The organism is Gemmatimonadaceae bacterium (genome assembly GCA_020846935.1).
Classification (GTDB): Bacteria; Gemmatimonadota; Gemmatimonadetes; order Gemmatimonadales; family Gemmatimonadaceae; genus RBC101.
Genome location: JADLCY010000010.1, coordinates 1 through 115,343, shown reverse-complemented (window position 1 = coordinate 115,343; position 115,343 = coordinate 1). Strand labels below are relative to the sequence as shown.

The following is a 115,343-nucleotide window of genomic DNA, read 5'->3' as shown; positions in this document are numbered from 1 at the left end:
CATAGCTCACCGCTGCCCATTGCTTCTCCAACATCCCCTCATTCCCGTTCCCGTCCCACATTCCCGCCGTTCTGCCACATGCCCCTCGTCCCGCTCTACGGTCACACCGCGCTCCGCACGCGCCTCCTCGATGCGCTGCGCCGGGGAACGCTGCCGCAAAGCCTGCTGCTGCACGGCGACGCGGGCATTGGCAAGCAACGACTCGCCATCTGGCTCGCGACCGCCCTCGTGTGCGAACGCAGCGATGCGCCCTGCGGCGAATGCCGGCACTGCCGCATGGCCGGCGACCTCACGCACCCTGACCTCCTCTGGATCTTCCCGCGGCCGCGCCTCAAGGACTCCGACGCCTCACCCGACGATATCCGCAACGACCTGATCGATGGCACCGTCGAGCGCATGGAGCAGCACGGGCTGTACCCCGCGCCCTCGGGCTCGGACGGCATCTTCGTGCAGACCGTTCGCATGATGCTCCGACACGCCGGGCGCACGCCCGCGCTGGCCCGTCGCAAGGTGGTCATCGTTGGCGAGGCCGAACGCATGGTGCCACAGGAAGGCTCGGATCAGGCGGCGAACGCGTTTCTGAAACTCCTGGAAGAGCCTTACCCCAACACGTTCCTCATCCTCACCACGAGCACACCAGGGGGATTGCTCCCCACGGTCCGCTCGCGCGTCGCCGCCATTCGCGTGGCACCGCTCCCCCGCGACGACGTGAGGCAGTTCCTCGGCGATACGCGGGTCCGCGCGTTCCTCGATGCGCAGAACCTCCCGGGTGACGATGACCAGCGAGCCGACATGGCCGCCGGCGCGCCGGGTCGGCTGTTTGCCGCCTCGACGTCCTCTCTCCACATCGATGCGGCGCGTCGCTTCATCGAGGTCGCGGCGTCGGGGGACCTGGAACAAATCGCAAAGCTCGCCATGGCGCAGGGGCGGGCTGGTGCCCGTGGAGTGTTCGCGGATTTCCTCGAGGCCATCGAGACCCAACTGCGGGCTCGGATGAAGCGCGACATCGAGCGCGCCGACGACGCTGGTGCGCGCGGCGCTGCCATGGCGGTCGAGTCCCTCGAAGACGCCAAGCAGCTCGCCTACAACAACGTGAACCCGCAGCTCATTGTGGCCTCCCTGCTGGCGACGCTGAGCGACACCTTTGCCACCGCCCGCCGGGGCTGACGTTCACCCCTGCTGGGGTTTGCCACAGGGCACACGCCTCCCGCCGTTCGGTACTCTTGTCCGCAGACCGGTGGACTCGTTCGTGGAGGGAACCCCTGATGACCATGCCCGCGGCGCGCGATCAGCGCCCAAATGCCCGATTGACGGACCGCCGAGAGCTGGTCCTGGTGAGGTACCCGTGGGGGAGGTCGGCCGAAACGTCCGATGGGGAAATCATCGAGGGGTTCTTCCGAGTGCGGCGCGCTGGGTATCCTCCGTCGTGGCGGCGCCCCGCCATCCGGAACCTGAAACGGCCAATGTCCGAACTCTCACACGTCGATCCCAGCGGCAAAGCCCGCATGGTGGATGTCTCAGGGAAGCCCGTCACCGCTCGCTCCGCGCGAGCCTCGGGTTGCATCCGCATGAAGAGGGAAACCCTCGATGCCATCCGCGGGAACTCCCTGGCAAAGGGGGACGTGCTCGGCGTGGCCCGAATCGCCGGCATCATGGCAGCCAAGAAAACGGCGGATCTGGTTCCCCTCTGCCACCAGCTCCCCCTCAGCGCGGTCACGCTGGACTTCGAACTGGATCAGTCCTTGCCCGGAGTGCGCGTGGTGGCCAGCGCTTCGACCGAGGCCCAGACTGGGGTCGAGATGGAGGCAATTGTTGCCGTAAGTGTGAGCTTGGTCACACTTTACGACATGGCCAAAGGGGTGGATAAGGGTATGGAGATCGGAGAGATTTCCCTGATCGAAAAACGGGGGGGCAAGAGCGGGGACTGGGTCCGTACGGGGTAGGCTCTCCCTGGCACCATCACACGGCGCTTCCGCTCGACGTACGCCCCTGCGTGCGCGGCGGTCGCCCTGCGATCGAGGTGATAGATGAAAGATCTGAGCGGAACGTACGTACACCGAGGAGACGTCGAGCGTCGCGCGCGGAGGGTTCGCGGTGGCCTCCTCTTCGTCGGTCTTGGCATCACATTGATGGCGGCGGTGCAGTCCTGGGCACCGGGCGAAGCTGGTGCTGCACCAGTACTTACGCCGGTCAACCGGGATTCGGCGGAGCTCACGGGCCTGCAGCGCGAGCTGGAGGCCGCCCGCGGAGAGCTTCGGGTGGCTACGGCCCACCTTGAGCGGTGGAACCGGATCTTTGGCTATGCCCGCGAGTACCGGATCGCCTCCGACCTTTCGGCGTCGATCTATGACACCGCCGTCATCGAGGGCATCGACCCTGAGCTGGCGTTCCCCTTGGTCAAGCTCGAGAGCGGTTTTGACGAGCGCGCAACCTCTCCGGTCGGCGCGACCGGCCTGACCCAACTCATGCTGGCCACGGCTCGTGAGTACGACAAGTCGCTCACGAAGGAGTCGCTCTACGACCGGGAAACCAACCTTCGGATCGGCTTCAGGTACCTGCGTAGCCTCATCAAGTGGCAGCGCGGCGACGTCCAGATGGCGCTGCTGGCATACAATCGCGGGCCGGCCGCGGTAATCACGGCTCGCGAGCTCGATCTCGATGCTTCCAACGGCTACGACCGCGTGCTGCTCAAGGGGTACCGCGGGCGCGGGGTCCTGGACTAGCGGGCCGTCGGCTTCGGGGCGTGCGAGGGGATTCGGCAAGCGCCGGATCCCCTCGGTCCTTTTCTAGGGTGCCTTGTTGGCGGAGGTTGCCGGCTTTCGCGCGGGCGCCGTGCGAGCGGCGGGCTTCCGTGCCGCCGCGGAACGGGATCGCGCCGAGCTGCCACCCCGCACGATGATCGACTGTCCGGGGTACACGATCGTCTTCTTGAGCCCGTTGACGCGCTGCAATGAGGCCACGGACGTGCGGTAGCGGCGGGCGATCAGGCCGAGCGACTCACCGCGACGAACGACGTGTACGACGCGACCGCCGCTGCGCCCCGACGTTCCGTATCGCTCGATGTCCGGATCGGGAACGTCGCGCGCAGCGAGCAGCACGTCGCCCGACGGAACCAGCAATTCCTTCCCCACCGGGAGCTTTTTGGTGGTCGAGACGCCGGGGTTGTACCACGCCAGCCGCCGGGTATCGAGGCCATGCGCCGCGGCAATGCTCTTGAGCGTCTGCTGCCCCTTTTTCGCTCTCACTCGCTTGATCCCGACGCGCTCGGAATCGGGGATCGCGAGAAACGCACTGTCGAAGCCCACGGCGCGACCGCTCGGGACACGGACCCAGGCGTCAGCCCGTGGCGGGGTGGCCCCGCGTAACAGGTGGGGATTGAGGTCGCGCACCTGGGCCGGGTCAATCGAGACCGCGCGGGCCACCGCGCCCAGCGACACCAACTCGCCCACGCGAACACTGTCATACAAGAACGGCTCGACTGAATCGGATACCACGAGGCCGTACCGCGATGGCTCCTTCCCGATCAGGGCGGCCGCAATGAGCTGTGGGACATAGTTCCGGGTCTCCGAGCGCAGGTACGACTGCTCGGCGAGCGCAAAGAATCGATCGTCGCCCTCCGCGTCCTCGAGTTCGTCCTGAAAACGCGCGAGGCCGCGCGAGACACGCCCGGGGCCGCCGTTATAGGCCGCTGCGGCGAGATAGTAGGAGCCGAACTGGTTGTGCAGGATGTTGAGGAACCGCGCGGCCGCATCGGTGGACTTGACCGGGTCGCGTCGCTCGTCGACCCACCAATCCACACGGAGCCCAACGCCCCTCGCCGTTGAACTCATGAACTGCCACATGCCAACCGCCGCAGCGCGCGAGTACGCGTGCGGGTCGTAACCGCTCTCCACGAGGCCGAGGTAGTACATGTCCTCGGGAATGCCCTGCGCGCGGAACTTCTCCCGGATCATCCGCTCGTACTGCTTGCCCCGCTGCAGGCGGGTCTGGATGCGCTCCTTTGCGGGGCCCGTGAACAGCGCGACGTAGTTCGCGACCCGCTCATGGGTTGCGTACGAGGTCACGTCGATATCCCACGTAACCTCGGTTTCGCCGTTCGCCGAGTCGACGGTCACGGGGCCCGCCGTAGACGCTGGAACTGCGGCGAGGCCGAGGGCCTGTCCCATCTCGCGCAGCGCCGCGTCGATGGCTGCATCGAGAGAATCCGTCCGCGGAAGCGCCGGAAGGGCGGGCACCGGAGCCGCCGCGATGACCTCGGGAGGTGCACCCCCCACGGGGCCCATGGTGGACCGTGGCTGGGGCGCCGGAGGGCCAGCGGCTGGTGCACGACCGGTCCCGCACGCCGCGAGGGCTGCCAGGCACAGAACGAACGAGGGGCGGACGGCGCGCAATGCCTTCACAGGCAGTTCCTCCAGCAAGTCGCCTAGTCTACCCGCAATGTGGGCGCGGGTGCCGGGTTTCGGAACCCGATTCGCCCGGGTCCGTGCCTTACGAGTGTGGCCGCGACGCCTACCGGGTCGCGATGGCGTTGCCCAGCACGCGATTGGTGGCCTGCAATGTCGCGACCACGGCGCTGCGCAGCATGTCGTCGTCGGTGAGATGGCAACCGAGCAGACGACGCTGGCCCTCCGGCGTATTGGCAAGCACGCTGACCATCACGATGTTTGCGTCGAAGGCGCGCATGGTCTTGACCCCGATGAGTTCGAGCGAGACCGATCGGCCGGAGAACGCCTCGATGGCCCGCAACGTGGCATCGGCGACCACACGCAGGTCGCCGAGGGGGGATGCCACGCCGTCGGCACGACCGACCACGGACTCTCCCGGCAGCCACTCGAGCTCGACCGCTGCGGAGCAGCGCGCGGCGGGTGACCGCTCGAACTGCAGGTTGGTGAACCGCAGCCGGCTGCGCCTCGGCTCTTCGATGCCGCCTGGGGCTCTGGGAGCGGCCTCGGCAGCGCTCTCCTGCTCGTCAGTTGGGAAGTCGGCCATGCCAGCGGGGACGTCGAAGGGGCCCGGATCAGCGGAGGGTCATCCCCTTCCACACGACTGACCCCCTCCTGAGGCAACGCGGGTTTTGGCCATGTGGTCGCCACCGGGTCAGATTCTCCGCATGCCGTCATCCCATACGATCCCTCGCCCGGGGGCCACCGCCATTGGTGGCGCCCTTCTCCTGCTTTCCGCGTGTGGGACCGCGGTCGACCGGCTGCCGAACCGCATCGCCGCGCGCGTTGCCCAGGTCCCCGGCGCCGAGGTGGGCGTGTACCTGAAGGATCTCGCCAGCGGCACGACCGTCGCGTGGCACGCCGACACGGTCTTTCACGCCGCGAGCACGATGAAGATCCCGGTCATGATCGAGGTGTTCCGGGCGATCGAAGACGGTCGGATCGCGCGCTCGGCGACGCTCCGGCTCGAGAATCGGTTTGCCTCGATCGTGGACGGATCGCCCTACACGCTTGATGCCGGCGAGGACTCCGACAGCGCCACGTACGGGCGGATCGGCTCGGACGTACCCGTGCTCGAGCTGGTGGACCGCATGATCACGCACTCGAGCAACCTGGCGACGAATGCCGTGATCGCCCTGGTCGGCGCCCCGCGCGCGCAGGCCACGGCGCGTGCCCTGGGCGCCCACACGATGATGGTCCGGCGTGGCGTCGAAGACGGCAAGGCGTTCGCACAGGGGCTGAACAACACCACGACCGCGCGCGACCTGGGCGCGCTGCTCGAAGCCATTGCGCTGGATCGCGCCGCATCGCCGCCGCACACGCGGGAGATGCTCGCGATCCTGGAGCACCAGGCCTTCAACGAGGAGATACCCGCCGGCCTCCCGCCCGGCACCCGCGTCGCACACAAGACCGGCAACATCACCGGAGTCCTGCACGATGCCGCGCTCGTCTTTCCCGACGACGGACGCCCGCCCTTTGTGCTGGTGGTACTGACGCGGAACATCCCTGACCCGGCCATCGCGCGGGCGCTCATCCGGGACATCGCGCGCCTGTCGTGGGAGGCGCTGGCGCGTTAGGCTGCGCCGGCGCCGCCACGGGCGCCCGGCCCCGGGCGCCCGCACCATCCATCACTGGTCGCTCGACACCCGCGGCGGCGAGGCCCGCAGCATCCTGAGCGCCTCATCGATCGCCGTGCGCAGTTCCCGGTCGACCTTTTTCACCTCGTCCATGGGTGAGTTCTCCACCCACACGTCGGGCGGCACGCCGAGGTTCTCGAGATTGACGCCATAGTTGTTCGGCTTCGACGGATCCCAGGTGATCACCAGGGAGCCCGGTGTGCGAATTGCCCCGCCATTGATGAGGGCGTAGCTGCCGGTCGCGATCACCGCGGCCGCGGTCGGGTTGCCGACGATGCGCCCAAGCCCCAGCTGCCGGAACCCCATCGGCGTGACTTCGCTGTCCGAGCCGGAGCGGTGATTGATGAGCATGACCTTGGGGCCCGCGATCGCCTGACGCGGGCGACGACCCCACACGCGTGAACCGCTCCGGTTGTTCCAGAACTGGTAGGGACGACGCTCGAGGATGTCGATGAGCTCCTGATCGATGTTGCCACCACCGTTGAAGCGGATGTCGACGATGATCCCCTTGGCGTTGGAGAACTGGTCGATCTCGTTTCGGAAGCGCGCCAGCGAAGGCTGGTTCATCGCGCGGATGTGTACGTAGGCGATGTCGCCGTTCGTGGCCCTGGTCACCTCGTCCCGGTTCCTGGCGACCCATTCTTCATAGCGGATGTCAGTCAGAGACGTCACCGTCGCGACACGCACGGTCCGTGCACCGGCGCCGTCCGGCGTCTTTGCGTAGCGCACCGGCACGTAATCGTTTGCGGTCGTACTGAGGAGCTTCCAGTAGTTGTCGCCCGCCTTCAGCTCCTGACCGTCGATGGCCAGGACGTAGTCACCGACGGACAGGTCGATCCATTCGCGATCTGCTGGTCCGTCCTTGTAGATGTGCGTCACGCGATAGCGGCCGTTGGCTGGCTCGACTTCGAAACCCGGAAAGCGCGTGCGGTAGATCGCAGGCATCGGGCGCGTCGGCGGTCCGCTGACGCCGGTGTGCGAGGCATTCAACTCACCGATCATCTCGTTGGTGAGGTCGTAGAGGTCCTCGTTCGTGCCCACGTGCGCCAGCAGCGGCCGGTAGCGCGTGCGGATCGCATCCCAGTCGTAGCCGTGCATCTTCTCGTCATAGAAGCGGTACTTCATCACGCGCCACGACTCTTCGAACAGCTGATTCCACTCCGCCCGTCGGTCGACGCGCACCGGAAACGTGAAGTTCACCCGCTCCGTCCGCTGCGGCGCGGCCACGACCAGCTTGTGGATCTCGAACCCGGGCTCGGCAGCGCCGTCGTCTCCGCCGGCGCGTGGAGTGCTGCGGAAGAACACGGTGCGCCGGTCCATCGAAGGCACCATGCCGGTGAACGTGCCCTGCGCGATCCGGCGTCGCTCACGACCATCGATGTTCACGGCATACAGGCCCGCGTCCGGATTGTCTCCCGCGGCCGGCGCACCACCGCCGGGGCCGCCCCCCGTGCCCTGACTGAAGAAGACCGTGCGTCCATCCCGCGAGAGGAAGAACACGCCCACCGCGCTCGTCCCGCGCGTCAGCTGCACGGCGCGGCGGTCGATGCCGACCGCGTCGATCCTCAGCGCCCCAGCGCCCGGTGCGCTGTCTGGCCGCGCGCTCGCACGACGCAGGCGCTCGCGCACCAGCGGGTCGTTGGGATCCTCGGTGAGACGGGCCAGTGAAGCCGCGAACAGCTGCGTGGTACCGCCATCGCGGTTCGACGTGAACACGATCGTGCGACCATCCGCCGAGAGCTGCGCACTCGTCTCGTTGAACGGGCTCTGCGTCAGGTTGTACTCCCGCTTCGCCGCGACGTCGAGCGCAAACACCTCGGCATTCTGGTCGTCATCGCGCCTGACGTAGATCATCCACGATCCATCGGATGCGTACTGCACGTTGGCGAAGCCACCCGCGGGGTTGGACGCCACCTCACGCGCCGCGCTGGCGCCCGACACGTCCACCTCGAACAGTCGGTTGGACGCCGTGTAGGCCAGCTTCTGCGAGTTGGGCGCCCAGGTCAGGTCGGCCTTGACCGACTCGTGGGTGGTCAGCTTGCGGCGCTGCATCGTCGCCACCTCGATGACCCACACCTCTTCTTCGCCCGACTCATCGGACACGTACGCGAGCCTTCTTCCATCAGGGGAGTAGACCTGGAATCGCTCACGCCACGGACTGTTGGAGAGCTGCAGTCGCTCACCGACGCCCGCTTCGACCGGGACGATCACGATCTCGCCGTGATAGTCGACCGCCAGCGCGCCGGCGTCCGGAGACACGGCGAAGCCCTCGGCGCGGCTGTCGCTCGTGACGACCTGGGCGTCGTTCTCCTTGGGATCGAAGGCGAGCGTGATCGGCACCTTGCGTGGCGTGCCACCGGGCACGTCGAGCGTCCACAGTTCGAACTCGTTCTCGTACACCAGGTGGCGGCCATCGGGCGACATCGACGGGAACTGCACGCCGTCATTCCGGTGACGCGTGACCTGCTGCGCGGCACCGCCGGCCGCCGAGGTCCGCCAGATGTTGAGCGTGCCATCCCGCTCCGACGCGAAGTAGATCATGCCGTCGGCGCCCCACATCGGATGCACGTCGTTCACGTGGCCCTTGTACTGCTGCAGGTCCGTGTCCGTGATCTCGCGGATCTCGCCGGTGCGAACGTCCTGGACGGCAATGTCTCCGCTGTTGTTGCCGCGATATCCCTTCCGCCAATACGTCGGCAGCACGCGGTTGAAGGCCACCGCGGTCGCGTCCTGCTTCATCATGCCGCTGCGCCCGATGTCCATGCCTAACGGCATCGGGATCGTGCCGTCGAGCGGAAGGCGATAGAGCGGAGACCCCCAGGGGTTCGGCCCGCGCGTCGACGTCATGATGATCGACTGACCGTCGGGCGCGAAATAGAGCGCCTGGTCGTCCCCGGAGAACCACGTGAGCTGGCGCGGCTCGCCCCCGGCGGCGCCCACCACATAGACGTCGTTGTTGCCGTTGCGGTTGCTGGTGAAGGCGATCCATTGGCCATCCGGCGAAAAGCGCGGCGCGATGTCGCGGGCCACATGGGCCGTCAGTCGACGCGGGTTGGCGCCGTTTGCGTCGCTGATCCAGATGTCATCGGCGTACGTGAAGGCCAGCCGGCCGTCGTTCGCGACATGTGGAAAGCGTGCGAACCTGATGGGCGCTGGCGCCTGGGCCCACACCCCCGGCACACTGACCGCGGTGGAGGCAACGACGGACAGCAGGGCAACGAGACGCGACATACCGGATCCTCGTGGCAGAGATCAGGGGCGCATCATCGCCTGCTCGACGCGAAGGCGCAAGCGCCCGCTTGGGTCAGAACAGCGGACGCATGGGGCGCGTCAACCATGGGTTTGGCTGCGCGGGAGCCACGATGTTCAGCCCGCCGAACTGCCCCGAGAAGAACACGCGTTTGCCGTCCTTGTCCGGCATCACGTACTTGGCCAGGTAGTTGCCCGCCGGCAGCCGGAGCTGCGCCCCGTCCGCGCCGAATGTGTAGGTGTACCTCCATCCGCCGGTCACCTGGAGTTCGTCCGGATCCTCGTCTTCATCGAGAAACGAGATGTCACCCCCAGGGCCGATCAGCACCACCTTGCCCTTGGGGAACGGAATCACACGAACCGGGGTGAACGCCTCGAGCACGAACGTTGCCGTCATCGGCACGTTGCCCTGGCACACCGTCCCCCCACACACGGTCTGCGTGGAGGTGGAGTGCCGGATCTGGAGACCGCTCGCGATGGGCGGGATCGGCTCCGTGTTGGACCACGCCACCTGCGACACGGAGCTCCACCGATGCGACCAGTCGCGCCAGCGGCTGTACACTCCCTTGATGTCGAAATGCGGTCCGGTGACGGCGCCGCTGACCGGATCGAAGAACGACCCGATGCGTGGATACGCGCCCGCGATATCCAGCTGCATGTTCGTGTCGAAGCCCTGCGCCAGGTTCCCGCCGGCCGAACCCACGTAGAACGGAATGCGAAGGTCCTGACCGCTGCGCGGGTTCGGCCAGTTCCAGTACGCGCCCACTTCGAACCCCTCGAGCCCGAGGTTGTCTGCGCCCGTGAGCTTCACGTTCACGTTCCCGGGCGTGGTGGTCGTCACGGCAACCTGCGAGGTGGGAGACGTGAAGTCGAAGAGGGAAATGAACGGGCGTTGCCAACTGTGCGCGTTCATCCCTTCGATCCCCGCCGCGTTGTACGGCACAAAGGCGCCCTCGACCACGCCCTCGCCCGTGCCGCCAAGGTTGGCCCGCCAGCGGTTGTTCAGGTCGGCCATGGTCAGGTCAAAGCCGAGTTGCGTGCCCTGCGCGTTGGCCGTGCTCCCGAGTACCTCGGGCACCGTGCATCCACTGAATCCGTACAGACAGTCCGCCCGCGCGCCGTACCGGGACACCAGTCCGGTCATCATGTTCGACGCATAGTTGAGGCCCGTCACACTGACGGAGAGCTTCCAGTTGCCGAGCGTTGCCGGGTTCGAGAACACGGCGCCCGAGAGCACGCCGGAGTTTGTCACGTTGTCGGCCGACGTGATGCGCCCGAACAGGCCGTCGGTCTGGCCCAATTGTGCCGACGGGGTCATGACGTTGCCCGTGGTGTATGGATTGGCCGCATTGGTCTTCACGGGATAGAAGCCGGCATTCCCCGCCCGATCGCTCAGCGATACACCGAGATACCACTCCCTGCTGAACGTTTGGGGGATGACGCCGAAGTCGCTGACGCGACTCGACGGCGCAAAGAGGGTGCTCCGAGCCTTCGAGGCGTACCACGTGTAGGAGGGCGCCGACGGCACGCCGGCGACGTTGTCGGTGAATCCGCCAGGGCTCACGAAGGTCGCCGCCGAGTATTCGTTGCCGAAGTAGTTGCCGGAGAGACCAAGCTTGCCCGTCGACCCCCATGCGCGCTGACCGACGACGAGCGCCCGCTGCAACGGAGCGACCGCGGTGGGACTCGCGACCGGCGCCTGATTGTCGCTCCAACGAGGGGATGCGTCCACTGGCGTGTATCCGGCCGGAAAGATCCCGAGATCCTGGGGCGGGATGTACTGGTAGGAGATCCCCTGCGGCAACGTGATCGTCGCCGACTCCTGAAGCGTCGTCGCCAGGAGCGAGCCGTCGATGCTGGCGGCGTTGCCATTGGTGCGGGGGATGTCGCCGATCCGATAGGACAGCGGCCCACGACTGACGAGACCAATCGCGAAACGCATCCCGTTCTGCGGCGATTCGCCTGGCACCGTCACCGTGAACTCCTTCCCGACGTCGCCCGCGGTCCTGGTGATCAGGTTGATCACGCCGCCGATCGGCTGGCTCCCATAGGTGGACTGCGCTCCCACGGCGATCACCTCGACCTGATCAATGGCGATGCCGGAGTACGCAAGATCCTGCACGTACATGTTCGTGCTGCCCGAATAGACCGGCGTGCCGTTGATCACCGTGGTTCGCGCCGGCTGTACGAAGAGCCGAACGGCATCGTCATTGCGCAGCGTGATCGCCGTGCGGACCGTCGTCGACACCGGCGGGCCCCCCGCGGGGAGGCCGCGGAGCGTCGTCTCGATGTCCGTAGCGCCGTTGGCCAGCACGGTCGACGTGAGCTCACGCGCGGTGAGCACCGTGACCGGCGACGCCGTGTCGAGTTCACGATCGATATCGCCTGTGCGCGCGAGGGTTCGGCCCGATGTGGCCGCACCAAAGACCGAGTCGGTGCGCATCACGCGCCCGCGCACCTTCACCTCGATGACACCTCGAAACCCGGCAGGTAGCACTGGATCGACGGAGTGCTTGATTCGACCGGCGACGTTGGATGGATCGATCGGTTGGCCGTCCATCCGCTGCAACGAGACCGCCCCAAGAGCCACGGGCTCCCGCACGGTCACGGTCGCTTGCCCCGTCCGGCCCTCGCTCGTCGCGACGATGATCGCGTTGCCCGCCGAGATACCGGTCACCAGGCCCGTGGAGCCATTCACGGTGGCCACCGCCGGCGACGCGCTCGTCCACGCAACCACGCGACCCGTCAGCGCGGCACCGGCCGCGTCACGCAACACCGCCGTTGCCTGCGTCGTCTGTCCGATCGCGATCATCGGTGCCGCCAGCGCTACGGTCACGGTCGCCACGGGCGGTGGCGTGACGGTCACCGTCGCCTGACCCGTTCGGCCATCAATGGTCGCGGTGATCACCGACGTCCCTGCCGCGACCCCCGTGACGGTTCCGGACGCGTCGACGCTCGCGACCGATGGCGTCCCGGAGGACCACGCCGCAGTGCGGCCCGTCACGCTGGCGCCCTGTGCATCCCGCGCCGCCGCGGTAGCCACGGTCGTCTGCCCGATCGCGATCGTGGCGCTGGCCAGGGTGACGGTCACCGAGGCGACCACCGGGACCGGCGGAGTCGTGGCCTCGACTCCACCGCCGCACGCGGCCAGGAGCACGAAGGTTGCGAGGCAAAGCGAACGGGAGGCGCGCGGATGCATGACCAGCTCCGGTGGACGTTGACGGGCCACTGGCTACGCGCCAAAGCCCCGGCAATCCGGCCAATCCACAAGCCCGAATGCCCCTCGCCCGGGCCGCGTCCCGGGCAGAGCTCGGTTCCCCCCGCCGCCGGACTCGGCCCTTTGCCCCAGGGTGACGGCGCGCGTCATGGGAGTACTTGCGTGTCCCCCGAAAGGGCTAGATTCGTGACGCCAACTTCGCCTACCCGCGCCCCGCCCTTCCTGCCAGTCGCCCGGGCACCACTCGCGATCCTGCTCACGCTCACGGCCCTCGCGGGCTGTGCGGTGGATCCGATCGCGCCTGGCGGCGTCGTGCTCACACGCCTCGTCGGTCTCCCGATCGTGCCGATCAACGTGCCGGACACGGCGAAGACCGACACGACGACCGCCCCGACCGACACGATGCCGAGCGCCAGCGGCGTCCACCTGCCGCGGTCGATGCCGCTCGTGCCCGACGACCTGGATGATCGCGCCTGCACGGTCCGTGTAGGTACCGGAGAGTTGCAGGGCGCACTCAACGCCGCACGCGGCGGAGATGTGCTCTGCCTGGCGGGCACGTACCAGGGGACGTTCACCGTTCCGCCACGCGTCGACCCGGGTTGGGTCGTCATCCGCTCGGCGAGCACGATCCCCCCGGGCCGCATGCGGCCCTCCACCGCGCCTGGACTCGCCCGCATCGTCAGCGCCAACCGCACCACGCCGCTCACATTCGCCGCACGCGCGACGCGCACCATGCTCCTCGGCGTCGAGGTCACGACCGACTCGACCATGGTCGAGGGTCCGGTCGCGCTCGTCCAGATCGGCACCGCACAGGAGCGACTCGCCTCGGACCTGCCGACCGACATCGTGCTCCAGCAGGTGTACCTGCACGGATGGCCGCGTCAACACGTGCGACGAGCCGTGGCCGGCAATGGCGGCGCGCAGACGCTCCGCGATTCCTGGTGTGAGGAGATTCACGCATCCGGATTCGACAGCCAGTGCTGGATCAGCTGGAATGCGTCCGGACCCATCCTCATCGAGAACAACACGCTCGAAGCGGCGAGCGAGAACGTGATGTTTGGTGGTGCCGACCCCAGGGTGCCAGGGCTCGTACCGAGCGACGTGACCATCAGACGTAACCACATCGCGAAGCCGCTCGCGTGGAAGGGCGCCAACTGGAACGTGAAGAACCTGATCGAGACGAAGTCCTCGGCGCGTGTGCTCGTGGAGCAGAACGTGATCGAGGGATCGTGGACGGACGGCCAGACGGGTTATGCGTTCGTGCTGAAGTCCACATCGCAGAACCTCGGATGTCCGGCGTGCGGCACGTCGGACTGGACGATCCGGCGCAACCTCGTACGCCAGACCGGCGCGGGCTTTTCGATCGCCGGTCGGGCCGACCAGAATGGCGTCACGGTGACCGATTCCAGCAACCGCCGGTTTGCCATCCTCGAGAACTGGATCGGCCCGCTCAACGTCGCGCCCTTCGAAGGGGATGCGCGGCCGATGATCTTTCTCTCGGAGAACGATGACGTCGTCGTTCGGGGGAACACCTTCGAGGAAGGGGCGAGGATCCGGGAGGCCGTGCTGTTCGACATCTCCGGCGGCCGCCTCAAGGCCGTCGGGAATCTCGTGTTCGACCGGAACGTGTTCCCGCGCGGGCAATATGGTGTGGGCGCGAGTGGCGTGGGCGAGGGATTGGTCGCGTGGCAGGCCGGCGCACTCGGCGCGTCACAGTGGACGGGGAACGCTTTCGTCGGGCGGGCGACGGTCACCTATCCTCCTGGCACCACGTGGCACGCCACCCTGGCCGACGCGTTAGGTTCGGCTGGCATCGCGCGCGCGCGGATCGATGCCGGCGTGTCCGCGGTCGTGATCGCACGCTGAGGGCCGAGGCATTGTGCGCCGGGACACGTTCATTATCGGCACCTTGTCGGCGTGCAGCGAACAGTGTCGCACCGGGAGCCAGCCTCTTCAACACATCGCCTGCCCAAACAACAGGACCGCTGCAGTTCGCCGCAGCTCTCACGACCTCGGAGTCATCGCAACCCTCGCCCGCGCCCGAGGCGGCGTTCGACTCCCGTGATGCCCAGGTCGCTGTAGCCACTGTGGCACGACCTCGCGCCTGGCGCCGCCCGCAAGAAACCGTGGGAAGGCGGAAAAGGATGGCCCTGCTTGACAATCGCGAGAGACGGGCCAATAGTGAGTCGGCCGCGTCATGGCGTGAGGGTGAACATGCCTGCTATCGCTGTCGCACTGTTGCTCGCGACGCCGGCCTTCTTCGGGCCGGCGGTCCAAGGTCCCGTTCCGCGCAAGGCACACGAAGGATTTCACGCGGCGCGCGTTGCCTTGGGTCGAGCGCTGTTCGCCGAACCTCTGCTTTCTCGAGATTCGACCCTGAGCTGCGCGACATGCCATGACCCGCGCCATGCATTCGCTGAGCCGCGCGCAGTTAGTGCTGGAATAGGGGTCGATGCACGCCGGCGAAATGCGCCATCCCTTGTGAACGCTACGGTGTTTCGCACGACGTTCGACTGGGATGGCCGCGCGACGTCCCTCGCGCACCAGCTGTCGTTCGTGTTCTCCGAGGCAGGGGACATGGGGATCACTGCGCCAGAAGCTGCTGCGCGTTTGCGAGCACGCACAGACTACAGACGCCATTTTCGCGCCGCCTATGGGAGAATGCCTCAGGCGAAAGACCTCCTTGACGCGCTCACAACATTCGAAAGCACCTTGGTGACGACGGGCTCGCGCTTCGAACGCTTCTACCTCGGGGCAGAACCACTGCTCTCCGATTCCGAGCATCGCGGTTGGCGACTCTTTCGAAGCAATCGGACTGGCTGCTCGGGTTGCCACTTGCCACTTCCCGATCCAATGGGATCTGGAATCATTGCGTTTCACGATGGCAGGTTTCACAACATCGGAGTGGGTTACGCTGACTCCATCATGCTTGATGCGGGGCGCTACGAGGTCACCGGGAACAGGCGAGACTGGGGAGCATTCCGGACACCTTCGCTCTGGAACATTGGAGTGACTGCACCCTACATGCACGATGGGAGCCTCCCGACTCTTGCCGCCGTGATCAAGTTCTACTCAAACGGCGGGGTGGCCAATCCCAACCTCGATCCGGTCGTTCGCCCCATCGACCTGTCAGTTAGCGAGATGGAGGATCTTGAAGCCTTCCTCATGACCCTGACGAACGATTGGCAGAGCCTTTGGCCTACCCCAGCTCGTGATTCAGCAATCGGAACGCATATCGCGCATCCGCACGCGCTAGGTCTCCACTTCTTTCCGCGACGATTCAGATGACTCCTCTTAGCTTCAGATATGCCGTCGTCGCTTCTTCGATTGGAGGCATTACGCTCTCGGCACAGCCTGTGATACGAATGTCGGCCGAGCCTTCGTGTGGATCATGCACGATCGTACTCGAGAGGGTGGTAACGCTTCGAACGGACACGGACCTGTCGTCCGCACCCAGCACGTGGCTGGCACGCGACGTGTTCGGTCGATTCTACGTCCTTGACCCTCGCGAGCGTGTAGTTCGACTGTTCGACTCCTCCGGAATGTTTCTTCGGCAGCTGGGGAGGAAAGGCGGGGGGCCAGGAGAGTACGAAGTTGTGCGCAACATCGTCCCTGGTCCGGGTGGTGAAGTGCAGATCATCGATGCTGCGCTGGGGAGAAGCTCCCGCTTCTCGAAGGATGGGAATTTCCTTGGAAGCACGCCAATCCGGGTTCGGGGTGGTCAGGGCATGGCCGCCATTCGCCTTCCGAACGGTAACCTGTTGCTAAACGAGAGGTCGTTGCCGGGAGGCGGTGCTTCGCTTGTAGTGCAACAGATCGACAAGCACGGAGCGTCCATAAAACGATTCGATGACGCGGGCCCGCAGTGGCGCAAGTCGTGGCTCCAGCACCGGCTGCTGGCAGTGCGGCCGAATGGCGAGGTGCTCATCGCGCATCCCTACATCTTCCGCATCGATGTCTACGATGCGGCGCTGGCGAAGCGTAGATCCCTTCTCGAGACCGCGGAGTGGATACCTGCGGAGAACCCGGATGACCTTCCCTCTGATGGAGTCTTCGACCAGCCAGTAGCGCCGCGACTGTGGGGCCTGTGGGAAGGGCCGGAGAATCACTTATGGACCGTCTCGACGGTGCCGAGCGCCTCATGGAGACCCGTGCGTCAATCGCGACGGGAGGCAACGCCTGCGGAATTCGCTGCCCTGGAGCGTCGACCGCGAGTAGCCACGCTCATCCAAGTGATCGACCTCGCGAATCACCGCGTGTTGGCTAGCAAGAGGTTTGAGGGCTTTGTGGGTTCACCACTATCTGGAGGGTATCTGTTCGCGTTGCCCGCGGACAGCGCCGAGACGTCGGGCGTGGAAGTGTATCGTGCGACATTCAAACGCTAGGGAGGTGGATCATGCGGAGGATTCTGCTCGCGGCTCTTTTACTGATTGGCAACGTGGCCGCAACCGGTGTGGATGGCTGCTTCTGTTGCGAAGATTGGCAGATACCGACCGGGAGCTGGCGACATGACGACTGGGAAGGAATTCAGTGGCCAGCAACCCATCAGGGGACTGCGCATGCGGGGCTGGGCTACGACTCATGCGGTGCCGCACACATTGGGTACGGCAACTTCTAGGGGCCGCGAGCCAGAGCGGCCGCGCGCCCGCCGCGGGGTCGCGCGGCCCTTCTGGGGCACGTCAAGGGCAGTCGCCGGCCGCCAAGGCGCTGCACGCCCGCCCGATGCCAAGGTCACCCTTTCCGCGCTTTCCTTGAGTCGCGCCCACGGCTCGTGCGAATCGCGGACGTGAGGGCGTTACGTCCGCTGCTCGCTTGAGGGGTACGACGGCGTGAAGGCGGCGTGACCGCGCGACATTCGATCCATGGTCCGGCTCCTGCTTGTCTTCGCGCTCCAGCCCCAGCCGCTCTGCGCCGAGGCCCGGCGTTTCGTCGAGCGCTCCGGCATGGTGGCCGTGGTCGAGCGCGATACCATCGACGACTGGCGCACCAGACAGCGCACACCGGGCTGTCGCGTGACGGCCGCCGGGGCAACCGCGGTCGGCATTCGAAGAGCCGCCGAGGACTTCTACCAGCGACTTCGGGCCGCTGGCTGGACGCGCACCCCGGACCCGATCGATGCCCCAAACGAGGCGAGCCTGCGCTTCCGACATGCCGCCGTGGATTGCCTCTTCAACGTCTACGAGGGTGCGGTCCTGAACACGGAAGCCGAAGCGCGCGCCGCCACGGTGGTGGAACCTCGCCAGGGCGAGCGCCGATATCATGCATTCGTGATGTGCGTCCCCGCCGCGCCGGCTGCGCCCCGCGCCTGACGGTGATCGCCGGCGCTGGGGCGGGCTGCCTCAAGGTGCGATGGCGATCCCGCGCACCGGAGCAGCAGAGCCAACGTTGCCGATCACGAAGAGCGCACCGGTCGACGGGTTGATCACGTAGAGCGTGGAGCCCGTGCCACCGGCTCCCGCGCCCGTGGTGAGCGTGACGAACGCGTCGCCGCTGACACCGGCGATGTCGAAGCCGATGTCCAGGTTCGTGTTGACACCGAGCGGGCCAACCGTGGACAGCTGCCCATCGTTGGGGTTTGCGAGCGTCACCAGGACGTCACGGGCCGCATCGATCGCAAAGAGCACGGTGGTGTCGCGCCGGCCACACTGTTCGTGTAGGCGGTCCCCGCCACCGTGGGCGTGATGCCGAAGCCGGCATCGCCAGTGCGATAGGCGAGCGGGACGTCCGTCGCGGCGAGCGCACCGGTGACTGGATTCAGCCGAATGTCCTGCGTCTGATCGGTATGAATGCGGATCCGATCGGGGACCGGGTTGAAGTCGAAGCCGACGTTCGTGCCGGCGATCGCCGGAGTGAAGGCCGCCGGCCCGACCGCGGTGGCCACCGCGGTCGCGGTGTCGATGGCGTACACGCGGCTCGTGGATCCCAGCGCGTAGAGCTTGCCATCAACGGGTCGGAAGTCGATGCCGAGCACCGACTCACCGGCTTGCAGTCCCGTGATCGCAGTGCGGCGCACGAGGTCGGGGCGAAGCGCGCCGAAGCTGAGGAGCGCGTTAGTGGCGTCGACGGCGTAGATCGTCCGGCCCGCAGACGATCCCGTCGGTCCGGTCGGGCCGGTGGGGCCCTGCGGACCTGGTGGCCCGGCCGGACCCTGGGCGCCGGTGGTACCCGGCGGGCCGGGCGGCCCAACGGCGCCGTCATCGCCGGTGCAGGCGGCGGTGAAGGCGAGGACAGTGCTCCAGGCGAGTGCGCGCGCAACGCGCGCGATCCGCCACTCGCGTGGCTGCGGCATGGTGGTTCCTCGGATGTGGTGTGGCGACGGGCGGGATTCCGCTCCGTGCTTCGCCTACGCCGGCACTCGTCAGGCGGACTGCCGCCGCGTGAAGGGCCAGCGAACGCGCCGTTCGCACGTGCTGAGCCGTGGGACAGGCGGTATGACCCGGCTGGGGCTCGAACCCAGGACCTACGGATTAAAAGTCCGTTGCTCTACCAACTGAGCTACCGGGTCTGGCACTGCCAGGACCATCGCGGAACCTATTCGATCCCACCCGGTCTCGGCAGCGTCCGGCACAGCCCCCACGCTGGTCTCGCCGAGTCGACCGGACCGGGGGAGCCGTGCGGCACGCCGGGGAAAACGCAAGAACGGCCCCCGCGAATCCGCGGGGGCCGTTCCAGTCAAACTGTTCTGTGCAGCTTACTGCATCGAGCTGACGGCGTTCGTCGCGGCACCCTTCGTCTCGACGACGAAGACCACGCGGCGGTTCGCCTCGGCGCCCGGCTGGTCACGCTCGGCGCCTTCGATCACCTGGCGGGTCTCACCAAGGCCGATCGCACGGAGCGACACGCCCGTGATGCCGGCCTGCGTCAGGTACGACGAAACGCTCTCGGCGCGACGCTGCGACAGCGCGAGGTTGTACGAGGACGAGCCGGCCGGATCGGCGAAGCCTTCCACCGTCACCAGCGCGCCGCCGTAGTACTTGTTGACCACCTGCACGAAGCGATCGAGCGACGGACGATCGCTATCACGCACCGACGCATCGTCGTACGCGAAGTTCACCGGGAAGGCGAACTTCATGCCGTTTTCCATCGCCGTGATCTTCGCGCCGAACTCGGTGCGCAGCGCGGTCAGGTCGCGACGAAGCGAGGCCACGTCGGTCTTGAGCGTCGCGATCTCGCCCTTCACCCCGGTGAACTCCGTGCGCATTTCGTTCGTGATCGTGCTGTCGGCGCTCACGCGCTCCGTGCGCTCGGTGGTGATCCCGGTCGCGAGCTCCTTGCGAACGAAGCCCTTCGTGGCGCAGGCACTCAGAACGACGGCGGCCAGCGCTGCTGCCGAGACATTGCGAATGGTCATCATGGCGTACCCCTCAGGTAGGCAAGTCAGGTTGGATGTGCCGCCACCGGTCTGGGAGGAAGAGCGGGCAGGCGGTCCAGGCACGCGCGAAGTATATGCACGGCAAGGAATTCCGCGTGTGACCGCTATCACACGATAACCATCACCTAATCGAACCGAACCGTCACTGTGCGGGAACTCACACGGCAATATTGACGCATGACGCGCGTTGGAGCGTTCCAACGCGCCTAACCGGAGAAATCGAACGACAACTGCTTCGTGCAGAAGCTCGCCCGGTGGTGCGGCGTCACCCCGTGCGCGTCGATGGCCGCGAGATGATGAGCCGTGGCATATCCGGCGTTGTGGTCCCACCCGTACACGGGATACCGTGCGGCCAGGCGCGTCATGAGGCGATCCCGCGCGACCTTGGCGAGAATCGACGCACAGGCCACGGAATAGCACTTCCCGTCGCCGCCAACGACCGCCGTGTGCGTGGTGCCAAGGGTCCGGATCTGCCGGCCGTCGACCACGAGGTGGTCGGGGGCGACGCCTAACGCGGCCAGCGCCCGACGCATGGCCAGCGTGGTGGCGTGATAGATGTTGATGCGATCGATCTCGCGCGGGGACGCTGCGCCCAGGCCGATGCGCACGGCGCGTTCGCGGATCCGGCGCGCCAGGGTCTCGCGCACGGCCGGCGCGAGCTGCTTGGAGTCGTCGACCCCCCGGATCGCCCGCACATCCGCGGGCATGATGACGGCACACGCGACGACGGGGCCCGCGAGGGGGCCCCGTCCAACTTCATCCATTCCGGCGAGCTGCGGTCCGAACTGCGCTCGGAGCTGCTTCTCGATTCCGGTCCAGCGGGAGCTCACACTGCGCCCGCCTAGCCCTCGGACGTCCCGGTGGCCGGCACCGCGACGCGCGTCTTCTTCTCGCGGATGCGTGTCGCCTTGCCAACGAGATTGCGCAGGTAATAGAGCTTGGCCCGACGCACGCGGCCGCGACGCACCACGCTGATCTCCGCCAGCATCGGCGAGTGCACCGGGAAGATGCGCTCGACCCCGACACCATTCGAAATCTTCCGCACCGTGAACGTCTCGCCGATGCCGCCGCCACGGCGCGCGATGCACACGCCCTCGAACGCCTGCAGACGCTCCTTGTCACCTTCCTTCACGCGCACGTTGACGCGAACGGTGTCGCCGGGGCGAAACGGAGGGACGTTCGACTTCATCCACTCCTTCTGGGTTTCGATGAACGGATGCATATGGCGCAGGGCGTGTGGTGGTCGGCCCGGAATCAGGTCGTTTCAGGGAGACCTGCAAAGTAAACCCTTGTGGTGGTTGGTGGTAGGGCAGCTCAGAGGCCGGTAGTGGGTCGGCCTCCTACCTCGGAGGCCGCCCGCGCCGGCGTGCGCGAGACCAGCGGGCAGCGCCGGACCACAAGACCAGCCCACTGAGACGCCCGGATGTCGCGCCTGGGCCGGACCGGCTCTATCTCCCGAGCTTGACCGCCCCGGTCCAGGCTTGCCCACCCCCACGCAGCACCACGGCAAACCGGGCCGGCGTGGCCGATAACTCCTCCGCGATCACGGCCGCGCGCTCCGAGGCCCGGACCGTGGCCGTCCCCCGCAGCTCCAGAATCTCATTCCGGAATCTCCCGTCCGAGAAGAGCGCGATCACCGGCGCGCCCGCGTCGGACGCGAGGACCACGGCTGCCTCGGTCACCAGCTCCCCGTTCGGGTTCTGCAGGTGCATCCGGTATTCCAGCGCGTCGCCCTTGAGCTCGAGCGTGACCTTGGCACGCAGCCGGCTCGCTCCCTGCCCGGCCTGGCCCCCCGCCGTCACCTCGGCGTGAAAAGCGGTCGGCGCCGCGTTGCCGCTTCGTACCGAGACGGTCCTGAGCTCACCGCTCGGCGCATACGAGGCCGCGGTGCAGCCCGACAGGCCGGCACCGCTGACCACGAGGGCCAGAACGAGGGGAGTCGAACACGCCATGTGGGATGGGACAGCAGAATTCGTGCGATCGCGCCAGAACGTGCACGCCAGAGCTCGCCGAGACTAGTCCCGGCGCCCCACCCCGTCCGCCCGTTCCCTGGTGAGCCGCGCGCCTTCCTGCGCTCGCCATTGCGCGATCCGTTCGTGGTGCCCCGAGAGCAGTACCTCCGGGACCGCGTGCCCGCGATACTCGGGGGGCCGAGTGTAGCTGGGGGCGCTCAGTCCCTGCTGGGGCAGGTAGAACGAGTCGGTGCGCGCACTCTCGTGATCGGACATGGCGCCCGGGAGCAGGCGCACCACGGCATCCACGATCGCCAGCGCAGCCGGCTCGCCACCACTGAGTACGAAATCTCCGAGCGAGAGTTCCTCGGTGGCCAGGTGATCGGCCACGCGCTGGTCGACGTCCTTGTAGTGGCCGCAGAGGAGCGTGAGTTCCGCGCCGTCGGCGAAGCGCTGCGCGTCGGCCTGGGTGAAGGTGCGTCCACGCGGTGAAAGGAGCACGACGGGCGCCACGCAGCCGAGTGCCTCGACAGCCTCGAAGAAGGGCTCGGGCTTCATGACCATGCCCGCGCCACCCCCGTACGGATAGTCGTCGACCGTGCGGTGCCGGTCGTGCGTGTAGTCGCGGAGGTTGACCACCCGGAACGACACACTGCCCGCGGCCGCCGCCTGCGCCGGGATGCTGAGCGACAGCGGCGTGTGGAAGAACTCGGGAAAGATCGTGACGATGGTGATTTGCACCGGCGGGCGGGAAACGGGGCGGGCGTCAGTCGAGCATGCCGTCGGGGAGCGTCATGACCAGGCGCCGTCCGGGGACGTCCACCGCGGAGATGAACGGCGCTTCGTAGGGCAGGAGCACGGTGCCCTGCGCGCGGCGCACCTCGAGGAGCAAACGACCGGCAACATCATAGCTCCCGAGGACCGTTCCGATGTGCGTTCCATCGCCGGCAAACAGCTCGAGGCCGGCGAGCTGGTGGACGAAGATCTCGTCATCCGCGGGGGCCTCGACGTCCGCTTCCGGGACCAGGAGGTAGCGATCGCGCCACTTCTCGGCTTCGGTGCGATCGACGATCTCCTCGAACGTCACGAGCAGGAGATCCCTGAACTCCCGCGCATCTTCGACGGTGAGCGTGCGGGGCGACGGGCCCGGGTCACCTGTGGCGGTTCCGGCGAAAACACGAGCGCCGGGCGCGAAGATCGCGTCCGGCGTTTCGGTCATCGGTTCCACCAGCAGTTCACCGCGGATGCCGTGCGCTCGTCGCAGCCGGCCCACGATGATGAGCGGCGTCTCGTCAGGCGCCGGCGTGCTCACGCCGACGGTTACGCCTCTTCGGGCTTGTTCTCGGCCAGCGGCACGGCCGCGGCCTGGAGCTTCTTCGCGAGGCGGGCCTCGTGGCGGGCCTTGAGCACCCCGGCGCGTCGGAGGATGGAGCGCACCGTGTCGCTCGGCTGCGCGCCGACGTCGAGCCAGTGGTTGGCCCGATCGCCCTTGAGCGTGACGCTGTTGCCCTTGAGTTGCGGCTGGTAGGTCCCGATGATCTCGATGAAGCGCCCATCGCGCGGCATCGTGGACTCGGTGACGACGATGCGATACGCGGGCGACTTCTTGCGGCCCTCGCGGCGCAGGCGGATACGGACGGCCATGGCAGTGTGTGGTCGGGAGAACAGGTCAGGCTCCGGGCTCTTCGCGCCTCTCGGAAGGTCCGAGCCGCACCCGGTCGATCGGGGCCCCGATTGGGGAGCCGAGAAAGCTAGCGCCTACCCCCGCCCAAACGGCAGCCCCATTCGGCCCCCGGCGGCGGCCTTCTTCATCATTTTTTGCATGTCCCGGAACTGCTCCAGCAGGCGGTTCACCTCGCTGATGGGCCGGCCGCACCCCTTGGCGATCCGGGAGCGCCTCGAGCCGTTGATCAGCTGCGGGTTCTTCCGCTCCTCGCGCGTCATCGAGAGCACGATGGCCTCGACGTGGCGCATGCGCTTCGGGTCGAGGTTCGCCTGCTTGAGCATCTTCGCATTCACGCCGGGGAGCATCTTCAGGACGCCCTCGAGCGGGCCGAGCTTGGACATCTGCTTCATGGCGGTCAGGAAGTCCTCGAGGTCGAGCCCTTCCTTCTTCACCTTCTTCTCGAGCTTCTTCGCTTCGGCGACGTCCATCGCTTCCTGCGCCTTCTCGACGAGCGACAGCACGTCACCCATCTGCAGAATGCGCCCGGCCATGCGGTCGGGATGGAAGTCCTCGAGCGCGTCCGCCTTCTCGCCGACGCCGATGTACTTGATCGGCTTCTTCGTGACGCCGTAGATGGAGAGCGCCGCGCCACCCCGGGCGTCGCCGTCCATCTTGGTGAGGATGACGCCGGTGATGCCTAACGCCTTGTTGAAGCCGTCGGCGATCTTCACCGCATCCTGCCCGGTCATGCCGTCGGCCACGAGCAGGATCTCGTCGGGGTGTACAGCGTCCTTCACCCGCACGAGTTCGTGCATCATGTCCTCGTCGATCTGCAGCCGCCCGGCGGTGTCGAGGATCACGACCCGGTCGCGGTTGCGGCGCGCTTCGTCGATGCCGGCGCGCGCGATCTTCACCACGTCCTTCGTGCTCCGGTCGGCGTAGACCGGCACCTCCAGCTGCGTCCCCAGCGTCTCGAGCTGATCGATGGCCGCCGGACGATACACGTCCGCCGCGACCAGTCGCGTGGCCCGCCCTTCGGCCTTGAGTTTGCGTGCCAGCTTACCGGAGGTCGTCGTCTTGCCCGAGCCCTGGAGCCCGACCATCATGACTACCGTTGGCGGAACGGAGCTGAGCTTGAGGCCTTCGCGTTGCTCACCCAACATGGCGGTGAGTTCGTCGTGCACGATCTTCACCAGTTGCTGCGCTGGCGACACGGACTTGATCTGCGTGACGCCGACCGCCTTGCGCTCCACGCGCTCCATGAACTCGCGCGTCAGCTGGAACGAGACATCGGCTTCGAGCAGGACGCGGCGAATCTCGCGAAGGCCGTCCTTGATGTCGGCGTCGGTGAGGACGCCGCGGCCCCGCAGCCGGGAGAAGACCCCGGCGATCTTGTCTGAAAGTTCATCGAACATGGTCACTAGCCTAGTGGACTCCTCAACTCCCAGCAAGAAAACGGGTTAGCGCAATGGCGCCGTGCCAGCCCCCGGGCAGGAAGCTCCGATGGACCGCATCGTGCAGCACGGGGGGCGAGGCGCGGGATGTCGAGAGAGCCGGCGCCGCGCCCGGGAACGTCGAGATCCCGGATCGCGGCCAGCGGTACGATGATCCGTTCCCCACCACCCACTCCGTTGCCGCGCCATGACGAATCCGGTTCCCGCCCACCGATCCCGTATCCACGTGGCCCTTGTGGTCCTGATGACGGGCCTCGCCGCGGGATTGATCGGCGCGGCCGTGCAGGTCGCCGTGCAGATGGTCAATGCGTTGATCCTCGCGCGGCTGATCTTCAGCAGTCGCGACGTGGTGTGGATGGCGCCGATCGCGTGGCTCGCGTTTTCGCTCGGTCTTGCCGTGTTCGGCGCGGTTGGCGCGCTGCTCGTGCCGCGGCTCCCGTGGGCGACGATGTCGCTGGTGGGCTTTGTCACGGTAACCGGGGCCGTGCTGCTCGCGCCGTTCGAGCAGATCGCCACATGGGCGGCGACGGTGGTCTCGCTGGGAATCGGGGTGCAGCTCTCGCGCTGGCTGCGTCCCGAAGGCGCGTCGTGGCCACCACGCTTGCGTCGCGTTTCCACCGCGCTCGTCGTGGCGTTTGCGCTCGTCGGGACCGGCGCCGCGGCGCTGCGCGGCTTGCGTGAGCGACGCGCCGTTGACGCCCTGGGCGCGGCACGCGACGGGGCGCCTAACGTGCTCCTGATCGTCCTCGATGTGGTGCGGGCCGCCAACCTGAGCGCATACGGCTACGCGCGACCGACCTCGCCGGTCCTCGAGGCGTTCGCGCGCACTGGCGTGCAGTTCGACCGGGCGTATGCCGCGGCGCCGTGGACGTTGCCGTCGCACGCGTCGATGTTCACGGGCCGATATCCGACCGAGCTGCGCGCGGGCTATCGACGTGCGCTCGAGAGCGCGCCGGAGACGCTGGCCGAGGCGTTCAGACTACGCGGCTATCGCACGGGCGGCTTTACCGCGAACGAGGTGTACACGGCCTGGGACTCGCGCATCAACCGGGGATTCGAGCGCTGGTCGGACTATCGACGCACCCCAACGCAGGTACGCTACAGCGGGCTTCCCTGGCAAACGACAAAGATCCGGGAGCTGCTGGACGCGCGCACGCTGCGCGACGTGTGGGTCACGCTGCGCTACCTGCCCCTGCGCGCCCCGGCCAATCTCTCGTTCCACCTGAAGCGCGGGCACATGGTGTCGGAGGAGTTTCTCGACTGGGAGTCCGGTATCGACGGACGCCCCTTCTTCGCGTTCATCAACCTGTACGACGCCCACCGCCCGCGGTACGCGCCGCCGGAGGTGGCCGCGCGATTCGACAGCGGCGGTCGGCCCGCCGTGGACCGGTACGACGCCGCGGTGTCGTACGTCGATTCGGAGGTGGGCGTGATCCTCGACTCGCTCCGCGCCCGCGGCGATCTCGATCGCACGATCGTGGCGATCGTGGGCGATCACGGCGAGCTGCTTGGCGAACATGATTTCGTCGGCCATTCGAACATGGTGTACCGCGACCTGCTCTGGGTGCCGTTCGTGGTCTCGTACGGCGCGCGGCTGCCGTCAGGCGCGCACGTCGCCACGCCGGTCTCGTTGCGGGATCTCGGGGCAACGCTGCTCGACCTCGCGGGCGTGGAGCCATCGGGGCACACCATCCCGGGGACGTCGCTGCTGCCGTTGGCGCGCGGCGCCAGCGACGCCGCGACGAGTCCGGTGTTTTCGTATGCCCAGCAGGGATCGAACGTGGAAGCGCGGTTTCCGAACTCGACCGGGCCCCTGTATTCGCTTGTGGTGGACTCCATGCACTACATCCGGCACCCGCGCGAAGAGCTGCTTTTCAACCTCGCGACCGACGGTGCCGAGCAGCACAACCTCGCCGCGGACCCCGGGCACGCGACCGTGCTCGCAGCCGCGCGTCACGTGGTCGATTCCCTCCTTCAGTACCGGTACGGCGGACGCTGACGGCGCCCGTCACGTTCGTTAGGCCCGCGGGGGCCGGGTGTCGACCGCACTCACCGGGCGCGCGAGCGTGCGCCGCGTCGACTCTGCGAGTACCTTCCAGCAACTCACGGGCGCCGGCGACCCCCGGGCCTGACGACCCCAAACGCCGGAATCCATGCCACGTCCCCAGCGCCGTGAGGAGATCCTCGGCCAGGAGCTGCCGCCTCAGCTTCCGCTCATGGCGCTTCGCTCGACGATCGTCTACCCGCTCGGCACCATCGCCGTCCAGATGGGAGCCCCCGAGAACCTCGCGCTGCTCCGGGCAAACGAAGACCCGGGGCTCATCGTCGCCCTCGTCGTCACGGGCGGAGACGCCGAAGATCCGGTCGAGAACCAGCGGTTCGTGGGGCGCGTCGGCGTGGCGGCCCGCGTGCACGAGCGCATCAATCTCCCGGGCGACACCGTGCAGATCACGCTGCAGGGCTTGCGTCGCATCTCGATCGAGTCGATCGAACAGGAGGCGCCCTACGTGATCGCCGGGGTTCGACCGGCGCGGGATCTCCCCGCCGATCCGAACGACCTGGACGACCTCGTCGCGCGCATCGTGTCGGCCGCCGAGACGCTCGCCGATCTCGTGGAGCGCATCCCGGACGAAGTGCCACAGATCCTGAAGATGAACGTGTCCGACCCCGGGCGGTTCGCCGACCTGGCGGCCACGAACATGAACTTCCGGATCTCGGACAAGGACGAGGTCCTCCAGCGCCTCGACATCGGGCAGCGGCTGCGCTTCATCCTGTCGCGCCTCGAGCGCGAGGTAGCGCGCGCCCGCGTGATGGAGGACGTGAAGAAGCAGACCGAGGTCAAGATCGAGCAGCACCAGCGCGAGTTCTACCTGCGCCAGCAGCTGCGGGCGATCCAGGCCGAGCTGGGCGAAACCGACCCCGGCGAGAAGGAAGCGATCGAGCTGCTCAAGAAGGTCGACGAGGCCAGGCTCCCGGAGCGCGTGGGGCAGGAGGCGCGACGCGAAACGGAGCGGCTGCGCATGCTCTCACCGGCGTCGAGCGAATACCAGGTGATCCGCAACTATCTCGACTGGATCCTGTCGCTGCCGTGGCACAAGCGCTCGGGCGACGAGCAGATCGAGCTGGCCCGGGTGGAGCTGGCGCTCGAGGGCAAGCACTACGGACTCAACGAGGCGAAGGAGCGCATCATCGAGTTCCTGGCGGTGCGCAAGCTGCGTGGCGGCGACCCGCACGGCCCGATCCTCTGTTTCGTCGGCCCGCCGGGGACAGGAAAAACGTCGTTAGGCGAGGCCATCGCGACGTCCATCGGCCGGTCCTTCTATCGCATCGCGGTGGGTGGCGTGCGTGACGAGGCGGAAATCCGCGGCCATCGGCGCACCTACGTGGGCGCGATGCCCGGGCTCCTCATCCAGGCCCTGCGGCGCGTTGGACTGCGCGATCCGGTCCTGATGATCGACGAGATCGACAAGATGTCCGGCGGCGGCGCTTCCGGCGACCCGACCGCCGCGATGCTCGAAGTGCTCGACCCGTCGCAGAACCACGACTTCGTCGATCACTACCTCAACCTCCCGTTCGACCTCTCGTCGGTCCTGTTCATCTGCACGGCGAACAACCTGTTCGACATCCCGGCACCGCTGCGCGATCGCATGGAGGTCATTCGCATCGCCGGGTACACAGTCGAAGAGAAGGTCGAGATCGCGTGGCGCTACCTGATCCCGCGCCTGCTGGAAGAACACGGCATCACCGACAAGGACATCCAGTTCACCGACGAGGTGCTGGGCTTTGTATCCAGCAGGTATTCGCGTGAGGCGGGGCTGCGCAATTTCGAACGCAACCTCGCCGCCATCATGCGCAAGCGGGCGCGTCGCAAGGCCGATGGCGAGGAGGGCGCGTGGGTCGTGGACAACGCCCTTGTCGAACACCACCTCGGCGTGCCGAAGCACGCGATGGAGGAGGCGGAAAAGGAACCGGAGATCGGCACAGTCACCGGGCTCGCCTGGACGTCACTGGGTGGTGACATCATGACGATCGAGGCGCTGCGCATGCCCGGCAGCGGCAAGCTCACGGTCACCGGGCAACTCGGCGACGTGATGCGCGAGTCCGTGGATGCGGCGCTCTCGTTCGTGCGGTCCCGCGCCGACGCGCTCAACGTGGGCGATCGCGAGTTCAAGGAAACGGACTTCCACATCCACTTTCCTGCTGGCGCAGTGCCCAAGGATGGGCCGAGTGCCGGTGTCGCCGTCACGCTCGCGCTGGCGTCGGTGCTGAGTCGCCGACCGGTGCGGCGCGACGTGGCGATGACGGGCGAAGTGACCCTGCGTGGCCGTGTGCTCGAGATCGGCGGCGTGAAGGAAAAGACGCTCGCGGCGTATCGTGCCGGCCTGCGCGAGGTGATCCTGCCGGCGGGCAACCAGAAGGACCTGCGCGACGTGCCGGAGGAGGTGCGCAAGAACATGGCGTTCACGTTCGTGAGCGCCATGGACGAGGTGCTTCGCCACGCCCTGCTGCCCCGGGTGACGCCGGAGATCGTGGATGTGGCGCCGGAGGCCACCACCGAGGCGCGTGAGCCGCGATCGGGGGGTCGCGCCGACACGCACACCCCAGCGCCCTGACGCGACGCCGGTGGCCCATGAATTCGCGCGCGCCACTGAGCGCGGTTGGGCGCGAGGCCGGTGCCCTGACGTGACGCCGGCGGCCCCACCAGCTCGCGCGCACTGCTGAGCGAGGTCGGGCGCGTACCCGGCGCCCCGGCACGGTACGGGCCGCGGCGCTCAGAGCAACTTCTGCAGCAGGTAGAGCGCCATCCCCGCGAGCCCACCCACGATCGTCCCGTTGATGCGGATGAACTGGAGGTCGCGGCCGATGGCAAGCTCGATGCGCTTTGAGGTGGCGACGGGATCCCAGCGCTTCACGGTGCTTGCGATCAACTCACCGACTTCGCTCTGGTAGCGTTCGACCACGGCCACGACGCCCTCGATGAGCCAGGCGTCGAGCTTCTCCATGAGCGCAGGGTCGCGGAGCACGGCCTCGCCGAACGCGGTGAGTCCTTTCTGGATCGCCTCCGGCTTGAAGCCCTCCGGGTCGTCGGCGTAGCGGGCGATCGCCGCCTTCACGTCAGCCCAGATGGACGCGCTGAATCCACGAACCGCCTGCGCGTCCAGCACGTCCGACTTGATCTGCTCGGCCTTGAGGATGACCGCGGGCGAGGCCTGCAGCTTGACGATGAACTCGTCCAGCGCCGCGTCGAATCGGAGTCGCAACGGATGGTTGGGGTCCTCATGGACCGCCTGCATCGTGCGTTCCAGGCCGGTGACGATCTTCTTCGCGATACGATCGTCAAAGACCCCGGGGACCCACCACGGGCTCTCGTTTTCCACCCGTTCGCGGATCAGGTCCTGGTTCTCGGAGAGGAACTTCGCGGTCAGCCGGATGGCGTCGTCCAGCAGCGCCTGGTGCCGGTTGTCGGCGGTGAGTACCGACAGAAACCGGCCGATGAGCGGCGCCGCCTGGGTGGCCTGCACGCGCCCCACGACGGTCCGGGTGATGACGTCTTCGACGTCTTCGTCGCGCAACACGTTGGCCGCCGCGGAGAGCGAGCGGGCGATCTGCCTGGCGATCCGGCGGCCGTTGTCCGGCTCGATCATCCAGCGCGCGACCCGCTCGGCCGCGTTCAGCGAGTGCAGCTTGGCGACGATGACATCGCGGTTGAGGAAGTTGCGCTCGACGAACGTGCCCAGCGTGACGCCCACGCGGTCCTTTCGCGCCGGGATGATGGCCGTGTGCGGGATGCGCAACCCCAACGGGTGCTTGAAGAGCGCGGTCACCGCGAACCAGTCCGCAAGCCCGCCGATCATCGCGGCTTCGGCGGTCGCCCGTACGATGTCGAGCCAGGGAAAGCGCGGTTCGAGCCACAGCGTAACGAGGAACACGACCGTGGCACCGACGAGGAGCCCGGTGGCCCAGCGCTTCATGCTCGTCAGGCGCGCCTGTCGGAGCGCTTCGTCGTCGGGTCGCAGCGGCTGCGGTTCTGACAGCGCTCGCGGGTCGGGCGCAGGACGAAGGCCGCGGGACGCCCCGGCAGGTGTGGCGGGGGCGAGCGGCGCTGGCTCCGCCTGCACGCGTGGGGTGAGGCCGGAGTCCACGCGGCCTACTCCTCGAGCTTCACCTTCGCGAGGTCGATCACGTCGGTGCTCGATCCGGCGGGAACGTCGACAAACAGCACGCAGGGCCGGCCGCCAACCTCGACCGCCGTCAGGGCGATGGTGCGCCCACGTGTGGTCCAGGTACGTCGCGTTCCCGACGACACTCCCGGCCTCAGGTCGTCAAAGCGCTTGAGCAGAGCGGTGTCGATCAGATCGACGAACTCGGCCGCGTCGACGGCCGTGTCCCACACGGTGAGCCAGGCGAGTCCGTCGCCGCGGCCGGTGGTGAATGACACGAAGCGGTCGCCGTCCCAGCCCGCTGCCCCTCGGTAGGCCGCGTCGCGGTCCTTGAGGTGCTGGAAGAGGAAGAGGCGCGTCTCGAACTCGCCGAGGTCGTTTTCGTAGGCCTCGCCGCCTGAAACCGGAGGCAGCGTTACCGTGGTGGGCACGTCCCGGTTCAGGAAGAACCGATCCTCGTGCATCACCTGTTCGGTCGACTGCGGCATGTTGCCGAACGGCAACGCGCCACCGTTCTTCTCCTTGAAGTTCCGCATGAACTCCGCGCCACTCAGGTAGGGAAAGAGCAGCGTCTCCTGAATGAGCATCGGCGCGCCCGCGAACACGGGCATGGCCCCCTGGCTGCCACGGATCACCTCGCGCACGCGGTCCCAGCCGCCGGGGATGTTCGCGACCGCGGTACCGCTGCCCAACATGCTGGCCAGTTGCTCGAGGGTCGCCTGCCCCTCGATCACGGCCTGGGCGGCGACCTGTCGGTCGTTGTGGCGCTTGATCTTTCGGAGCGAATCGAGGTCGAAGTACTGATCCTGCAGCGCGTGGACCAGCTCGTGCGACACGGTCACCGACACCATGTCGTCGGAGGCGCCCTGCACGATATAGAGGACCTTGGTCGCCGGATCGTAGAACCCGGCCACCTGCTCGGTGAGCAGCGTCAGCATGAACCGCTTGAGGTCCAGCGTGTCGGGAATGAGTCCAAAGCGCTTGTAGGCGCGTTCGCTGCCTCGGAGATCCTCATCAGGCACCTCGGTGGCGAACTGCGACTCGAGAAACTTCCGGACTTCCTCCTTCGAGCGCATCTCGAACTTTGGCGGCGTCTTGAACGGGACGCCGATGCTTTTCTCCAGGCGAGGCACGGCCGCCGACACGCGATCGGCGACCGGAGTCTCCCGGCGCTCGCGGCTGCACGCGCTGAGCGCGGCAAGGATCAACACCGTGGTCAGGCGCGTCACTCGGTCCACCTCACGGTCTGGCCCGTCGCGACGGCGACCACGCGGGCCACGTCGGTCGCGCGCACGTACACGCCGTCGCGCTGAAGGATGTCGGTCAGCAACGGCGACGCGGGCACCACCAGTGGTGTCGGCGCCACCTGCACGACCGGAGAGACGGCCACGCTCGTTCGAGCGGGCGGCGGATCATCGGGCCCGCCGGCGATGATCGCCTCGAGCTCTGCTCCAAACTGCTGCAGCGCGGCAAAGCCGTCGCGGGCGAAACGGCCGAGCGAGTCTTCTTCGCCTTCCGGCGCGGCGATCGGTTCCACGGAGGGTGCAGGATTCTCCGCCGGGCGCACTTCATGCACCCGAAGACGGCGGGCGCGGCGGGCGGCCTGTATGAGCGCTTCGGCCTCCACCGAGTAGCTCGTCGTCGCCTGCACATGCGCGCAGGCCTCATCGAGCGCATCGATGGCGCGATCGGGCCGGCGCCGATCCTTCACGTGTTCGTCGGTGAGTGTCACGCTCGCGCGGAGCGCCTCGGTGCTGATGATCACGTGGTGGTGCCTCTCCAGTCGCTCACGGCGCGCCTCGAGCACGTCGATGGTTTCCTCCGACGTCAGCTCGCGCACGATCAGGCGCTGGAAGCGACGTTCGAGGGCGGGGTCGCCCTGGATCCACCGTTCGTACTCCTCCGTGGTGGTGGCGCCAATGACACGGAAGTCGCCGCGCACGAGGGCCGGCTTGAGCATGTTGGCGGCGTCCATGGCCACACCGAGTCCGCTTCCCTGGCCAATGAGGTTATGCAGCTCATCGATGAACAGCACGACGTCCGGATCGGCCGACGCCTCCGCGACGAGCGCCCGGATGCGTTCTTCGTATTGTCCCCGATACGCGGTCCCGGCCAGGAGCGCCACGTGATCGAGCGCGAGGATCCGCGCGGATCGCAACATCAGTGGGACGCCGTTGGCGAGCAGGCGTTGGGCGAGTCCTTCGGCGATGGCGGTCTTCCCCACACCGGCAGGCCCCACCAGCGCCGCGTTGTTCTTGCCGTGGCGCAGGAGGATGTCCATGAGGCGCGCGATCTCCTCGTCGCGGCACCGCACCGGTTCGAGCCGTCCGGCGGTCGCCTCGCGTGTCAGGTCCCGCGTGAATCGCGCCAGGGCCCCGGTGACCGGTCGCCCCAGATCCACTTCACTCATCACCCGGTCACCATGCGGTTGAGGTACCAGGAAATCAACTCATCGCCCCACAGGAGCGCGACCACCGCCGCAGGCGCGAGAAAGACCCCGAACGGCACGTGCGGGAGGCTCTGCCCCGCGGCGGCGTCTGTCCCCTCGACATCGGCGGGGGCCGTCCCGGCCGGCGCCCTACGAAGGCGCACAACGGGATAGACGACCAGGGCGAATGCCGCCGCGCCTAACGCGGCGCCCAGGAACAGCACCAGCAGCGCTCGACCCGGCCCAACCGCGCCGCCCACGACCGCCATCAAGGTGACGTCGCCAAAGCCCATGGCCTCCTTCTTGAGCGCTACCTCACCCAGCCAGCCAATGATCGAGACGGCGCCGGCACCTGCGCACGCTCCCACAATGGCCGCCCACGGGCCGGCGAAAGGCGAAGGCTCGAGCCGGAACCCCGCGACGAGCGCGGTGACGAGCACGAACACCAATCCGCTCACTGTGAAGCCGTCAGGGATCAAATAGTGCTTCGCGTCCGTGATCGCGATGCCGAGGAGGATCGTCACGAACACCGCCACTCTCACCCCGGTCAGCCCCAGACCAAACTGGTACACGCTCGCCGCCCAGACGATGCCCACGATGAGCTCGACCAGCGGATACTGGACCGAGATGCCCAACCCGCAGCCACGGCACTTCGCGCGCAGGAGGATCCAGCTCAGGATCGGCAAATTGTCGTACCACGCGATCTCCCGCTTGCATTGCGGACAGCGCGAGCGCGGCTTCACGACGGACAGCTCGGCAGGCCAGCGCGCGATACACACGTTGAGAAACGATCCGATGCAGGCGCCGAGCACGAACGCCCACGCGATGAGAAAGGCCGGACTCACGGTTGGAGCACCCAGAGCAGAATACCGGCCGCCACGGCAACGTTCAGGGACTCCGCATCACCGCGCATCGGCAAGGCCACGAACCGCGAGGCCATCGCACGCACCGCCGGGGTCAGTCCCGCGCCCTCATTGCCGACGGCGATCGCGAGGCGGGGAGGCGCCGGGGTGTCCTCCAGCGGCGCACCAGCCACGTCGGCGCACCACAGGGGACACGACGCGCGCGTCAGGAACGCCGAAAGCTCCTCCAGGCTCGCCGAGAGGGCATGGTGTCGAAAGAGGGATCCCATTGCGCTCCTGACGACCTTGGCGTTCCACAGGTCAACCGTGCCGGGCAGGGCGACCGAACCATCGAGACCCAGCCCGTGCGCGGTGCGAACCAGTGTCCCCACGTTGCCGGGGTCCTGAACGGCGTCGATCACGAGCAGGCGGAGCGGGGTGCGATCGACGAGGTCGGCCAGCGAGCGCCCTGGAACGCGTGCGATCGCGAGAATGCCCTGAGGTGACTCGGTGGCTGCCGCGCTCGCGAACTCCCGTTCCGTCACGTCGCTCACCGTCAGGCCCCGCACCTCCAGGTCGGCGCGCAATCGCGCTCCGCGTGGGGCATCCATGAGCTGTGGCGCGCAGAGCACGCCGTCGATCGTCAATGGGGAGGCGAGCAGCTCCTCGACCGCGCGCACACCCTCGGCCACGAAGAGTCCGTCACGGTCCCTTGCCTTTCGGCGCGACAGATCACGCGCGCGCGTCAGAATGCGCATCGAATCCTGGCCAGTGGGGGTATCATCCTGTGGAATCTACGTCCGGCCACTGGTCACCGTTTCGACGGGAGCACCCGACACCGCTGATGAGCACGTCCGACATGCTGCGCCACACGAGAAGAAACACCCTGCGGTTCGCGATCCGCATGCTGCGAGGCAGTGTCGCCGCGGGCACTCTCGCCCTCGCCGGTGCGTGCGCCGTCTCCACCCAGCAGGAGGTGGAACTGGGTCAGAACTACAGCGCCCAGATCAACAAGCAGCTCAAGCTCATGAAAGACGCGGAGATCGTCAGATATATCAACCTGCTTGGTGATTCCATCGCCCGCGTGGCCGACGATCGGTCGCTCGATTGGAGCTTCTTCGTCGTCGACAGCCGCGAGGTCAACGCATTCGCGGTGCCGGGGGGATTCGTCTACGTGAACCGCGGCCTCATCGAGCGAACGACGAAGATGGACCAGCTGGCCGGTGTCCTCGCACATGAGATCGGGCACGTCACGCAGCGACACTCCGTGAAACAGATGCAGGCGGCACAGCGCGCCAACGCGGGCCTCACCCTGGCGTGCATCCTCACAAACGTGTGTGAGTCGCAGATGGCAGGCGCGGCGGTGCAGATCGGTGGTGGGCTCGCGTTCGCGGCGTTTTCGCGAGGCGACGAGGCGGAGTCGGACAAAGTCGCGGTGCAGTACCTGCTGCGCGCCCGCATCGACCCGCGGGGGATCCCGGAGATGTTCCGCATCCTGCTGAAGGAGCGTGAGTCGCGACCGAGCGGTCCGGACGCCTGGTTCCGAACCCACCCGCTCGAGGAAGATCGCGTGCAGGCGACCGAAGCCGAGATTGCCCGGATTCCTCCGGCGCAACTGCGTGGTCTCTCCACGGATTCCGAGCGGTTCCAGCAGTTCAGGCGCCGGGTGGCGGCAGGGTAGGTCGCGGCCCGAGGTGTCCTTTGGTGAGCCCGATACGTTTGGCGGACGTAACCGTCATCACGGCAGGTGCCGGGCTGAAGCGGTTTCGTTGGAACGTGGCCGGAGGCACGGGCGGGCGACGGCGCAGGCCGCCGCGCGTGGGCAGCGGGACGCAGGGTCGTCCTGGTGGGCATGGCAGCTGACACCGCAACCCGCGTTTCCCGAACCTTCTCACGACTGAACGTCGGACGCACCTGGATGTCTGCTACGCCGCACTCTTTCGGATTCTGACCTCAACCGATCGCTCGATGACACTCTTTCGGTGCACACTGCGCGTGCTCATGACCGCCGGCTGCTTCGCTTCCGCCCTCGCCACGGCAGAGGCGACCGCACAGACACCGCGGCCCGTGGCGGTGGGTATCGCGGTTGGAGCAACGATGCCGATTTCGGAGTTCGCGGATGACACCAAGGCCGGCTACCACGGCGCCGCGTTCCTGCAGTACGAACCGGCACGCGGCATCTGGGGCGTGCGCGGCGAGGTTTCGTATCATCGGTCCGACTTCACCGACGAGGCGCTGGCCGATGTGGGCGCGCCCCCGGGAGCCGACATCATTAACAGCGTCACGCACGTCGGGGCGACCGCGCTCCTGATCGGTGGCAACCGTGGACGATCGGTCACGCCGTACGCGCTGGCGGGTCTCGGCATGTATCGCGTGAGCGTCAGCGCTTCGAGTGGTGCGTTCTCGCTGAGCGCCGCGGAGAACGGGTTCGGATTCAACGGGGGCGCCGGGATGCGTATCGGCCGCGGGGCCGGCGTGTTCATCGAGGCGCGTTACCACCAGTTCTCGATCACCGCCGAGGACGAGAGCGGCGCGGACATCAAGTCCACGTACAAGATGATCCCCGTGACGGTGGGCGTTCGCTTCTAGCGACTCGCGGCGGCCGTCCCACGGCGTGCGACGCGGCGCACTGCGGGGGTTGCCCATTGTGCGAAGCAATGAGGCATCGGGCTCGCGCTGAAGCTCTTCGCGCTTCTTGTCGAGTGCGGCGAGGGCCGGGGCGCACGAGCCCGTGTGCCGTCGCGTGGTGGGCGTGATGCGCGCGGTGTCGTCTGAGTCGTGGGCGTGACGCGAACGGCGTCGTCTGAGTGGCAGGCGTGATGCGAGCGAGGTCGTCCGCCCTACAAGCGCTGAACCGCAGCGATCACGAGTTCCTCAAAGGCGCGCGCCGCGGCACGGGTGACGGCGATCACATCCGCGTGGTCGACCTTCACGGGCGCGAGCCCGGCAGCCGGGTTGGTGATGCAGCTGACCGCCGCCACGCGTAATCCCATCGCACGCGCCACGAGCACTTCGCTCACCGTGGACATGCCCACCGCGTCGATGCCAAAGCGCTCGAGCATCCGCACCTCGGCCGGCGTCTCGTACGCGGGGCCCGTGAGGCCACCATACACGCCATCTTCGAGCGAAATGCCCTGCTCCGTTGCAACGTCGTGCAGCAGCGCGCACAGCGTCGGATCGAACGGCGTGGACATATCGGGAAACCGGTGGTCACCCGACACGAGCGCACCGATGAGCGGGCTGTCGAACGTGAGGTTCAGCTGGTCCCGCACGAGCATCAGCTGACCAGGACGAAGACTGCGCCGGACACCACCAGCCGCGTTGGACAGCAGCAGCACACCGGCACCCAGCGCGTGTGCAACCCGAATGGGGAACGCACTCTGCGCCGGCGTATGCCCTTCGTAAACATGGAATCGGCCCGCGAAGGCGAGCACATCGCGACCACCGAGCATGCCGTGAATGAGCGCCCCTTCGTGTCCAGCAACCCCCGACGGCGCGAAGCCGGGGATATCCGCGTACATGACGCGCCGGGCATCGTCGATGCGGGCCGCAAGCCCGCCGAGCCCGGACCCGAGGACGATCGCGGCAACGGGGCGCCGCACGGGGCCTCGCTCGCGAATCCGCTCGACCGCGGCCGCGACACTCATGCGCGCAGGGCCTCGATGTCGGCCCGGGCGCGCGCGAGCAGCGCCTCGCGCTCCGGGCCGGCGATGAACGCCGACTCGAATCCATTGAGCGCCATCTTCGCCAACTCGTCGAACGTGAAGCCGAACGTGCTCGCCGCCACCTGGTACTCGTCGACCAGGTTCACGCCGCTCATCAGCCGGTTGTCGGTGTTGAGCACCACCGTGAGACCCGCGTCAAAGTAGCGGCGCAGCGGATGATGCTCGTACGACTCGGTGGCGTGGGTCTGCACGTTGCTCGTCAGGCAGATCTCGAGAGCCACGCCGGCGTCGCGCGCTTCGTGCACGAGCGCCTGGTCCTCGACGAGACGGGTGGCGTGGCCGAGGCGATGGGCGCGGCAGGCGTGCATCGCCTGCGCCACCGAGCCAGCGCCGTCGCCCTCGCCGGCGTGGCAGGTGCATGCCACGCCGTGGGCCTGCGCGTACGCAAACGCCGGCGCGTGTGTCGCGGCCGGGTTGCCGGCTTCGCCACCCGCGAGATCGAACCCTACGACCCCGCGGCCATGATACGCCACTGCGAGGCGCGCCAACTCCATGGATGTCTCGAGCGGCAGGTGTCGCAGGCTGGTCACGATCACGCGGCCCACGATGCCGTGCTCACGCTCGGCGCGATCCAGCCCTCGGACGGCGGCTTCGATGGTCGCCCCGAGCTCGAGACCCTTGAGCGTGTTGAGGATCGGTGCAAAGCGGGTCTCGATATACCGCACGCCTTCGCGCGCTGCATCCTCCGCCAGCTCGAACGCCACCCGCTCGATCGCATCAGCCGTTTGCATCACCGAGAGCGTCACGTCGAAGCGCGCGAGGTAGTCTTCGAGGTTCCTGGCATCGCTCACCAGCATGTAGGTCGCGAGCGCTTCGGCGTCATCGCGGGGCATGCGCACGCGATGGTCGCGCGCGAGCTCCAGCATGGTGCCGGGTCGCAGCGACCCGTCGAGGTGGCAATGCAGTTCGGCTTTTGGGAGTCGCTCGAGCAGCGTGCGCGTGAGGACCGGGCTGCTCACGCGTCCGACGCCTCGCGCACGCGCCCGCTCACCACCCGGAAGATCGCGCCGCCATACACCGGGGCGTCGTCGGGCACGTGCAGCCCGCGACTGTCGGTGAGCGCGCGCGATCCGCTGCGCACCGCATCAGCCAGTCCCGGATCGAGGAGGCGCACGGCCTCGACAGCGGTGCTCATGGCGGGGGCATCAACCCCCTTGCCGTTCACGTAGACTCGGACGCTCGTCATTCAGGTCGTCGGATGAAGCGCGGACCGTCAGGCGGGGCAACGGGCTGCGGGAGTTGCTTCAGATAGTTGGCCAACGCGTCGCGATCGAGCACCCCGGTCGACTCGATGCGGCCGTCGAGTCCGAGTCCGTCGCCACCCTCGGCAAGGAAGTCGGTCATGGCCACGCGATAGGTGCCGGCGGCGCCCACCGCCCGCCCGTCGTCGAGCACCGCGCGAACCACCCGTGAACCAACGGGGCGCGACGTGTCGACCTCAACGCGGACTCCGCTCAGATGGAACGAGGTGGACGTGCTGCCGGCCAGGCGCTCCAGGTACGCGAGCAGCGCCGCACCATTCACCGTGACGCGAACGATCATGTTGTCGAACGGCTGCACCTGGAAGGCGTCGCCATACGTCATGGGGCCGGCGCGCAGATCCTGCCGCACGCCGCCGCGGTTCATGACCGCCACGTCGGCCCCTGCCGCCCAGCGTTGCGCGTCCGCCACGAGGTCACCGAGTCGCCCCGCGTCCCCGCGGCGCATGACCTCGCGCAATGTCGCGACCGGCACGGCAAAGCGCGCGCGGACGACGCTCGCCGCCTGCTCGACGAGCGCCCCGATCACCGGATCGGCCGGCTGCGAGTCAGGTCGCACGTTGCGCAGGGCGCGATGCACTTGGCCGTTGGTCCCGCGGATCGGGATGTCGATGATGCCGATCGCCGTCCCGCGTTGCCAGGCCTCGGTGAGCGCGACGCCCCCGACCTGGGTGACCGCCGCCTGGTGGGTGTGGCCGGCCACGAAGGCGTCGACGAGTCCGTTCAGCTGTGGCAGGAGCGTGATCGCCTCGCCGGTGCAGCGCGAGCGCGTCTCGCGATCGCACGACGCGCCGAGGTGCGCCGCCACGACGACCACGTCTGCGCCCCGCGCGCGCAGCGCACGGGCGCGCGCGATCACCGGCCCGGCCGGATCGACGGCCGTCATCCCCTTGAGGTTGGACGGTCGCTGCACGCGCGTCAGCTCGGTGGTGGTCACGCCGATCACGCCCACGCGCGCCGAGCCAAGGTCGATCAGGGTGTCGTCCGGGATCCACGACACGTCGCGGCCGAGCGAGTCGACCACGTTCGCAGCCAGGATCGGGTAGCGCGCCTCACGCATGCGGGCGCGCAGGGTGTCCTGGCCCCAGTCGAGGTCGTGGTTGCCTAACGCCGCGGCGGCGAGGCCGAGCCGATTGAAGATCTCCACCACGGATCGACCGAACGTCGTGTTCGATGCCGCCGTGCCCTGCCACTGGTCTCCTCCATCGACCCACAGGCTCACGCACGCCGGCGCGACGCATTCGGCGCGCGCGGCAAGGATCGCGGTCGCCAGGGACGCCGCACCACCGCGCATGATGCCCTCAGCACCCGGGTCCTGCGGCTCGAGCGCGCCGTGAAAGTCGTTGGTCCCGATGACGCGCACCCATTGCCCCGACCTGAGGTGCGCCGCGGCGTCCGCTGCCACGGGACGCGAGGGCCCCGTCGCGCGATCGAACGGAAGGGCCCGCATCGCGCGGTACGCCGTTCCCTCCACGCCATCAGGCGCGAGGCGCCAGTTCACGACATGGTAGTCCTGAGGTCGCAAGGTGCCGCGCGCACGCACCTCGGCGATGAGCAGATCCCGGATCTCTTCCTGCGTCTCGAACACGACCGGCGCGCCGTGCAGCATCGCAAAGCCGCCGCCGCCCGCCTGCCGATAGTTGTTCAACGCGAGCGTGAACGAATCGGCAGCGACGACCGGGCGCCCGCGCACGCTCAGCGCCGTGACGCGCTGCCCGACCGGCTTCGACAGGTCCAGCACGTAGTCCGCACCGGAAACGATGTCGAAGTTGAAGCCGGGGATCGACGGGTCGACGAGCGCGCTGCCGGCCGCGGGCGAGCCCAGCTGTCGATAGTAGCGCGCGGAGAACTCGAGGTACTCGCGAAGCTGACGGCCGGTGATGCGGATGGCGCGCAGCGTGTTGTCGTATGGGTAGAGTCGTGCGACTTCGGCGATCGTGACGGGGCCGGCGTCGAGCGACGCGTTGAGATCGAACGCCGCGCTCGAGGACAGGTCGGCGCCGCTCGCCTTGCGCTGGACCTCGTTGATGAAGTCGATGAGTGGCGTGTCCTTGACTCGCGCCGAGTCGGCCGACCAGGCGACGGGCGTCGAGCCCAGCGTCGTGTTCACCCAGGCGACGGTGGCGCGGTGTGTGCGCTCCACCGCGGCCACGACGGCGGGATGCTCGGCGTGCCCCGCCGCGCGCACCACCTGGCCGCGACGGGCGGTGACGCGCCAGCCGGCTCGGGCGCGCTCCAGCGAGAGCGTGGCGACACCGACCGAGGTGGCCCAGTTGCGCGGCTGCATCAGCAGCACACCGTTGACCGTCGTGTCCGCGACCTCGCGGTGCGAATGGCCGAACACGACGAGGTCGATACCGCGCACTTCGCGAGCGACGCGGGCCGCGACGTTCTCCGACGGAAGGTGCGTGGCCACGGTGTCGTAGCTGCTCGCCTCCCCAAGCCCCGAATGCATCACGACCACGACGACCTGCGCGCCGCGGCGGCGGACGTCGGCCACGGCGCGCCGCACGGCCGGCACGATGTCGGTGATGCGGAGGCGACCGGTGAGGTTGTCACGATCCCACACGTTGGCCCCGGGGTTGGTGGCGCCCACGATGCCCACGCGTACACCCGCGCGAGTGACGATGCGTGAGGGCGCAAAGCGCGGACCGAGCCGGCGCTCACGCCCCGGCACCTCAACATTGGCGGCGAGAAAGGGAAACTCCGCCTGCCGAATGGCCCGCCGCAGGTGCGGCAGTCCGTAGTTGAACTCGTGATTGCCGACGGCCGCCGCGTCGTACCGCATGACGTTCATGGCCGCGATCACCGGATGCACGCCCAGGGTGTCGAGGCGATCAGCCACGTAGGTCAGGGGATTGCCCTGCAGCAGGTCGCCCGCGTCGACGAGCACGACCCGGCCAGGGTTCGCGGCACGCACCGAGTCGACGATGGTGGCCGCGCGCGCGAGCCCGCGCGCGCTGTCCGGGGCATCCGCGTAGTAGTCCCAGCCGCGGAGCCTCCCGTGGACGTCGGTCGTCGCCGCGACCACGAGGTCCATCCGCTGCTGCGCCGTTGCACTCGACGCGACGAGCAGCAGGCCCGCGAGGATCAGTGAGGCACGCATGGGCGAAACGTAGCGGTCGCATCGAGCACGCGGGAGGCGCGATTGACGAGAGGCAAGTGGCGCGAGAGCTTGCACTTACGAAACCGCGCCGCCCGCCAGCCACCCGCAGATACAGGACCGTGACACGCCTGCCGCTTCCCTTCGATCCTCCAGCAACCGACACTGCAGCGCTTCGGCGAGCGCGTCCCTCGGCATGACGCGCCCCCTCGTGGTGGGAATCGCGGGAGGGACGGGGTCCGGCAAGTCCACCGTCGCGCGAAAGGTCGCCGAGATGCTGCGCCGGGCTTCGGTCGCGTTCATCGACATGGACGCGTATTACCACAACTATGCGCACCTGCCGATCGAAGAGCGTCGCCACCTCAACTGGGACCATCCTGACCGCCTCGATCTCGAACTGTTCATCCGTCACCTCGAGCACCTGCGCGCCCGACAGCCAGTCGACAAGCCGGTCTACGACTTCGTGACGCACACGCGATCTCCGCACACGGTTCACGTGGCCGCGGCCGACGTGATCGTGGTCGACGGCATCCTGCTGTTCAGCGACGAACGGACCCGCGCGCTGTGCGACGTGAAGGTGTTTGTCGATGCGGATGCCGACATCCGGCTGGCACGGCGCATCCGTCGGGACATGGGGCGACGCGGGCGTCCGCTGCCCGAGATCCTGGAGCAGTACCTGTCGACCGTGCGTCCGATGCACCTCCAGTTCGTCGAGCCGAGCAAGCGGTATGCGGACGTCATCGTGCCGGAGGGCGGGCACAATCCGGTCGCCATCGAGATGATCGCCGCACAGGTGCATCGGCGCCTGGAACATCGTTCGCCATGACGCCGCCCCCGACCGGCGAGCGCATCCTGGTCGTCGACGATGAACCGGACATCGTGGCGCTGGTCGTGTTTCATCTCGTGAAGGCGGGCTACCACACCTCCACGGCGGCAACCGGGCCGGCGGCGCTCGCGGTTGCGCGACAGGATGCGCCGTCGCTCATCGTCCTCGACCTGATGTTGCCTGGGATGTCGGGGTTCGAGGTGCTCGAGGCACTCCGCGCCGACGTGGCCACGCGGGATGTGGCGGTGCTGATGCTCACCGCGCGGCGCGAAGCACCGGACCGCATCCGCGGGCTCTCGCTCGGTGCGGACGACTACCTCACCAAGCCGTTCTCGCCGCAGGAGCTGGTCCTTCGCGTCGGGGCGATCCTTCGGCGGGTGCAGCAGGCGCGTCCGCTGGCCAACGACACGTTGCAGGTCGGCCCGATCCGGATCGAGCGTGCCGCGCACCGGGTGACCGTGGACGGTGCCGGGGACGTGGAGCTCACGCCGACCGAATACCGGCTGCTCCTGACGCTGGCCGAGCGACGCGGCCGGGTGCAGGCGCGCGGCCTGCTCCTCGAGACCGTGTGGGAGGCGGCCCCGGACATCCAGACGCGCACGGTCGACATGCACGTGCAGCGTCTGCGGAGCAAGCTGGGGCCGGCCGGGGACCTGATCGAGACCGTGCGCGGTTTTGGCTACCGATTGGCAGCGTCCCAACCACGGAGTGCGTGAAGCTTTCGCAGCGGCTCCTCGCCGGTTTTCTCGTCGTGATCGTCGTCCTGGTCGCGCTCGTGGTCATGAGCGTCGACCGGCGACTGCGGAATCGGCTGCTGGCTCAGGCAGGCGCCGGGCTCATCCGCGAGGCCCGACAGCTGGGCGCGGCGTGGCAGCCCGGGATGGACGCCGACTCGCTCGCCGACGCCCATGGAGCGCTGCTTGGGCATCGCGTGACGCTGGTGGACACCGCGGGGCGTGTCGTCGGCGATTCCGAGTTCGAGCGCGCCGCGCTCGCGCGGCTCGAGGACCACTCGCAGCGTCCCGAAATCGTCGCCGCGCACGTGAGTGACACCGGGACCGCGGTGCGCGCCTCACGATCGGCGGGCGATCGCGAGATCTACGCCGCGGTGCGGCACCCCATGGGCGTGGCGCGCGTTTCGCTCTCCACCGCGTCGCATGGGCAACTCGTCAGGCAGGTGCAACGCGACGTGGTGTCGGCTGCCCTGCTGGCCACACTCGTCGCGATCGCCCTGGCCGCGCTCTTTGCGCGCTCCGTGTCGCGGCCCATCCTCCGTCTGCGCGACGACGCACAGGCGATGGCCGGCGGCGACCTCCAGCGCCGCCCGTCGCTGGCGGCACCCGGCGAGGTTGGTGAACTGGCCCGCGCGTTCCATCGCCTGGCCGAACAGCTCACGGCCCGACTCGCGGCACTGGAGGCGGATGAAGCGCTGCTTCGCGCCGTGTCCGATTCGTTGAGCGAGGGCGTGGTCGCGCTGGACGCGCGGCAGCAGGTGCTTCACCTGAACGATGGCGCGCGCGAGTTGCTGAGCGTGCATGACCGCCTGCCCTTTTCGGCGGATCGACTTCCGCGCGATCGACTGCTGCGCGACGCGCTCCTTGCGGCGATGGCCGGGACGGCCACGGACGACGTAGAGACACGGCTCAACAACCGGATCGTGTCACTCACCGCGAGGCCGCTGGCCGGCGGCGGCGCGGTGCTCGCGCTGTTCGACGTGACGCCGATCCGAAGGCTCGAACGCATGCGACGCGACTTCGTGGCGAACGTGTCGCACGAACTCAAGACGCCGCTCACGGTCGTCAGCGGGTTCGCCGAGACGTTGCGCGACGACTCCATCCCCGCGGCGCAGCGCACGCAGTTCGTCGAGACCATCCTCAGCAACACGCAGCGCATGCAGCGGCTGGTCGATGACCTGCTCGACCTGTCGCGCATCGAGTCCGGTGGATGGCGACCACATCCGACTGACGTTGACGTCGAGGCGATGGCGCTGGAGGTGCTGGCCGGCATCGCCGAGGACGCGCGTGGCAAAGGGCTCGACCTGCGACACGACGTGCACGAGGGAGCGAAGCATCTCCGTGTCGACGCCGTGGCGCTGCGTCAGGTGCTGGCGAATCTCGTGCACAATGCGCTGCGCCACACCACCGCGGGCTCGATCACCGTATTCGCCGAGCCCGCGTCGTCAGGCGGGATCATCGTGGGCGTGCGCGACACCGGGGCCGGGATTTCCGCGGAGCACCTGCCCCGGGTGTTCGAGCGCTTCTACCGCGCGGATGCCTCGCGCTCCCGTGCGGAAGGCGGCACCGGGCTCGGTCTCGCAATCGTGAAGCACCTCGTGGAAGCGCACGGCGGGCGGGTAGCGGCCGAGAGCACCGTGGGCGAGGGCACGACGGTGCGAGCGGAGTTGCCCCGGGCGTGACACGAAGCCGCGGGAGTGCATGTGCCTCGCGTAGGGCCAGAACGATGTCGCGACGGCTGCCCCCCCCGCTCTCTGCCCGTCGTCTCGGCGAAAGACGGGCCCAGTGTGGGGGAATTCAGACCCAGGGAGCGCGGCGGTGGGCGAGCGTCGGAGCGAAGCGCTAAAACTTCCAGTTGTACCCCACCCGGACGACCTGCGTCTCCGCGTAGTCCGTGCTCACCATGCGGAAGTTCGATCCGCGGATCGTGCGCCTCACCTGCATCGTGTTCAGCAGGTCCGTCCCGTTCACCACGAGCTCGCCCCTGCCCCGCTGCACGCTCTTCTTTGCCCCGAGGTCGAGGCCATAGCGGCTGCCGACGCGACCCTGCGGAAGGAGGTCCGGCGCGAGCCACGTGCTGGCCACCTGCACCTGCCACACGAACGGAAGCTCCGTCGTGGCGTTGACCTTCACGCTGCCTGACGTGAGCTGAGCGCGCGGCGCCGAATACGGCACGGGCACCGGGTAGCGGTTGACGACGGTGAAGGCACCGACGGTGCGCCGATAGGCATTGCCGTTGGCCGTGAACGACAGCTTCGACGACACCACGCGTTGCCAGGTCAGCTCAGCGCCCGTGCTCCAGCTGCGTCCCGCGTTCTGGAAGACGTTGTAGAGCAACGGGCTACCCGGCGCCTGCGTGGCGATGCGGGTGATCGTGCCATCGACGATCCGGTGATAGGCCGCGGCGTACACGCTGCCCATGGCATGCGACGTTTTGTATCCGACCTCCGCCGACGTGGAGTACTGCGGCTGCAACGCGGGATTGCCGACCTTGATCAGTTCGGGCTCGTCGTACTTGGGGAAGATGCGAATATCGACCTCGTTTGGCCGATCGACGCGGCGGTTGAAGAACACCGACAGCTTGTTGGAGCCGTCGAACTTCCACGCCGCGCGCACGTTCGGGAACGGCTGGAAGTAGCGGTAGCCATCACTCTTGTAGGTATTGTGGTTGGGGTTCACGTCGTAGTTCACGTGCACGTTCTCGACCCTCAGGCCGCCCTCGAGCTCGAGGCGATCTGCCTCGTAGACATAGTTGGCGTACAGCGCCGGAATCGTCTCACGGTAGTCGGCCCAGCCACCGGCCCCGCTGTCGATGGGCGAATTCTGTCCCGGGAAGAAGCGCATGTTCACCGGGATCGAACGATAGCGGCCCTTGAAACCAGCCTCGACGCGTCCCTGCCGCAGCGGCTTGACATAGTCGGCGTTGAGGTCCACGACGTGTTCGTCGGAGAGCAGCTTGAACGCGTCCTTGCCGACGAACGCGGGCAGTGTGTTGGTGAAGAAGTACTTCTCGTCCTCGCGGTGGAACGAATAGTTGCTGGTGAACGTCAGCGTGTGTCCGGGCTGCGGATACCTGTGGACGAGGGACGCGGTCGCGAACGCGGTGTACTTGATCTCGTCCTCGAGGAACTGCCACAACCGGTATCGATTCTGCAGCGACCCGTCGAAGTACGGGTTGTCGCCGTGATCGATGATCGTCTCCTTGTTGAAGAGGCCGGAGACGGTGAGCGTGTTGTGTGTGCGGAACGTGTGATCGACACCCGCATTCAGCGTCGCGTAGTCCGTGCGCCGGTTGCGCTTGATCTGCTGGGTGATGACCCTGCCGTCGTCGTACGTGCGCGTAGCAAACTCGTTCTTGTTGAGCGTGGGCGAGTGCAGCCAGTCGGCCTGCATGAACGTGTTTGTTTCGCCGCTCCGGTAGTTGAGCGACAGCGACGGGTTGAGCTTGGGCGTTCCCCGGTATTGGGGACGGATCGTCGGGAGGTTCTCCCTGCGCACCCAGAGTGCGCCCGCACCACCCATCATCCCGATCCTTCCATTGAAGCCGTCCTGATCCTCCTTCTTCAGCACGAGATTGATGATGCCGGCGCTGGCGTTGGCGTCGTACCGCGCCGACGGGTTGTTGATGATCTCGATGCGTTCGAGGGCGGACGCGGGCAGGTTGTCGAGGCCACTCTGGGAGCCGAAGCCGGTCAGCGCCGTCTGCTTGCCGTCGATCAATACCAGCACCTTGTCGCTGCCGCGCACCAGAACCTTGCCGTCCTGACCGATCGTGACCCCCGGAACGATGGCCATGGCCTGGAGGACGGAGCCGCCGGCCTGGCTGATGTTGCCGGAAATGGAGAAGGTCTGGCGGTCCATCGTAGCCGCCATTGCGTCTGCCTCGCCGGTGACCGCGATGCCTGCGAGCGTCTGGGGCTCCCTCGTCATCGCAATGGCGCCCAGGTCGAGGAACGGGCTCAGTTCACCGACGAGGACACGTTGACGGATCGGGCGGTAGCCCAGCGATCTGACGAGCAGGACGTAGGAACCCGGGCGTACTCCCGCGAACGAGAAGGCCCCGTCTTCGGTGGTGAGTCTGCCCGCGACGAATGAACTGTCCTTCTCGAGCAGGAGCTGCAGCGGAAGGAACGGTAACGGCGCTCTGGTCTGCGCGTCTTCGACCCTCCCGGACAGCGTGGCGCCGCCACTGGGGGCCTGTCCGATTGCGTTCGACGTGATGCTCAGCGACAGGAGGGCGGAGCCCAGGAAGCGAAGCGGCAACATGAAACGGAAATGAGTTGGGTGGAGGCGCATGCCGACGAAGGTTAGTCGCCCCCGCGGGGCCCGCGCACGTCTCCCGCCCAGCTCGTCCACGGGCGCCGGGAATGCCGCGCGCAGCACCGAGTCCTTCGACGTACATGCCACCATGTCGCAACACGAACACCGACGGGGCGTTCACGGGAGCCTCATCCACCTCTGACCCGGCTCCGCCGCCGTCCTCGGGTTCCGACCCCGCGGCGAACTGCGCCCGAGCCGGGCTGCCGGTCTTCTCGGCCCAGCGGGTCGCAGGCGCTGGAGTCGTCCTCGGCGTCTTGCACGACTGCCTCGTGCGCATACTGTTGACGCACCCAGGTGGCGAATGTCCCAGGCCGCGCATTCGTCGGTCGCTTTTGCTCGTGAGCCGCACCCAGGAGCACGTCGCTGACCTTGCAACGAACATCGGCGAAGTCGCCGTCTTCCTCGCAGAAGGAACGTCGATCAAGCATCGCGTCGAGGTCGACACCGGCGCCGCTGCCCCGGGCAGCGAGTGAACGTCCCGCGAGCGCGAGGGCAGGCACAAGGCTCGCCGCGATCGACATCGGTTCGCACTCGGTCCGCCAGATCATCGCCGACGTCTTCCCCGACGGGCAGATCCGCATCGTCGACGAAATGAAGGCCGCCCCGCGCCTCGGCTCCGGCGTGGACATGAACGGCATCATGGGCGAGGACGCGATCGACGAGGCGCTGCGCGTCCTGCAACGCATGACAACACTCGCGAAGCGGCATCAGGCGGTGCGCACCGAAGCCATCGCGACGAGCGCGGTGCGCGATGCCGCCAACGCGCGTGGCTTCCTCGACCTCGTCCGCCGCGAGTGCGGCCTCCGCGTGCGCGTGCTCGACGGCGAGGACGAGGCTCGGCTCGCCTTTCGGAGCGCGCTCGCGCACTTCGACCTTGCCCGATCGCGCGCGGTGGTCATGGACATCGGGGGCGGCTCGCTCGAACTCGCCACGAGCGCCGACGGCCTCATCGATCGCCTCGCCAGCTTCCCCTTTGGCGCGATCCGGATGACGGAGCAGTTCCTGGGGACGAAGCCGTCACGCAAGGACGTGCGGCGACTCCGCAAGTTCGTGCGCGACGACATCCGCGAGGCGCTCCCGCTCAGGGACTGGCGCCGCGCACAACTCATCTGCTCCGGCGGCACGTTCACCAACCTCGCCGGCATGCACCTCTACCGGCAGGGCGTCGCGAGCGCGGCCGGACGTGTCCATGGCACGCGAGTCCCGCGCGAGGATCTGGAGCACATCATCGACCTCCTGCAGTCCGCATCGCCCGCCGAACGGGTGCAGGTGCCGGGACTCAACGCGCATCGCGCCGACATCATCGTTGCCGGCCTCGCGGTCGCCGCCGAAGTCATGGCCCGCATCGAGGCCCGCGCGCTCGTCGTCTCCGGCTACGGCATCCGCGAGGGCGTGTTGCTGGAGAGCGCCAGGGTGGCATCGACGCCCGCCGACCCGGGCGTGGCGCGGGAGCGTTCGGTCCGGCTCTTCGCCGAGCGCTGTCACTACGAGGCGCCGCATGCGCAACACGTGCAGAAGCTCGCGCTGCAGCTCTTTGATGCGATCGGCCCGCGGCTGGGCTGCACATCGACCGACCGCGAGATCCTCGCCGACGCCGCGCTGCTGCACGATGTGGGCTACCACATCAACTACGACCGGCACCACAAGCACTCGTTTCACCTCATCTACCACGCCGACTTCCTCGGCATGACCCCGGACGAGCAGGTGATGGTCGCGCACGTCGCGCGCTACCATCGGGGGTCGCCGCCACGACAGAAGCATCGCGAGTTCGCGAGTCTCGATGGCGATACCCAGCGCCGGATCGAGATCCTCAGTGCCGTGCTGCGCGTCGCCGACGGGTTCGACCGCGGACACGTGGGAGGCATCAGCGGCGTGAAGGTACGCTGGACGGAACGGGCGCTCAGACTCACCGCGACGCCCAACCCGCGCGCCAAGGTCGTGCGCCTCGAGCTCTGGGGCGCCAACCGCAAGTCGGACCTGCTCGCGCGTGTCACCGGGCTGCCGGTCGAGGTGATCGGCCCCGACGGCGTCGTCACGCCGGACTGAGATCAGCCGCGCTCGCGACTCCGTCCGTCGCGCTTGCGCCGCGCCTTGCGAGGCACGGTCTCTCGCACCTTGCCGTTGCCGGTCGCGTGATCGTATTCGGCGAGCGGCACGGTCCGCATCTCCGAGGTCGCGTACCGCGACGAGGTGCGATCCGACCCCCACGGGTCGCGCAGCAGCCGCCGATGGATGGCCACCTCGTCCTCGCCGACGACCGGCGTCCGCTGCGTCCAGCGGCCATCGGCATCCAGCTCCCACGCCTGGCGGTTGTCGTCGAGACAGGCGTCGAGCAACGTGCGCAATCGACCCTGCAGCACGCGGTCGCGGACCGGGGTGATGACTTCGACGCGACGCTCGAGGTTCCGCGGCATCCAGTCCGCCGAACCGATGTAGAACTCCTCGTCGCCCCCGTTGAGGAAGTGAAACACGCGCGAGTGCTCGAGGAACCGACCGATGATGCTGCGCACGCGAATGCGCTCGCTCACCCCCTCGATGCCCGGTCGCAGACAGCAGATGCCGCGCACGATCAACTCGATCTCCACGCCGGCCCGCGAGGCGTCGTAAAGTGCGGCGATGATGTCGGGCGCGACGAGTGCATTGAGCTTGGCGGTAACGCGCGCCGGTCGCCCGTCCCTGGCGTGGGCTGCCTCCCGGGCAATCAGTGCGAGAAAGCGCTCCTTCATGTTCGCCGGCCCGACGAGGAGCCGGCGATAGGTGCGCTGCCGCGAGAACCCGGTCAGGAGATTGAAGACGTCGCTGATGTCGGCGGCAATCTCCTCATCGACGGTGAACAGCCCGATGTCCGTGTAGATGCGCGCCGTTTTCGAGTTGTAATTGCCGGTCCCGATATGCACGTAACGCCGGATGCCGTCGGGATCGCGACGCACCACGAGCGCGACCTTGGCGTGCGTCTTGAGTCCCGGCAGCCCGTACGCCACGTGCACGCCGTAGTTCTCGAGCGTGCGCGCCCAGTTGATGTTGTTGGCTTCGTCGCCCCGCGCCTGCAGTTCGACCAGTACCGCGACCTGCTTGCCGCTCTGCGCCGCTTCGGTGAGGGCGCGCACCATCGCGGTGTCGCCCGACGTGCGATAGAGCGTCGTCTTGAGGGCGAGCACGTGTTCGTCCGCCGCCGCCGACTCAAAAAAGCGTTCGACGCTCTGCGCGAACGACTCGAAGGGGTGATGCACGAGGACGTCGCGCTCGCGGATCACGTCGAACATCGAGCGCTCGGGGTCGCGAAGCTCGGGAGGAATCAACGGGGCATACGGGGTGTCGCGGAGCGCCGGGACCTCCAGCGTCGCCAGCGTCATCAGGTCGCTCAGCTCGACGAGTGCGCCCACCTCGTGCACGTCGCGGGCGGTGAGCGGCAATACGTCGGGGCCTCCGGACTCGCGCAACTCCTCGAGCAACAGGTCCCGCAGGTAGGCCGGCGTGCCCGCCTGGACCTCGAGGCGCACAACCTCGCCAAATCGGCGCTGGAACACCTGCTCCTCGATGCTCGCCAGCAAATCTTCCGGCTCGTCATCGGCCGGCACGTCGAGGTCTGAAAAGCGCGTGATTTTGAACGCGTGACAACCCACGACCTCCATCCCCGGAAAGAGCGCGCCGAGGTTGGCGCCGATGAGCAGCTCGAGCGGCAGAAAATGGTTCACGCGACCGAGCGGCACCCAGCGCGGCAGACTGCGCGGCACCTTCACGCGCGCGAAACGTTCGCTCCCATCGTCGGGGTCGCGAATCGCCACCGCGAGCGAGAGCGACAGGTTCGAGATGTAGGGAAAGGGGTGGCTCGGGTCGACGCCGAGCGGCGTAAGCACGGGAAAGACTTCGCGCGTGAAGAAGGCTTCCACCCCCGCGCGCTCGCCGGCGGTGAGATCCTGCATGCCCACCAGTCGGATGCCATGCTCGGCCAGGCTCGGCAGCACCTCCTCGTGCAGACAGCGTTCCTGTCGCAGCACCAGTTCCCGCACGCGCTCGTCGATGGCATCGAGCTGCACCCCGGGAAGCATCCCGTCAGCCGGTACCTGTGTGACTCCGGCGGCGACCTGCCGGCGAAGGCCGGCCACGCGCACCTGATAGAACTCGTCCAGGTTGGACGTGAAGATCGCCAGGAACTTGAGGCGCTCGAGCAGGGGCGTCCGCTCGTCCAGCGCCTCGTGGAGCACGCGGGCGTTGAACTCGAGCCAGCTCAGCTCGCGATTGATGAACTGCGCGCGTGAAGGTCCGTCAGCCATGCGGAAGGGGGGCGACCAGCGTTGGGCGCGTCGGTGGCGCCCGTCGAAGTCCGGCGCAAGGAAGATGGGCCAACGGCCACCGCTTCGCCACGACAACGGTCGCCAGTCGCTCGCAACCCATTGCCAGATGGCATCTTGCGGCCGCGCTACCGGGCGGGATACGGGGTGCGTGTGCCGGAGACCACCCGCACGCCCGCGAACCGCGACCCCACGCACGCCGGCAGGACCGCGCGGCCTGCGATGTTGGAGCTAGCGACGAGCACCCCGCACAGCGCTCTCTCGGGGCCTCCGAAGGATCAGGAGCTACCCAGGGAAAGCGCGCCGGCTACGCCCGGACTTCGCCGACCTCGTCCGTGTGATTCCGATGGTTGGCGCCGCGCCCGTCCCGCGACTCCTTACAATGGAATGACCACGAGCCGCTCGAGGATCCACACGCACAGCGCGCCGATCGAGGCAGCAGCCGGTATGGTCAGGATCCATGCCCAGACGATGCGACCCGCCACGCCCCAGCGCACCGCCGACAGCCGCGTGGTGGCCCCTACCCCCACGATCGCCCCGGTGATGGTGTGCGTCGTGCTCACCGGAATGCCGAATCGGGTCGCGATGAGGATCGCCATCGCGCCACCGGTTTCGGCCGCGCAGCCACCCACCGGGCGCAACCTCGTGATGCGACTCCCCATCGTGTGCACGATGCGCCAGCCGCCAAAGAGCGTCCCGAGTGCAATCGCGGTGTAGGCGCACATCTCCACCCAGAGCGGGACGTGATCCGCGTTGGGCAGGAAGAAGATGTGCGTCCAGTCGGTGGCGGCGGCGAACGTGGCCTGTGACGCCACGAGGAGGCCGACGATGATCCCCATCGTCTTCTGCGCATCGTTGGCCCCGTGCGACAGCGAGAAGAGCGCCGCACTCACCAGCTGCAGTCGACGAAACATCGCGTCGACGCGCTTGGGCGCCACGCCGCGGAAGATCCAGTAGATGCCGGTCATGAGACCGAAGCCGGCGACGCCACCGATGATCGGCGAAAGGAAGATGAAGATGATCGTCTTGGTCCAGCCGGCGAGGATCAGGGCGTCGAGACCGGCACGTGCGACGGCGGCACCCGCATAGCCGCCGAGCAGCGCGTGCGACGAACTGCTCGGAAGTCCGAAGTACCAGGTGACGAGGTTCCAGATGATCGCGCCAAGCAGACCGGCCAGAATCACGTTCGGGGTGACGACACTTACGTCGATCATCCCCTTGCCCACCGTCTTGGCGACGGCCGTGCCGACAGTGAATGCGGCGATGAAGTTGAAAAAGGCGGCCCACACGACCGCGGTGAGGGGACTCAGCACGCGTGTGCCCACGACGGTGGCGATCGAGTTCGCCGAATCGTGGAAGCCGTTGATGAAGTCGAAGATGAAGGCGATGACGACGATCGCGATGACGTACGTGGCCACGTCGATTCTCGTCAGGAGTTCTTGAGCGAGATGCTCTCGAGCACGATGGCGACCGTCTGGCAGCGATCCAGGGTCTCTTCGATCGTATCGTAGATCTCCTTCCACTTCATCACGTCGAGCGGATCGGGCTTGCCGGCGAACAGTGCGCCCATCGCATCGTGGTAGATGGTGTCGCCCTGCGCCTCGAGCACTTTCACTTCGCGCGTCGCCATGGCCACACTGCGCGGATCGCGAATGTTGGTCACCGCCTTCTCGAGGTGCTTCACCTGCAGGATCAGGACCTCGCAGAGCTTCCTCGCCGGCTCGCGCGTCTCGTCGATGTGGAACATCGTCGCTCGGCGCGCCGTGCCGTCGATCAGGTCGACGACGTTGTCGAGTTCCTGCGCGAGCGAGTGGATGTCTTCGCGATCCAACGGCGTGATGAAGCTCGAGTCGAGGCGCTTGCTGACGTCGTGGGTGATGTGGTCGGCCTCGTGCTCGACCGCCTTGATGGCGTTGACGAGCTCGTCGCGCCGCGTGGGGTTGGAGAAGAGGTCCCGGAGCAGGGCCGCTGAGGTCACGAGCCGCTTCGCCAGTTCGTTGAACAGGTCGAAGAAGCCCTCATCGCGGGGAATCAGTCGAAAGGCCACGTGGATATGCGTGGTGGGAGGAGACTGTGGGGGAGTCGGTTCTTCCGCTGTTGCGCTGGAAAGCTACTGGCCCCACCAGCCGTCGTCAGCGTCGACTGGCATCGGCCCGGAATCAAGGCAGTCACGGATCCGTAACGGAACCAGAATGGAGCGCGTTCACCGGCGTTCCGACCTGCCATGTGACACCAGGGGCGTGGTCGCGAGAGGGCCAACAGATCCGCGCGCTGCCTGGGCGAGATGTGCCGCGCCGACCGATCGCCGCCCGAGAGATCCGACTCGAGACCCAAACCACGGATGGTGGCGCCACCATCCGTGAGGGTGCGCTCCGCGTGTGCAATCTCGCCGACGCGACCAGCGGGAACGCTAGTACGCGCCCACGGCGACGGCCGCGTTGCACGCGTGGCAGGCGCCCACATGCCCTGATGCGAGTGAGAGGAGGTCGGTGACAGGCAGCGGGCCGGGCCCGAGGCACTTCGCCATCGACACGCCGCTCGAGGTACCGATCCGCGTCGCGCCGTTGGCAATCATTCGCAGCGCCGCCTCACAGTCACGCACACCGCCGGACGCCTTCACGCCGAGGGCATCCCCGACGACCATGCGCATGAGCGCCACGGCCTCGGCGGAGGCGCCGCCCGCGGCGTGAAAACCGGTTGAGGTCTTCACGTAGTGCGCGCCCATCTCCTTCGCGATCGCGCAGACCTTGATGACTTCGACCGGGGTGAGCGCCGCGGACTCGATGATCACCTTCACGAGTCGCCCCGATGCCCCGGTGACGACGGCCGCGATATCATCGGCGACGTGCGACCAGTCGCCGCCTTTCACGTGGCCGATCGCCGCGACCATGTCGATCTCGGTCGCACCGTCGGCTACGGCGACCTCGGACTCGGCACGTTTGCTCGCCGACGTCGTCGCGCCTAACGGGAATCCGACGACGGTGGCGACTTGCACGTCGGTCCCTCGCAGCCGATCGGCGCAGGTGCGCACCCACGATGGATTGACGCACACCGCGGCAAACCGATGTTCGCGCGCCTCGTCGCACAGCTTCTCCACGTCGGAGAGAGTGGCCTCCGGCTTGAGCAGCGTGTGGTCGATGAAGTCGGCGATGCGCGCGTTCTGGCGGACGAAGCGCACACCGGGCGGCGCGCTGGTCGGCGGGGAATCGATGGAACCGGGGACAGGATGGTTGTGCATTCGGCGCGACGCGTCGCCATTTTGAGACCGGGGGGGGGCCCCCGGCGCGGCGGATTCACCGCGGGAAGCGCCCGCCGCGCCCACCCGATCACGCTCCGCCAGCTCGTGCGCGATCTGCCGCGCCAATGCCTTCAGGTCCGAGCTCATTCCCCCCACTCCTCGAGATCCACGCGGTCCACCACCCCGACAATCACCGCCTGCGCCGGAATCCCGGGACGCTGGAACAGCGAGCGGGCTGCGCCGCCCTCCTGCACCACCAGAACACGCTCGCCGACCCCGACGCCAATCACATCGAGCGCGATCGTTTCGCCGCCCTCGAGCGCTCCCGCGAGGGACTCCCGCCGCACGAGCAACAGCTTGCGCCCACCCAGCTCGGCGTGCCGATGGGTGGCGACCACGTCACCAGTGACCTGCGCGATGTACATGCGTGAAGCGTTCCGTCGATTCGAAGTATTGACTATCGCTGTGCCTCGGAGGCCCCGAGCCGACGCTCGCCACCGACGTCGCACCAATCCACCTTGGCGATGATCCCCGCATCCACCGCGGCAAAGGGATCGGCGAGCGTTACCGCTGCCTCACGCGACGTAATGTACACAACCGCTTCTCCCACTCCGGCGCCGATCCGGTCGATCGCGATGAGCGGCTTGCCCGCGTGTTCTCCCGCACTGGTGATGGGCTGGATCCAGAGGAGCGGGATCGCGCCAAGGCTCTCCTGTTTGACCGTCGATACCACCCGCCCGGTGACGCGCGCGAGATACATGTCAGCGAACCGGTGCTTCGTGCTCGAACGTCCATTTCGCATCGCCCGCGGCCGTGCGCCGGTCGACAAAGTCGCGATTGACGAACAAACGGATGAGGAGCATCCCGGCCACGAAACCGCCGATATGCGCCCACACGGCCACCCCACCGGATACTTCGCTCCGCAACTGACCGAGTGACTCGAGACCACTCAGCACCTGCCAACCCAACCAGATCAGGAGCACGACCCACGCGCGCACATGCACGATCCACGGGATGATGATGATCGGAATCAGCACCTTCACACGCACCCGGGGATACAGCAGCAGGTAGGCACCGAGGGTTCCGGAAATTGCGCCCGACGCTCCGACCGTGGGGATCGGTGACGTCGGCGAAAACATGATGTGGGCCGCGGCCGCCACCAGCCCGCAGAGAACATAGAACACGAGGAACCGGACTCGGCCCATCGAATCTTCGATGTTGTTCCCGAACACCCACAGGAACAGGCAGTTTCCCAGCAGGTGCGCCCAGCTGCCGTGCAGGAACATCGACGTCAGCGGCGTCAACACGTTGATCGGTTCGCCGTCGACCGAACACGCCCAGAACTGCCCGTTGTGCTGCCCCATCGGCACCTGCGTCCCCAGCGCGGCCTGCCGCGAGACCTCGCCGGGAACCATACCGTAGTCGCAGACGCTCGCCGCGAGCTTGAAAGCGTCAAACCCGCCGCCCTGCACGACAAACCACGCCGCCAGTGTCGCCGCCAGGATGAGATACGTCATCACCGGCGTTCGTAGCGTGGGGTTGTCGTCTGAAATTGGAAACAAGAGGGAAGCCGATGGGCGGGTGGACCGAATGAGACTGCGGCGCCTGAACGGGAGACCGTGGGCGGACGGGGGCGAGGTAACGAACGGGAGAACAGGGGAACGGGCGAACGGACGGAAAGCGGAACTGGCGGCGGGCACGGGCCGCAGACCAGAAGACGGGCGGACAAGCCGACAAGCGAAACGACTGGACGGACGACTGGACGAGCGACGAGCGGACGAGCGTGCCCGATGCTACATCTGCTGCTCCCGTGGCACCAGCTACCGCCGCGGTCAACGCGACGCCGTTACTGCGGCGGCTTCTGCGCCGGCGAGCCAGCCCCCACCCGGCCGCTGAACGGCCCAACGGGGCGCACCGACACCGCGCCCCTGCCGTTCCCGCATCATTTCGCACGGGTGACCTGTCGCTTTGACGCAATACCCCGGTCCCCGCCTTGCACTAGCCCCTCCCATCCCGGCGAAGCTCCCATCGGCCGGCGCTCCCTACGTCCGCCCATCCGTTTCTCGTTCACCCGTCCATCCGGCCCCAACGATGCCTGACAAAGTCATTGGAATCGACCTCGGCACCACCAACTCCGTCGTCGCCGTCCTCGAAGGGGGCGACCCAGTCGTCATCCCCAACTCCGAAGGCGGGCGCACCACTCCGTCGGTCGTCGGGTTCGCCAAGGATGGCGAACGGCTGGTCGGCCAGATCGCCAAGCGTCAGGCCGTGACCAACCCCAGGAACACGGTCTTCTCCATCAAGCGCTTCATGGGCCGCAAGCTCGGCGAGGTCACCGAAGAGTCCAGACGGGTACCCTACGCGGTCGCCGCCGGCGCCAACGATCTCACCACGGTCGAGGTCCAGGGCAAGAAGTACACGCCGCCCGAGATCTCGGCGATGATCCTGCAAAAGATGAAGCAGACCGCCGAAGACTACCTCGGTCACGGCGTATCGAAGGCGGTCATCACGGTGCCGGCGTATTTCAACGATTCGCAGCGTCAGGCCACCAAGGACGCCGGGCGCATCGCGGGACTCGAAGTGCTCCGCATCATCAACGAGCCCACGGCGGCGGCGCTCGCCTATGGCCTCGACAAGAAGAAGGACGAAAAAGTCGCCGTGTTCGACCTCGGCGGCGGCACCTACGACATCTCGATCCTCGAGCTGTACGACGTCGATGGGACGCGCCAGTTCGAAGTGAAGTCGACCAACGGCGACACACACCTCGGCGGCGACGATTTCGACCAGCGCGTCATCGACTGGCTGGTGACCGAGTTCAAGCGCGATCAGGGCATCGACCTCTCGAAGGACGCCATGGCGCTCCAGCGGCTCAAGGAAGCCGCCGAGAAGGCCAAGATGGAACTCTCGTCCACGCAGTCCACCGACGTGAACCTGCCGTTCATCACGGCGGACCAGTCGGGCCCCAAGCACCTGAACTATCAGCTCACGCGCGCGAAGTTCGAACAGTTGGTGGATGACCTCATCCAGCGCACGCTCGAGCCGATGAAGAAGGCGCTGGCCGACGCCAACATGAAGCCGCAGGACATCGATGAGGTGCTGCTGGTGGGCGGCAGCACGCGCATCCCGAAGATCCAGGACGTCGTGAAGGGCTTCTTTGGCAAGGAGCCCAACAAGGGTGTGAACCCGGACGAGGTCGTCGCGATCGGCGCCGCCGTCCAGGGTGCGGTGCTCACCGGCGAGCAGAAGGACGTGCTGCTGCTCGACGTCACCCCGCTCTCGCTCGGCATCGAAACGCTGGGCGGCGTGATGACGGTGCTCATCCCGCGCAACACCACGATTCCGACGCGCAAGGCCGAAACCTTCTCGACGGCCGACGACAACCAGACCACCGTCGAGATCCATGTGCTGCAGGGCGAGCGCGAACTCGCGTTGCACAACAAGACGATCGGCAAGTTCCAGCTCACCGGTATTCCGCCGGCTCCGCGGGGCATGCCGCAGGTGGAGGTCACCTTCGACATCGACGCCAACGGCATCCTGCACGTCTCCGCCAAGGACAAGGCGACCAACAAGGAGCAGAAGATCCGCATCGAAGCGTCCAGCGGCCTCTCGAAGGACGAGATCGACCGCATGGTGAAGGACGCGGAGAAGAACGCGGGCGACGACAAGAAGCGCCGCGAGGACATCGACACCCGCAACCGGATCGACTCGCTCGCCTATGAAGTCGAGAAGAACTCCAAGGAGTGGTCGGATCGACTCGCGCCCGAGATGAAGGCCAGACTCGAAGCGGCGGTCGAACGCGCCCGCAAGGCGCATCGGGGCGACGACATGGGTGAGATCAAGTCCGCGCTCGATGAACTGACCACCGCCTACCAGGAAGCCGGCCGCTCCCTCTACTCGCAGGCCGAGGCCCAGCCGGGCCCCGACGCCCAACAGGCAGGAGCAGAAGCCCCCAAGGCCGAGACTCCCAAGGCCGACGACGTGGTCGAGGCCGACTACGAGATCGTGGACGAGAAGAAGAACTGACGGGTGGGCAGTTGGTCGGGCGGGCGGCGGAGCTAGCGCGGACGAATGACAGGTGGACGGATGCAGTGAGGAAATCGCTCAGGCATCCGTCCGTCTGGCTTTCGGTCCATCCGTCCGGAACCGCGGCAGCAACCGCGGCATATAACAACGGTGACAAAGAGTTGGCGGCAGCGGCGGAAAGTCCGTGCCCTTCTCGCCCCCCGGGGCGTATGTTCCGGTAACCCATTGATACTCCTATGACCAGCGTCTCCTCTCGCGCCAAGCTCCTCGGAGCCGTCGCCATCGCGTTCGCATGCGGCCTGGTGTTCGCCGCGGGATTCGATCTGACACGCTTCGGTTTCGCCCAGGGCAAGGCCAACACCTCGGTTCGACAGGCCAGCCTCACGCCGGCGCCGGCGTCCGTGGCCGAACTCAACAACTCCTTCGTCGGCATCTCCGAGAAGGTGACGCCTGCCGTCGTCTCCATCTCGGCGCTCCGAACCGAACAGCCTCGGCAGCGCCCGAACGTTCAGCGGCGCCAGGGCCAGCCGCCGGGCATCGAAGACTTCTTCCAGCAGTTTGGGCCCCAGCAGCAGCAACAGCCGCAGGCATCGAGCGGATCCGGCTTCATCGTTACGGCGGACGGCTACGTCCTCACCAACAACCATGTCATCGATGGCATGGATCGCATCAAGGTGACGCTCACCGACCAGCGCGAGTTCACGGCCAAGGTGGTCGGAAAGGACCCCCAGACCGACGTCGCGGTCCTCAAGATCGACGCCTCCAACCTGCCGACCACGCCCCTCGGTGACGACGCCGCGCTCCGCGTGGGTGAATGGGTGCTCGCGATCGGAAACCCGCTGGGGCTCGATCACACCGTGACGGCCGGCATCGTCAGCGCCAAGCAGCGCGGACAGCTCGACATCGGCGTCAACAGCGATCGCTATGCGATCTCGGACTTCATCCAGACCGACGCGGCCATCAACCCCGGCAACTCCGGCGGGCCGCTGGTCAACATCCGGGGTGAGGTCATCGGCATCAACAGCGCCATCGCCACGCGCACCGGCTACTACCAGGGCTACGGCTTCGCGATCCCCATCACGTTGGCTCGCGACGTGATGGATGACCTCATCAAGAACGGTCGCGTGCGCCGCGCGGTCATCGGCGTCGGTATCGCCGAGGTCACACCGTCCACCGCACGCGCCGCCGGCCTCTCCAACATCGCCGGCGCCGTCGTCGGCAGCTATACCACCGAAGACTCCCCGGCCAAGCGCGCCGGCCTCGAACCCGGTGACGTAATCGTGAAAGCGGACGGCAAGCCGGTCGATCGCGTGGGCACGCTCCAGCGCATCATTCGGGCCCATGAGCCCGGGGAATCGGTCGAACTCGAAGTGATGCGCTTTGGAGACCGCAAGACGATCCGCGTCCGCCTGATCGAAGCCGAACCTGAAGCACGCGCACTCGCGGCGAGCCAGAACGAGAGCGAAGAGGATCCGTCCTCACGCAACTCGACGCGCACCGGCACATGGGCGTCGCCAGCCCTCGGCGTCACGGTGGAGCCGCTGAGCGAGGCCTTCGTTCGTGAGAACAAGATTCCGGCCGACTATCGTCAGGGCGTACGCGTGGTCGACGGCGAACCCTGGGCCCGACGCAGCTACTTCAAGGCCGACGGTTCGGAGATCATCACCGCCGTGCTGTTCCCGCGTCCGCGCCGGTCCGTGACCAGCGCCGAGCAGCTCAAGACGATCCTGAGCGCGGTCAAGGACGGCGACCCGGTCAGCGTCCTCATCTACGATGCGCAAACGAGCAGCACCCGGGTCGTCACGCTCACGGTCGGAGAGCAGTAGCCGATCGTTCAGCGGCGGCGAAAACTGCGCACGAAGGGCCCCGGCGATTCGGGGCCCTTCCTACTTTCGGCTGCTGTCGCGCCGGCCCGCAACGATCGACTCGAGCGCGTCGACCGCGGCGCGGATCTCCCTGAGTTCCGAGGCTGGCAGCTCGGCGAGCAGAGCGGAGAGCATGGCCACCCGGCGCTGGCGTCCGTCGTGCATGACGGCTGAGCCCTTCTTCGTCGCCGTCACGTGCATGACGCGTCGGTCGAACGGATCGGGTTCCCGCGTGACATAGCCGTCGCGTTCGAGTCCCTGCACGATGCGCGTCATCGTGGGCCGCGCCACCTGCTCGGCGCGCGCGAGCGCACTGGGCGCCATTGGTCCCCCGAACACCACGACCGAGAGTGCGGAGAGCCGCGGACCGCTCAGGCGGCTTTCCGCGTCCACGCGGCGCAGCCGTCGCAGCAGGTGGATCGCGAGGGAATGCAGGCGATCGGCCACCTCGTGAGTGGCGTCGGAAACGGAGTGCCGGGATTTTTTGCGGCGGAGCATGCGCACAGGATAGCGTCGACGCGGCGACCCGGGAGGTCACCATCCGGCTTAGTATTCCGTCAGGCGGAAGTGGCGAAACTGGCAGACGCGCAGGACTTAGGATCCTGTGGGTAACTCCGTGCGGGTTCGAGTCCCGCCTTCCGCATGACCACCTCGCGCACGCGGCCATCCAAACGGATGGCCACCTCGCACTCGCGGCCATCCGTTGGGATGGCCGCGGGTACCTGCGAAGGGCGCGCCGTTCAGTCTCTTCGTCGTCGCCGTGCCGTCGCCACCGCTCCGCGCACGGGCGACCCGGCCGTATTCCGGCGGCGCATGGCGCTCGACACCGGCGAATACAACGACGCGACGCGAGATTGGCGGCGGCACTGCGCGACTAACAAACGCCGGTGAGCAGGGCGTTGATCCGCCCGAGCCCCTGCGCGCTGCGCGGTGGCCTGCGCAGCTTCTCGGCGCCGCGTGCGAGGCATGCGCGGAGCTGATCCTCATTCTGGTTGCCTGCCTTGAACGACTCAGCCAGGGCGGCAACGCCGGCGACATGGGGTGAGGCCGCGCTCGTGCCCGAGGCCAGGAGATAGAAGTTGTCGGCGCCACACACGTAGCGACTGCACGCGCCAAGGACGAAGTCGAACTGGTTCGACGGATTGAAATCGCCGCCGGGGGCGGTGATGTCGGTGACCGTATTGCCGACGTTGGAGTACGGCGCGATCGCTTCCGTGCCCTCGAGACCCTGCTTGGTCGCGGTGATGCCGGTGACGCCTGGCGTCTGCGCCGGGATCACACGGAAGGGTTCGATCTGGTCGATGTTGAGCGCGTCGTTCCCGGTGGCGGCGAGCAGGAGCGTGCCCTTTTGCCGGGCGTATCTGGCCGCGTCGCCGAGCAGCTGGAAGAGGGCGGCGCCGTTCGGGTCGCTCAGGTCGACGAACCCGCGGAGGCTCATGTTGATGACGTCAGCGCCGACGTCGGCCGCGTGGACGATGCCGCCGATGAGGTCGAAGAAGTTGCCGCTGCCATTCGCATCGAGCACCTTCACGGCGCAGAGCTGCGCGTCAGGCGCTACCGACGCCATGCCGATGCCGTTGCTCGAGACGAGCGAGGAGACGTAGGTCCCGTGGAAGTGCAGGTCCTCGATGAACGGCTCGCTCGGCACCATGGAAGCGGATTTGCCGAGATCGACCTTGCCGAGGAGGTCGGCCTGGCCAGGGTCGACGCCGGTATCGAGGACGCACACGAGTGCGCCGGCGCCGCCTGGCGTGGCCGCCCACCCGGCCTGCGCCTGGATGCGGTGCATGTTCCACTGCACCGGATAGAAGAAGGCGCCGCTCTGGTCGGACCCGAGGGGCCGCGGCCCGGGCGTTGACTGGACGCGCGCACCGGAGAAGGCCGGCACGAACTGCTGGCGCATGTCGCGCGCCACGGCAACGATCTCGCTCCTGGCGCGCAGACTCTGCGCACCGGCGTCGTCGAGTCCGCTGACCTCGTACAGGCCAAGTGCGGGCACCGAGCGCTGGACGGCGGCGCCAACGCTGGCGATCGAGGCCGTGACCGAGGCGGCACCGGGGGCCAGCTGCACGAGGTAGCGGTCTGTCGGCGTGCCGGCGCTGATGGCGAGCGAAGGCTCGTCAGGCGCGAGTGTCCGTGGCGCGGAGGTGGGGTCCGTCGTGCAGGCCCACAGGGGCGCCAGCAGAAGGAGAGCACGGGGGAACCTGCGGGGCGAAGTCATGGACACCTCCAGCGTGCCGACGCACACAACGTTTAGGTAGGCAAACCCTGATGGCGCTAGACTGGCGCCCCGGGTCGTGGCTGGCAAGGGGCCCCGCAAGGGGGGGGCGCGAGCGGCGCCCGATTTCGGGGGCTATCGAACGGGTCTGCGTTGCTGCGGTGTGCCTGGCACGGCGGGCCGCCCGACACCCGCGGCAGCGGAGCAAGCAGCGTACTTCGCACCACGGCTGACAGACGTGCACGTCGCGAGTCCGCGTCCGCCACCGGCACCATTGCGGGGAGCAGGCGGCGTCGAGGGCCCGCGCGAGCACGCCGACCATGAAGGTTCACCAGGCGCACCCCCGCCTCCGCCAGCAGGCCTGACGTGAGGACGGTTCCGTTGATCCACACCCGACCCGACCGGTTGCGGCCACTCGCGCCTGAACACGACGTGGGTGGCGCCGAGAGGGTCAGTTACATAGCGTTAAGTACACTGTTAACGATCTTGACGTTATAAACCACATGGATCCCGCCCTCAGCACGTTCATCGAGCAGCTCGGCGTCATCAGCGAAGCCGACGGACTGCCACGTGGCGCCGGACGCGTCTTCGGGCTCCTCCTCACCCGGCCCGAACCCACCTCGCTCGAAGAACTCGCCGACCTCCTCGCCGTCAGCAAGGCCGCCGTCTCCGTGAACGCCAGGATGCTCGAACACCGCGGCGTCATCGAACTCGTCACCCGACCCGGCGATCGGCGCGACTACTACCGCGTCGCCCCGGATCTCCCTCGCCGCACCATGCAAGGGCGGATCGCCCGCATGCAGCGCTTTCGCGACGCCATCGCCATGGCCCGCAAGCTTCGGCCCACGGACGCCGCGGTCGCGGCTCGCCTGGACGACCTCGACGACGCCTACGCGTTCCTCTCCGAGGTCATCACCCGGGCGCTCGCCGACTGGTGCGACGGGCGGCGGCCCGCGCGCAAACGTGCCCGGAGGGTCCGCGCGTGACACGTCCGCTCCTGGCCTGCGCGCTCGCCCTCGGCGCCGTGACACCCGTCCGTGCGCAGCAGGCACCGCGCACCCTCACGCTCGGAGGCGCGGCCCGACTCGCCACCGAACTGAGTGCCCCGGCAACCCTCGCGCGCTACCGCGCGCGTGAAGCGGATGGACGCGCGCGTGAGGCCCGCGCCGCGCTCCTTCCATCGGCGCACGCCTCCTTCGCGGACGGCCAGCGGACGTTCAATACCGCATCCTTCGGTCTCCCCCTCCCGGGGTTCGATGCCCACGGTGAGATCATCGGCCCCGTGCGAACCGTCGACGTGCGCGGGCGCGTCACCGCCACGCTGCTCGACCCCGCGGCTCGCGGGCGCCTTGGGGGAGCGAGGGCCGCCGCCGTCGCGGCTGATGCCGATGCGGCGAGCGTTGCCGAACAGACGGCCGTTGCCGCGGCACTGGCGTACGTCCGCGCCCTCCGTGCGACGGCGCACCTTGCCGCGCGTGCCAGCGACTCCAGTCTCGCGGCCGGGCTCCTGCGCATCGCGCAGGACCAGCTGCAGGCCGGAGTTGGCGTCGCGCTCGACGTCACCCGGGCAAGCACGCAGCTCTCCGCGGTCCGCGCCCAGCTGATTGTCGCCAGAAACGAGGTGGACCGCGCGCACCTCGACTTGCTGCGAAGCGTTGGACTTCCATTGGATGCCCAGGTCGCGCTCGCTGACTCGCTCGCACCCCTCGATGCCGACCAGCACACAACGCTGCCATCGGCCATCGAGCACGCGCGCCGCGAACGACAGGACGTACTCGCCGCCAGGGCCGCGCTCGATGCCGCCCGCCGCAACGCACGAGCGGCGCGCGCCGAACGCCTGCCCACCGTCGGCGTGTTTGGTGACGACGGCGTCACCAGCAACAGCTATCCGTATCTTCTCGGCACCTGGGCGTGGGGCATCCAGGTATCGGTGCCGCTGTTCGACGGGTTTCGCAGTGGGGCTCGCGCCGAGCAGCGAGACGCGGCGACACGCCAGGCCGAAGCCCGGCTGCACGACCTCGAGCAGCAGGCCGAGGCGGATGTCCGCGGCGCCTACTTCGACGTTGCGTCCTCGCGCGAGCAGCTCGATGCAGCGGTCGAGCGCCTGCGCCTCGCCGAACTGGAAGTCGCGCAGGCCCGCGATCGCTTCAGCGCCGGCGTCTCCGGCAACGCCGATGTCATTGCCGCACAACTGGGGCTCAACGGCGCACGCAGTCTCTACGTCGATGCGCTCGCCGCGCAGCACACGGCACGCATCGCCCTGGCGCGCAGCCAGGGCCGCGTCACCGCCCTTCCCTGATCCCACCTGCGATGACTGATACTACCCAGCCCGGCACTGGCAACCGCGCCACGACGCCGCGGCGACGCTACGTGCCGTGGGCCATTCTCGCCATCGCCGCGACGCTCGCCGCCGTCATCGGCGTTCGGCGCTGGCAATATGCCTCCACACACGAGTCCACCGAGAACGCACAGGTGGACGGGCACATCGTCCCCGTGCTCGCCAGGGTTGGCGGGTACGTGCGGACCATCTCGGTCTCCGAAAACGACACCGTGCGCCGTGGCGACGTGCTGGTGCAGCTCGAAGATGCCGAGTACCGCCAGCGCCTGGCGCAGGCCGAAGCCGAATGGCAGGCAGCACTGGTGACCGCGGGCGGCGGCAGCGCGGCGGGCCAGGCGCAGGCCCAGGTGGCGTCGGCCTCGGGACAGCACGCCGCGCTCGACGCCCAACTGGTGGCAGCGCGGGCACAGAGCGCCAGGGCGATGGCCGACCTCGCACGCGCCGAGGATCTCGCGGGCAAGCGCATCGTCTCCCAGCAGCAACTCGACGCCGCGCGCACGGCGGCCGAGGCGGCGCGCGCCGGCATCGCATCGTTGGAGAGCCAGGCGAGGGCGGCGGGTGCGGGCGTCGTGAGCGCCGAGGCGGGCGTGCGACTCGCGCGGGCCCGGCTGCTCGCGGCACGCGCCGCGCGCGACAACGCCGCCCTGCAGCTCGGCTACACCACGCTCGTGGCGCCCGAAGGGGGCATGGTGGCGCGGAAGGCGATCGAGATCGGGCAGCTCGTGCAGCCAGGACAACCGCTCATGACCGTGGTCGGTACCACCGGCGTGTGGGTGACCGCCAACCTCAAGGAAACACAACTCGCGCACACCCGCGTCGGACAGGACGTGGCGCTGCACGTCGACGCCTACACCGACTGCCTCGCTACCGGCCGCGTCGCCAGCATTGCCTCGGCGACCGGATCGAAGTTCGCCCTGCTGCCGCCCGACAACGCCACCGGCAACTTCACCAAGGTCGTGCAGCGCATTCCGGTGCGCGTTGAGATCACGCAGGGCTGCGGCGCCGACAGGCCGCTTCGGCCCGGCATGTCGGTGACCGCGACCATCGACACCCATTCGCCGGCTCCTGCCAACGGGTCCACTGGCAGCCGATGAGCGTGACCGCGAGACCGGCCCCCGAGGCCGTGGACGTGCCGAAGCGCGCGACCGTGCCGGCCGACGCAACGGAGGGCGATCCGCACAAATGGCTGATCGCCATCGCCGTCATGCTCGCGTCGATGATGCAGGTGATCGACACGTCGATCGTGAACGTGGCGATCCCGCACATGATGGGCGAGCTGGGCGCCAGCATCGACGAGATCGCGTGGGTGTCGACGGGGTACATCCTGGCCAGCGTCATCGTGATGCCGATGACCGGATGGCTGGCCGCGTACTTTGGTCGCAAGCGCTACTTCGCGGCGTCCATCGTGATCTTTACCGCTGCGTCGTTCTTCTGCGGCGCGTCTGACACCCTCGGAACCCTGATTGTCTGGCGCATCGTGCAGGGTATCGGTGGCGGCGCCCTGATCACGACATCGCAGGCGCTGCTCTACGAGGTGTTCCCGCGCAAGGAGATCGGCACCGCCCTGGCCGTGTTCGGGCTCGGCGTGATGGTGGGCCCGACGCTCGGGCCCACCCTGGGTGGATGGCTCACGGATGCGTGGAGCTGGCCGTGGATCTTCTTCATCAACATCCCGATCGGCATCGTGGCCGCTGTCATGGTGCTGGTGTACGTGCATGACGCGCCGCACCACATCAAGCCGCGCACCATCGACTACCTCGGCGTGGCGATGCTCGCGGCGAGCGTGGGCGCGATGCAGTACGTGCTGGAGCACGGCCAGGGTGATGACTGGTTCGACTCGCGCACCATCGTGGTGCTGTCCATCGTGGCGGTGGTGTCTGCCGTGGCGCTGGTGTGGCGCGAACTGACGGTCGACGAGCCGATCATCGACTTCCGCGTGCTTCGGCACCGTGGCATGTGGATCGGGACGGTCATTGGCATCCTGTTCGGCGTGGGACTGTTCGGGTCCGTGTTCGTGCTGCCCATCTTCCTCCAGGGCATGTTGCGCATGAGCGCCTGGCAGACCGGCATGGTGATCCTGCCCGGTTCGATTGCGACCGCGGTGTCGATGACCATCGTCGGACGGCAGATGAACCGTCTCGATGCCCGTTGGGTGATCGCGACCGGCATTGTGGTGTTTGGCTGGTCCATGTGGGATCTGTCGCGTATCACCGCCCAGGCCGGTGCCGCCGACTTCCTGTGGCCGTTGATCCTGCGTGGACTCGGCCTCGGAATGATGTTCGTGCCGCTCACCAACATTGCGCTCGCTGACCTGGGGCCGAGCGAGCTGCCCCAGGGCGCCGCGCTCAGCAACTTCTTTCGCCAGCTCGGCGGCTCGTTCGGGATCGCAGCCATGGCGTCGCTGCTGACGCGCTACACGCAGCAGGCGCGCGCCGTCCTGCTCGAGCATGTCGCGGTGACGGACCCGGTATCGCTCGAGCGGGTGGGCACGCTGGCGCGCGGGTTCGTCGCGCGCGGCGCGGACACGTGGACGGCCCAGCGACTGGCGCTGGCGACGGTCGACCGTCAGGTGTTGGCACAGGCGAATGCGATCGCCTTCGGCAAGGTGTACCTGTTCAGCGGGCTGATCATGCTCGCGTCGCTGCCGCTGGTGCTGCTCGTCAGGCGGCCGACCCCGTCTCGAGGGGGGCCGCCCGTACACGCGGAATAGCTCAGCCGTCCGTCGCGCTCCACTTCAGGCGACCGCGGCGGTAGACCGATAGGTGCCAGCGCAGGAACATGCCTGCGTTCATTGAGGTGACCTGCTCAGCCGCGCCGTGTGGTTAGATTTTCGACCCTGTGCATCGACTTGGACGGCAACAACCGCGTGACCTGCCCACGCCCGCCGTGGATCCCTCGCTCTGCGTCCCGCGATGACCAGGATGAGGCTCCGCGCCCTGTTCCTCCTGGCGACCAGCGTCAGCTGTGCGGATACTGGCACCGTCGACCCAGGCAATCCAGCCATGTTCGTGGTCGAAACGATCGCGCTTGGGGACGATTCAAGCAGCTCGCCGACCGAGGTAACACTGGCTGCGTGGTCGAGAGGGCGCTTGGCGATCGCCGACAAGACGCGCCAGTCGCTCTTCGTGTATGCGCAAGATGGACGGCTGCTTTGGCGCCTGGCGCACGCGCACGACCCGTTGCTGGCACCGCCGCGCGCCAATGCGCTCAGCTGGGACGCTGACACGCTCCTGGTAGCGGACGTCAACGCCGCGCGCGGCGTCTGGATGTTTGGCCCGGATGGTTCGCTGGTTCGACGCGTCACCCTGGCGTTTGAACTCCCCGTCACTGCGGTGGCCCGTCACCAAGGTGATCTCCTGGTGGCGACGACGTCCTCTGACAGCCTGCTGGCAGCTGGCGAGGCGCTGCTCGTCCATCGGTTCGACCAGGCAGGCAAACTCCTGGCGTCGGGCTGTCGTGCCGACTCCCTGTATGTCGCCAGTGTGCGCCGAGACGGAATGATGGCGATCTTTCGCGCCATGACGGCGGTCTCGGCGGCCGAGGGGACATACTGCACGCAGCCGCTTTCACCTGTCTTGCGGCTGCTTTCTGATTCGCTTCAAGTGGCCGACGAGATCAGCCTCCTTCCCTGGATGCGAGCGCCAGGCGCTGATGTGCGCGGATCCATGGACCTCATCAGCATCTCGGAGTTTCGGAAGACTGCGTCGGAGCTGCAGCAAACGTTTCTCAGCCCCGGCTATACGCATTCACTCCTTGCACGTTTCGACGAAGCGCTGGGGGGCGATCGCTACATGGTGGTGCGATGCCAGAGAGCGCGGCCACACGCATGCACAGCAGCTTCGAGCCTGCGGAAGGTCATCGGGGTGATCAGTGACGATACGGTTGTGGCGCTGGACGCCAGGTCAACGGCGATCGACCCCCAACGTATCGCACTGCTCACCTACCCGCCCAAATGAGGCGCCCGCGTCGCAGTGTGGCGGCACGCGGACTCCGTTGTCAGATCCCACGGCCCGACTCCATGAGGCGCGCGCGGAAAGGGTTTGCAGGTTTACCCACGGCTGCCCTGCTCTGGGCTGCCTGCCAACTTGTGGCCTCGGCATGCAGGCCTGATGGTCGCGTTCGCGAGGCAGGGTCGCACGGCGCGGATTCCTCGGGCAGCGACAAGCGCCTGCTTGGCGACGAGGACGTCGATTTTGTACTGGAGCGGCTGGATGTTGGAGGTGCTGTTCCGCTTGGCAGCGGCGAGTTCGCGCTCCTTGATTATCGCGGCAAACAGATCGTCGTGTTCGATACGTCAGGCGCCATGGTGCGGAGGTTCGGTCGGGGAGGCGGGGGGCCTGGCGAACTGCTGTTCCCGCAAGGACTCGTTCGCATGCTGGATGATCGCATTGGCGTGGTGGACGGCAGAAAGCTGGCGCTGGTCGTTTTCTCGTACTCCGGTGTGCCGATGGGCCAGCTCCCGCTCGACACGCTTGTCGACGTGTCGCCGACCCGCCTTCTTGGGCTTCGTCATGTCGGCCCCGGCCGCTGGCTCGTAGCTGAACGAATCTCGGTAGGCAGTCAAACCTATGAGCGGCTGAGTCTTCGGGAAGGCCGACGAAGCATAGGCATCGATTCCACACAAGCGGCGACGGTGAAGCCGACGGTCTATCCGTGCAATGTCATCGTCGAATCCGGCGAGGCGCCCGTCTTCTGGCCGACGCTCCGATGGGACGCAGCACCAGGATTCCATGCCCGCACGACGCGAGTCGAGTACCAGGTCGCCCTTCAAGGCGCGGATCGCCACGTTGCTGGCCTACCCATTCAACCCCGCGAGGCCGACCGGGTCGCCGCCCTTCGCGAACGGTTGGGAGGTACCGTTCAGGTGGGGACTATCGGCTGCAGGCTCAGCCGCGAGTCGGCGCTGGAGCAGCGCTCCATGGCCAGTCGCATTCCTGTCGTCAGGAGCCTTCGCGTCTCCCCACAGCACCAGGTGTGGGTGCAGCGCGACGCCCCGCATGGCACTGCGCGTCCGATCGACGTCTTCGACGCGTCTGGCCACAAGATCGCCACGATGGCCGATGCCCCAATGCCGCTGTTCTTCCTCACGGACACTACGTTCGTGTCAATGGAAATCGGTGCCGATTCTGGGGTGGCGTTATGGCTGCATCGCGTTCCGTCACTGTTGAATCCGCCGTTGAAGCGCTGACGGGACGGCGAGAAGGGCTCCCGGCGTAGGAGCTACGCCTCCGGGCTCGCGAGGCCCGTGGCAAGGCGCGAGATCGCGTATCGCGTGAAGGCCTCGACGTCGGGGCGATTGACCAGCTGCCGGTCGATGGCCAGCATCGCGACGCCGTGCACGACTGCCCACACATACTCGGCCATCACCAGCGTGTCGTCGCGCCTGACGAGACCCACGCGCTGCAGGTCGGTGAGCACATCGAGAAGGGACTGAAAGGCTCCGTGGCCCTGCTCGGTGAGTTCGGGATCTTCGACGTCGTGGTCGGCCATGCCGCCGAACATCACGCGATAGTGTGCAGGACTGCCGACGGCAAACCGCACGTACGCGAGCCCGTGGGCCTCGAACCCGGCAATGCCACCGCCGGACCCCTCCCAGGCGGACACGAGCTGCTCGCGGAGCGTGCGGAACCCCTCGGTCGCGACCGCAACCAGCAGCGCGCGCTTGTCGGCAAAGTGGCGGTAGAGCGCGGTGCGCGACACGCCGACCCGGGCGCCGATTTCGCGGAGCGTGACGCCGGCGACGCCCTCCGTCCGGATGATGGCGAGCGCCTCATCGAGCAGGGCGCGGCGGAGGTTGCCGTGGTGATAGGAGCGTCGGGAAGGCCGACGACGGCGCGCTGGCGGCATGTCCGCATGGTAGCCGTGGATGTTGACAGCGTCAACTCTCCGGATTACGGTATGTTGACAACGTTCACATCGAGGATCCATGCGCGCCTCTGCCCTCCGATCGCTCTGGCGATCCAGTCCGCCCCTCACCGCCACCGGCGTCCTCATGCTCGTCGTCGCCGTGGCCACAGTCGTCGCAGCGATCGTCGACCCGCGGAGCATCGCCGGCGCCCCGGCATGGCTCAAGCCGCTGAAGTTCGCGATGTCCACGGCGATCTATAGCCTCACGCTGGCGTGGGTTCTGGGACACCTCAGGTCACGTTCGCGCCTGCGTGGCCTGGTGGCGTGGACCACCGCCGGCGTCTTTGTCCTGGAGGTCGCGATCATCGACCTCCAGGCGTGGCGCGGCACGACCAGTCACTTCAATGCGAGCAGCCCGCTCGACGCAACCCTCTTTGCAGTGATGGGCATCGGCATCGGCCTCCAGACGCTGGCCAGCGTGTGGGTCGCGGTGATGCTCTGGCGGCAGCCGTTCACCAATCGCGTGCTGGGTTCGGCGCTCCGATGGGGCATGACACTCACCATCGCCGGCGCACTCGTCGGCCCGCTCATGACGATGCCTACCGGGGTGCAGCTGGAGCGAGCGCGTGCCGGTCTCGGCATGCCAACGGTCGGTGCGCACACGGTCGGCGCACCAGACGGAGGCGCGGGACTGCCGGTCACGGGGTGGAGCCGGGAGTACGGGGACCTGCGCATTCCGCACTTTGTCGGACTGCACGCGATCCAGGTGCTCGGGATCCTCGCGCTACTCCTGCCGCGGCTCGTGCCGACCGAACGCCGACGCCTCCGCCTGCTCCACGCCGTCACGGCGAGTTACGGCACCGCCTTCCTGCTGCTCCTCGCGATGGCGTTGCGCGGCGACAGCCCGCTCTCGCCGAGCGCCCCGTCGCTCGCGGTGCTGCTCCTCTGGGGCACCGCCACGACCGCTGCCGTATTGTGGGTCGGACTCACCGGCAATTCCTCCAACCGCCGCAGCATCGCATGACCCCCGACCGTCTCTTCTCCCTTGTGAACCCGCTGGCCCTGCTGGGCTGGGCCGCGCTGATCCTGGTGCCGCGGCGCGCGGCGCGACTGGTCCCCGTGACGCTCGCCGTCGCGCTCTCGCTGCTGTACGTCGTGCTCATCGCCGTCGCGCTGCCGGGCAGCGATGGAAACTTCTCATCGCTCGCCGGCGTCCGCACGCTGTTCGAAGATCCGTGGGCGCTGCTGGCCGGGTGGGTGCACTACCTCGCGTTCGACCTGTTCATCGGCGGGTGGGAGGTGCGCGATGCGCAACGCCGGGGCATCCCGCATCTCGCGGTGATCCCGGCGCTGATCCTCACGTTCCTGTTCGGACCGGCGGGGCTGCTCACGTACCTCGCGATTCGCACGGCACTGCGGGGACGCACAACGCCAATGGCGGACGCCCTCGAATAGCAGCCGCGCGATGCAGAGACGTCACCCGCCTGGGCTCCGCGGCTGCCCCGACTACCTCGTGATTCGCGCGCCGCGGCGAGAACGCACACGACCGATGGCGGACGCCCTGGAACAGCAGCCGCTCGACGCCGCAGCGTCACCCGCATGGCCCGCCGTCCACTCGTCAGGCGGCGACGATGCGCGCCAGCGTCACCACCTGACCCGCATGGCGCGCCGAATGCTCGGCGGCGTGGAAGACGAGGCCGAGGGTGGTCGAAGGCAAACGCTGGCGTCCGACCTCACGGGCGTCGAGCAGGCTCGCCGCGGGAATGCCTTCGAGGCGGCGCAGCGCGGCGTCGATCCCCGACGCAAACGCCTGAAGCAACTGCGCTCGGGCCGGACGTTCGTCGTGGACCGTACGTTCGGCGCCTAACGCGTGCAGTTGCCCGGGCGACAGAGACTCACCCTGCGCGTAGGTCAGGAGCCGATCGAGGCTCCCGACGATGTGCAGCACGTGGAAGCCAATGGCCGCCACACCCGCGGGCCGATGCCAGAGCTGCTCGTCGGTGAGCAGAGCGACAGCGCGTTCGACGTCCTCGCGCACCTGCGCGATGGCGTGTGCCGCCGGCTGAAGGATCGGGTCGATGCCGGGCATCGCGCCGCGCAGCCAGACCTCAGGTGTAGACATTCCGTTGATGCGCGTTGGGGTGAGGGACGGCACCTATCAATACGACGGGCCTGAGCGCCCGACAGCAGAACGCGAAACGCTCAAGGGGCGTCGCGATGTGTTCCGGCTCAAGGTAACCGCGCGCCCGCGCGGTGTGTGCCGACTACGGCCGGACCACGAGCGTGAATCCGAGGACCGTCAGCGCAATCCCATGGCCCAGGAGCACGACCGCGTGAGGCACACGCCGCTGTTCGAGCATGTTGTCGCTCGGGTCATCGGGATTGACGTGGATGCGCACGCCCAACGCGTCCGCCGAGTGCACGCGCATGTCCGCGGCATCGCCCCGACGGCTGAGCCTGGCGGACGGGCGTCGATCGCCGAACCATGCAAGTTGGCTGCGATCGCTGCGGTACGTGCGTCCGCCGACCTCGTAGCGATATGACAAACGCCTCACACCACGACGGCGACGACGCGCATCAGCATCCACATTCGCGGGAATGACCTGCCCGATGACAATGGGCCAACGGCGTGCGCGCGAGCCGTGAATCAGCGACGCCGCGCCGATGGCAATGGCAGAAACCCCGAGCGCCACAATGAGGGCGCCGGCGATGGGAGCGTTCGCGTCCATGTGAGCGCGCCAATGCAAGGTCCGTGCACAACCTGGGTAAGGCACGAGACGAAGCGGGCTCGGCTGCGTCTGCGGTCATACAATGCGTTTTCGTACGGAAGACACGCAGCCCCGCTGCGCCTCGACCCCTGCAGGACCAGCGGACCGTATGGAACCTGGGCCTCTTTGACGGTGGGAGAGGTACACGGTGGTGTACGGTCACGGCTGCGAGTACCGGGGCGCCCCGGTGCGTGTGCCCCCGGAGTACCGGGGAATCATCTACATCACGACCTCAGGGCCCACCGCAGCGTGAGATGTCCTGCGCGTGGGCGAAGGGTCTTCGTCGATCCTCAGGACGTGCTATCGACGCGATCGCGGGCGCGCGGCGGCGAACCAGGCGCGCGCGACACCAGCCGCAATGGTGGCCGGCTGCGCACCGTCCGCATTGGTGAGCACGATCACTGTCAGGCTGTCGTCGACGAACCGGGCCATTTCCGCGCGAAAGCCCGGCAACGAACCGCCGTGGCTCACGGTCCGATGACCATCGAGCGAGTCGAGCTGCCACCCGAAACCATAGGCGTAGGTCGCGCCGGTGGTGAGTTGCACCGGCGTCCACATCGCCTGACGAGTCGCGCGCGTGAGCACATCGTCGCGATAGAGGGCCGCGTCCCACTTCGCGAGGTCGAGCACCGTGGACAGGAACGCGCCGCTTGGTCGCAATGCCGTGAACTGCGTTGCCGGAGCAAAGCGGGCGTCCCTCCACACGTAGCCCTTCGCGCTCCCGGGCACCGGCTCGCTCGTCGTCGTTTGCGTCGACGTCATGCCCTCAGGCGCAAAGACACGGCGCGTGAGGAAGTCGGCCCACGACGTGTTCGAGACCCGGGAGATCACGTCGGCGAGTGCGAAGTAGCAGACGTTGCAGTACTGATACCTGGCCCCCGTAGGGAACTGCAGCGGCTGCGAGTACGCAGACTGCACCACGACGCTGTCTGGCTGGATGCGCAGCGGGTTGAACGCCGGACCTTCGCGCAGGACGCCGGAGGTGTGGGTGAGAAAATGACGAAGCGTGATGCCGCGCCACGACTCGGGGGTTCCGGCAAGATAGTTCGAGACGGGATCGTCGACGCTCAGCCGACCGTCCTGGGCCAGGAGCATGATGCCCGTCGCGATGAACTGCTTGCTGACCGAGCCAATCTTGAAGACCGTCGTCGGCGTCACAGGCACACCAGCTTCGACGTCCGCCATGCCGTAGCCCTTCGCGACGACGACCTTGCCGGACTTCACGACGGCGATGGCAACGCCGGGGATGTGCATCCGCGCCATCTCGGCGGCGACGAAGGCGTCCACGCTGTCGGGCGTCGACGGCGAAGGGGTCGGGCGCGTCGCGGGCGCGGCCGCCGCCTGGAACAGCGTGAACGCAACGGTGGCAAGGGTGGTGATCACGCAGGGCTCCGGTCGGTGGGCTCCAACGAGGATGTGCGGCACGGGGCACCGGCCCGTTGCCTGGCGGGTTCCCCGTGCTGCGAGGTCCACAGGCGCCCGTCGCGTGGAGTATCGCGCTGGCCACGCCGCGCGCGCCATGGTAGTACCCCGCGGGCTGCGCCTCGCGGAGCGCGCCACGGGTCGACGCCTGACGACCAACGCAAAGCCGGGCGGCGCGCCTCGACGCACCGCCCGGCTGGGGACCGCGCGACCTCTACCGCGTTTCGCGCGCCAGCTTCCTGATGGCGTCGGACATCCATCGCACGCGCTCGGGATCCTTCGCGCCCGCGACGTCACGGTCGACCTCCCGGGCCAGTGCCGTAAGGGCCGCCTTGCGCTTCGCGCCCTGCTGCGCCTCGGCGGCATCGAGGGCGGCACCTATGGCCGTGGTGCGCGCCGCGGTGAGTCCCTGACCGCGGACGAGCTGATCGAGGTAGGACCGCACCACCGGGAACGCCGCCGGCCACTCGATCTTCGGCTGGCTCTGCGGGTTGTACTCCACGAACCGCACGAGCTTTGCCGCCTCGATCTCGTTCTTGCTCAGCTGATCGCTCGGCTCGAGTTCCATGATGTCGAAGCCGCGCGCGAGTTCCGAGGAGTAGATGTAGCCGTTCCAGTAGTATGCGCCCCACGATCCGCCGATGGTTCCGCGCCCGCGGTTGCCTGGCTGCTGCTGCGGCGTGAGCGGAACGTCGACGCCCGGCGGCGGGTCGATCGAGCCACGATCGAAGTAGGCGAGTTCCACCGGCTTGTCGGCATTGGTGAAGTCCATGACACTGACGCCGCCCTGGTACCACCCCTGCACCATGACGTCACGGCCCGGCACGGGGATGAGCCCGCCGTTGTGCGACACGCAGTTCTCCTCGGCGGACTGCGCGGTCGGGATCTTGAAGTAAGCGTGCTGTTTGTACTTGCGGTTCCGGTCGATGGTGAGGACAGTGTTGCCGCCCATCTCCATCATCGAGTTGGCCTGGCACATCGGAGAGGTGCCGCCACCCCATTCGTCGGTGAACACGACCTTCTTCCCGTCGTTGGAGAACACGGCGGTATGCCACAGCGAGAAGTTGGTATCGGCCTTCGCATCGATGCGGATCGGCTTTTCCGGGTTGGAGACGTCGACGAGGAGGCCGTAGCTGCCGCAGGCGCCGGCGAGGAGCTTTGCCGCGGGGTAGATCGTCACGTCGTGGCAGTTGCGCGGGCCCGTGGGCATCGGCGCGGGGCGCGTGGAGTCACCGCCGGGCGGGCGGAAGCGATTCGGGCGGCTGGCGGCGCGCGGCGCCGCGTCGAGCCCGGTGAAGATGCGCGCGCCCGTCACGACTTCGGCCTTCTCCGGATGCCGGATGTCGACCTTGATCACGTCGAGGCGGAAGAGCGAATTCGTCTCGTCAGCCGGATCCGTACCTTCCCTGCACCCGGCGACCTCTGTGTTCGGACGCGCCCCCTGGCTCCCGGAGACGTAGATGTAGAGGATGTTCTTGTCCTTTGGGCTCGGCATGAGCGTGTGCGTGTGCGATCCCTTGCACGTCTGCACGTTCTTGATGAGCCGCGGCGCCGCGGGGTTGGAGACGTCGAAGATGCGAACGCCCGCCATGTGATCCTTTGGATCGGTCACGCCACCCTTGGCGCAGTCGTTGCGATTGCCGGCGCCCTCCGCCGAAATGAACAGCAGGTTGCCAACGATCGTCGGGTCGCCCTGCGAGGTGATGCACTGCACCGTCGACACCAGCTTGGGCGTCGCCGGGTTACTCACGTCCCAGATCATGAAGCCGGCGAAGTTGCCCTGGTAGACGTACTTGTCGCGGAACGCGAGATCCGAATTGACGAACGTGAGTCCGCGCGTGGAGTCGAACTCGGCGGGTTTACCCGATTCAGAGACGAGCCGCATGTTCTTTGCCGCGACGCCTGCGTCCTTGAGGCCGGGCGTGAGTTTGCTGCGTGGATCGTCCTTGCTCGGGTAGGTCTGCGCAGCAAGGAGCGTTGGAACGGCGAGCGTGACGACGAGTGCGAGCGCTCTGCGGGGAAGAGACATGGTGTCGATGCGGGGAAGCGGGATCGTGCGAGATGAGCGGCCGTGGAATTGATCCACCGGTGCGAGACGCAGCAAGCGGGGCCGTGCAGCCGCGCGGGTGGCCCCCACGGAATCCATACGTGGGCCGTCGGGTGGGCGTTGCAGGGGGCTCTGACGCTCCATGCGGCCCGGTGGCGGTCAAGCCCAGCGTCGACAAGCGCTTGAGTGCGGAGATCACCCGTCCTGCGCCTCCCTGAAGGCGGAGGGCGTCTGCTTCGCGTGCTTCTTGAATGCGTGGTTGAAGGTGGATTTGGAGGCGAATCCTGCGTCCATGGCGAGCGCGAGTATCTTGAGCGTATGGGCCTCTCCGGCCGTGATGCGGCGCTGGACTTCGCGCACGCGATAGCCGTTCACGAAATCGTTGAAGGTCTGGCCAACATCGGCATTGAGCACCTCCGAGAGTTTGTGCGGTGTGGTTCGCACGCGCGCAGCGAGATCGGCCAGCGTGAGATCGCTGTCCTTCCATGGCTGGTCGCGATCCATGACCGCCTCCAGCGCCTCACGCAGTTGCGTGGACTCCTTCGCTCCCAGACCTGACCGCTCGTAGCGCGCCGCCGCCTCGCGGTGTTCCGGCGGCGCCACCGGTTCCGCTGTCGAGTGGAACTCGGCGCCGAGGTGCTCCGACGTGTCGTAGCGGAACACCTCCGGCTGCCGCAGACCCTTGTAGCCGATGGTGTAGACGACGGCCGAAATGGCCAGCGCCACCCAGTCGTTGCGCAGCCCGCGCCCGAGCGTGGTGAGTTCCAACATGGTCGCGAGCACCCACGTGGCGGCGCCTGCACCCGCCAACTGGAGGAGCCAGGTCAGGTTGACCCGGGCCGTGTTTGAGTAACTATGCTCGACGCGCCTGCGGTGCCCGCGCAGGAACAGCACGGTGGCCACGGAATAGCCGAGCCCCAGCACATACTTGAACGGATCGATGATGCGAATGGAGAGGGGCGCGTTGCCTGCCGCCATGTGCTCCGCAAAGCGGATCTTCTCCGCACCACTCATCAGATACACCGGCGTCGCGACGACCAGGGTCATGATCAACGGTACCCCGTGCCACAGGTCGCGTGGGCTCAGCTGCCAGTCGCGGTCGCTGGCCGCAACCGCGTACAGGTACAGCACCGGACCGAAGACCCATGGCAGGTGATACGCCAGCCCGAGCAGATGCGGCATACGGCGAAACAGCCCCGTCGCGAAGTACACGCCAGAGGCCAGGTACACCGTGAATGCCAGGACGAGGGCGGCGAGCAGCCGATTGGCCGTCCGGTTGTGTCGCTGAGCGACGAGCGCTCCGACAAGGGAGAGCCCCTGAATGGCTCCAAGCAGGGACGCCAGCTGGATCCAGTCGAGTGTCAGGCCAGCCATGCCGCCAACCTAGACGCCCCGCCCACGACGGTCCAGTGCGGCTCGATCGCCGCACCGGACCCGTCGACGTACTACCGGCCGAGCCCGACCTTGAGCGACAGCGTGGGAACGCTGGCGACGCTGTACTCGACGCCCAGTCGCACGAACGCGAGTGACACGGCTGCCCCAACCATGCCCTGCACCCCGATCGCGCGCTCGTCCTGGAGTTGTACCACCGAGGACCGCTCTCTCGAACTCGAGAGGTAGGTCGAAACACCGGCATACGGCGACACCGACACGCGCTGCGTGATGTTCATCGTTCGGCTTGCGAGGGCGTCTGCGCCATACACGGTGAGGCCGATGTCTTCAGGACCGTACAGCGACATGACGCTCAAACGCGCGGCCATACCCCAGGCGCTGGCAGCATCCGTCAGGCTGTGCTGCACCTGTCCGGCGATGAAGCCGTAGTTGGCGCCCGGGCTCTTGGTGACGTAGAGGCCGATGTCCGTTCGATCGCTCACGCCCGATCGAACCATGATGCCCGGAAACCGGAGTGCGGATCCCTCGAACAGCCAGTGGGTGGAGTCGGGGTGCACGAACGTATCGTTCCATGCCGCGTCTGAGGCATCGATCGCCGTCCCCCACTGCAGGGCCGCGACCTCGACGTGCCCCCGACCCAGGGGCCGCGCGTCCGCGAGGGGACGGAAGTAGGCGACCAGGGCCGCCTCACGGGTGAACTGACGCCAGGCCTTCCGGGTGAGCGACGGATCCAGCTGAAAGGAGCACTCTCGCCACCTGTCGTTGACGTGGAGGTGGGGGCCACCAGCGTGCACCTGACCGGGATCGCTCCCGGCATGGGCGGACGAGGTGACGGAGGTCTGCGCGAGCGCGGGGACGTGCAGCACGACGGATGTCACGAGCGCGACGACGGTCGTTGGGAGAATTCGCATGAGGCCAGGACTCCAATAGGTGTTGGTGGCCGCACGCCGCCTTCGAGCCGCGCCGGCCGCAGTAGTGGCCGAAAGGTGCGTCTTCGAACGCGTGAGGTCGTCCGGACCGATCGGATCGGACCTGTTCCCCGCCTTTGGTGCGGCCGCGCCAGCGTCGCCGCCCCGAGAACGGGGCGGCGCAGGCGTGGCGCTGCGATGGTCAGGGCTGGAACGGGGGGCCTGGCGGACGCGGCGGCGCAATCATCTCGTAGTTGGCCGGCGGCTCCTTCCCCAGCAGATACTTCACGAAATAGTCCCACCGCTTTCGCGTGGCGAACACCGGAAGTCCGTGTGGCGCGTCGGGAAACACGAGGAAGTCGAAGTTGGTCTTGTTCGCCTTGATCAGCGCATCGACCACCTTGGTCGTGTTCGCTGGATGCACGTTGTTGTCGAGGTCACCGTGCATGAGCAGCAGGTGCCCCTTGAGGTTCCTTGCCAGCGTGTAGTTTGCCGCCGAATCGTAGGAGGCTTTCTCGTACGGCCCCTGATAGCGGCCCGCCCAGTACCACGCGTAGGTATCGGGATGGTGGTTGCCCGAGGTGCTCACGGCGACCTTGTAGAAGTCGGGGTAACGCAAAATTGCGTCCGTCGACGCGAGGCCACCGCCGGAGTGCCCCCAGATGCCGACCCGGGTGATGTCGATCCAGTCGTGGCGCGCGGCGAGCTGACGGATGGCCGCGACGTGATCGGGGATCCCGTTGTCACCCATGTTGCGATAGTAGAAATCGTGGAACGCCTTGGACCGCCGCGGCGTGCCCTGGTGATCGATCTGCACCACGATGAAGCCAAGCTCGGCGATGGCCTGCGGCTCGCCGGTACCCGACCACCCCCAGCGCCCGACGCTGCCGACCTGCGGCCCCGGGTAAATGTGATCGAGGATGGGATACGACTTCGTCGAATCGAAATGGCTGGGCTTGTACATCAGCCCGTACAGGTCGGTGACGCCGTCGCGGGCCTTGACGGTAATGATGGTCGGCGGGCGCCAACCGACGGACTGCAGCAACTCGGCGTCACCGCGACCCAGTTCGAGGATCACCTTGCCGTCGACCGCTGATCGCAGCTGAATGATCGGCGCCTTGTCCACCGGCGCAAAGTTGTCGATGAAGTAAGGGCCCTTTGGCGTGAAGGTGATCGCGTGATCGCCGTCCTCCGGAGTCAGCGCGGTGACGGCGCCACCGTCGACGTTCACCTTGTAGAGGTGCGAGTAATACAGAAAGCCGGGATCGCGGCCCCACGCGCTGAAGTACACGTTCTGCGGCGCAGTACGCGTCGCGCTGTCCACACGGAACAACCGATCGACGACATACGGGCCGGACTCGATCTGATTCTTCACCGCGCCATCGGTGCCGATGCGATAGAGGTGACCCCAACCGTCGCGTTGCGACCACCAGATGAGGTCATCGCTCCCGCGCGCGACCTCCCAGTTCTCGCGCCCGAACGTGTGGGAGAGCTCGACCCAGGTCGCGGTCGAGTCGCGGGTCAGGGTCCTGGCCTCGCCGGTCCTCGCGTCGACGAGGTGCGCCGAGATGCGACTGGGGCCGCGATTGGCGTTGAGGGCGAAGTAGTGATCGCCCGCCGCGTTCCAGTACGTCTGCGTGCTCACGGTGGTCTGGGGTGTGGCGGCAAGCTTCGCGGCCACACTCGTGCGATCCGTGACGTCGATGGAGTACAGCACGTGCGAAGGCACGACCGAATCACTGGGCACCGCGTAGTGGTAGCTGCGGTCCACGGGCTGATCACCGGTCGACGAGTACATCGGGTAGATGCGCGTGCGCCGGTAGTCTTCGCGGTGCACGGTGAACCGCCGGGAGTCGCGCGTCCAGTTCACTGGCACGCGCGTGGGCCGTGGCTTGGCGGTATCGGCAGCGACATTGCGATCGGTGCCGCCGTACGCGAACAGGCGCTCACCGTCCGTGGTGAGGGCGATCGACCCGCGCGGCAACGGAATCGAGTCCTGACGCGTGGATCGCGCGCGACCACCGCGTGCATTCCGTGCCGCCGTGTCGCTGCGCGCGCGGCGCACCGAGTCTGCGGCGGCGACGGCGTCCGAATCGGAGAGGGCCGCGGGCCGCAGGTAGAGGTTGTAGCGCCAGGCAAACACGTCCCAGCGGCGGTCCGGCGACCGGTTTGCCCACGTTGGGCCCTGCTTGAGCGTGCGATCGAGCGCCCAGTCGATACTGTCGCGCGCGGTGCAGCGGTAGCTCGCCGGGTCGCAGCGCATGGCCTTCTTGTGCAGCAGAAGTTCGATCGCCCTGCCCGAGTCGATCGGAATGAACGCCGGAAACCGCGCCGGATCGACGATGGTGTCCGCCGCCACCGAGAGAACCGCGGCCATGCGAGCCTGGTCGAAGTACACGCGCCGTGCCGCGCGTGCCGGATCAACGAGGTAGATCGTGCCTCGATCGTTCTTGCCGCCCGAGGTATAGACGAAGCGCACGCTGTCTTCGAGCCACTGCGGCGTGATGTTGGCGCCGAGCACGTAAGCGCCCGCGGTGCGGATGACGTCGGCGCGGTGGTAGTCGACGTCCTGCGCGCGGCTCCCGAGGGGGATGGCGAGGACGAGGGCAGAGATGGCGATCGATGGACGCATGGGGAGCGAGGGAGGAGACCGGCGAAATATGCTGCCGGTACCGGCCACGCGACCCCCGCTCAGTAGCCGACCGCCATCCCGTCCTTTCGCGGGTCGCTCCCGGCAGCGTAGCCCTTCGGCAACCGGATGATCGCCTGAGCGCCACCAAAGGCGAGTGGCGGCTGCTCGATGAGCACGTGCCCCATGGACGTGAGACCCGAGCGCACCGCGTCGCTCACGGTAGCCTCGAGGGCAACACGCAGCCCGTCGTAGTGGCGGAATCGCGCGGCGTCGATCGCCGACTGCAGGTCCATGCCAAAAACAAAGTGATTGAGCAGGAACTGCACATGGCCCTGCGCCTGTACGCCGCCTCCCATGAGCCCGAAGCTCATGTACGCCTCTTCCCGCCCCCCGACGTTTCGGGTCACGAATCCGGGGATGAGCGTGTGGAACGGACGCTTGCCCGGCGCCGCGGTGTTCGGCAGGTCCGGCGTCAGCGTGAAGCCGGCCCCGCGATTGTGCAGCGCGAAGCCGGTCCCCGGGACCACGATCCCCGAGCCGAAGTAGTCGTAGATCGAGTTGATGAACGACACCATGTTGCCCTCGGCGTCCGCGGTCGTGAGGTACACGGTTTCGCTCTGCGTGCGCAGCGGCCCGGGATCGACGCGCTCCTGCGCGCGCGTCGCGTTGATCCGGCTCCGGCGCTCGGCGATGAACGCGTCAGACAACATGCGCTCTGCCGGCATCGCCAGGTGATCGGCGTCGCCGACGAACCGGTCGAGGTCCGCGTAGGCCAGCTTCTTCGCCTCGATCAGGTGATGCAGATACGACGCCGAGTTGTGCCCCATGGCCTTCAGGTCGTACGGCTCGAGGATTCGCAGCATCTCCAGCGCCGCGATCCCCTGATTGCTCGGCGGCAGCTCCCAGACGCGATACCCCTGGAACGGCACGGATATCGGGGTCACCCACGTCGGCGCGTTCTTGCGGAGGTCATCGAGGGTGACGAAGCCATTGAGCGCGGCGAGTCGCTCGACGATGCGCTGGCCGAGGGCCCCACCGTAGAACGTGCCGATCCCCTGATCGGCGATCTCCTGCAGCGTGCGAGCGTAGTCGGTGTTGCGGAACCACTCGCCCGCCTTCGGCGCGCGCCCGTTCGGGAGATAGGTCGCCGCGGCGGCTGAGTCGCGCCGGAGAAACGACGTCTGGGCAGCCCACTGCGCCGCGATGATCGGCGAGACCGGGAAGCCGTCTCGCGCGTACCCGATGGCTGGCTCCAGCGCCTGCGCCAGCGAGCGACGACCGTGCGTCCGCAGCAGGAGATCCCAGCCGGCGAGGGCGCCCGGCACCGTCACCGACAGGACGCCCTGCTGCGAGCCGGCACGGAACCCGCGCGCCAGCAGCGCCTCGCGCGTCATGAGGGATCCGGCTCGTCCACTCGCGTTGAGTGCCACGAGCTTCTGCTCGCGCGCAAGCCAAACGATGGCGAACATGTCGCCCCCGATACCGGTCATGTGCGGCTCGGTCACGCTCAGTACGGCGGCCGCTGCCACGGCGGCGTCGACGGCGTTGCCGCCCTGTCGCAGCACCTCGAGACCCGCCGCCGACGCGAGGGGCTGGCTCGTGGCGACCATGCCACTGGGCGCGTAGACGGTGGAACGGCCCGCAAGCGTGGTGGGTCGCTGTGCGCCGAGCATCGGAGGCAGGACGGCCAGCGCGACCGACGCGCCGATGGTGGCAATCGCGCGGCGTCGAGACATGCGGACTCCGTCAGGGAGGAGGTGGACCGGCGTCGGTGGAACGGTCGGGGACGCTGCGGGTTTCCTGGTCCGAAGTCAAGCGGTGTCGACGGCGACTGACCGGCGGCCCTTCGGGCCGCCGGCATCGCTGCGCGCTACCTGGCGGGAAGCTGCGACAACATCTGTCGCATGACTCCGATCTCGGCCGTCTGTACGCTTACCACGTCGTTGGCGAACACGTTGACATCGACTTCCTGTCCGGCGCGCGCGGTGGCGAAGAGGTCCCTGACCATCTGCAGCGCACCTTCGTGGTGCACAATCATCCCTTCAAGGAAGGCGCGATCGAACGCTACGCCCTTCACCGCGTCGATCCGGGCGAGCTGCTCGTCGGTCAACATTCCCGCCATGCGCATCCCGCGCCACGATCCGGTGTCCGGCGCCGTCTGCCCGTAGTGGACGAGCCATTGCTGCATGATGCGGATCTCGGCGACCTGGGACTGATCGATCTTGGTCGCGAGCCGCAACACGCGCGGGTTGGCGCCGTGGGCCTCGGCCATGCGCGACATGTAAATGGCCTGGGCGTGGTGCGCGATCATCCCCTGCATGAACTCGACGTCGGCCGCGGTATACGGCGCGCCAGCCGGCACGACGATGCGCTGGTGGCCGGCCATGGAGTGCTGTGCCGAGGCAGTCGGAGCCGTGAGAACCGACGCGCCGAGGGCAAGCGCGAGGGTGAGGCGGAAGGTGGCGGTCACGAGGCGGGGAGAGTCGGGGTCATGAAGGATACGTCAGGGCGCCGGTGTGCGTTGCAGTCGGCTCGTCCCTTGGGTCGGGGATTTGCGGACCTCGCCGTGCCCCGGTGGGCGCGCTCGAGCGCGTCGGCTCGCGCCGCGTGAGGCGCCAGGTGGGACGTGCGGGGAATCGCGCCTCCTTCGGGCGCATCCTTGCGATAAACGACGATCGCGGTCGTTGATGTTTGCGACGACGAGCGGCCACAACCACGCGGATCGGCGCCCGTCGCGCATTCGCGGTCTCGTCGTGTCCGACGCGTTCGTCGGCTCGCTGCCGCCGCTTCGCCCACCCTGGGGATACTCGAGATGGAAGGGCTCGCGGTTCGTGGCCGGTTTGGCACTCCGTCATCTGATGACCTGAGCAACTGCGCGCTGCAGGAAGGCAACTCGTCCCTCATCGATGTGTGCCGTGGCGGCGATTGCATGACTTCGCAGACGCGCCCTTGACTGCGAGCGCAGGGTTACGTTAGGATGGTCGCACAATCGAAGCCGTGGTGATTTGCCGCCTATTGCCGCCACGTAAAACAAGGAGCTAAAACGCGAGCGCCCGGCGGCCTTGTCCTGCCGGGCCTTGTTGTATGTGGTCGTCGCGCCTTCGGTCGCGACCTCTCGCTACGACTCGCCGATCGGCGGCTCTACCGCTCGTTCTCGGAGAGTCGTTGGATGTCCGCAGCACAGGCTTCGCTCCCTTCCACGGGAGTTTCCCCGGCGTCGGCAGGTCGCATCGCCGACGCGTCGCCCCCCGAGATCACCGCCTGGGCCATCGAACGTTTTGGCACGCATCGCCTGGCGGTCACGACGGGCTTTGGCATGGAGGGCTGCGCGCTGATCGACATGGTCGCGCGCACCGGACATCTGCTGCGCATCACGTACCTCGACACGCACTTTCTCTTCAGCGAGACGCTGCGTCTGCGTGATCGGCTGGTCCGTCGTTACCCGACGCTCACGTTCGTGAACGAGGGGACGCCGATCACGCCGGCCGAGCAGGAGGCGGTGCATGGCCCGGAGCTCTGGGCGCGCGATCCCGACACCTGCTGCACGATCCGCAAGGTCGACCCGATGGCGCGGGTGATGGCGGACCACGACGTCTGGATCACGGCGATCCGTCGCGGACAGACCGACGGTCGCGCCAGCATTCGCGTGGTCGAGTGGGACTGGCACTTCGACGTGCTCAAGATCAGCCCGATGGCCGCGTGGTCGCGCGCCGACGTGTGGGCCTACATCCGCGCGAACGACGTGCCGTACAACGAGCTGCACGATCGCGGCTATCCGTCGCTTGGCTGCACGCATTGCACCGTGGCCGTGGCCGGATCGCTCCCGACGACCTATTCGCGCGCCGGGCGCTGGGCCGGGCGCGACAAGACCGAATGCGGTCTTCACCTGCCATCAACCGGGGAGGCCGCCTCGTGAGCACGACACTCGGTGACGACGTCGAGGGCGGCCCCTCGTCCGTGGAGCTCGTCAAGCTGCAGAGCAATCGCCTGCGTGGCACGCTGCGCGAAGCAGTCGAATCGCCGGAAGCGCGATTCAACGAGACCGATGCGCAACTGCTCAAGTTCCACGGCGCGTACCAGCAGGACGATCGCGACCAGCGCACCAAGCGCGGCGAAGCGCGCGAGAAGCACTGGCAGATGATGGTCCGCCTGACGATTCCCGGCGGCGCCCTCACCTGGGAGCAGTATCTCGCCCTCGACGCCCTGGCCGACCGCGTCGGCAACGGGACGTTGCGACTGACGACCCGGCAGAGCATCCAGTACCACGGCGTGCTCAAGGGCAACCTCAAGCCGCTGCTGGCCGCGGTGAACGACACGCTGCTGACGACGATCGCCGCCTGTGGCGACGTGTCGCGCAACGTGATGGCTTCACCGGCGCCCGTCGACGACGAGATCCATCGCGACGTCCTTGGCGTGGCGCGCGGCATCGCCACCGAACTGAGGCCGAGCACCGGGGCGTATTACGAGATCTGGCTCGATGGCGAGGCCGTGACCGACAGTCGGGACGAGGAGCCGGTGTACGGCGACGCCTACCTGCCGCGCAAGTTCAAGACCGGCGTGGCCATCGACACGGACAACTCGGTCGACATCTACAGCTACGATTGCGGCCTTGTCGCGATTACGGCAGACGGACGCATCACCGGGTACAACCTGGTGGTTGGCGGCGGCTTCGGCATCACGCACAACAAGGCGAACACCTTCGCGCGGCTCGGCAGCACCATCGCGTGCGTCGACCCGGAGCACGCGGTGGCGGCCGTGCGGGCAGTGTGCGAACTGTTCCGTGACGCCGGGAACCGTTCTGACCGGCGGCAGGCGCGCCTCAAGTACCTGGTGGAGCAATGGGGCGTCGAGCGTTTCACCGAGGAGCTGCGGCGCCGCGTGCCGTTCACGCTGCACCCGCCGGCGCCGGTCCCGCCACCTCGCCAGCACGACTTCCTGGGCGCGCACCCGCAGGGCGACGGGACGTGGTTCTTCGGCGTGTTCGTGCCTAACGGCCGGATCGACGATGGCCGGATCCCGCTGCGCACCGCCCTGCGGGATCTCGTGCGCACCCTTCACTGCAATGTGCGCATCACGCCGATGCAGAGCCTGATCTTCACCGACCTGCAGCGTGACGAGGTGCTGGCGGTGCGCCGGTTCCTCACGCGGCACGGCGTGCCGCTCGAGACGGACCTCACGAACCTGGTGCGGTACTCCATGGCGTGCCCGGCGATGCCTACCTGCGGGCTCGCGCTGGCGGACAGTGAACGCGCGCTCCCCGGCGTGCTCGAACAGCTGGATGGCGAGTTCCATCGACTGGGCATCCAGGACGTCCCGCTCACGGTGCGCATGACGGGCTGTCCCAACGGGTGCGCGCGCCCGTACAACGCCGACATCGGATTCGTGGGCCGGCGGCCCGGGGTCTATCACGTGTACGTGGGCGGCAGCCTCGGCGGCGACCGGCTGGCGGACCTCTTTGCCGGCGACGTCGGCGTCAGCGACATCGTGAGCACGTTGCGCCCGCTGCTCGAGCAGTATGCGCGCGATCGAACGACCGGGGAGGCCCTCGGCGACTTCTACCAGCGCGCGCTGTTGCCGCGCCCGCCCCGCGCGCTCCTCACCGGGCGCGAGCAACCTACCGCCGGACAGTTTCAGTGATCCCGCTGTCCGTCGCCAGGGTCGACCTCCGCACCCTCTCACTGCACGACCGCATCGCGGCCGCCGACCACGCGGCGGCGGCCGCGGAGGCGCTGGCCGGAGCGCCGGCCATCGTGCTGCACACGTGCGAGCGCTTCGAGGTCTACACGTCGACAGCCGGCGGCGTCGATGCGACGCTCGTGGCGTGCGGCTTTGACTGCGTGGAACGGGCCACCGGCACGGAGGCGTTCCGGCACCTGCTGCGCGTCGCCTCAGGCGTGGCGTCGCGCATCCCGGGCGAGCCGCATGTGCTCGGCCAGGTGCGCGCCGCCCTCGGGAGCGCGCTTGCCGCTGGCGTCGCCACCCCCGAGCTGGCGCACAGCTTTACGGCCGCGATTCGCGGCGCGCGACTGGTGCGGGAGCGTTCGGCGATCGGCGCCGGCGAGGGCGGCTATGCCGCGCGTGCCGTGGCGACCGTCGCGACGACCTTCGAGAACACACCGGACGCACACATCGTCGTCGTCGGGTCAGGAGCGATGGCGCGCGAGGTGGCGCACGGGCTTGCCCGGGCCGGCCTCACGCGAATCACCATCGCCGGGCGACACCTCCCCAGTGTGCAGAACATCGCCGCGCCCATCGATGCAGCCAGCGTCGAGCTCGCGGTGTTCGCCGAGGGACGCATCGAGAGCGACGCCGTCGTTGCGGCGGTCTCATCACGCCGACCGATCCTGACGGCAGCCGGGCTTCGCGCCTCGGGCGCTCGACTGGTCGTTGACCTTGGCGCCGTGCCCGGCATCGGGCCGGTAGACGCAGCCCTCGGACCGACCATCGTGCGCCTCGAAGATCTCGCCGGCGATGTCAGGGGCCGGGTCCTCGAAGACGCGGAGCGACTCGTCGAGCAGGAGGTGGCGCGCCATGCCGCGCGCGCCCTCGCGCGCCGCCAGCCTCGCGACCTGTCGGAGCGCCGGGCCTCATGACGCTCGACCTGGATGTCATCCTTGCGGCCCACGGCGCCGGTGACGCCTCAGAGGCGAACGATCGCGTGCGGCGCTGGGCGCGTGACCTCGAGGCGTCGCAGGTGGGCGTGCGGGTCCTCACGGCGTTCCACCAGGGCACGCCCTCGTACGACGACGCACTCGACGCCGCCGATCGCGCGCACCGGATCGTCATCCCGTGCCTGACGAGTGACGGGTTCCACGCGGCCCGCCTCCGCGAAGCGGCAGCACGGGCGGTGGAGCGATCGGGGCGCCCGATCCATGTCGCCGCGCCGATCGGCACGAGCGGCGCGGTGGTGCTCGGGATCGCGCACCGCGTGCGGGAACGCCTGCGCGCCGTGGGCGGGGAGCCATCGCGCACGCTGATCATCGTCGTCGGGCACGGGACCGCGCGGTTCCCGGGGAGTGCGGAAGCGACGCGCGAGATCGTGCGCGCGCTGCCGCGCCTCACGCGGGCGCGCGCCGAAGCCGCGTTCCTCGACGAGTTCCCGACGGTGGAGGACGCGATCACGGGCGCTCGCGGGTACCGCACGCTCATCGTCGCCCCGTTCCTCGTCGGCGGCGGCGCACACGCGACAGCTGACCTGCCCGCGCGCATCCGGGCCGCCAGCGCCACGCGCGGAGACGACGGCGTGCAGGTCGTCGCGATCGACCCACCCGGCGACGCCGAAATGATGGAGGCGTTCGAGGGGGCGATCGACGAGGGGCGCCCGGGTCGCACGGTGGTGCGAGCCGGGGCCCGTGACTCCCAGCTCTCCCGCCGGCAGGTCGAGCTCTTCGCGCGCGCCGTCGCACCACTCGGCGTCGACGTGAGGCTGCGCAGCATGTCCACGGCGGGCGACCTCGACCAGGAGACGCCGCTCTCGTCCTTCCCCACGGACGATCCCTTCACCGGGACGATCGACGCGGCACTGCTCGCCGGCACCATCGACGTCGCGGTGCACAGCCTCAAGGATCTCCCGCTCGACCGGCCGGGCGATGTGCACGATACCTACCTGCCGAGAGGATCTGCGTTCGACGTGCTGGTGAGTACGGCGAACGTCGCACTCGATGCGCTCCCCCCGCGGGCACGTATCGGCGTCTCCTGCCGGCGACGCGCGCGCCAGGTGCAGCGGTTGCGGCCGGACGTGCAGGTGGTCGCGATCCGAGGCGCCGTGCCCGATCGGCTGGCCGCACTCGATCGCGGTGACTACGACGCGCTCGTGCTCGCCGAGGCCGGACTGGAGCGCCTCGGCCTGGCCAGTCGCATCGCGCAGCGCTTCGCGGTGACGGAGGTGACGCCGGCCCCGGGGCAGGGTGCCATCGTCGTCCGATGTCGCGCGGACTCCTCCGTGCGTTTCCTGCTGCGGCAAGTCGAGGATCGCGCGACGCGGCTCGCCGTGCAGGCCGAACTGGCGTTTGCGCGCCACGTCAGTGGCCGCGAGGGCGCGGTCGCCGCGGCCCTGGCCACGGTTCGCGGTGAGGTGATCGAACTCCGGGCACGTCGCCTCGACCGCGATGGCGGCGTGCTCGATCGCACGGTGAGCGACGTCGAGCCCGAGGCGGTGGCGCGCGCGGCCGCCGATTTCAGCGACGAGTCCAACGAACGGCTGCAGCGAGGTGCGCGATGACGGTGCGACCGGGTACGGCCTACCTGGTGGGCGCCGGGCCGGGACACGCGGGGCTCATCACGGTGCGCGGGCGCGACCTGCTCCGGCGCGCGGACGTGGTGCTCCATGACCGGCTCGTGGATCCCGCGCTCCTCGATGAGGCGCCTCCCGGCGCCCTGATCGAGAGCGTGGGCAAGTCGTCGCGCGGTGACTCCGGGACCCAGGAGGTGATCAACGCCGCGATCGTCAGGCACGCGCTCGCCGGCCGCGTGGTGGTGCGGCTCAAGGGTGGTGATCCGCTCGTCTTCGGTCGCGGGTGGGAGGAACTGCTTGCGTGCCGGGACGCCGGCGTTCCGTGCGAAATCGTTCCAGGTGTCTCCAGTGCGCTCGCCGCTCCGGCCGCGGCCGGGATCCCCGCAACCCTCCGTGGCGTGGCGTCGAGCGCGGTCATCGTGGCCGGCACGGCACTCCTCACATCGCCGGATCCTCTGCCCCGCGCGGACACGACGATCGTGCTGATGGGAGTGGGTGAACTCGATGCGATCGCGGCGCGGCTGATCGCGTCCGGCATCGATCCGCAGACGCCGGCGGCCCTGGTGGAACAGGCCACGTGCCCTGGGGAACGCGTGGTGAGCGCCGCGCTGGCCGAAATCGCCCGCCTGGCGGTGGCCGAAGGTGTGGCTGCGCCGGCGGTGCTCGTGGTCGGGCTGACGGTGGCCGAGTTGCAGCGACAGCGGCGCGTCGGGCCGCTGGCCGGGTGTCGGGTGGTCATCACCCGACCGCACGAGGCGGCGCGTGAGCTCGCGGACAACCTGCGTGCTGCCGGCGCCGATGTGATCGCGGCCCCGTTGATCCGCATCACCTATGCGCAGCCGGACGTGACACGTGCCCTCGCACACGCGGGACCGCGACCGTGGATCGCGTTCACGTCGCGCCACGGCGTGCGCGGCTTCCGCGGAGCGCTCGAGCATCACGCCGTGGACGTGCGGGCCCTGGGGAGCGCGCGCCTCGCGTCGGTGGGCCCGGTGACGTCCCGCGAACTGCTGAGTTGGGGTCTCCGGCCGGACGTGCAACCGGACGTCTTTCGCGCCGACGCGCTTGTCGACGCCCTTCGTGAGCGCGTCGCCCGACACGAACGCGTGCTGTTCCCGTCGGGTACGCTCGCGCTCGACACGCTGCCCCGCGGGCTTCGTGCCGCGGGCCTCGAAGTGACACCGATCGAGGTCTACCACACGCAGGAGCTGCCCCTCGCGCCGCGCGCGCACGAAGCGATCGCACGCGGCGTGGACGCGGTGCTCCTTGCCTCGCCCTCCGCCGCACGGGCGCTCGGCGCATCCGGGGTACAACCCGGATCGGCGGTCGCCGTATGCATCGGTGAGACGACGGCCGCGGCGGCGCGCGCGCAAGGCTGGTCAGTCCGCGTCGCGAGCACGCACACCGACGCCGGGATGATCGCCGAGCTGATCGCGCTGCGCTCGACCGCGGTGGCCGCGTGACGACGCCCGTATTTGCGCGGCACACGCGCCTGCGACGTACGCCCGCGCTGCGCGCGCTGTTGCGCGAGACGCAGCTCGAGCCGCGCCGTTTCATCGCGCCCGTGTTCGTCACCGACGATGACGCGCTCGCCGGCCCCATCGCCGGGTTGCCGGGGATCGCGCGGTACCCCGTGCGTGATGTCGCCGCCGCCGTTGCCGCCATCGACGCGTTGGGCGTCGGCGGCATCCTTCTGTTTGGTGTTCCGGGCCGGAAAGATGACGATGGCAGCGGAGCGGTGTCGCCCGACGGTGTGGTGGCGCGCGCGCTGGCGACGATACGCGGCGTGGCGCCCGGCCTGGTCATCGCCGTGGATGTATGTCGTTGCCAGTTCGCGCCCGACGGCCAATGCGCGGTCATGGGAAACGGCGGCATCGATACCGATGCGAGCCTCGACTGGATCGGGCGCGCGAGCGTAGCCGCCGCGAACGCCGGAGCCACGCTGGTGGCGCCGAGCGGCATGATCGACGGTGCAGTACAACAGATCCGCGGCGCGCTCGATCGTCATGGTCATGGCGACGTGGGCATCCTGTCGTACGCCGTGAAGCATGCGTCCGGGCTCTACGGTCCGTTTCGCGAAGCCGCACGCTCTGCACCCGGCCAAGGGGACCGGCGCAGTCACCAGCTCGACCCGTCCAACGCGCGTGAGGCGCTCCGCGAGGCTGCCAGCGACGTGGGAGAAGGCGCCGACATCCTGATGGTCAAGCCGGCGCTCACGAATCTCGATACGCTCGTCAGGCTGCGCGCGACGTACCCGGGCACTCCGCTGGCCGCCTTCGAGGTGAGCGGAGAATACGCGATGGTGCGCGCCGCGGCCGATCGCGGATGGCTGGATGAACGCACGGTCGCACTCGAGGCGCTGACAGCGGTGGTTCGCGCTGGCGCCGACATCGTCGTGACGTATCGGGCCGTCGAGGCCGCACGTTGGCTCCAGGAGGACAGGGCTCGATGACCTTTGCAGCAGCAGCGGAGTTGGCGGCACGCGCCGAGCGGGTGATGCCCGGTGGCGTGAGCTCGCCCGTGCGCGCCCTCGCCTCGGTGAGTGACGCCCCGCTCGTGCTCGAGCGAGGTTCGGGCGCGCACGTCGTCGACGCCGATGGCGCCAGCCTGATCGACTACATCGGTTCGTGGGGCGCAGCGATCGTCGGGCATGCGCATCCGCATGTCGTGGACGCGGTGACGCGCACGCTGCGCGACGGTCTGGGGTTCGGCGCCACGCATCGACTCGAAGTCGCGCTCGCTGAGGAAGTGGCGCGCCGCGTGCCGGTCGCCGAGCACGTTCGGTTTACCTGCAGCGGGACGGAAGCGGTGATGAGTGCGGTGCGTCTCGCGCGCGCCGCGACCGGGCGTTCGCAACTCGTCACGTTCGCAGGGTGCTACCACGGACACGCCGATGCGGTCCTCCCGGCCGCTGGGTCCGGGCTGTCCACGCTGGGTCTGGTGACGGCGCACGGTGTTCCATCGAGTGTGGCGGCCGAGACGATCGTATTGCCGTACAACGATGTGAGCGCGCTCGAGGAGTGTTTCGCCCACGGCGGCGACGGTGTGGCCGCGGTGCTCGTCGAGCCGGTGGCCGGCAACATGGGTGTCGTGCCGGCTACCGCGGAGTTCCTGGGAGCGTTGCGCCGTCTGACCCGGGCGCATGGCGCCCTGTTGATCTTCGACGAGGTCATGACCGGCTTTCGCCTGGCGCGCGGCGGGGCCATCGAACTGACCGGGATCGAGCCCGACCTCGTGACGCTGGGCAAGGTGCTGGGTGGCGGGCTTCCGGTCGCTGCGTACGCCGGGCGCGAGTCGGTGATGCGGCTGATCGCCCCGCGTGGCCCGGTGTACCAGGCCGGCACACTGGCCGGCAATCCACCGGGCATGGCCGCGGGGCTCGCGACGCTCGAACTGCTCGATGCCGATGCGTACGTGCGGCTCGAGCGTTCCGGTGCACGGCTGGGCGCGGGGCTCGCGACGATGCTCGGGCGCGCTGGCATTCCGGCGCAGGTGCAGCGCGTTGGCTCGATGCTCACGGTGTTCTTCGCGCCGCAGCCCGTGCTCGATCACGACGATGCAAAGGGCGCCGACCACGCGGCGTTTGCGCGTTTCTTCCGCGGATTGCGCCGAGCCGGGGTGTTGCTCCCTCCGAGTGGCTACGAGAGCTGGTTTCTGTCGTTGGGGCACGACGACGGTGTGGTCGATCGTACGCTCGAGGCGGTTGCGTCCGTGCTCGAAGTCCCCTCGACGGTCGCCTTTGACGCGCCGGCGCGCACGGCACCGGCCGGACCAGCGCCCTCGGTACACGCCCGCGTGTTCGACAGCGTCGTCGACATGCTGCCTGACGAGAGCAACCCGTCGCCGCTGGTTCGCATCAACAAGTTGAACCCGGCACCCGCGTTTGCGCTCTACGCCAAGCTGGAGTGGATGAACCCGCTCGGCTCGGTGAAAGATCGCGCCGCGTGGGAGATGTTGCGCGACCTCGAGACGCGCGGTGTGCTGGGTTCCGGGGCACCCGGGCGCGGACTCGTCGAGCCGACGAGTGGCAACACGGGACTGAGCCTCGCGGCTCTCGCCGGCGCGCGAGGGTACGCGATGCGGGCCGTGGTACCCAACAAGGTGCCCCTCGAGAAAAAGCTGCTGTTGCGCGTCGCGGGCGCAGAGCTGGAGGTGATCAACGACGAGCTGTGTCCCATGCCCGGACTCGGCGACGGCTCGATCAACATCGCCAGGTCGCACGCGCGTGCCCAGCCCGATCGATACGTGATGCCGAATCAGTACGCCAACCAGGCCAACGTCGCAGCCCACGCGCGCACCACGGGGCCCGAGATCTGGCGCCAGACTCGCGGGGCCATCACGCATCTCTTCGTGACGCTGGGCACCTGCGGCACGGTGACCGGGCTGGCGCGGTGGCTGCGATCGCGTGCGCCCGGACTGCGGGTGATCGCCGTGCAGCCGTCGGAAGGCCATGACGTCCCGGGACTGCGCAACGTCTCGCAGCTCGACGCGACGGAGCTGTTCGACGCGTCGCTGATCGACGAGATCATCGAGATCGACTTCCGTCTCGCGTACGAGCGCGCCCTCGACCTTGCGCGTCAGGAGGCACTGCTCGCGGGTCCGAGTTCCGGGCTCGTGCTCGAAGGCGCCCGCCAGATCCTCGCGCGCGATGTCGGGCTGCGCGGCGTGGGCGTGATGGTCTTTCCCGACAACGTGTTCAAGTACGCCGCCACGATGGCGCGCCACCTCCCCGACCTCACGCGTGGCACCACGCTGTGAGTCGGCACCCTTCACCCGATCCTGCCATGACCACTCCCCCAGACCGCAACCGCGTCCTCGTCACGACCCAGTGGGTCCAGGAACATGTCAACGATCCCTCGGTGCGCATCGTCGAGATCGATGTCGATACCAAAGCCTACGATGCCGGGCACATCCGCGGCGCGGTCGGCTGGAACTGGCAGACGCAGCTCCAGGATCGGGTCCGGCGTGACATCGTCGGTCGCGAGGCGTTCGCAGCCCTGCTCGGCGCGTCGGGGATCGCGCCCAGCCACACCATCGTGCTCTACGGCGACAACAACAACTGGTTTGCGGCGTACGGCTTCTGGCTGCTCAAGCTCTATGGCCACGAGGACGTCCGGCTGATGGACGGTGGCCGCGTGAAGTGGCTCAATGAAGATGACAAGGAGCTGACAGTCGAACCGCCGGCCGTGACCCCAACCACGTACAACATCCAGGTGGAGCGACAGGAGCTGCGCGCGCGCGTCACCGACGTCCTTGGCGTGGTGCAGGCGAAGTCACAGGGCCTCGTGGACGTGCGGAGTCCGGCGGAGTTCACCGGAGAGGTCATCGCGCCCCCGGGCATGTCGGAGACGGCACAGCGCGGTGGACACATCCCCGGCGCGCGCAGCATTCCCTGGTCCACCGCGGTCGCGGCGGACGGCACGTTCAAGAACGACGCCGAGCTGCGCCATGCGTACGTGACATCCGGCGGCGTGGACCTCTCGCGACCGGTGATCGCGTACTGTCGTATCGGCGAGCGTTCGAGCCACACGTGGTTCGTGCTCAAGTACCTGCTGGGCGTCGAGAACGTGCGGAACTACGACGGATCGTGGACGGAATACGGCAACCTCGTGGCCGCCCCGATCGAGCTGGGGGCTCCGGCGCCCGCCGCGGGCTGAGCCACACACGAGGGCGGATCCAACGGCGCATGGCGGATCCACACGCCACATCGTGGATTCGCCCAATGCCCGTGCGCGACGTCCGGGAACGCGCGATCACGCGGCGGCCGCCCAGCGACCGTGCAGAGCTGGTGCGGCCGTCGCGACCGCACCAGCCTGCGCGCCGAGGCCTGAAGGTCAGTTCGTGCCCGTCACCTCGAACCAGATGTCCACGCGACGATCGAAGTCGTTTTCGTCCTTCTTTGAATCCTTGTATGCCGGGTCGTCCTCGCCATGCGCCGCGAGGATGATCTTTGCCTCGCTCCCGAGTTCGTCGCGGAACAGCTTCTGTACCTTTTCGGCACGGCTGCGCGAGAGTTTCTGGTTCATCTCGCCCTTCCCCGTCGCACTGGCGTACCCCTCGATGTTGATCGGAAGCGTCCCGGCCCGGAGCCGCTTGTAGCGTACGTCCTGCTCCGTCCTCAGCCGGCGGAGCCATGACTTCACGCGGCTCATCTCCTTCTCGGCGATCACGTCGGACCCGACCTTCTCGAAGAACACGACCGTGCGCACGACCTGGTTCGCCGGAGGCTTGCCAGACGTGGTCTTCACGTTCGCCAGCGTGGCGCCGGCCACGAAGTCGATCGAGACGCGCTCGTTCTTGTCGAGCGAGAAGCCGACGTCTCCGTCGGCCTCGACGAAGACCTTTCCCTTGAAGTCGTAGTACTTGTCGCCGAGTCCGGGGTCCCACTTGCCGCTGAGCACGAACTCGATGCGGGCCACCTCTGCCTTGAGTGTGGTGGCGTTCTTCGCCTTGAAGTCCGCGGTGAACTGCCCGCTCGTCATTTCGGAGGAGCCCTGGATCACTCGCGAGATCTGGGCGTTCTTGATGTCGTAGCCGTTGTATTCGAAGTCGATCAGCAGCTTGAAGTGGTAGGTCTTGGCCCCGGCAATGTCGAGCCGTGCCACGTCTTTCACGCCGGATCGCGGCGCCGTGGCCTTGAGCTTGAGTTCCGCCGTCTTGCGGGTCCACTGGCGTGACGACGCCGTGTCATCGTGCATGAACTCGGCGATCTCGCCGGTCACCGCAAAGCGGCCTTCCTCCGCGCGCTTGGTCAGCTTGTTGAAGATGCCGCGCGCGATGTCTTCTCCCTTTTCGACGATCTTGTCGATGATGTCCATCTGCTGAGCGCCGGACGCGCCCAGGGCAAAGCCGAGTGCGGTGGCATCACCCGGCGTCACGATGCCATCGGCAGCGCCGCGATCGCGGTCCTTCTGGAACCGGATGAACGCCATCGCCGTCCCGGCTCCGAGGTCGCCGTCTACCTTTCCCTTGTAGTACTTCTTCGGGTGACTGGCCAGTCCGTCCTGCAACTTGCGCACGTCTTCGCCCTGCGAACCGAAGCGGAGCCGCTCGATCGACGGCGGCGATCCGGCACATAGGCGAGCCTCTCGACCCGTCAGCAACATGTACGCGAACTTGCGGCCGTCGTCCTTCGAGAGACTGGCGTTGTCGAGGCCCAGCGCCTTGCGGAACGCGGCCCACGCGCCCGACGGCACGTCCCCGCTCGAGGTGCCAGGCACCGTCGAGCACCCCGCCGACGAATAGTCCGGCACGGTCGACGTCCCCTGGTTCACCGGGACGAGGCCCGGATGAATGTTGTTGAACGGCGTGGTCTGGTCCCAGGTATCCATCACGGTGTACGACAGGTTGTCCTGCGTCCGCAGCACCACCAGTTCCGACGCATTCCGCAGCGCGCCGAGCACTCGGCTCTTCTTTCCTGGACGGTGCGTACCCACGACCAGGCTGTAGCGGCCGGTGGGCTGCTGGTTGGCGCGCCGCGCGTGGTTCTGGCGGTACGCCTCCATGTACTCCCAGTTAGGCACCGTCGATGCACTGAACGCGACCACCTTCCCCGTCACGCGGTCCCACACGCCGATCACGCAGCGATTGTCCGCGTGATTCGGCACGGCTTCGCGCACCCGGATCGCATCGCTCCAGTCGGTGACGTCGTTGTCGAGCGTGCATCCGCGCAGGCCAATGACCACGCGCTGATCAACGCCGTCGAAGGCAAAGCGATTGAACGCCGCGAGACGCTTGAGCACGCGCGCCGTGAGGTCGAACGGCGTGGTGTCGATGGCGACCCCGAGGTGACGATAGTCCGGCGCTGAAGCATCCGCGGGCCATCGCACGTCGGCAGCGGTCAGTGGCCGCGGCGCCTTGAGGCCATTCGCGTACGCGGACGCCGCGCGCGCCACCGGGACGCCCGAGTCCTGCTCAGCGTCGGTTGGCTCGAACTCGTCGTCGATGACCGTCGCATGGCGACCGGCCGACAGTGACTCGGCGTACGATGCCGATTTGCCGCGCACCAGACCGAGGACGCCGAGCCCTGCGGTCGTCGGCCAATGCACGATCTGGATACGCACCGGGCGCCCCGGAGTCAGTGCCTCCGACTCATACTTGCGCAGGAAGGTGTCGAACCGCTCGGAGTAGGTGCGGCCCCCCGCCGGATCGATGACGTCGATGGTGGTGCCGGTCGGTGTGCCATCCCCGTGAATCCCCGCCATCACACGCGCGTGAATCGCGAACCCGGCCGTCGGGTCTTCGTCGGTGGTGATCCACAACGGGCCGTATGAGCGCAGCAGGCTCTCCCATCCCCAGGGCGCGCGGCTCTGTGGCAGTTGGTAGGCCAGACCCATCGCCGAAAGGAAGGCGGCCTTCTCGGAGCCCAGCAGCCCCTGGTTGCCGTTGAACTTCGTCACGTAGCTGGCGCCAGCCGCTTGAAGGGCGGTAGGAATGGTCATCGACTGCTGCTTCTTCCACATGACCATGATCGTGGCCACGGTCGCCCAGCAGGTCATTCCTGACGGTTGCGCGATCGCCTGCACGATGCCCGGGACGCGGTAGTCGACGGCCTGCGAGGCGCGCGCGAGCTGAGGCTGCAGGCCCGGCGGCGGATTGGAGGGCGCGCTCGGCGCCGCAGTCAGCGGCGGGGCGGTTGCCGCCGGCGGCGCCGTCAGCGGTGCACGCTTCCTGGCTCGTGCCTTGCGCTTGGGGCGCCGGGGACGCGGGCCTAACGACTTCTCGAGTTCGAGGAGGGAATTGGACATGTGGCCTCGCTCAACGCGCCTCGCTGTGGGAAGCGGCGTCCGGTGGAATGGCCTGCGTGGGTGGCGGTACCGACTCGGGAGCGGCCGCGCGGGGCGCGAGGCCGACCAGGTCCGTGATGAGCTGCGACGTCGGCGTGGGCGGCGTTGATGTCGGTGTCGGCGGCGCTGGCTCGCGTGCCACCGCCGCGTCCAGCTCGCGATCCAGCGCGCTGAACATCTGCGAGAGCTGCACCGCCGGCAGGCGAAACTCGGTCGCGTAGTTCATCCCTTTCGCCATCGCGTCAAAGACCGCATGTCCCCTGGCAGCGGCGAGCGGTGGCGCGCTCGATTCGTCGGCAGCGGCCTCCGGCGGCGTCGGCGCCACGTCCTGCGGCGCCGTGGTCCGTGCGGCCAGCTCCGCGAGGTCCCGCTCGACGGCTTCCATTTGCGCGCTGAGTGACAACGCGGGTGACTCGATCGGTGCGCTCCTGGCAGCGGAGAACCTCGAAGGAGCCGGCCCTGGATGCACGCGACCACTGGCTTCACTGAGCGTGGCCCGCGTCTCGGTCTCGATGCCACGCGACGACAGGGGCTGCTCCTCCTCGTCCGCAGGCGCGTCGTCTTCAAACGCTTCGACGTGGTAGGTGTCGTCGAGCGCGTGTGCGACCACGGGCGCGGACTCGGCCGGCAGCGGCACGAGCCCGGGGTCCTGGCGCGGAAGGTTGTGCTCGCAACGGATGGGCGCGCCGGTATCGAACGACTGCGCGTAGGGCGCGTCGGTGCTGCCGCGGCGCCTGGGTCGCGCCGGGTGACTCGCTGGCGCGGCTGGAGGCGACATCTTGCGGCTGGATCGGTGCCCCTTGCGCGCGGTGTCGCGCGCGGACGAGCGAGCGAGCAGCTCGTCCAGGGCAAACAGCGAGGTCAGGCGGTTCTGCATCGGGCCACTCCTCAGGCGTGCACGTCGAGCGTGATGACGGCGTAGGGATCCAGGGCAATGCGCAGCGTGTTCAGGCCGGGTTTGAGGACATCGGGATCGACCACCATGCGCAGTTCGCTCGCCGTCGCGCTCACAAAGGTCACCGGCGATCCATTGAGCTGTGCCAACGGGAACTCCCCGGTCGACGAGGCGGTCGCGAGGTTGCTGCCTTCCAGCGTGAGGTGCGGCGACGACTCGTCGCCCACGAGCATCGCCTTCGCCACCACCGGCGCGCTCTGCCGGCGTCGGGTGCGATTGATGATGTTGGCGAGCTTCGTGTAGTCGACGGACCCGCCCGCGCGCTTGAGGTCCACGTTGCGCTTCTCCATGCGTTCGATGTCCTTCACCGTGGTGACGCCGATCCGGCGCAGGTCCTGCTTGGTCTGGTCGTCGATGTCGTCCATCACCTCGATGGCGATGTCGTCCCGGCTCGGGGGTTCGGTGGTCGTTTCGCGGATCTGTCGATCAGTGATCGATCCGAGCTGAAAGGCGATCCGGGCCGCGCCCGATTCGCCGGGTCCGGCGGTGGCAAACCGCAGTTCCCTGCCGTCGAAATCGGGAAAGAGCTGCAGTTCGAGGTTGAGGTCGCGCACGGTGTAGGTGAGCCGTCGGTTCATTCCCTTGAGCGCGAGCGTGTCCTGCGCGCGATCGAGCTCCATGATCAGCGAGTCCAGAAAGGCGTTGAGCCGCCAGCTCGGACCGCCCTTAGCCATCGACGTCGCGCTCCACGCGCAGCCGCAGTCGATGGAACACCGGCATCACCGACGTCGCGATGTATTGCGTCGGCGGCGAGGCCACCACATTCCCGTCGGGCCGCACGTGGCATTCGATCGCGAGGTCCAGCGACACCTGGTCGATCTCCATCATCTGCGACTCTGCCCCTTCGTCGTCGTCCGGATCGCTCTTGGGCACCAGCCCGCCGAGCAGCAGCGCCAACGGCGGAAGGTCGTCCGGGTCGTCGGTTGGGGTGACCATGGGCGCGATCACGGCTCTTCGCGTTCGGGTTTGCCTTTGCGCGGCGCCAGGTTCACCGGCGCCAGGCCCACCAGCTTGTCGAACACCACCTCCTGCCCATCGAGCATCACGAGCGGCGGCGCGTCGGCCATGGCCCGCGTGAAGCCCGAGGAGAACACCGGAAAGTCGTTGCGGATCATGAGGTCGTCCTCGTGCCGATGACGTGGATGGACACGGGTACCGGGAAGAACACGCGCTCCTCCACGAGCTCACGCACGTGCGCATCGGCGTCGGTGGACGCCGCCTTGAGCAACACCACCTCGTGCAGCTTGACTTCGGGGTAGACCCAAAGCGTCGCCGACACGCCGGCCTTGCCCTTGAGCGACCCATGGAAGCGCGCCGCGGTGTGGAAACGCGACACGAAGTCGCTGCCGGCGAGTGCCTTGAGCTGTGCCTCGCCCAGCGCCTTGCCGGTCGAGACGAGCGGGATCAGGGCATTCAGCGCGGCCAGGCTCGCGGTCATGCCGCTCCGCAACCGGCCGCGTTTCACCTTGCCCTCGCCTGCCTCAAACTTCGTGCTGGTTGCAATCGGCGCGTTGGCGTCCTTCTTCGGATCGAGCACGTAGAAGTACTTGCCCTCGAGATCGACCCGGAAATGCGTCGGGTCGAACGCTCCCTGCCATACCTTGTGCCAGAACGGACGATGCTTCGCGACGTCGTTGAGCGGTATCACCTTGCCGTCCTCGACCCGGTCGAAGATGTACTCACCGACGAGCGTGATCAGTTGCATGCGACTCGTCCCCACGATGCTGCCCTTCTTTGTCTTCCAGGTGAGCCACGCGCAGATCAGGTACTCTTCGCCGGCCCTGAGCCTGGCGGTGTCTTCTTTCGTAAGCGCCGCGCGCGCCGCCAGGCGACCGGAGGTCACCGACGGAACCTCCACGGTACGCCGCGCGAGGATCGCCCGCGTCGCCACGTGCTTCACCTGCAGGGTGATTCGAGCGCCGGTTACCGGCCGCGGCGTCTGCACGTCGAACGGGAAGGCGATCTCCTCCCCCAGGCGATAGCACACGCGCGTGCGGCCGTGGATCATCACCGGTGAGGCGCCAGCGAACGTGAGCGTCACCGATTCGATGCGCCGATACCGCGGCTCACCCTTCTCCTTCGAGACACCCGGTTCGAGCGACGAGGCGAAGCCAAGGCCCTTGAGCAAGTCATCCACCGGCGCGTGGACCCCCATGGGGTTGAGCGCCCGCAGGTGCTCGTTCTCCTGCTTGTTGTGCTCGAGCCCGAGGTTCCCGATCTCCTTCACGCCGTTGGTGACGGCGCCGATGATCTTTGACGGGTCGGTGTGCTCGAGGATCGCCTTGATCGTTTCGGGGTTCGCCACCTTCTCGAGCAGCGGCATGAGCGCCGGGAGCGCCGCAAGCAACGCCGGCGCGACCGCGGCGTGTGAATATCCGTCGCCGAGGGCCAGCGCTTTGGCCTGCGCCGGTGCGTTGGCCGGCTGCGGGCTCCTGAGCTGCTCGAGGAGCTGTGCGATCAGCTGGAGCGTTTCGGGCTTGACGAGGGTTTCGATGCCGGGCGGCGCGGCGACGACGCCACGTGCGCCGCCGATGATCTGCGACACGAGCCCGCCGATATCGGGAGCCGCACCTCCGCCAGCCACCTTGCCCACGTTCACGATCGCCGGCAACACCTTGGCCGCCAGCTTGCCGATCACCGGAATGAGGGAACCGAACAGCATCGCGTTCGAGAACGCCGGCACCTCGCGATACGCCATGGGCTCCGCCCGCTGCCATGGCGCCGGAGCGCCGTACGATGTTGCGTCCGAATAGGTGTCCATGGCCATGCTCACACCGAAAGCAGGGAGTGGAAGGTCGTCGCGTACGGGACCGGCCACGCTGACGCGGACGATGTCTGACCAGGCCGGGCCCTCGCGGGCGCGCGTCCTGAACGAGGTGACCTGCAGGTTCCGATGGTCGCGATCGAACCGCTCGCGGGGCACGAGCAGCGTCGTGCGCCCGAACGACGACTCGGGCAACGGGCCAAACAGCGCCGAGGTGTACGAAGGCTCGTCCAGCTGCGGAAACCCTGACGCGCGGCTGATGCCCGCTCCGCCAATGACAAACTGGTGGTAGCGGTTGCTGCCGAGTTCGAGGTCGAAGGCCAGCGCCCCCGATGGCCCTGGCACGCGGGCCGGCCGCAGGATGGCGAGCGCCATGACTCAGACACGGGGCGGCAGCGCGGGCGGACCCGGCGGCAGTGGAGCAACCGCACCCGGAGCGCCGCCGACCGCCGCACGGTCCGCGGCGGTCACGCCCGAGTACATGCTCGCGAAGTTGTCGAGCTTGAAGTAGTCGCGCTTGAAGATGATCTCCACCTCTCCCGCCAGCTTGGCCTCGAGGCTGGTGGTGGCCGTGCTCTTCGCCGATGAGATGCTGATCTGCGTCTTCGAGTCGCTCCGGGTGTGCCCCCCACTCGGGCCGCCAAAGATCGAGCCGATGAGGCCCCCGCTCGCCTTCATGGACGTGCCCGAGGAGTGCGCCTCCTTCATCGCCGCCTTGTCGGCCTTGTCAATCTTCTCACCCGCCTTGATGTCGAAGAGCACCGACGCTTTCACCTTGCCGCGCTCGACCACCAGCCGTGAGATGCCCATCAGGATGGTCTCGCGCAACAGTGCCCGTTGCTCCTTGGCCATCGCGATCTTGGCGTCCATGATCTTCGCCTTGATCTCGTTGTCCCCGATGTCGACACGCTGGCCGTCCTTGGTGGTGAGCACCGTGCCCTGCGGATTCTTGTCGCTCTTCTCGTTGTCGTCGAAGTCGATCGAGAAGTCGTCGCCCTGGTTTTCCGCGAGGTAGCCGAAGGCCGCGGTGTTGTCGACCGCGTTGGCGAACTCCGCGACCGACTTGGTCGCGGTCTTCAGCAGCTTCTGGTACGCCTCCATCTGCTGGATCGTGACCTGCAGGTTGGCGTCGAACACACCCTTCAGCAGATCACGGACAAACTTCGGGAAGTCGACGTTCTCGATGAACTCGCCGGCCAGTTCGCCGGCCTGGTCGATGCGTCGGTTCTCGTGGCGCCGGTCGTTGATCAGGTCCGAGGCCCGCTTTGGCTTGGGCGGGCCGGCCAGCGCGCCGGAGAGGTCGGCGCCATTGGGCGCCGACAGCTCGCGCACGTGTTCGTCGACCAGCGACTTGTATACGCTCAGCTTGTCGTTCCATGGCATCTCATGGAACTGCGGGAGCTGGGCGAGGACCTCCTGCGCCCTCGTGCGCGCGAGCGCCTGGACTTCATGCGTGCTTCCCATGGGTAATCCCCTCGCTCGGCGCGGTTACTTGTCCCAGTCGTCGGTGTCGTTCAGTTCAGCGTCGATGTCCGCCTCGTCCTCATCCTCCATCTCCGGGCCTGTCGATGGAGCCGAATCGTCGGTGGCCTGCGCGATGATCCACGCCTCGCTGGCCTCGAGGAACACCTGGAACTGCTGGTCGGTGACGCTGGACTGATCGAAGTTGGCGATCCACTGGTAGACCTTGTTGCCGTCCACCGCCGCCGAGCGGATGGCCGAGATGTTCGGCGACTCGTTGAACCACTCGCGAGACGCGCGCTCGATCACCGTCCACAGGCTCTTGCGCGATCCGGTGGAGAAGAACGGAATGGCGTGCTCCAGCACCTGCTTGGCCTCCAGCAGGTGGTGGTACATCTCCGTGATCTGCATGTGGGCCATGCCGGTCGCGTGTTCCGTCAGGTTGTATTGCAGCTGCTTGGTGGCCTGATGGATCGGCTGCCGCGACACCAGGCGATCGGTGCTCGCGTTCTCCTCGGAACGGCGCAGGAAGTCGGTGGCCTTCTCCATCAGCGCGCCCCAGAGGTCCGGGAACGCCTCGTTCTCCACCATGCCCGAAAGCAGGTTGCCGTCGCCCTTGGACAGGATGCGCCGGTACATCATGGCGCGCTCCTCCGGCGACACGCGTTCGCTGCGGAGCTTCCAGTACCGATACAGGTCCGCGCTCGGCCGACCCGGCTCGGCGTCGAATGTGCCGTTGGCCCAGCGCAGGACCAGCGCGTCGGCGAGACGGAACATGCCCAGCCGCTCGCCGAGTTCGTACACGTAGTCGAGGGCACCGGCCGCGAGGATGTTCTGCGGCACCACACCCTGCTCTTCGACGGCGTCGAACGTGTCGACCGTGAAGTCCCAGTCGTTGATCGCGCCCCGCTGCCGCACGTTATCGATAGGGTCCGTCGTCGCGCCCCCACCCGCGCGCGTGGCGTGGTTGTAGGCCAGCGCGAAGTACTCGTCAAAGCGTGAACGGTCGCCCGAGGTCAATCCGCCATCGGGAAACGCCACGCCCAGATCCTTGAGGTACGCGATCATCCGCTTGCGGATCGCCGGCGTGAACCGCTCGGCTTCCACCTCCCCGCGGGCCACATACGAGTCGATCGCGTCGCTGATGGTGAGCGTGGAGCGCCCGAGCGCGATGAGCGACACGACCAGCTCCTCGACCTTTGGCACCGGGATCGGGATCTCGCGCGCTGCCACCTCGCGCACGACCTCCGTCTTCACGCTGTCGGCGAGGCTCAGTCCGCGCGCCTTGACGACCGCGTCGACCAGACGCGTGGCGTATTGCGCACGCAAGCCGTCGGTCGCATCCAGCCCACGCAGCACGAAATCGACGAGTCCGGCCGTGTCGTCAAAGTTGACCGTGCGGCGGCGCGCCGTCGACAGTGTGGCTTCGGATGCTCCTGGCGCCTCGACGACGGCAAGCCCCTTTTCGAGGATGTTCGCGTACACCGCCGGGATCGACAGGAGCAGTCGCTGCGTCCGATCCAGACCGCCGATGTTGAGCTTCGCCGTCGCCTTGCCGACGGCCTCGACGAGCCCCTCGGCCTTGAGCTTCCTGTCGACGCGCGCGACCGTGGCATCGCCGCCCGCCGCGTCACCGATCGCGATGATGCTTCGGGCGACGAAGCCCTCCGGCACCTCTGGCGGAGGTTGCACGGCAAGCACCCCGCGGCGCTTCACCGCGTGTCCGTTGAGGAAGCCCAGGCCCGCCAGTCGCGAGGGGGCAGAGGTCGGGGTGGTTGGATTCGTCATGGTCGGGCCCTTGGCTGGCTCATCGTCGGTGGATGTTGCAGTGGTCGTGCTCGCGGCGGCTGCACCTCGCGCCTTGGGTTCCCTGGCATGTGGTGGTGCCGCCTCGCGGTCCGGTGGCGCGCGTTCTCCCTCGCGCGGCGCCTTGGGGTCGCGGCGCTTCTCGTGTTCCTTGTCCCCGCGGTCTCGTGGTGCCATTTCATGCCGCCTTGCGCTGCATGGCGCCAAGGCGGTGGTCGAGCAGGCGCACCGCGTCGAGGATGTTCACGCGGCCAAATCCGGCCTTGGGGTGCTTGAACTGTGCGTCGACGCGGTCCGCCGAGTGTTTGAGGACGTGCTTGATCTGCGCATCCCTGAGCCGCACGCCGAACCTCGCGCGCGCGTAGGACGCGAGCAGCGCGGCAGCGCCCGCCACGAAAGGCGTCGCATGCGAGGTCCCGGTGCTGTGCGCGTATTCGTTGTCCAGGTACGTTGAATAGATCTGGGTGCCTGGGGCCACGAGGGACACCTGACGGCCAAAGGTGGAGTACGACGCCACCGACCCGTCATCGCTCGTGGCTCCGACGGCGATCACGTGCGGGAGCGCGCCGGGGTAGTAGAGCTCCTCGCGACCGTCGTTCCCCGCCGCCGCAACGATGGTGACGCCCTTGCGACGCGCATACTCGACCACGTCGACGTGCGGCACGCCGCCGCCGGAACGCCGCACGCCGAGGCTCATGTTGATGATCGTCGCGCCCTGGTCGACCGCCCATTTGATCGCGACGTTGATGTTGTCGACGAGCCCAGCACCCACGCGTTTGTCTCCCTGGCGCAGCGCGCCGAGCACGCGGACGGGCAGGATGCGACACCGAGGCACCACACCACGCGGCATGGCGCGCCCGGCCGCGGCGAGGATGCCGGCGACGTGCGTGCCGTGCCCCACGGCGTCGGTGGGGTCATCGTCGGCGTCGAGGTAGTCACCGAGGAACGAGCCGGCGCCGTCGAGGATGTCGACGAAGTCGCGGCCCGGCAGGAGCCGCCCGGCAAACTCCGGATGCGGCAGCCACACGCCCGTGTCCAGCACCGCAACGATCACTCCCGGATCGCCCATCGAATACGCCTGTGCCTGCTCGAGGTAGATGGCTTCCCGCGACTGTCGGTCGGTATCCACGCTCAGGCTCGCTACGACGGGACTCGGGAGGTCAGCCTTGCCGATGGCGCCGAGCCGCACGTACTCGACGCTTGGCACGAGCGCGATGTCGGCGATGAGCTGCGGCGGCAGCGTGCGGTCTTCGGCCAGCACGAGGCGATAGACCCGGTCGAGCCCGGCGGCGATCTCGTCGGGCGACCATACGGTGCCGCGCGGCGCGTAGGCTCGCGTGGCCAGGACCGGCACCGCGTACTTCGCCAGCAGCCGGGCCACCGCGGCGTCGGGAGGCACCTCCGTCCCCGCCTTGTCGCGGATCGCGTCCTCCCAGTAGGGAACGTCAGGCGTGGGCGCGCCGGCCTTGAGCTTGAGTTCGAGGTGCGGCTTCACGCGCCGACTCCGTTGTGGTGGCCGGCCGGCCGCCGGGTGCGTCGATAGAACCGTACGCCGTCCTGTTCCGAGCGCTCCAGATAGCCTTCGGCGACCAGCCCGTCGAGCACGCGCGCGATGCGGCGCACCTCGATCTCGATGCGCTGGCGCAGGATCCACCACTCGGCGATTCCGTCGAGCGTATCCATCGCCGTCGGGTGGTCGTCGAGGTAGCCGAGCACGAGTTCACGCACGTCGGCATCCAGGGGAGGTTCGCTGGGGCGCGGCTGGGAGTCACTCACGCGGATGAGTGAAGGCAAGGGCGATGCCGTGCGGCCTGGCGTGCGTCAAGCGTTGGCCCAGCAACGCGTTAGGCATCGCGGCCCGTGGTGCCCGCGCCCGTCGCCCGGGGTCGAGCCGCCCCATGGCAGAAGGGCGCATCCGTGCGCAGCGGGAGAGGCACGAGCGGCGCGCAGATGAGGTGGGGCGCCAGCGCCCCCCGTGAGGCGACCGGCCCCCACCTCTCAGATCGCGTGCTTGCGCAGCAGTCGACGAAAGTCGCGGCGTTCCTTGCCTGCCTGACGAGCAGCTTGGCTCACGTTCCCGCCACAACTCGAGAGCAGGCGCGCGAGGTAGTCGCGCTCGAAGCGCACGAGCGTCTCGCGCTTGAGGTCGCTGTAGGGCCTCGAGAGGTCGATGACGCGCTCCGGTTCCACCGCCGGGGCGCGCACCGGCGTCGCGCGCGCTCGCAGCCCCAGATCGTCGGCGCGAATCACTCCATCTTCGCACAGGCTCACGCCGCGCAGGACCGCGTTCTCCAGCTCCCGCACATTGCCCGGCCACGGGTGTCGCAGCAGCGCCGCCTTGCTCTCCGATGCGAAGCGGATGGTGCCCGACTCCCCGGCGAACTTGAGCAGGAAGTGGTAGGCGAGCGGCAGGATGTCGTCGATCCGCTCGCGCAGCGGAGGCAGCGTCACCGTGAGCACGCTCAGCCGGTAGAACAGGTCCGAACGGAAGGTGTGCTGTTCCACCAGATCCCAGAGGTCGGTGTTCGTGGCCGCCACCACTCGCACGTCGACATGCTGCTCGTCACTGGAGCCGAGCGCGCGATATGAACGGTCCTGGAGCACGCGGAGCAGCGCGACCTGGGCGCGCGGTGTCAGCGCATCCACTTCGTCGAGAAACAGCGTGCCGCCGTGGGCTCGCCGCAGCAAGCCAGCGCGCGCCGTGCGTGCGTCGGTATAGGCGCCGCGCGCATGGCCGAAGAACTCGTCTTCGAGCAGCCCGTCCGGGAGCGAACCGCAGTTGACCGCGGTGAACGCGTCCCGGCTTCGGCCGCTCAGGTAGTGGATCGCACGCGCCACGAGTTCCTTGCCCGTGCCCGTCTCGCCGCTGAGCAGGACCGTGGCGTCGCTGCGTGAGAGGACGGGGAGTCGCTGGACAACCGCGCGAAAGCTGGGCGCTTCGCCCACCAGCTTTCCCAGGGCATGCGCGCGCTGAAGGCGGTCGATGGTATCATCGGCCCCCCGCCTGACGACGCTCGGCGAGTGATGCTGCTTTTCGCCCGGGCCGCGGCCCTGCTCCACACCGCCCACGTCTTCCTCTCCCTGTCGTGCGCTCGGAGAGAGCTACAGGCTCTGAGCGGGTCGTCAAGCGAGGTCGGCCATGCGCGACATCGTGCTCGAGCGTAGGGCTCCGGTCATTGTGACTCGCGACACCAACACTCGATAGCAAGACGCGTTCGTTCGGATGCGCCTTCGGCTCGGCCTGCGAAGCAACGTACTCAAGTACACCAGAGCCATAGTACTACCGTTCAGCGAACTTAGGGCGGAACAGGCCCAGACCGAAGCTGCTCGAGTGGCCGAGCCTGATTGGACCTTCGACCGGAGTCGTGAAGCGTAGCCGGATCATCTGTCCGCGTCGGTCCCCTGTGAACTCGCGAGGATCGGCTCCCAGTCGAGGGACGTGTACGGCCGCCCAAGAGGGAACACCGAGCAGCTCGATCTCTGCGTTGAACCGATCCCGCGCTGCATGAGCTCCCGACGGACCTGGTCCTGAATCGACTCCTCATCGCGCTCTTTCCCTCCACGACGGTGGCGCCGCGGCGGAACGTATGGCGTCACCGACTCCCAGATTGTTGTGGCGGGCCGTCCGTCGAACCCTGGTGGCGGTGGCACCGCCCGATCCAAAGGGACCAGTCGCACCTTCCACACTTCGGCATCTGAGCGACGCAGTGCCCATGACATGGCGCGTGCCGCTGCGAGAGCGACGGCCTCAGATTCCTCTGCATCGAACGGACGCGAACCACGCCAGACCAGAAACCGTGTTGGCCGGTCATCTTCCCACCACACCAGAAATTCTGCGTTGCGATGCCCCTGCCGGGCTGCGCCGTTGGCATCCTTGCCGATCATGTCGGCAATCGCCTCGCGCACATCGCGGCCGGCTCCCGTCCAGCTTCCTGAGGCGTCACCCGTCTTCAATCGCAGCACTTCACGGAGTACGGACCCACGAGAGCGCGCAGTGAGTCGCACGATAGCACGACGTTCCGGCGCGACGTTCCAGCCGATCGCAAACTGCATCAGGTGACAGCCCGAGCGATGTTCCGGCACGCGACGGCGCTCGCGGACTGCGGGCCGCGCGGGTCGTACCGCGTAGAGCCACTGCGCGCCGGGGCGGAACTGAGCCATCTCGGATTTCGTGGACGCCTCACGTACCCTGGGTTCGGGGTGGAGGTGTTCGATGACGAAACCAGGCCAGGGCAGTCGCAAGGAGCGGCGCGTTACCGCGCGTTTGGTTCGGCGGACACGCAGGAAGTCGTCCAGCTGGTGCAGGCGCGTCGGCTGGCTGGGGTGGGCTTGGCCCAGGTCGCCCACGAGCTCGACGTCCGGGCGAATCGGCTCCGCCAGTGGCTGAAGCAGTTCGGACGCCCCGGGGAGGACCACGCGGGCGAAACGCCGCAGCACGAGTAGCGGCGCCTGCGCCGCGAGAATGCGAGGCTCCCGCAGGAGCGGGCGTTCGCAGAACATGTGGCTGCCGGTTCAACCGCTCGTAGCAACAGTTTTAGCAACTTCTCCGCTGGTGTCATGAATGATAGTGTCTTGCGTGGTCGGGCGTTCAAATGGCGAGCGATCGCGTTGAGCTGTGCTTGCGTGACCGCCGCGAGATCGGTGTCTTTCGGAAGGTATTGGCGCAGCAGGCCGTTGGTGTTCTCATTCGTCCCACGCTGCCACGGGCCTTGGGGATCGCCGAAGTAGACCGCGACGTCGGTGGAGACGGTGAAGCGCCGGTGGTGGGCCATCTCGAGCCCGCGCTCCCACGTGAGCGTTTCCATCATGCGACCCGGCAAGCCGCTGGACGTGGCGGGTCAGCGCGCGCGCAACCGTTTCCGCCTGCTTGCTTCGCACCTTGATGAGTTGGACAAACCGCGACTGCCGCTCGACCAACGTGGCGACGTGCGAGTTCCTCCGCGACCGTCCATGCTGATCCGGATCCCGTGATCGAGCAGGAGACCGGTGAACGCTGCGCTGGTGAATTGCACGCCCTGATCGGTGTTGAAGGTTTCGGGCCGGCCGTAGCGCGATCGCGTCCTCGACCGCCGCGATACCTAAGGCGCTGTCGAGCGTGATCGACAGGCGCCAGCTGAGGACCCGACGGCTGGCCCAATCCATCACGCCCGCGAGGTACACGAAGCCGCGCGCCATCGGGATGTCGGTGATGTCCATCGCCCAGACATCGTTCGGCCGGGTGATCACTCGATTCCCCAAGAGGTACGGGTACACGGGATGCGCGCGATGTCGGCGACTCGTGCCCGGCTGCGGGGCGATGGCGTTGGTCCCCATGGTGCGCATCAACGTCCCGAAGCGCCGCCGGCCCACGCCGGGGAACTCGGGTCGGAGCCCGCGCGCCCCGAACCAGGGCATCTCCAGGTGCACCGCGTCAATCCGGCGCATCAGCGCGAGATCGCATACCGAGGTCCGCCGGGGCGTGTAGTACACCGCGCCCCGACTGATCCCCAGCGCCGCCGCCTGCCGCGTGATCGGCAGAGCGTAGGCGCGGTCGATCATCGCTTGGCGCTCAGCAGGCCGGCCTTGCCGAACGCACGTTCTCAAAATCGCTCTCGAGCGCCAGCTCGCCCATCTTGGCAAGGAGCGTCTTCACCTCGACGGGCGGCTCGCGGGACCGGCCTGCCCCAAAGACCTCGGCGGCACTGGTGAGCAGTTGATCCACGCGGTGATCAGAGCGGCGTGGACGTCGAAGCGCTTCGCCAACTCAACGAGGGTACCTTCGTTCCGAATCGCCGCAAGGGCGACCTTGGCCTTGAAGGCCTGGGCATGACTGCGGCGAGCACGTCGGGCCATGATGCGGTCTCCTAAAGGAGTGAGCGAAATCTCGCTCGTGGAGCCCGCCGATCCAGCTATCTCACCTGTTCAGAAAACCGATGCCACTCCTTCCAAACCACTACAGAACCACTGCAAGGCTATCTGCGCGCGTGACCGACCCAAGGTGCGACTCCAGCAACTCGAGCCGAGCCTTCCATCCAAAAACAACCCGGAACCGCGATAGCAACATCTGTTGTCAACTGACGTCGCTTCAGTGAATATCGCTTGACGGTGCAACCTACGCCGCTTCCCCACGCTCCATTGGGCACCGCATACCAAAATTCAGAACCATCCTCCGATATGCCAATAGCGTGCATGGGGGCGGGTACCCAGCTACATGTTGCTTGGCACAGCGACAGCATCCGAACACTTGCAGGATCGTCAAAGATGTGGCTCAATGCGAGCGTCGAAAGGTCAAACCTATAGAAGCTTGTTGTCCCGTAGTTTGTTCCCCGTCCGACTGCTGTGATTGCAAACCCTCCGAGCGGAGACATCGTCCCCCACTCAGTAGCGGCGCCGCCGTAAAGTATGCCTGAAACAGGGTCGTTGTAGAGGTCAGGAATGTTCGCAAAGGTTGCTAGCGGAGCACTCTGAGCTCCCCCAGCGTCTATTCCGACGTCTGCGGTTATCAAAGCGGGGTTGCTGGCAAGAGTGAAGCGAGCGGTCAGGAGCGAGTCTCCTCCGTGAGATCGCCCTTGGCTGGAATTCGACGATCCACTGAAGCTAGGTGCTGAGATAGAGGGCCAAGATGCCGGGAGGATCTGCCACTGAGTACCATTGTGTCTGGCAAAGACCTGGTACGCCTGAGGCGTGGAACCAACGACCCGGCTCACAAGCTCTCGGCCGCCGTGCGTTATCCCTGCAAACTGGAACAGTGAGTCTTCAGGGAGGAGCAGATTCGCGATCGTGTCCAATGGCTGAAGTGAGGAATCACGGCGGGCGAGGAATCGGAAAATCCGGTTACCTGAAGTTGGCGGTTCGGCGTAGAGGTACGTCTTATTGCCACAAAGCCTCGCTCCGTTCTTGCGGCCAGCGATCCTTAGAGACTCATACGCATCTGGCACCCGGTATCCACTTCCGCCGCCTGCGCGAACTCCACCGCCTATCGCTCCCCGAAGAATGAGCTGACGCAGCTCCTGGGCGGTGAGCTGTGGATCGAAGCCAGCCAGCATTGCCGCAAGGCCTGACACCAATGGTGCTGCAAACGACGCGCCGCTCGATGTCGCTGTACCTGTCTGATTCGTCGGACGAAGAACTCCGACGCTATCGCCAGGCGCCGCCAAGTCAATGTAGGGAGAACCGACGGCCGCCGTGAGGAGCCCCCCGCTTCGGGTGCTGGCAGTCACGACCAGCACTCGAGTAGAGTCCTCATCCTTCATAAGAGGGAATGTAATATCTCTCGGATCTCCCCCGTGATTGCCTGAGGAGAGAACAAACAGTGGAGGCCGGCCGCCGACTGAGCCAGCGAGCATCATCCACTGAACTAGGGTCACAGCGTCTTGGAGATCGGCGGCGTTATTGCGGTTGACGCTGATCGCCAATGAGATGTTGATTACTCTAGCGCCTCGTCTCACCAAAGAGTCAGCGTGGGCTGCAATCGTGACACCTGCGGCGGCACTGCCGATTGGCCCCCCCATAGAGTCACGCAGCCGAGGATCCACCAGGTCGACTCGCCCGAGATATGCGGCTCCTGCCATCCCAACGCCGTTGCCTCCACGCGCAGCAGCCACCGAAGCGACCATCGCACCGTGCTGCATCGTATCATTTGGTGGAGGCGCATGTACCGCAGAGGCAATATTGGGAGTAAGGTCTGCTATCCCAGCCGGGAAGCCAAAATCGATTACACCGATCCGCGCCGTATCTCCCGTCGCGCATCCCCACGCGAGCGGAAAGCGCACCGCGTTGAGTCCCCAGTTGGGAGTGTGTTGAGTAGCAGGCGTCCCATCAGGGCGCCAAGACTGTGCAGTCCATGATGTGCCATTGTAGTGCTTCTCCACATATCGCGCTTTCGGGTGACCTGACGAAGTGACACTCTCCCATGGTTAGGCAGCTCGGCTGAGCTGCGCGATGTTCACTTGCCGTCTCGCCTCCCGCGCCCGCTGCAACTT

Annotated in this window: 93 protein-coding genes, 2 tRNA genes and 1 riboswitch (1 of these 96 running past the window's edge); of the genes, 37 read left to right on the top strand and 58 right to left on the bottom strand. The window is 67.7% G+C overall.

Features of this window, described 5'->3' with window-relative positions:
* The 4 genes from IT361_11815 to IT361_11800 form a co-directional block, all read left to right on the top strand.
* A protein-coding gene (locus tag IT361_11815) for an amidase (protein MCC6318365.1) crosses the window boundary here: on the top strand, positions 1–5 show its final stretch. The gene continues 1,552 nt to the left of window position 1, outside the view; only the last 5 of its 1,557 coding nucleotides appear in the window; the start codon falls outside the window, past its left edge; the stop codon is at positions 3–5.
* Positions 6–78: 73 nt separating this feature from the next.
* On the top strand, positions 79–1,167 hold the full coding sequence (locus tag IT361_11810) for a hypothetical protein (GenBank protein MCC6318364.1): 1,089 nt from the start codon (positions 79–81) through the stop codon (positions 1,165–1,167).
* Between the two features lie 296 nt (positions 1,168–1,463).
* Complete coding sequence (gene moaC, locus IT361_11805; protein MCC6318363.1) at positions 1,464–1,943, top strand: cyclic pyranopterin monophosphate synthase MoaC; 480 nt, start codon at positions 1,464–1,466, stop codon at positions 1,941–1,943.
* Positions 1,944–2,027: 84 nt separating this feature from the next.
* Entirely contained in the window at positions 2,028–2,723 is a 696-nt protein-coding gene (locus IT361_11800; GenBank protein ID MCC6318362.1) for a transglycosylase SLT domain-containing protein, read from the top strand.
* A 63-nt stretch (positions 2,724–2,786) separates the two neighbouring features.
* On the opposite strand, the gene IT361_11795 is transcribed toward IT361_11800, so the two are convergent.
* Both IT361_11795 and IT361_11790 read right to left on the bottom strand, forming a co-directional pair.
* Complete coding sequence (locus tag IT361_11795; GenBank protein MCC6318361.1) at positions 2,787–4,283, bottom strand: transglycosylase SLT domain-containing protein; 1,497 nt, start codon at positions 4,281–4,283, stop codon at positions 2,787–2,789.
* 226 nt (positions 4,284–4,509) lie between these two features.
* Positions 4,510–4,989 carry a hypothetical protein gene (locus IT361_11790; protein MCC6318360.1) on the bottom strand — a complete coding sequence of 160 codons (480 nt, stop codon included), beginning with the start codon at positions 4,987–4,989 and terminating at the stop codon, positions 4,510–4,512.
* A gap of 121 nt (positions 4,990–5,110) precedes the next feature.
* Here IT361_11790 and IT361_11785 point away from each other — a divergent pair, with 121 nt between their 5' ends.
* Entirely contained in the window at positions 5,111–6,019 is a 909-nt protein-coding gene (locus tag IT361_11785; protein ID MCC6318359.1) for a serine hydrolase, read from the top strand.
* A 51-nt stretch (positions 6,020–6,070) separates the two neighbouring features.
* Here the strand turns inward: IT361_11785 and IT361_11780 are convergent, their stop codons facing one another.
* Both IT361_11780 and IT361_11775 read right to left on the bottom strand, forming a co-directional pair.
* Positions 6,071–9,310: a PD40 domain-containing protein gene (locus IT361_11780; GenBank protein ID MCC6318358.1), complete on the bottom strand. Its 3,240-nt coding sequence runs from the start codon at positions 9,308–9,310 to the stop codon at positions 6,071–6,073.
* A gap of 73 nt (positions 9,311–9,383) precedes the next feature.
* Entirely contained in the window at positions 9,384–12,527 is a 3,144-nt protein-coding gene (locus IT361_11775) for an Ig-like domain-containing protein (protein MCC6318357.1), read from the bottom strand.
* 204 nt (positions 12,528–12,731) lie between these two features.
* On the opposite strand from IT361_11775, the gene IT361_11770 reads away from it, so the two are divergent.
* The 4 genes from IT361_11770 to IT361_11755 all read left to right on the top strand — a co-directional run bounded on the left by IT361_11770 (position 12,732) and on the right by IT361_11755 (position 17,854).
* Positions 12,732–14,411 (top strand): right-handed parallel beta-helix repeat-containing protein, encoded by a 1,680-nt coding sequence (locus tag IT361_11770; GenBank protein ID MCC6318356.1) that lies wholly within the window; start codon positions 12,732–12,734, stop codon positions 14,409–14,411.
* Between the two features lie 348 nt (positions 14,412–14,759).
* Positions 14,760–15,833: a cytochrome-c peroxidase gene (locus IT361_11765; GenBank protein ID MCC6318355.1), complete on the top strand. Its 1,074-nt coding sequence runs from the start codon at positions 14,760–14,762 to the stop codon at positions 15,831–15,833.
* 308 nt (positions 15,834–16,141) lie between these two features.
* Complete coding sequence (locus IT361_11760) at positions 16,142–16,930, top strand: hypothetical protein (GenBank protein ID MCC6318354.1); 789 nt, start codon at positions 16,142–16,144, stop codon at positions 16,928–16,930.
* Positions 16,931–17,407: 477 nt separating this feature from the next.
* Positions 17,408–17,854, top strand: coding sequence for a hypothetical protein (locus IT361_11755; GenBank protein ID MCC6318353.1), 447 nt, complete (start codon positions 17,408–17,410; stop codon positions 17,852–17,854).
* Between the two features lie 30 nt (positions 17,855–17,884).
* Here the strand turns inward: IT361_11755 and IT361_11750 are convergent, their stop codons facing one another.
* The 11 genes from IT361_11750 to ffh form a co-directional block, all read right to left on the bottom strand.
* Positions 17,885–18,169: a DUF4394 domain-containing protein gene (locus IT361_11750; GenBank protein ID MCC6318352.1), complete on the bottom strand. Its 285-nt coding sequence runs from the start codon at positions 18,167–18,169 to the stop codon at positions 17,885–17,887.
* Positions 18,130–18,834 carry a DUF4394 domain-containing protein gene (locus tag IT361_11745; protein ID MCC6318351.1) on the bottom strand — a complete coding sequence of 235 codons (705 nt, stop codon included), beginning with the start codon at positions 18,832–18,834 and terminating at the stop codon, positions 18,130–18,132. Before IT361_11745 ends, IT361_11750 begins: the two co-directional genes overlap by 40 nt.
* Before the next feature lie 143 nt (positions 18,835–18,977).
* Positions 18,978–19,050 (bottom strand) — tRNA-Lys (locus IT361_11740).
* A gap of 186 nt (positions 19,051–19,236) precedes the next feature.
* A complete protein-coding gene (locus IT361_11735; GenBank protein MCC6318350.1) occupies positions 19,237–19,899 on the bottom strand; it encodes an OmpA family protein in 663 nt (220 codons plus the stop codon).
* A 224-nt stretch (positions 19,900–20,123) separates the two neighbouring features.
* Positions 20,124–20,681: a ribonuclease HII gene (locus IT361_11730; GenBank protein MCC6318349.1), complete on the bottom strand. Its 558-nt coding sequence runs from the start codon at positions 20,679–20,681 to the stop codon at positions 20,124–20,126.
* A 77-nt stretch (positions 20,682–20,758) separates the two neighbouring features.
* Positions 20,759–21,139 carry a 50S ribosomal protein L19 gene (gene rplS / locus IT361_11725; GenBank protein MCC6318348.1) on the bottom strand — a complete coding sequence of 127 codons (381 nt, stop codon included), beginning with the start codon at positions 21,137–21,139 and terminating at the stop codon, positions 20,759–20,761.
* A gap of 226 nt (positions 21,140–21,365) precedes the next feature.
* Positions 21,366–21,869, bottom strand: a complete 504-nt coding sequence (locus tag IT361_11720; GenBank protein MCC6318347.1) for a hypothetical protein — start codon at positions 21,867–21,869, stop codon at positions 21,366–21,368.
* A 63-nt stretch (positions 21,870–21,932) separates the two neighbouring features.
* Positions 21,933–22,610 carry a tRNA (guanosine(37)-N1)-methyltransferase TrmD gene (gene trmD, locus IT361_11715; GenBank protein ID MCC6318346.1) on the bottom strand — a complete coding sequence of 226 codons (678 nt, stop codon included), beginning with the start codon at positions 22,608–22,610 and terminating at the stop codon, positions 21,933–21,935.
* A 25-nt stretch (positions 22,611–22,635) separates the two neighbouring features.
* Positions 22,636–23,181, bottom strand: a complete 546-nt coding sequence (gene rimM / locus IT361_11710; GenBank protein ID MCC6318345.1) for a 16S rRNA processing protein RimM — start codon at positions 23,179–23,181, stop codon at positions 22,636–22,638.
* Positions 23,182–23,189: 8 nt separating this feature from the next.
* Entirely contained in the window at positions 23,190–23,513 is a 324-nt protein-coding gene (gene rpsP, locus IT361_11705) for a 30S ribosomal protein S16 (protein ID MCC6318344.1), read from the bottom strand.
* Between the two features lie 114 nt (positions 23,514–23,627).
* Entirely contained in the window at positions 23,628–24,950 is a 1,323-nt protein-coding gene (ffh, locus tag IT361_11700) for a signal recognition particle protein (protein ID MCC6318343.1), read from the bottom strand.
* Between the two features lie 265 nt (positions 24,951–25,215).
* Between ffh and IT361_11695 the strand changes: the two genes are divergently transcribed.
* Together IT361_11695 and lon are read left to right on the top strand one after the other, a co-directional pair.
* Positions 25,216–26,988, top strand: coding sequence for a sulfatase (locus IT361_11695; GenBank protein MCC6318342.1), 1,773 nt, complete (start codon positions 25,216–25,218; stop codon positions 26,986–26,988).
* 154 nt (positions 26,989–27,142) lie between these two features.
* Positions 27,143–29,602, top strand: a complete 2,460-nt coding sequence (gene lon, locus IT361_11690; GenBank protein MCC6318341.1) for an endopeptidase La — start codon at positions 27,143–27,145, stop codon at positions 29,600–29,602.
* A gap of 159 nt (positions 29,603–29,761) precedes the next feature.
* Here lon and IT361_11685 read toward each other — a convergent pair whose 3' ends face one another.
* The 5 genes from IT361_11685 to IT361_11665 are packed head-to-tail and all read right to left on the bottom strand — an operon-like array spanning position 29,762 to position 35,178.
* On the bottom strand, positions 29,762–31,132 hold the full coding sequence (locus IT361_11685) for a DUF445 family protein (GenBank protein MCC6318340.1): 1,371 nt from the start codon (positions 31,130–31,132) through the stop codon (positions 29,762–29,764).
* A gap of 5 nt (positions 31,133–31,137) precedes the next feature.
* Positions 31,138–32,379, bottom strand: a complete 1,242-nt coding sequence (locus IT361_11680) for a hypothetical protein (protein MCC6318339.1) — start codon at positions 32,377–32,379, stop codon at positions 31,138–31,140.
* Positions 32,376–33,560 (bottom strand): ATP-dependent Clp protease ATP-binding subunit, encoded by a 1,185-nt coding sequence (locus IT361_11675; GenBank protein ID MCC6318338.1) that lies wholly within the window; start codon positions 33,558–33,560, stop codon positions 32,376–32,378. The genes IT361_11680 and IT361_11675 overlap by 4 nt, the downstream gene beginning before the upstream one ends.
* On the bottom strand, positions 33,560–34,423 hold the full coding sequence (locus tag IT361_11670; GenBank protein ID MCC6318337.1) for a prepilin peptidase: 864 nt from the start codon (positions 34,421–34,423) through the stop codon (positions 33,560–33,562). The genes IT361_11675 and IT361_11670 overlap by 1 nt, the downstream gene beginning before the upstream one ends.
* Positions 34,420–35,178, bottom strand: a complete 759-nt coding sequence (locus tag IT361_11665) for an RNA methyltransferase (GenBank protein ID MCC6318336.1) — start codon at positions 35,176–35,178, stop codon at positions 34,420–34,422. The genes IT361_11670 and IT361_11665 overlap by 4 nt, the downstream gene beginning before the upstream one ends.
* 86 nt (positions 35,179–35,264) lie before the next feature.
* Here IT361_11665 and IT361_11660 point away from each other — a divergent pair, with 86 nt between their 5' ends.
* Positions 35,265–36,101, top strand: a complete 837-nt coding sequence (locus tag IT361_11660) for a M48 family metalloprotease (GenBank protein MCC6318335.1) — start codon at positions 35,265–35,267, stop codon at positions 36,099–36,101.
* Positions 36,102–36,388: 287 nt separating this feature from the next.
* Positions 36,389–37,009 (top strand): outer membrane beta-barrel protein, encoded by a 621-nt coding sequence (locus IT361_11655; protein MCC6318334.1) that lies wholly within the window; start codon positions 36,389–36,391, stop codon positions 37,007–37,009.
* 251 nt (positions 37,010–37,260) lie between these two features.
* On the opposite strand, the gene IT361_11650 is transcribed toward IT361_11655, so the two are convergent.
* From IT361_11650 to IT361_11635, 4 genes are read right to left on the bottom strand one after another with little or no spacing between them, the layout of a single operon-like run.
* The gene (locus IT361_11650; protein MCC6318333.1) at positions 37,261–38,067 is read right to left on the bottom strand and encodes a purine-nucleoside phosphorylase; all 807 of its coding nucleotides are present in this window, start codon (positions 38,065–38,067) and stop codon (positions 37,261–37,263) included.
* Complete coding sequence (add, locus tag IT361_11645; GenBank protein ID MCC6318332.1) at positions 38,064–39,104, bottom strand: adenosine deaminase; 1,041 nt, start codon at positions 39,102–39,104, stop codon at positions 38,064–38,066. Before add ends, IT361_11650 begins: the two co-directional genes overlap by 4 nt.
* Positions 39,101–39,331 (bottom strand): hypothetical protein, encoded by a 231-nt coding sequence (locus IT361_11640; GenBank protein MCC6318331.1) that lies wholly within the window; start codon positions 39,329–39,331, stop codon positions 39,101–39,103. Before IT361_11640 ends, add begins: the two co-directional genes overlap by 4 nt.
* Entirely contained in the window at positions 39,328–42,510 is a 3,183-nt protein-coding gene (locus tag IT361_11635) for a 5'-nucleotidase C-terminal domain-containing protein (GenBank protein ID MCC6318330.1), read from the bottom strand. The genes IT361_11640 and IT361_11635 overlap by 4 nt, the downstream gene beginning before the upstream one ends.
* A gap of 193 nt (positions 42,511–42,703) precedes the next feature.
* On the opposite strand from IT361_11635, the gene udk reads away from it, so the two are divergent.
* Genes udk through IT361_11620 form a run of 3 tightly spaced genes read left to right on the top strand, consistent with a single transcriptional unit; the run spans position 42,704 to position 45,749 of the window.
* On the top strand, positions 42,704–43,333 hold the full coding sequence (udk, locus tag IT361_11630) for a uridine kinase (GenBank protein MCC6318329.1): 630 nt from the start codon (positions 42,704–42,706) through the stop codon (positions 43,331–43,333).
* Positions 43,330–44,049: a response regulator transcription factor gene (locus tag IT361_11625; protein ID MCC6318328.1), complete on the top strand. Its 720-nt coding sequence runs from the start codon at positions 43,330–43,332 to the stop codon at positions 44,047–44,049. The genes udk and IT361_11625 overlap by 4 nt, the downstream gene beginning before the upstream one ends.
* Entirely contained in the window at positions 44,046–45,749 is a 1,704-nt protein-coding gene (locus tag IT361_11620) for a HAMP domain-containing protein (protein ID MCC6318327.1), read from the top strand. Before IT361_11625 ends, IT361_11620 begins: the two co-directional genes overlap by 4 nt.
* A 160-nt stretch (positions 45,750–45,909) precedes the next feature.
* Here IT361_11620 and IT361_11615 read toward each other — a convergent pair whose 3' ends face one another.
* Positions 45,910–48,333, bottom strand: a complete 2,424-nt coding sequence (locus IT361_11615; GenBank protein MCC6318326.1) for a TonB-dependent receptor — start codon at positions 48,331–48,333, stop codon at positions 45,910–45,912.
* Positions 48,334–48,978: 645 nt separating this feature from the next.
* Between IT361_11615 and IT361_11610 the strand changes: the two genes are divergently transcribed.
* Positions 48,979–50,433, top strand: a complete 1,455-nt coding sequence (locus IT361_11610) for a Ppx/GppA family phosphatase (GenBank protein MCC6318325.1) — start codon at positions 48,979–48,981, stop codon at positions 50,431–50,433.
* Positions 50,434–50,435: 2 nt separating this feature from the next.
* Here IT361_11610 and ppk1 read toward each other — a convergent pair whose 3' ends face one another.
* From ppk1 to IT361_11575, 7 genes are all read right to left on the bottom strand, one after another.
* A complete protein-coding gene (gene ppk1, locus IT361_11605; GenBank protein MCC6318324.1) occupies positions 50,436–52,661 on the bottom strand; it encodes a polyphosphate kinase 1 in 2,226 nt (741 codons plus the stop codon).
* Between the two features lie 395 nt (positions 52,662–53,056).
* On the bottom strand, positions 53,057–54,112 hold the full coding sequence (locus IT361_11600; GenBank protein ID MCC6318323.1) for an inorganic phosphate transporter: 1,056 nt from the start codon (positions 54,110–54,112) through the stop codon (positions 53,057–53,059).
* Entirely contained in the window at positions 54,109–54,726 is a 618-nt protein-coding gene (locus IT361_11595) for a DUF47 domain-containing protein (GenBank protein MCC6318322.1), read from the bottom strand. Before IT361_11595 ends, IT361_11600 begins: the two co-directional genes overlap by 4 nt.
* Before the next feature lie 363 nt (positions 54,727–55,089).
* Positions 55,090–55,917, bottom strand: a complete 828-nt coding sequence (gene deoC, locus IT361_11590) for a deoxyribose-phosphate aldolase (GenBank protein MCC6318321.1) — start codon at positions 55,915–55,917, stop codon at positions 55,090–55,092.
* A gap of 143 nt (positions 55,918–56,060) precedes the next feature.
* Positions 56,061–56,342, bottom strand: coding sequence for a EutN/CcmL family microcompartment protein (locus tag IT361_11585; protein MCC6318320.1), 282 nt, complete (start codon positions 56,340–56,342; stop codon positions 56,061–56,063).
* A gap of 32 nt (positions 56,343–56,374) precedes the next feature.
* Positions 56,375–56,677, bottom strand: a complete 303-nt coding sequence (locus IT361_11580) for a EutN/CcmL family microcompartment protein (GenBank protein MCC6318319.1) — start codon at positions 56,675–56,677, stop codon at positions 56,375–56,377.
* Position 56,678: 1 nt separating this feature from the next.
* Positions 56,679–57,479, bottom strand: a complete 801-nt coding sequence (locus tag IT361_11575) for a rhomboid family intramembrane serine protease (protein MCC6318318.1) — start codon at positions 57,477–57,479, stop codon at positions 56,679–56,681.
* A 529-nt stretch (positions 57,480–58,008) separates the two neighbouring features.
* Here IT361_11575 and dnaK point away from each other — a divergent pair.
* Positions 58,009–59,940, top strand: a complete 1,932-nt coding sequence (gene dnaK, locus IT361_11570; GenBank protein ID MCC6318317.1) for a molecular chaperone DnaK — start codon at positions 58,009–58,011, stop codon at positions 59,938–59,940.
* A gap of 236 nt (positions 59,941–60,176) precedes the next feature.
* Positions 60,177–61,766 (top strand): Do family serine endopeptidase, encoded by a 1,590-nt coding sequence (locus tag IT361_11565; GenBank protein MCC6318316.1) that lies wholly within the window; start codon positions 60,177–60,179, stop codon positions 61,764–61,766.
* A gap of 60 nt (positions 61,767–61,826) precedes the next feature.
* Here IT361_11565 and IT361_11560 read toward each other — a convergent pair whose 3' ends face one another.
* Complete coding sequence (locus IT361_11560; GenBank protein ID MCC6318315.1) at positions 61,827–62,303, bottom strand: MarR family transcriptional regulator; 477 nt, start codon at positions 62,301–62,303, stop codon at positions 61,827–61,829.
* A gap of 63 nt (positions 62,304–62,366) precedes the next feature.
* Here IT361_11560 and IT361_11555 point away from each other — a divergent pair.
* Positions 62,367–62,448 (top strand) — tRNA-Leu (locus tag IT361_11555).
* Between the two features lie 231 nt (positions 62,449–62,679).
* On the opposite strand, the gene IT361_11550 is transcribed toward IT361_11555, so the two are convergent.
* Positions 62,680–64,026, bottom strand: a complete 1,347-nt coding sequence (locus tag IT361_11550; GenBank protein MCC6318314.1) for a S8 family serine peptidase — start codon at positions 64,024–64,026, stop codon at positions 62,680–62,682.
* A 500-nt stretch (positions 64,027–64,526) separates the two neighbouring features.
* Between IT361_11550 and IT361_11545 the strand changes: the two genes are divergently transcribed.
* From IT361_11545 to IT361_11520, 6 genes are all read left to right on the top strand, one after another.
* Complete coding sequence (locus tag IT361_11545) at positions 64,527–65,009, top strand: MarR family transcriptional regulator (protein ID MCC6318313.1); 483 nt, start codon at positions 64,527–64,529, stop codon at positions 65,007–65,009.
* Entirely contained in the window at positions 65,006–66,322 is a 1,317-nt protein-coding gene (locus IT361_11540; protein MCC6318312.1) for a TolC family protein, read from the top strand. The genes IT361_11545 and IT361_11540 overlap by 4 nt, the downstream gene beginning before the upstream one ends.
* An 11-nt stretch (positions 66,323–66,333) precedes the next feature.
* Positions 66,334–67,455, top strand: a complete 1,122-nt coding sequence (locus IT361_11535) for an HlyD family secretion protein (GenBank protein MCC6318311.1) — start codon at positions 66,334–66,336, stop codon at positions 67,453–67,455.
* A gap of 2 nt (positions 67,456–67,457) precedes the next feature.
* Positions 67,458–69,071, top strand: a complete 1,614-nt coding sequence (locus IT361_11530) for a DHA2 family efflux MFS transporter permease subunit (GenBank protein ID MCC6318310.1) — start codon at positions 67,458–67,460, stop codon at positions 69,069–69,071.
* 211 nt (positions 69,072–69,282) lie between these two features.
* Entirely contained in the window at positions 69,283–70,317 is a 1,035-nt protein-coding gene (locus tag IT361_11525) for a hypothetical protein (protein MCC6318309.1), read from the top strand.
* A gap of 62 nt (positions 70,318–70,379) precedes the next feature.
* Positions 70,380–71,549, top strand: coding sequence for a hypothetical protein (locus tag IT361_11520; protein MCC6318308.1), 1,170 nt, complete (start codon positions 70,380–70,382; stop codon positions 71,547–71,549).
* A gap of 32 nt (positions 71,550–71,581) precedes the next feature.
* On the opposite strand, the gene IT361_11515 is transcribed toward IT361_11520, so the two are convergent.
* Entirely contained in the window at positions 71,582–72,208 is a 627-nt protein-coding gene (locus tag IT361_11515) for a TetR/AcrR family transcriptional regulator (protein MCC6318307.1), read from the bottom strand.
* Between the two features lie 79 nt (positions 72,209–72,287).
* On the opposite strand from IT361_11515, the gene IT361_11510 reads away from it, so the two are divergent.
* Together IT361_11510 and IT361_11505 are read left to right on the top strand one after the other, a co-directional pair.
* Positions 72,288–73,232 (top strand): hypothetical protein, encoded by a 945-nt coding sequence (locus tag IT361_11510; GenBank protein MCC6318306.1) that lies wholly within the window; start codon positions 72,288–72,290, stop codon positions 73,230–73,232.
* Positions 73,229–73,663 (top strand): DUF4281 domain-containing protein, encoded by a 435-nt coding sequence (locus tag IT361_11505; GenBank protein ID MCC6318305.1) that lies wholly within the window; start codon positions 73,229–73,231, stop codon positions 73,661–73,663. Before IT361_11510 ends, IT361_11505 begins: the two co-directional genes overlap by 4 nt.
* A 163-nt stretch (positions 73,664–73,826) precedes the next feature.
* On the opposite strand, the gene IT361_11500 is transcribed toward IT361_11505, so the two are convergent.
* From IT361_11500 to IT361_11460, 9 genes are all read right to left on the bottom strand, one after another.
* Positions 73,827–74,330, bottom strand: a complete 504-nt coding sequence (locus IT361_11500; protein MCC6318304.1) for a DinB family protein — start codon at positions 74,328–74,330, stop codon at positions 73,827–73,829.
* Positions 74,331–74,472: 142 nt separating this feature from the next.
* On the bottom strand, positions 74,473–74,937 hold the full coding sequence (locus IT361_11495; GenBank protein MCC6318303.1) for a DUF3592 domain-containing protein: 465 nt from the start codon (positions 74,935–74,937) through the stop codon (positions 74,473–74,475).
* 339 nt (positions 74,938–75,276) lie between these two features.
* Positions 75,277–76,359, bottom strand: coding sequence for a beta-lactamase family protein (locus IT361_11490; GenBank protein ID MCC6318302.1), 1,083 nt, complete (start codon positions 76,357–76,359; stop codon positions 75,277–75,279).
* 253 nt (positions 76,360–76,612) lie between these two features.
* Positions 76,613–78,427: a hypothetical protein gene (locus tag IT361_11485; GenBank protein MCC6318301.1), complete on the bottom strand. Its 1,815-nt coding sequence runs from the start codon at positions 78,425–78,427 to the stop codon at positions 76,613–76,615.
* Positions 78,428–78,640: 213 nt separating this feature from the next.
* On the bottom strand, positions 78,641–79,819 hold the full coding sequence (locus tag IT361_11480; GenBank protein ID MCC6318300.1) for a helix-turn-helix transcriptional regulator: 1,179 nt from the start codon (positions 79,817–79,819) through the stop codon (positions 78,641–78,643).
* A 71-nt stretch (positions 79,820–79,890) separates the two neighbouring features.
* On the bottom strand, positions 79,891–80,748 hold the full coding sequence (locus IT361_11475) for a hypothetical protein (protein ID MCC6318299.1): 858 nt from the start codon (positions 80,746–80,748) through the stop codon (positions 79,891–79,893).
* A gap of 199 nt (positions 80,749–80,947) precedes the next feature.
* A complete protein-coding gene (locus IT361_11470) occupies positions 80,948–83,377 on the bottom strand; it encodes a prolyl oligopeptidase family serine peptidase (GenBank protein MCC6318298.1) in 2,430 nt (809 codons plus the stop codon).
* A gap of 59 nt (positions 83,378–83,436) precedes the next feature.
* A complete protein-coding gene (gene ggt / locus IT361_11465) occupies positions 83,437–85,113 on the bottom strand; it encodes a gamma-glutamyltransferase (protein ID MCC6318297.1) in 1,677 nt (558 codons plus the stop codon).
* A 134-nt stretch (positions 85,114–85,247) separates the two neighbouring features.
* Positions 85,248–85,847, bottom strand: a complete 600-nt coding sequence (locus IT361_11460) for a DUF305 domain-containing protein (protein ID MCC6318296.1) — start codon at positions 85,845–85,847, stop codon at positions 85,248–85,250.
* A 517-nt stretch (positions 85,848–86,364) separates the two neighbouring features.
* Positions 86,365–86,439: riboswitch (SAM riboswitch) on the top strand.
* Positions 86,440–86,546: 107 nt separating this feature from the next.
* Here IT361_11460 and IT361_11455 point away from each other — a divergent pair.
* From IT361_11455 to IT361_11420, 8 genes are read left to right on the top strand one after another with little or no spacing between them, the layout of a single operon-like run.
* A complete protein-coding gene (locus tag IT361_11455; protein MCC6318295.1) occupies positions 86,547–87,293 on the top strand; it encodes a phosphoadenylyl-sulfate reductase in 747 nt (248 codons plus the stop codon).
* The gene (locus IT361_11450; protein MCC6318294.1) at positions 87,290–89,014 is read left to right on the top strand and encodes an NADPH-dependent assimilatory sulfite reductase hemoprotein subunit; all 1,725 of its coding nucleotides are present in this window, start codon (positions 87,290–87,292) and stop codon (positions 89,012–89,014) included. The genes IT361_11455 and IT361_11450 overlap by 4 nt, the downstream gene beginning before the upstream one ends.
* The gene (locus tag IT361_11445; protein MCC6318293.1) at positions 89,011–89,970 is read left to right on the top strand and encodes a hypothetical protein; all 960 of its coding nucleotides are present in this window, start codon (positions 89,011–89,013) and stop codon (positions 89,968–89,970) included. The genes IT361_11450 and IT361_11445 overlap by 4 nt, the downstream gene beginning before the upstream one ends.
* A complete protein-coding gene (hemC, locus tag IT361_11440) occupies positions 89,967–91,598 on the top strand; it encodes a hydroxymethylbilane synthase (protein ID MCC6318292.1) in 1,632 nt (543 codons plus the stop codon). Before IT361_11445 ends, hemC begins: the two co-directional genes overlap by 4 nt.
* Entirely contained in the window at positions 91,595–93,073 is a 1,479-nt protein-coding gene (gene cobA / locus IT361_11435) for a uroporphyrinogen-III C-methyltransferase (protein MCC6318291.1), read from the top strand. The genes hemC and cobA overlap by 4 nt, the downstream gene beginning before the upstream one ends.
* Positions 93,070–94,062: a porphobilinogen synthase gene (gene hemB, locus IT361_11430; protein ID MCC6318290.1), complete on the top strand. Its 993-nt coding sequence runs from the start codon at positions 93,070–93,072 to the stop codon at positions 94,060–94,062. Before cobA ends, hemB begins: the two co-directional genes overlap by 4 nt.
* Positions 94,059–96,368 (top strand): glutamate-1-semialdehyde 2,1-aminomutase, encoded by a 2,310-nt coding sequence (gene hemL, locus IT361_11425; protein MCC6318289.1) that lies wholly within the window; start codon positions 94,059–94,061, stop codon positions 96,366–96,368. Before hemB ends, hemL begins: the two co-directional genes overlap by 4 nt.
* A gap of 26 nt (positions 96,369–96,394) precedes the next feature.
* Complete coding sequence (locus IT361_11420; protein ID MCC6318288.1) at positions 96,395–97,267, top strand: sulfurtransferase; 873 nt, start codon at positions 96,395–96,397, stop codon at positions 97,265–97,267.
* Between the two features lie 177 nt (positions 97,268–97,444).
* On the opposite strand, the gene IT361_11415 is transcribed toward IT361_11420, so the two are convergent.
* The 12 genes from IT361_11415 to IT361_11360 all read right to left on the bottom strand — a co-directional run bounded on the left by IT361_11415 (position 97,445) and on the right by IT361_11360 (position 112,190).
* On the bottom strand, positions 97,445–100,357 hold the full coding sequence (locus IT361_11415; protein MCC6318287.1) for an OmpA family protein: 2,913 nt from the start codon (positions 100,355–100,357) through the stop codon (positions 97,445–97,447).
* A 10-nt stretch (positions 100,358–100,367) separates the two neighbouring features.
* A complete protein-coding gene (locus IT361_11410; GenBank protein ID MCC6318286.1) occupies positions 100,368–101,273 on the bottom strand; it encodes a hypothetical protein in 906 nt (301 codons plus the stop codon).
* Between the two features lie 11 nt (positions 101,274–101,284).
* Complete coding sequence (locus IT361_11405) at positions 101,285–102,025, bottom strand: hypothetical protein (protein MCC6318285.1); 741 nt, start codon at positions 102,023–102,025, stop codon at positions 101,285–101,287.
* Positions 102,018–102,287, bottom strand: a complete 270-nt coding sequence (locus IT361_11400) for a hypothetical protein (protein MCC6318284.1) — start codon at positions 102,285–102,287, stop codon at positions 102,018–102,020. Before IT361_11400 ends, IT361_11405 begins: the two co-directional genes overlap by 8 nt.
* 8 nt (positions 102,288–102,295) lie before the next feature.
* Complete coding sequence (locus IT361_11395) at positions 102,296–102,466, bottom strand: hypothetical protein (GenBank protein ID MCC6318283.1); 171 nt, start codon at positions 102,464–102,466, stop codon at positions 102,296–102,298.
* On the bottom strand, positions 102,463–104,490 hold the full coding sequence (locus IT361_11390; GenBank protein MCC6318282.1) for a hypothetical protein: 2,028 nt from the start codon (positions 104,488–104,490) through the stop codon (positions 102,463–102,465). The genes IT361_11395 and IT361_11390 overlap by 4 nt, the downstream gene beginning before the upstream one ends.
* Before the next feature lie 3 nt (positions 104,491–104,493).
* Complete coding sequence (locus tag IT361_11385; GenBank protein ID MCC6318281.1) at positions 104,494–105,579, bottom strand: hypothetical protein; 1,086 nt, start codon at positions 105,577–105,579, stop codon at positions 104,494–104,496.
* A gap of 24 nt (positions 105,580–105,603) precedes the next feature.
* Positions 105,604–107,364, bottom strand: a complete 1,761-nt coding sequence (locus IT361_11380) for a hypothetical protein (protein ID MCC6318280.1) — start codon at positions 107,362–107,364, stop codon at positions 105,604–105,606.
* Between the two features lie 196 nt (positions 107,365–107,560).
* Positions 107,561–108,877, bottom strand: a complete 1,317-nt coding sequence (locus IT361_11375) for a S8 family serine peptidase (GenBank protein ID MCC6318279.1) — start codon at positions 108,875–108,877, stop codon at positions 107,561–107,563.
* The gene (locus tag IT361_11370) at positions 108,874–109,065 is read right to left on the bottom strand and encodes a hypothetical protein (protein ID MCC6318278.1); all 192 of its coding nucleotides are present in this window, start codon (positions 109,063–109,065) and stop codon (positions 108,874–108,876) included. Before IT361_11370 ends, IT361_11375 begins: the two co-directional genes overlap by 4 nt.
* Positions 109,066–109,380: 315 nt before the next feature.
* Positions 109,381–110,340, bottom strand: a complete 960-nt coding sequence (locus IT361_11365; protein ID MCC6318277.1) for a sigma-54-dependent Fis family transcriptional regulator — start codon at positions 110,338–110,340, stop codon at positions 109,381–109,383.
* A 1,295-nt stretch (positions 110,341–111,635) separates the two neighbouring features.
* A complete protein-coding gene (locus IT361_11360) occupies positions 111,636–112,190 on the bottom strand; it encodes an IS30 family transposase (protein ID MCC6318276.1) in 555 nt (184 codons plus the stop codon).
* Here IT361_11360 and IT361_11355 point away from each other — a divergent pair.
* Positions 112,174–112,353 (top strand): hypothetical protein, encoded by a 180-nt coding sequence (locus IT361_11355; GenBank protein ID MCC6318275.1) that lies wholly within the window; start codon positions 112,174–112,176, stop codon positions 112,351–112,353. The two genes, IT361_11360 and IT361_11355, sit on opposite strands and share 17 nt — an antisense overlap.
* Before the next feature lie 577 nt (positions 112,354–112,930).
* Here IT361_11355 and IT361_11350 read toward each other — a convergent pair.
* Both IT361_11350 and IT361_11345 read right to left on the bottom strand, forming a co-directional pair.
* Positions 112,931–113,083 carry a hypothetical protein gene (locus IT361_11350; GenBank protein ID MCC6318274.1) on the bottom strand — a complete coding sequence of 51 codons (153 nt, stop codon included), beginning with the start codon at positions 113,081–113,083 and terminating at the stop codon, positions 112,931–112,933.
* Positions 113,084–113,333: 250 nt separating this feature from the next.
* Complete coding sequence (locus IT361_11345) at positions 113,334–114,992, bottom strand: S8 family serine peptidase (protein ID MCC6318273.1); 1,659 nt, start codon at positions 114,990–114,992, stop codon at positions 113,334–113,336.
* Between the last annotated feature and the right edge of the window lie 351 nt (positions 114,993–115,343).

Bases quoted from the DNA above. Each gene is read 5' to 3' on its own strand.
- IT361_11810 (MCC6318364.1), top strand. From the start codon at position 79: ATGCCCCTCGTCCCGCTCTACGGTCACACCGCGCTCCGCACGCGCCTC.
- moaC (MCC6318363.1), top strand. From the start codon at position 1,464: ATGTCCGAACTCTCACACGTCGATCCCAGCGGCAAAGCCCGCATGGTG.
- IT361_11800 (MCC6318362.1), top strand. From the start codon at position 2,028: ATGAAAGATCTGAGCGGAACGTACGTACACCGAGGAGACGTCGAGCGT.
- IT361_11795 (MCC6318361.1), bottom strand. From the start codon at position 4,283: ATGGGCCCCGTGGGGGGTGCACCTCCCGAGGTCATCGCGGCGGCTCCG.
- IT361_11790 (MCC6318360.1), bottom strand. From the start codon at position 4,989: ATGGCCGACTTCCCAACTGACGAGCAGGAGAGCGCTGCCGAGGCCGCT.
- IT361_11785 (MCC6318359.1), top strand. From the start codon at position 5,111: ATGCCGTCATCCCATACGATCCCTCGCCCGGGGGCCACCGCCATTGGT.
- IT361_11780 (MCC6318358.1), bottom strand. From the start codon at position 9,310: ATGTCGCGTCTCGTTGCCCTGCTGTCCGTCGTTGCCTCCACCGCGGTC.
- IT361_11775 (MCC6318357.1), bottom strand. From the start codon at position 12,527: ATGCATCCGCGCGCCTCCCGTTCGCTTTGCCTCGCAACCTTCGTGCTC.
- IT361_11765 (MCC6318355.1), top strand. From the start codon at position 14,760: ATGCCTGCTATCGCTGTCGCACTGTTGCTCGCGACGCCGGCCTTCTTC.
- IT361_11755 (MCC6318353.1), top strand. From the start codon at position 17,408: ATGGTCCGGCTCCTGCTTGTCTTCGCGCTCCAGCCCCAGCCGCTCTGC.
- IT361_11745 (MCC6318351.1), bottom strand. From the start codon at position 18,834: ATGCCGCAGCCACGCGAGTGGCGGATCGCGCGCGTTGCGCGCGCACTC.
- IT361_11735 (MCC6318350.1), bottom strand. From the start codon at position 19,899: ATGATGACCATTCGCAATGTCTCGGCAGCAGCGCTGGCCGCCGTCGTT.
- IT361_11730 (MCC6318349.1), bottom strand. From the start codon at position 20,681: ATGGATGAAGTTGGACGGGGCCCCCTCGCGGGCCCCGTCGTCGCGTGT.
- rplS (MCC6318348.1), bottom strand. From the start codon at position 21,139: ATGCATCCGTTCATCGAAACCCAGAAGGAGTGGATGAAGTCGAACGTC.
- IT361_11720 (MCC6318347.1), bottom strand. From the start codon at position 21,869: ATGGCGTGTTCGACTCCCCTCGTTCTGGCCCTCGTGGTCAGCGGTGCC.
- rpsP (MCC6318344.1), bottom strand. From the start codon at position 23,513: ATGGCCGTCCGTATCCGCCTGCGCCGCGAGGGCCGCAAGAAGTCGCCC.
- ffh (MCC6318343.1), bottom strand. From the start codon at position 24,950: ATGTTCGATGAACTTTCAGACAAGATCGCCGGGGTCTTCTCCCGGCTG.
- lon (MCC6318341.1), top strand. From the start codon at position 27,143: ATGCCACGTCCCCAGCGCCGTGAGGAGATCCTCGGCCAGGAGCTGCCG.
- IT361_11675 (MCC6318338.1), bottom strand. From the start codon at position 33,560: ATGAGTGAAGTGGATCTGGGGCGACCGGTCACCGGGGCCCTGGCGCGA.
- IT361_11665 (MCC6318336.1), bottom strand. From the start codon at position 35,178: ATGCGCATTCTGACGCGCGCGCGTGATCTGTCGCGCCGAAAGGCAAGG.
- IT361_11660 (MCC6318335.1), top strand. From the start codon at position 35,265: ATGAGCACGTCCGACATGCTGCGCCACACGAGAAGAAACACCCTGCGG.
- IT361_11655 (MCC6318334.1), top strand. From the start codon at position 36,389: ATGACACTCTTTCGGTGCACACTGCGCGTGCTCATGACCGCCGGCTGC.
- IT361_11650 (MCC6318333.1), bottom strand. From the start codon at position 38,067: ATGAGTGTCGCGGCCGCGGTCGAGCGGATTCGCGAGCGAGGCCCCGTG.
- IT361_11640 (MCC6318331.1), bottom strand. From the start codon at position 39,331: ATGACGAGCGTCCGAGTCTACGTGAACGGCAAGGGGGTTGATGCCCCC.
- IT361_11635 (MCC6318330.1), bottom strand. From the start codon at position 42,510: ATGCGTGCCTCACTGATCCTCGCGGGCCTGCTGCTCGTCGCGTCGAGT.
- udk (MCC6318329.1), top strand. From the start codon at position 42,704: ATGACGCGCCCCCTCGTGGTGGGAATCGCGGGAGGGACGGGGTCCGGC.
- IT361_11625 (MCC6318328.1), top strand. From the start codon at position 43,330: ATGACGCCGCCCCCGACCGGCGAGCGCATCCTGGTCGTCGACGATGAA.
- IT361_11615 (MCC6318326.1), bottom strand. From the start codon at position 48,333: ATGTTGCCGCTTCGCTTCCTGGGCTCCGCCCTCCTGTCGCTGAGCATC.
- IT361_11610 (MCC6318325.1), top strand. From the start codon at position 48,979: ATGAAGGCCGCCCCGCGCCTCGGCTCCGGCGTGGACATGAACGGCATC.
- ppk1 (MCC6318324.1), bottom strand. From the start codon at position 52,661: ATGGCTGACGGACCTTCACGCGCGCAGTTCATCAATCGCGAGCTGAGC.
- deoC (MCC6318321.1), bottom strand. From the start codon at position 55,917: ATGCACAACCATCCTGTCCCCGGTTCCATCGATTCCCCGCCGACCAGC.
- IT361_11585 (MCC6318320.1), bottom strand. From the start codon at position 56,342: ATGTACATCGCGCAGGTCACTGGTGACGTGGTCGCCACCCATCGGCAC.
- IT361_11580 (MCC6318319.1), bottom strand. From the start codon at position 56,677: ATGTATCTCGCGCGCGTCACCGGGCGGGTGGTATCGACGGTCAAACAG.
- dnaK (MCC6318317.1), top strand. From the start codon at position 58,009: ATGCCTGACAAAGTCATTGGAATCGACCTCGGCACCACCAACTCCGTC.
- IT361_11565 (MCC6318316.1), top strand. From the start codon at position 60,177: ATGACCAGCGTCTCCTCTCGCGCCAAGCTCCTCGGAGCCGTCGCCATC.
- IT361_11560 (MCC6318315.1), bottom strand. From the start codon at position 62,303: ATGCTCCGCCGCAAAAAATCCCGGCACTCCGTTTCCGACGCCACTCAC.
- IT361_11550 (MCC6318314.1), bottom strand. From the start codon at position 64,026: ATGACTTCGCCCCGCAGGTTCCCCCGTGCTCTCCTTCTGCTGGCGCCC.
- IT361_11545 (MCC6318313.1), top strand. From the start codon at position 64,527: ATGGATCCCGCCCTCAGCACGTTCATCGAGCAGCTCGGCGTCATCAGC.
- IT361_11535 (MCC6318311.1), top strand. From the start codon at position 66,334: ATGACTGATACTACCCAGCCCGGCACTGGCAACCGCGCCACGACGCCG.
- IT361_11525 (MCC6318309.1), top strand. From the start codon at position 69,283: ATGAGGCTCCGCGCCCTGTTCCTCCTGGCGACCAGCGTCAGCTGTGCG.
- IT361_11520 (MCC6318308.1), top strand. From the start codon at position 70,380: ATGAGGCGCGCGCGGAAAGGGTTTGCAGGTTTACCCACGGCTGCCCTG.
- IT361_11515 (MCC6318307.1), bottom strand. From the start codon at position 72,208: ATGCCGCCAGCGCGCCGTCGTCGGCCTTCCCGACGCTCCTATCACCAC.
- IT361_11510 (MCC6318306.1), top strand. From the start codon at position 72,288: ATGCGCGCCTCTGCCCTCCGATCGCTCTGGCGATCCAGTCCGCCCCTC.
- IT361_11505 (MCC6318305.1), top strand. From the start codon at position 73,229: ATGACCCCCGACCGTCTCTTCTCCCTTGTGAACCCGCTGGCCCTGCTG.
- IT361_11500 (MCC6318304.1), bottom strand. From the start codon at position 74,330: ATGTCTACACCTGAGGTCTGGCTGCGCGGCGCGATGCCCGGCATCGAC.
- IT361_11495 (MCC6318303.1), bottom strand. From the start codon at position 74,937: ATGGACGCGAACGCTCCCATCGCCGGCGCCCTCATTGTGGCGCTCGGG.
- IT361_11485 (MCC6318301.1), bottom strand. From the start codon at position 78,427: ATGTCTCTTCCCCGCAGAGCGCTCGCACTCGTCGTCACGCTCGCCGTT.
- IT361_11480 (MCC6318300.1), bottom strand. From the start codon at position 79,819: ATGGCTGGCCTGACACTCGACTGGATCCAGCTGGCGTCCCTGCTTGGA.
- IT361_11475 (MCC6318299.1), bottom strand. From the start codon at position 80,748: ATGCGAATTCTCCCAACGACCGTCGTCGCGCTCGTGACATCCGTCGTG.
- IT361_11470 (MCC6318298.1), bottom strand. From the start codon at position 83,377: ATGCGTCCATCGATCGCCATCTCTGCCCTCGTCCTCGCCATCCCCCTC.
- ggt (MCC6318297.1), bottom strand. From the start codon at position 85,113: ATGTCTCGACGCCGCGCGATTGCCACCATCGGCGCGTCGGTCGCGCTG.
- IT361_11455 (MCC6318295.1), top strand. From the start codon at position 86,547: ATGTCCGCAGCACAGGCTTCGCTCCCTTCCACGGGAGTTTCCCCGGCG.
- hemC (MCC6318292.1), top strand. From the start codon at position 89,967: ATGACGCTCGACCTGGATGTCATCCTTGCGGCCCACGGCGCCGGTGAC.
- cobA (MCC6318291.1), top strand. From the start codon at position 91,595: ATGACGGTGCGACCGGGTACGGCCTACCTGGTGGGCGCCGGGCCGGGA.
- hemL (MCC6318289.1), top strand. From the start codon at position 94,059: ATGACCTTTGCAGCAGCAGCGGAGTTGGCGGCACGCGCCGAGCGGGTG.
- IT361_11420 (MCC6318288.1), top strand. From the start codon at position 96,395: ATGACCACTCCCCCAGACCGCAACCGCGTCCTCGTCACGACCCAGTGG.
- IT361_11415 (MCC6318287.1), bottom strand. From the start codon at position 100,357: ATGTCCAATTCCCTCCTCGAACTCGAGAAGTCGTTAGGCCCGCGTCCC.
- IT361_11410 (MCC6318286.1), bottom strand. From the start codon at position 101,273: ATGCAGAACCGCCTGACCTCGCTGTTTGCCCTGGACGAGCTGCTCGCT.
- IT361_11405 (MCC6318285.1), bottom strand. From the start codon at position 102,025: ATGGCTAAGGGCGGTCCGAGCTGGCGGCTCAACGCCTTTCTGGACTCG.
- IT361_11400 (MCC6318284.1), bottom strand. From the start codon at position 102,287: ATGGTCACCCCAACCGACGACCCGGACGACCTTCCGCCGTTGGCGCTG.
- IT361_11395 (MCC6318283.1), bottom strand. From the start codon at position 102,466: ATGATCCGCAACGACTTTCCGGTGTTCTCCTCGGGCTTCACGCGGGCC.
- IT361_11390 (MCC6318282.1), bottom strand. From the start codon at position 104,490: ATGGCGCTCGCCATCCTGCGGCCGGCCCGCGTGCCAGGGCCATCGGGG.
- IT361_11385 (MCC6318281.1), bottom strand. From the start codon at position 105,579: ATGGGAAGCACGCATGAAGTCCAGGCGCTCGCGCGCACGAGGGCGCAG.
- IT361_11380 (MCC6318280.1), bottom strand. From the start codon at position 107,364: ATGACGAATCCAACCACCCCGACCTCTGCCCCCTCGCGACTGGCGGGC.
- IT361_11370 (MCC6318278.1), bottom strand. From the start codon at position 109,065: ATGGATACGCTCGACGGAATCGCCGAGTGGTGGATCCTGCGCCAGCGC.
- IT361_11360 (MCC6318276.1), bottom strand. From the start codon at position 112,190: ATGATGGAAACGCTCACGTGGGAGCGCGGGCTCGAGATGGCCCACCAC.
- IT361_11345 (MCC6318273.1), bottom strand. From the start codon at position 114,992: ATGCAGCACGGTGCGATGGTCGCTTCGGTGGCTGCTGCGCGTGGAGGC.